99 protein-coding genes, 2 tRNA genes, 2 pseudogenes and 1 riboswitch (2 of these 104 only partly in view) are annotated in these 114,070 nt (G+C 71.2%); of the genes and pseudogenes, 62 read left to right on the top strand and 41 right to left on the bottom strand.

What is annotated here, in order from left to right:
* The 3 genes from AMK11_RS20620 to AMK11_RS20610 all read right to left on the bottom strand — a co-directional run.
* On the bottom strand, nt 1-51 hold the beginning of the coding sequence (locus AMK11_RS20620) for a penicillin-binding transpeptidase domain-containing protein (protein WP_073729350.1). It extends 1,581 nt beyond the left edge of the window; the window shows 51 of its 1,632 coding nt (coding positions 1-51); its start codon is at nt 49-51; the stop codon falls past the left edge of the window.
* A 182-nt stretch (nt 52-233) separates the two neighbouring features.
* On the bottom strand, nt 234-461 hold the full coding sequence (locus AMK11_RS20615) for a DUF397 domain-containing protein (RefSeq protein WP_073729348.1): 228 nt from the start codon (nt 459-461) through the stop codon (nt 234-236).
* The gene (locus AMK11_RS20610; protein ID WP_079187573.1) at nt 458-1,297 is read right to left on the bottom strand and encodes a helix-turn-helix domain-containing protein; all 840 of its coding nucleotides are present in this window, start codon (nt 1,295-1,297) and stop codon (nt 458-460) included. Before AMK11_RS20610 ends, AMK11_RS20615 begins: the two co-directional genes overlap by 4 nt.
* Nucleotides 1,298-1,665: 368 nt before the next feature.
* On the opposite strand from AMK11_RS20610, the gene AMK11_RS20605 reads away from it, so the two are divergent.
* The 3 genes from AMK11_RS20605 (at nt 1,666) to AMK11_RS20595 (ending at nt 3,224) form a co-directional block, all read left to right on the top strand.
* Complete coding sequence (locus AMK11_RS20605; RefSeq protein WP_073729344.1) at nt 1,666-1,884, top strand: hypothetical protein; 219 nt, start codon at nt 1,666-1,668, stop codon at nt 1,882-1,884.
* Nucleotides 1,881-2,630, top strand: a complete 750-nt coding sequence (locus AMK11_RS37830; protein WP_073729342.1) for an ATP-binding protein — start codon at nt 1,881-1,883, stop codon at nt 2,628-2,630. Before AMK11_RS20605 ends, AMK11_RS37830 begins: the two co-directional genes overlap by 4 nt.
* Before the next feature lie 108 nt (nt 2,631-2,738).
* Complete coding sequence (locus tag AMK11_RS20595) at nt 2,739-3,224, top strand: hypothetical protein (RefSeq protein ID WP_079187572.1); 486 nt, start codon at nt 2,739-2,741, stop codon at nt 3,222-3,224.
* A 194-nt stretch (nt 3,225-3,418) separates the two neighbouring features.
* On the opposite strand, the gene AMK11_RS20590 is transcribed toward AMK11_RS20595, so the two are convergent.
* Entirely contained in the window at nt 3,419-3,979 is a 561-nt protein-coding gene (locus AMK11_RS20590; protein ID WP_143194586.1) for a hypothetical protein, read from the bottom strand.
* Nucleotides 3,980-4,236: 257 nt separating this feature from the next.
* Between AMK11_RS20590 and AMK11_RS38590 the strand changes: the two are divergent.
* Nucleotides 4,237-4,449, top strand: a pseudogene (locus tag AMK11_RS38590) (XRE family transcriptional regulator); the annotation flags it as partial.
* Here the strand turns inward: AMK11_RS38590 and AMK11_RS20580 are convergent.
* From AMK11_RS20580 to AMK11_RS20575, 3 genes and pseudogenes are all read right to left on the bottom strand, one after another.
* Nucleotides 4,433-5,193: pseudogene (locus AMK11_RS20580) on the bottom strand (NUDIX domain-containing protein). The pseudogenes AMK11_RS38590 and AMK11_RS20580 overlap by 17 nt on opposite strands.
* A gap of 16 nt (nt 5,194-5,209) precedes the next feature.
* Nucleotides 5,210-6,571: a PIN-like domain-containing protein gene (locus tag AMK11_RS37465; protein ID WP_241847033.1), complete on the bottom strand. Its 1,362-nt coding sequence runs from the start codon at nt 6,569-6,571 to the stop codon at nt 5,210-5,212.
* A 444-nt stretch (nt 6,572-7,015) separates the two neighbouring features.
* Nucleotides 7,016-8,761: a dolichyl-phosphate-mannose--protein mannosyltransferase gene (locus AMK11_RS20575; RefSeq protein ID WP_073729338.1), complete on the bottom strand. Its 1,746-nt coding sequence runs from the start codon at nt 8,759-8,761 to the stop codon at nt 7,016-7,018.
* Nucleotides 8,762-8,843: 82 nt separating this feature from the next.
* Here AMK11_RS20575 and rsmI point away from each other — a divergent pair, with 82 nt between their 5' ends.
* From rsmI to AMK11_RS20545, 6 genes are all read left to right on the top strand, one after another.
* Nucleotides 8,844-9,692 (top strand): 16S rRNA (cytidine(1402)-2'-O)-methyltransferase, encoded by an 849-nt coding sequence (gene rsmI, locus AMK11_RS20570; RefSeq protein WP_073729336.1) that lies wholly within the window; start codon nt 8,844-8,846, stop codon nt 9,690-9,692.
* A 150-nt stretch (nt 9,693-9,842) separates the two neighbouring features.
* Complete coding sequence (locus tag AMK11_RS20565; RefSeq protein ID WP_073729334.1) at nt 9,843-10,313, top strand: hypothetical protein; 471 nt, start codon at nt 9,843-9,845, stop codon at nt 10,311-10,313.
* A gap of 40 nt (nt 10,314-10,353) precedes the next feature.
* Nucleotides 10,354-11,244 (top strand): TatD family hydrolase, encoded by an 891-nt coding sequence (locus AMK11_RS20560; protein ID WP_073729332.1) that lies wholly within the window; start codon nt 10,354-10,356, stop codon nt 11,242-11,244.
* A 107-nt stretch (nt 11,245-11,351) separates the two neighbouring features.
* Nucleotides 11,352-12,626, top strand: a complete 1,275-nt coding sequence (locus AMK11_RS20555) for a resuscitation-promoting factor (protein WP_274535678.1) — start codon at nt 11,352-11,354, stop codon at nt 12,624-12,626.
* Nucleotides 12,627-12,695: 69 nt separating this feature from the next.
* Nucleotides 12,696-13,577 (top strand): 16S rRNA (adenine(1518)-N(6)/adenine(1519)-N(6))-dimethyltransferase RsmA, encoded by an 882-nt coding sequence (gene rsmA / locus AMK11_RS20550; protein WP_073729328.1) that lies wholly within the window; start codon nt 12,696-12,698, stop codon nt 13,575-13,577.
* A gap of 7 nt (nt 13,578-13,584) precedes the next feature.
* Nucleotides 13,585-14,478 (top strand): 4-(cytidine 5'-diphospho)-2-C-methyl-D-erythritol kinase, encoded by an 894-nt coding sequence (locus AMK11_RS20545; RefSeq protein WP_073729326.1) that lies wholly within the window; start codon nt 13,585-13,587, stop codon nt 14,476-14,478.
* 6 nt (nt 14,479-14,484) lie between these two features.
* Here AMK11_RS20545 and AMK11_RS20540 read toward each other — a convergent pair whose 3' ends face one another.
* Nucleotides 14,485-15,075: a Uma2 family endonuclease gene (locus AMK11_RS20540; RefSeq protein WP_073729324.1), complete on the bottom strand. Its 591-nt coding sequence runs from the start codon at nt 15,073-15,075 to the stop codon at nt 14,485-14,487.
* A gap of 158 nt (nt 15,076-15,233) precedes the next feature.
* On the opposite strand from AMK11_RS20540, the gene AMK11_RS20535 reads away from it, so the two are divergent.
* The 4 genes from AMK11_RS20535 to AMK11_RS20520 all read left to right on the top strand — a co-directional run bounded on the left by AMK11_RS20535 (nt 15,234) and on the right by AMK11_RS20520 (nt 21,829).
* Nucleotides 15,234-17,048, top strand: a complete 1,815-nt coding sequence (locus AMK11_RS20535) for an ABC-F family ATP-binding cassette domain-containing protein (protein ID WP_073729322.1) — start codon at nt 15,234-15,236, stop codon at nt 17,046-17,048.
* A 238-nt stretch (nt 17,049-17,286) separates the two neighbouring features.
* Entirely contained in the window at nt 17,287-19,044 is a 1,758-nt protein-coding gene (locus AMK11_RS20530; RefSeq protein ID WP_073729320.1) for an outer membrane protein assembly factor BamB family protein, read from the top strand.
* A gap of 55 nt (nt 19,045-19,099) precedes the next feature.
* Nucleotides 19,100-20,956: an outer membrane protein assembly factor BamB family protein gene (locus AMK11_RS20525; protein WP_198941419.1), complete on the top strand. Its 1,857-nt coding sequence runs from the start codon at nt 19,100-19,102 to the stop codon at nt 20,954-20,956.
* Nucleotides 20,957-21,148: 192 nt separating this feature from the next.
* A complete protein-coding gene (locus AMK11_RS20520) occupies nt 21,149-21,829 on the top strand; it encodes a helix-turn-helix transcriptional regulator (RefSeq protein ID WP_073729318.1) in 681 nt (226 codons plus the stop codon).
* Between the two features lie 107 nt (nt 21,830-21,936).
* Here the strand turns inward: AMK11_RS20520 and AMK11_RS20515 are convergent, their stop codons facing one another.
* Nucleotides 21,937-22,251, bottom strand: coding sequence for a hypothetical protein (locus AMK11_RS20515; RefSeq protein ID WP_073729316.1), 315 nt, complete (start codon nt 22,249-22,251; stop codon nt 21,937-21,939).
* Nucleotides 22,252-22,272: 21 nt separating this feature from the next.
* Nucleotides 22,273-23,952 carry a sodium:solute symporter family protein gene (locus AMK11_RS20510; protein WP_073729314.1) on the bottom strand — a complete coding sequence of 560 codons (1,680 nt, stop codon included), beginning with the start codon at nt 23,950-23,952 and terminating at the stop codon, nt 22,273-22,275.
* 179 nt (nt 23,953-24,131) lie between these two features.
* Here AMK11_RS20510 and galT point away from each other — a divergent pair, with 179 nt between their 5' ends.
* From galT to AMK11_RS20470, 7 genes are all read left to right on the top strand, one after another.
* Nucleotides 24,132-25,193, top strand: a complete 1,062-nt coding sequence (galT, locus tag AMK11_RS20505) for a galactose-1-phosphate uridylyltransferase (protein ID WP_073729312.1) — start codon at nt 24,132-24,134, stop codon at nt 25,191-25,193.
* On the top strand, nt 25,190-26,158 hold the full coding sequence (gene galE / locus AMK11_RS20500) for a UDP-glucose 4-epimerase GalE (RefSeq protein ID WP_073729310.1): 969 nt from the start codon (nt 25,190-25,192) through the stop codon (nt 26,156-26,158). Before galT ends, galE begins: the two co-directional genes overlap by 4 nt.
* 20 nt (nt 26,159-26,178) lie before the next feature.
* Nucleotides 26,179-27,342 (top strand): galactokinase, encoded by a 1,164-nt coding sequence (galK, locus tag AMK11_RS20495; RefSeq protein WP_073729308.1) that lies wholly within the window; start codon nt 26,179-26,181, stop codon nt 27,340-27,342.
* 118 nt (nt 27,343-27,460) lie between these two features.
* Nucleotides 27,461-28,117: a hypothetical protein gene (locus AMK11_RS20490; protein ID WP_073729306.1), complete on the top strand. Its 657-nt coding sequence runs from the start codon at nt 27,461-27,463 to the stop codon at nt 28,115-28,117.
* A complete protein-coding gene (locus tag AMK11_RS20485) occupies nt 28,105-29,169 on the top strand; it encodes a hypothetical protein (RefSeq protein ID WP_073729304.1) in 1,065 nt (354 codons plus the stop codon). Before AMK11_RS20490 ends, AMK11_RS20485 begins: the two co-directional genes overlap by 13 nt.
* 321 nt (nt 29,170-29,490) lie before the next feature.
* Nucleotides 29,491-29,910, top strand: coding sequence for an ATP-binding protein (locus AMK11_RS20475; protein ID WP_073729300.1), 420 nt, complete (start codon nt 29,491-29,493; stop codon nt 29,908-29,910).
* 62 nt (nt 29,911-29,972) lie between these two features.
* Nucleotides 29,973-30,572: a Uma2 family endonuclease gene (locus AMK11_RS20470; protein WP_073729298.1), complete on the top strand. Its 600-nt coding sequence runs from the start codon at nt 29,973-29,975 to the stop codon at nt 30,570-30,572.
* 28 nt (nt 30,573-30,600) lie between these two features.
* Here AMK11_RS20470 and AMK11_RS20465 read toward each other — a convergent pair whose 3' ends face one another.
* Complete coding sequence (locus AMK11_RS20465) at nt 30,601-31,059, bottom strand: GNAT family N-acetyltransferase (RefSeq protein WP_073729296.1); 459 nt, start codon at nt 31,057-31,059, stop codon at nt 30,601-30,603.
* Between the two features lie 259 nt (nt 31,060-31,318).
* Between AMK11_RS20465 and AMK11_RS20460 the strand changes: the two genes are divergently transcribed.
* Entirely contained in the window at nt 31,319-32,086 is a 768-nt protein-coding gene (locus AMK11_RS20460; protein ID WP_073729294.1) for a response regulator transcription factor, read from the top strand.
* Here the strand turns inward: AMK11_RS20460 and tamR are convergent.
* Nucleotides 32,045-32,542, bottom strand: coding sequence for a MarR family transcriptional regulator TamR (gene tamR / locus AMK11_RS20455; protein WP_073729293.1), 498 nt, complete (start codon nt 32,540-32,542; stop codon nt 32,045-32,047). The two genes, AMK11_RS20460 and tamR, sit on opposite strands and share 42 nt — an antisense overlap.
* A gap of 119 nt (nt 32,543-32,661) precedes the next feature.
* Here tamR and AMK11_RS20450 point away from each other — a divergent pair, with 119 nt between their 5' ends.
* The gene (locus AMK11_RS20450) at nt 32,662-33,483 is read left to right on the top strand and encodes a trans-aconitate 2-methyltransferase (protein WP_073729291.1); all 822 of its coding nucleotides are present in this window, start codon (nt 32,662-32,664) and stop codon (nt 33,481-33,483) included.
* The gene (locus tag AMK11_RS20445) at nt 33,480-33,857 is read left to right on the top strand and encodes a VOC family protein (RefSeq protein WP_073729289.1); all 378 of its coding nucleotides are present in this window, start codon (nt 33,480-33,482) and stop codon (nt 33,855-33,857) included. Before AMK11_RS20450 ends, AMK11_RS20445 begins: the two co-directional genes overlap by 4 nt.
* Nucleotides 33,858-33,873: 16 nt before the next feature.
* Here the strand turns inward: AMK11_RS20445 and AMK11_RS20440 are convergent, their stop codons facing one another.
* From AMK11_RS20440 to AMK11_RS20430, 3 genes are read right to left on the bottom strand one after another with little or no spacing between them, the layout of a single operon-like run.
* Nucleotides 33,874-35,049, bottom strand: a complete 1,176-nt coding sequence (locus AMK11_RS20440; RefSeq protein WP_073729287.1) for a CaiB/BaiF CoA transferase family protein — start codon at nt 35,047-35,049, stop codon at nt 33,874-33,876.
* Between the two features lie 22 nt (nt 35,050-35,071).
* Entirely contained in the window at nt 35,072-35,749 is a 678-nt protein-coding gene (locus AMK11_RS20435) for a TetR/AcrR family transcriptional regulator (protein WP_073729285.1), read from the bottom strand.
* A complete protein-coding gene (locus AMK11_RS20430) occupies nt 35,746-36,762 on the bottom strand; it encodes an acyl-CoA desaturase (protein WP_073729283.1) in 1,017 nt (338 codons plus the stop codon). Before AMK11_RS20430 ends, AMK11_RS20435 begins: the two co-directional genes overlap by 4 nt.
* Nucleotides 36,763-37,052: 290 nt before the next feature.
* On the opposite strand from AMK11_RS20430, the gene ppc reads away from it, so the two are divergent.
* Entirely contained in the window at nt 37,053-39,788 is a 2,736-nt protein-coding gene (gene ppc, locus AMK11_RS20425; RefSeq protein ID WP_073729281.1) for a phosphoenolpyruvate carboxylase, read from the top strand.
* Between the two features lie 81 nt (nt 39,789-39,869).
* Here the strand turns inward: ppc and AMK11_RS20420 are convergent, their stop codons facing one another.
* The 7 genes from AMK11_RS20420 to AMK11_RS20390 all read right to left on the bottom strand — a co-directional run bounded on the left by AMK11_RS20420 (nt 39,870) and on the right by AMK11_RS20390 (nt 45,548).
* Entirely contained in the window at nt 39,870-40,382 is a 513-nt protein-coding gene (locus tag AMK11_RS20420; RefSeq protein ID WP_079187570.1) for a hypothetical protein, read from the bottom strand.
* Nucleotides 40,383-40,434: 52 nt separating this feature from the next.
* Complete coding sequence (gene pth / locus AMK11_RS20415; protein WP_073729279.1) at nt 40,435-41,031, bottom strand: aminoacyl-tRNA hydrolase; 597 nt, start codon at nt 41,029-41,031, stop codon at nt 40,435-40,437.
* 97 nt (nt 41,032-41,128) lie between these two features.
* Complete coding sequence (locus AMK11_RS20410) at nt 41,129-41,719, bottom strand: 50S ribosomal protein L25/general stress protein Ctc (RefSeq protein WP_073729277.1); 591 nt, start codon at nt 41,717-41,719, stop codon at nt 41,129-41,131.
* A gap of 205 nt (nt 41,720-41,924) precedes the next feature.
* Nucleotides 41,925-42,899, bottom strand: coding sequence for a ribose-phosphate diphosphokinase (locus tag AMK11_RS20405; protein ID WP_073729275.1), 975 nt, complete (start codon nt 42,897-42,899; stop codon nt 41,925-41,927).
* Between the two features lie 131 nt (nt 42,900-43,030).
* Nucleotides 43,031-44,479 (bottom strand): bifunctional UDP-N-acetylglucosamine diphosphorylase/glucosamine-1-phosphate N-acetyltransferase GlmU, encoded by a 1,449-nt coding sequence (gene glmU, locus AMK11_RS20400; RefSeq protein ID WP_073729273.1) that lies wholly within the window; start codon nt 44,477-44,479, stop codon nt 43,031-43,033.
* A 115-nt stretch (nt 44,480-44,594) separates the two neighbouring features.
* Nucleotides 44,595-44,667 (bottom strand) — tRNA-Gln (locus tag AMK11_RS20395).
* A gap of 8 nt (nt 44,668-44,675) precedes the next feature.
* Nucleotides 44,676-45,548, bottom strand: coding sequence for a terminase gpP N-terminus-related DNA-binding protein (locus tag AMK11_RS20390; RefSeq protein WP_073729791.1), 873 nt, complete (start codon nt 45,546-45,548; stop codon nt 44,676-44,678).
* 134 nt (nt 45,549-45,682) lie between these two features.
* Between AMK11_RS20390 and AMK11_RS20385 the strand changes: the two genes are divergently transcribed.
* Nucleotides 45,683-47,005: a sensor histidine kinase gene (locus AMK11_RS20385; protein WP_073729271.1), complete on the top strand. Its 1,323-nt coding sequence runs from the start codon at nt 45,683-45,685 to the stop codon at nt 47,003-47,005.
* A gap of 20 nt (nt 47,006-47,025) precedes the next feature.
* Here the strand turns inward: AMK11_RS20385 and AMK11_RS20380 are convergent, their stop codons facing one another.
* Together AMK11_RS20380 and AMK11_RS20375 are read right to left on the bottom strand one after the other, a co-directional pair.
* Nucleotides 47,026-47,520, bottom strand: coding sequence for an SUKH-3 domain-containing protein (locus AMK11_RS20380; protein WP_073729269.1), 495 nt, complete (start codon nt 47,518-47,520; stop codon nt 47,026-47,028).
* Between the two features lie 53 nt (nt 47,521-47,573).
* Nucleotides 47,574-48,104 carry a YwqJ-related putative deaminase gene (locus tag AMK11_RS20375; RefSeq protein WP_073729790.1) on the bottom strand — a complete coding sequence of 177 codons (531 nt, stop codon included), beginning with the start codon at nt 48,102-48,104 and terminating at the stop codon, nt 47,574-47,576.
* 287 nt (nt 48,105-48,391) lie between these two features.
* Here AMK11_RS20375 and AMK11_RS20370 point away from each other — a divergent pair, with 287 nt between their 5' ends.
* From AMK11_RS20370 to AMK11_RS20360, 3 genes are all read left to right on the top strand, one after another.
* A complete protein-coding gene (locus tag AMK11_RS20370) occupies nt 48,392-49,384 on the top strand; it encodes an SMI1/KNR4 family protein (RefSeq protein WP_073729267.1) in 993 nt (330 codons plus the stop codon).
* 7 nt (nt 49,385-49,391) lie between these two features.
* Nucleotides 49,392-52,013 carry an SUKH-4 family immunity protein gene (locus AMK11_RS20365; RefSeq protein WP_073729265.1) on the top strand — a complete coding sequence of 874 codons (2,622 nt, stop codon included), beginning with the start codon at nt 49,392-49,394 and terminating at the stop codon, nt 52,011-52,013.
* 180 nt (nt 52,014-52,193) lie between these two features.
* Nucleotides 52,194-53,084, top strand: coding sequence for a cellulose-binding protein (locus tag AMK11_RS20360; RefSeq protein ID WP_073729789.1), 891 nt, complete (start codon nt 52,194-52,196; stop codon nt 53,082-53,084).
* Between the two features lie 22 nt (nt 53,085-53,106).
* Here the strand turns inward: AMK11_RS20360 and AMK11_RS20355 are convergent, their stop codons facing one another.
* The 3 genes from AMK11_RS20355 to AMK11_RS20345 all read right to left on the bottom strand — a co-directional run bounded on the left by AMK11_RS20355 (nt 53,107) and on the right by AMK11_RS20345 (nt 56,883).
* Nucleotides 53,107-54,717: a sodium/solute symporter gene (locus tag AMK11_RS20355; protein ID WP_073729263.1), complete on the bottom strand. Its 1,611-nt coding sequence runs from the start codon at nt 54,715-54,717 to the stop codon at nt 53,107-53,109.
* The gene (locus AMK11_RS20350) at nt 54,714-55,157 is read right to left on the bottom strand and encodes a DUF485 domain-containing protein (RefSeq protein WP_073729261.1); all 444 of its coding nucleotides are present in this window, start codon (nt 55,155-55,157) and stop codon (nt 54,714-54,716) included. The genes AMK11_RS20355 and AMK11_RS20350 overlap by 4 nt, the downstream gene beginning before the upstream one ends.
* A gap of 199 nt (nt 55,158-55,356) precedes the next feature.
* Nucleotides 55,357-56,883 carry an MFS transporter gene (locus AMK11_RS20345; protein ID WP_073729259.1) on the bottom strand — a complete coding sequence of 509 codons (1,527 nt, stop codon included), beginning with the start codon at nt 56,881-56,883 and terminating at the stop codon, nt 55,357-55,359.
* 455 nt (nt 56,884-57,338) lie between these two features.
* On the opposite strand from AMK11_RS20345, the gene AMK11_RS20340 reads away from it, so the two are divergent.
* The 3 genes from AMK11_RS20340 (at nt 57,339) to mfd (ending at nt 64,577) form a co-directional block, all read left to right on the top strand.
* Entirely contained in the window at nt 57,339-58,127 is a 789-nt protein-coding gene (locus AMK11_RS20340; protein ID WP_073729257.1) for an ABC transporter ATP-binding protein, read from the top strand.
* Entirely contained in the window at nt 58,124-60,691 is a 2,568-nt protein-coding gene (locus AMK11_RS20335) for an ABC transporter permease (protein WP_073729255.1), read from the top strand. Before AMK11_RS20340 ends, AMK11_RS20335 begins: the two co-directional genes overlap by 4 nt.
* A 352-nt stretch (nt 60,692-61,043) precedes the next feature.
* Complete coding sequence (mfd, locus tag AMK11_RS20330; protein WP_073729253.1) at nt 61,044-64,577, top strand: transcription-repair coupling factor; 3,534 nt, start codon at nt 61,044-61,046, stop codon at nt 64,575-64,577.
* 78 nt (nt 64,578-64,655) lie between these two features.
* Here the strand turns inward: mfd and AMK11_RS20325 are convergent, their stop codons facing one another.
* Entirely contained in the window at nt 64,656-64,856 is a 201-nt protein-coding gene (locus tag AMK11_RS20325; protein ID WP_073729251.1) for an antitoxin, read from the bottom strand.
* Between the two features lie 135 nt (nt 64,857-64,991).
* On the opposite strand from AMK11_RS20325, the gene AMK11_RS20320 reads away from it, so the two are divergent.
* Nucleotides 64,992-65,762 (top strand): HNH endonuclease family protein, encoded by a 771-nt coding sequence (locus AMK11_RS20320; RefSeq protein WP_073729250.1) that lies wholly within the window; start codon nt 64,992-64,994, stop codon nt 65,760-65,762.
* 18 nt (nt 65,763-65,780) lie between these two features.
* A complete protein-coding gene (locus AMK11_RS20315; RefSeq protein WP_073729248.1) occupies nt 65,781-66,524 on the top strand; it encodes an N-acetyltransferase in 744 nt (247 codons plus the stop codon).
* A 46-nt stretch (nt 66,525-66,570) separates the two neighbouring features.
* On the opposite strand, the gene AMK11_RS20310 is transcribed toward AMK11_RS20315, so the two are convergent.
* On the bottom strand, nt 66,571-67,482 hold the full coding sequence (locus AMK11_RS20310; RefSeq protein WP_073729246.1) for a hypothetical protein: 912 nt from the start codon (nt 67,480-67,482) through the stop codon (nt 66,571-66,573).
* Between the two features lie 87 nt (nt 67,483-67,569).
* Nucleotides 67,570-68,067 (bottom strand): hypothetical protein, encoded by a 498-nt coding sequence (locus tag AMK11_RS20305; protein ID WP_073729244.1) that lies wholly within the window; start codon nt 68,065-68,067, stop codon nt 67,570-67,572.
* Nucleotides 68,068-68,258: 191 nt separating this feature from the next.
* Here AMK11_RS20305 and AMK11_RS20300 point away from each other — a divergent pair, with 191 nt between their 5' ends.
* The 14 genes from AMK11_RS20300 to AMK11_RS20235 all read left to right on the top strand — a co-directional run bounded on the left by AMK11_RS20300 (nt 68,259) and on the right by AMK11_RS20235 (nt 85,406).
* Nucleotides 68,259-70,517 (top strand): N-6 DNA methylase, encoded by a 2,259-nt coding sequence (locus AMK11_RS20300; protein WP_073729242.1) that lies wholly within the window; start codon nt 68,259-68,261, stop codon nt 70,515-70,517.
* 132 nt (nt 70,518-70,649) lie between these two features.
* The gene (locus AMK11_RS20295) at nt 70,650-71,360 is read left to right on the top strand and encodes a hypothetical protein (RefSeq protein WP_073729240.1); all 711 of its coding nucleotides are present in this window, start codon (nt 70,650-70,652) and stop codon (nt 71,358-71,360) included.
* 38 nt (nt 71,361-71,398) lie between these two features.
* Nucleotides 71,399-72,889 carry a serine/threonine protein kinase PkaE gene (gene pkaE / locus AMK11_RS20290; protein ID WP_383583309.1) on the top strand — a complete coding sequence of 497 codons (1,491 nt, stop codon included), beginning with the start codon at nt 71,399-71,401 and terminating at the stop codon, nt 72,887-72,889.
* Nucleotides 72,890-73,034: 145 nt separating this feature from the next.
* The gene (locus AMK11_RS20285; RefSeq protein ID WP_073729236.1) at nt 73,035-73,682 is read left to right on the top strand and encodes a SurA N-terminal domain-containing protein; all 648 of its coding nucleotides are present in this window, start codon (nt 73,035-73,037) and stop codon (nt 73,680-73,682) included.
* Between the two features lie 100 nt (nt 73,683-73,782).
* Nucleotides 73,783-74,769, top strand: coding sequence for a nucleoside triphosphate pyrophosphohydrolase (locus AMK11_RS20280; protein WP_073729788.1), 987 nt, complete (start codon nt 73,783-73,785; stop codon nt 74,767-74,769).
* Nucleotides 74,766-76,067, top strand: coding sequence for a cytochrome P450 family protein (locus tag AMK11_RS20275; RefSeq protein WP_073729234.1), 1,302 nt, complete (start codon nt 74,766-74,768; stop codon nt 76,065-76,067). Before AMK11_RS20280 ends, AMK11_RS20275 begins: the two co-directional genes overlap by 4 nt.
* 147 nt (nt 76,068-76,214) lie before the next feature.
* Nucleotides 76,215-77,288, top strand: coding sequence for a transglycosylase family protein (locus tag AMK11_RS20270; protein ID WP_073729232.1), 1,074 nt, complete (start codon nt 76,215-76,217; stop codon nt 77,286-77,288).
* A gap of 183 nt (nt 77,289-77,471) precedes the next feature.
* Nucleotides 77,472-77,638: riboswitch (cyclic di-AMP (ydaO/yuaA leader) on the top strand.
* A gap of 3 nt (nt 77,639-77,641) precedes the next feature.
* Nucleotides 77,642-78,364 carry a LysM peptidoglycan-binding domain-containing protein gene (locus AMK11_RS20265; protein ID WP_073729230.1) on the top strand — a complete coding sequence of 241 codons (723 nt, stop codon included), beginning with the start codon at nt 77,642-77,644 and terminating at the stop codon, nt 78,362-78,364.
* 271 nt (nt 78,365-78,635) lie between these two features.
* Nucleotides 78,636-79,916 (top strand): phosphopyruvate hydratase, encoded by a 1,281-nt coding sequence (eno, locus tag AMK11_RS20260; protein WP_079187615.1) that lies wholly within the window; start codon nt 78,636-78,638, stop codon nt 79,914-79,916.
* Nucleotides 79,917-80,017: 101 nt separating this feature from the next.
* Nucleotides 80,018-80,500, top strand: a complete 483-nt coding sequence (locus AMK11_RS20255; protein ID WP_073729228.1) for an FtsB family cell division protein — start codon at nt 80,018-80,020, stop codon at nt 80,498-80,500.
* Between the two features lie 67 nt (nt 80,501-80,567).
* Nucleotides 80,568-81,116, top strand: coding sequence for a DUF501 domain-containing protein (locus AMK11_RS20250; RefSeq protein ID WP_073729226.1), 549 nt, complete (start codon nt 80,568-80,570; stop codon nt 81,114-81,116).
* Entirely contained in the window at nt 81,113-82,054 is a 942-nt protein-coding gene (locus tag AMK11_RS20245) for a Ppx/GppA phosphatase family protein (protein ID WP_073729224.1), read from the top strand. The genes AMK11_RS20250 and AMK11_RS20245 overlap by 4 nt, the downstream gene beginning before the upstream one ends.
* A 430-nt stretch (nt 82,055-82,484) precedes the next feature.
* Complete coding sequence (locus AMK11_RS20240) at nt 82,485-83,885, top strand: NAD(P)/FAD-dependent oxidoreductase (RefSeq protein ID WP_073729222.1); 1,401 nt, start codon at nt 82,485-82,487, stop codon at nt 83,883-83,885.
* Nucleotides 83,886-84,104: 219 nt separating this feature from the next.
* Entirely contained in the window at nt 84,105-85,406 is a 1,302-nt protein-coding gene (locus AMK11_RS20235; RefSeq protein ID WP_073729220.1) for a class I SAM-dependent methyltransferase, read from the top strand.
* A gap of 79 nt (nt 85,407-85,485) precedes the next feature.
* Here the strand turns inward: AMK11_RS20235 and AMK11_RS20230 are convergent, their stop codons facing one another.
* The gene (locus AMK11_RS20230) at nt 85,486-88,014 is read right to left on the bottom strand and encodes an ABC transporter permease (RefSeq protein WP_073729218.1); all 2,529 of its coding nucleotides are present in this window, start codon (nt 88,012-88,014) and stop codon (nt 85,486-85,488) included.
* 44 nt (nt 88,015-88,058) lie between these two features.
* Complete coding sequence (locus AMK11_RS20225; RefSeq protein WP_073729216.1) at nt 88,059-88,829, bottom strand: ABC transporter ATP-binding protein; 771 nt, start codon at nt 88,827-88,829, stop codon at nt 88,059-88,061.
* Between the two features lie 417 nt (nt 88,830-89,246).
* On the opposite strand from AMK11_RS20225, the gene AMK11_RS20220 reads away from it, so the two are divergent.
* From AMK11_RS20220 to AMK11_RS20205, 4 genes are all read left to right on the top strand, one after another.
* Nucleotides 89,247-89,330: transfer RNA gene (locus tag AMK11_RS20220), tRNA-Leu, on the top strand.
* 115 nt (nt 89,331-89,445) lie between these two features.
* Entirely contained in the window at nt 89,446-90,051 is a 606-nt protein-coding gene (locus tag AMK11_RS20215; protein ID WP_073729214.1) for an NADPH-dependent FMN reductase, read from the top strand.
* 152 nt (nt 90,052-90,203) lie between these two features.
* Nucleotides 90,204-91,379, top strand: a complete 1,176-nt coding sequence (locus AMK11_RS20210) for a 4-hydroxybenzoate 3-monooxygenase (protein ID WP_073729212.1) — start codon at nt 90,204-90,206, stop codon at nt 91,377-91,379.
* Nucleotides 91,380-91,547: 168 nt separating this feature from the next.
* Nucleotides 91,548-92,459 carry a Bax inhibitor-1/YccA family protein gene (locus AMK11_RS20205; RefSeq protein ID WP_073729210.1) on the top strand — a complete coding sequence of 304 codons (912 nt, stop codon included), beginning with the start codon at nt 91,548-91,550 and terminating at the stop codon, nt 92,457-92,459.
* 105 nt (nt 92,460-92,564) lie between these two features.
* On the opposite strand, the gene AMK11_RS20200 is transcribed toward AMK11_RS20205, so the two are convergent.
* Nucleotides 92,565-92,795 (bottom strand): DUF4287 domain-containing protein, encoded by a 231-nt coding sequence (locus tag AMK11_RS20200; RefSeq protein WP_073729208.1) that lies wholly within the window; start codon nt 92,793-92,795, stop codon nt 92,565-92,567.
* A gap of 122 nt (nt 92,796-92,917) precedes the next feature.
* Between AMK11_RS20200 and AMK11_RS20195 the strand changes: the two genes are divergently transcribed.
* On the top strand, nt 92,918-93,211 hold the full coding sequence (locus tag AMK11_RS20195; RefSeq protein WP_079187613.1) for a hypothetical protein: 294 nt from the start codon (nt 92,918-92,920) through the stop codon (nt 93,209-93,211).
* Between the two features lie 36 nt (nt 93,212-93,247).
* Here the strand turns inward: AMK11_RS20195 and AMK11_RS20190 are convergent, their stop codons facing one another.
* The 3 genes from AMK11_RS20190 to AMK11_RS20180 form a co-directional block, all read right to left on the bottom strand.
* Nucleotides 93,248-94,048: a hypothetical protein gene (locus AMK11_RS20190; RefSeq protein ID WP_073729206.1), complete on the bottom strand. Its 801-nt coding sequence runs from the start codon at nt 94,046-94,048 to the stop codon at nt 93,248-93,250.
* Nucleotides 94,049-94,341: 293 nt separating this feature from the next.
* Entirely contained in the window at nt 94,342-95,562 is a 1,221-nt protein-coding gene (locus tag AMK11_RS20185) for an acetyl-CoA C-acetyltransferase (protein ID WP_073729204.1), read from the bottom strand.
* 166 nt (nt 95,563-95,728) lie between these two features.
* On the bottom strand, nt 95,729-96,754 hold the full coding sequence (locus tag AMK11_RS20180) for an SGNH/GDSL hydrolase family protein (RefSeq protein WP_073729202.1): 1,026 nt from the start codon (nt 96,752-96,754) through the stop codon (nt 95,729-95,731).
* A gap of 181 nt (nt 96,755-96,935) precedes the next feature.
* Between AMK11_RS20180 and AMK11_RS20175 the strand changes: the two genes are divergently transcribed.
* The gene (locus AMK11_RS20175) at nt 96,936-98,321 is read left to right on the top strand and encodes a cystathionine beta-synthase (RefSeq protein WP_073729200.1); all 1,386 of its coding nucleotides are present in this window, start codon (nt 96,936-96,938) and stop codon (nt 98,319-98,321) included.
* Nucleotides 98,322-98,670: 349 nt separating this feature from the next.
* On the opposite strand, the gene AMK11_RS20170 is transcribed toward AMK11_RS20175, so the two are convergent.
* Entirely contained in the window at nt 98,671-99,096 is a 426-nt protein-coding gene (locus AMK11_RS20170) for a hypothetical protein (RefSeq protein WP_073729198.1), read from the bottom strand.
* Nucleotides 99,097-99,277: 181 nt separating this feature from the next.
* Between AMK11_RS20170 and AMK11_RS20165 the strand changes: the two genes are divergently transcribed.
* Together AMK11_RS20165 and AMK11_RS20160 are read left to right on the top strand one after the other, a co-directional pair.
* Nucleotides 99,278-100,144 (top strand): MurR/RpiR family transcriptional regulator, encoded by an 867-nt coding sequence (locus AMK11_RS20165; protein ID WP_073729196.1) that lies wholly within the window; start codon nt 99,278-99,280, stop codon nt 100,142-100,144.
* A gap of 129 nt (nt 100,145-100,273) precedes the next feature.
* Nucleotides 100,274-100,858, top strand: a complete 585-nt coding sequence (locus AMK11_RS20160; protein ID WP_073729194.1) for a hypothetical protein — start codon at nt 100,274-100,276, stop codon at nt 100,856-100,858.
* Between the two features lie 135 nt (nt 100,859-100,993).
* Here AMK11_RS20160 and AMK11_RS20155 read toward each other — a convergent pair whose 3' ends face one another.
* A complete protein-coding gene (locus AMK11_RS20155) occupies nt 100,994-102,373 on the bottom strand; it encodes a diaminopimelate decarboxylase (protein WP_198941418.1) in 1,380 nt (459 codons plus the stop codon).
* A gap of 169 nt (nt 102,374-102,542) precedes the next feature.
* Here AMK11_RS20155 and hutU point away from each other — a divergent pair, with 169 nt between their 5' ends.
* Genes hutU through hutI form a run of 4 tightly spaced genes read left to right on the top strand, consistent with a single transcriptional unit; the run spans nt 102,543 to nt 107,999 of the window.
* Nucleotides 102,543-104,216, top strand: coding sequence for a urocanate hydratase (gene hutU, locus AMK11_RS20150; RefSeq protein ID WP_073729192.1), 1,674 nt, complete (start codon nt 102,543-102,545; stop codon nt 104,214-104,216).
* A complete protein-coding gene (locus AMK11_RS20145) occupies nt 104,213-105,430 on the top strand; it encodes an allantoate amidohydrolase (protein ID WP_073729190.1) in 1,218 nt (405 codons plus the stop codon). The genes hutU and AMK11_RS20145 overlap by 4 nt, the downstream gene beginning before the upstream one ends.
* Nucleotides 105,427-106,782: a formimidoylglutamate deiminase gene (locus AMK11_RS20140; protein ID WP_073729188.1), complete on the top strand. Its 1,356-nt coding sequence runs from the start codon at nt 105,427-105,429 to the stop codon at nt 106,780-106,782. Before AMK11_RS20145 ends, AMK11_RS20140 begins: the two co-directional genes overlap by 4 nt.
* A 41-nt stretch (nt 106,783-106,823) precedes the next feature.
* Nucleotides 106,824-107,999 (top strand): imidazolonepropionase, encoded by a 1,176-nt coding sequence (hutI, locus tag AMK11_RS20135; protein ID WP_073729186.1) that lies wholly within the window; start codon nt 106,824-106,826, stop codon nt 107,997-107,999.
* A 40-nt stretch (nt 108,000-108,039) separates the two neighbouring features.
* Here the strand turns inward: hutI and AMK11_RS20130 are convergent, their stop codons facing one another.
* A complete protein-coding gene (locus AMK11_RS20130; protein ID WP_073729184.1) occupies nt 108,040-109,602 on the bottom strand; it encodes an RICIN domain-containing protein in 1,563 nt (520 codons plus the stop codon).
* Nucleotides 109,603-109,853: 251 nt separating this feature from the next.
* Entirely contained in the window at nt 109,854-110,783 is a 930-nt protein-coding gene (locus tag AMK11_RS20125) for an RNA polymerase sigma factor SigF (protein WP_073729182.1), read from the bottom strand.
* A 240-nt stretch (nt 110,784-111,023) separates the two neighbouring features.
* Here AMK11_RS20125 and AMK11_RS20120 point away from each other — a divergent pair, with 240 nt between their 5' ends.
* Nucleotides 111,024-111,401: an STAS domain-containing protein gene (locus AMK11_RS20120; protein WP_073729180.1), complete on the top strand. Its 378-nt coding sequence runs from the start codon at nt 111,024-111,026 to the stop codon at nt 111,399-111,401.
* A gap of 189 nt (nt 111,402-111,590) precedes the next feature.
* Nucleotides 111,591-112,157 carry an ATP-binding protein gene (locus AMK11_RS20115; protein ID WP_073729178.1) on the top strand — a complete coding sequence of 189 codons (567 nt, stop codon included), beginning with the start codon at nt 111,591-111,593 and terminating at the stop codon, nt 112,155-112,157.
* Between the two features lie 469 nt (nt 112,158-112,626).
* Here AMK11_RS20115 and AMK11_RS20110 read toward each other — a convergent pair whose 3' ends face one another.
* Nucleotides 112,627-114,070: the 3' portion of an oligopeptide:H+ symporter gene (locus tag AMK11_RS20110; RefSeq protein ID WP_073729176.1), read on the bottom strand. Its footprint extends 53 nt past the window's final position; 1,444 of the gene's 1,497 nt are visible here — the last part of the coding sequence; its start codon lies beyond the right edge, outside the window; the stop codon is at nt 112,627-112,629.

Genomic DNA, 114,070 nt, shown 5'->3' with positions numbered 1-114,070 from the left:
CATCACGGCGAACACGCCGCCTATGACGGCGACCTTCACCCCCCTGCCCATCGGCAAGTCCCTCCCCAGAATCCCCTGAATCCCCGTCAGACCTTCCGCACGCCTTCTTGAACGCGTTCAGAAGCAGTTGTGGGTGGCACTCTATGCGCAGGGCGTGACCAGCGGTACGGATGTTTCCGTTTGGTGGCCCAAAGGAGACCCGGCGGGGCGTGAGCATTGTCGGTTGCCGGTGTCTACGACCGGGACTCGGCTCGCTGAGCCCCCGACAGGTCCCTGACGAAGGCGGCGAAGACGTGGGCGGAGAAGCTGAGGGTCTTACGAGGCGCCTTCGAGTCCCGTACCCCCACCCACGGGCCGCGGTCGGCGATCTCGACGCACTCGTTGCCCTCGCCGCCGCTGTAGCTGCTCTTGAACCATCGCACGCTCCTGTGCTCGGTCAGGGAAGGCGCTATGCCGGTCATGAGGACAGCTCCTGTCGTGCTCTGGCGACCAGCCGCGACGAGAGGGTGACGTCGGCGGCCTGCGAACGAAGGTAGTCGAACGTCAACTTATAGGCACTGACGTCCTCGGCGTCGTCCAGATACACCCCGCGCCGGCGCATCTCGATGTACACGACCGCCATGGAGTTGAGGGGCTCCCGCTCGTCGTCGCGACCGAGGATCACGAAGTGCCCGGCCCCGGCGGCGTGTGCTCCCGCGCTGAACGGCAGGATCTGGATGTCGACGTTGGGGCTATCCGCCATCTCGTGAAGGTGCTTGAGCTGCTGGTTCATGATGTCGGTGTTTCCCACTGTCCTGCGAAGCACCGCCTCGTCCAGCACCACCCAGAGGTGCAATGCCGGGTCGCGCATCAGGATGGTCTGGCGTTGCATTCGGGCCTCGACCATCCGCTCAATACCGTCGTTCGGACTGCGGACCTCCCTGGCCTGGTGAATGGCGAGGGCGTATTCCCGCGTCTGCAGCAGGCCCGGGATGACCGTGTTCGCGAAGACGTGCTCGTATGCCGCTTGATGCTCGAACGAGACGAGCGGATCCAACCACTCAGGCACCGCGTTGTTGCCGACCCACCATCCGTCGGCCTGCGACTTGGCCACAGCTACGAGCGCTTCACGTTCCTGAGGCGTGGCGTCGCACGCGTCGGCCAAGGCCTTCACCGTTGCCCAGCGGATACGGGCGCGATCCTGCCATGCCTCGTACCGGCTGACCGTTGTGGTGCTGACGCCTGCACGGGCCGCCACCTGTGTCTGAGTGAGCCCGCAGCGCTCGCGCAGTGAGGTCAGGCCTCGTGCGATCTGCATGCGACCGGCTGGACCCGTCTGTGTAGCGCTCATGTCGCATCCCCTCCGTCTGTGAAATGTGCAGCTCCGACTGCATAGTGCCCCGCGCAACGTCCGCGACTGTATGGGCCCTTCTGGGACATCGGACGAGGATTCGAGCCTCGTCACCCACATCAGTGAACTCCCTCCATGGGTCAGCCTTCCATGGGATTCCCATGGCAATTTTCCCTTGCACCGTTTCTCAGAGGCGAGGAGGCATTGAGGGCATGGCTGGATTCACGCGGTTCCTGATCCGCTGGCTACGGATGGTGGCCCTACCTTCTGGGCGGCATCGAGCAGGTCGGCCGCCGGCGGGGCGCCCTGTCGACCATTCGGCGAGTGAGCGTGCCGTGCCATCGCCGCGCTTCAGTGCCCCCGCCGCCACTCCCCGCTGGCAAGAGCCCATCGACGGCACGTCCACCCCGCTCGTCCGCCCCTACCTCACTGCGTACGAGCGGGACGAGAAGGCGCGTATCCAGCGGCTGCGGCGCGACATCCTCTGGTGTGCGACGTACGGTGTCGACCTCGACACCCGTGACATCCACGCCTGTTCGGCGGCGGCGTCATGAGCGACGGGACGGACTGCGTGCGAATCCTGCCCTGCCCTGGCGTCCATGGGCACACTGCTCTGCTCCTCACGGACGGAGACGGGCCTGTCTCCCGGCTCGCCGACCACATGGAAGCGGTACAACTCGGTCTGGCGGAACGACTGCTCGGCCGGGCGCGGCAAGTACTGGAGAAGCAGCCGCCGAGAACAGGGGAGTTGCGCGCCCTGACAGGCCAACTGACCGACGCGCTCGCGGACGCTCTGCGCGTCGCGGAATCCCGGGGCGCGCGTCTCGGTGGTGCGGGACCGGGCCAGGGCGACGGGACCTCACTGGCACTACGTGCGTACGGCCTGCTCACACTCCCGGGCGGGGACCTCGCTTCTGTCCGAACCGCAAGGCACTACGTCCGTGACACGTGCCGGACGTGGAGTCTTCCGGTCGGTACGACGGACGACCTCGTGGCCGTCACCGGCGAACTGGTCGCCAATGCTTTAGAGCACACGGAGAGCCGTACCGTCGCGATCACCTGCGCCCTCGCCGCTGATGTGGCGGCGGTCGGTGTGACCGACGACGGCCGGAGCGGCGGCACACCGGTGATCTCCACGTCAGCAGGTGTGTCCGAGGACGAGTGTGAAGGCGGGCGAGGGTTGCTGATCACCAATGCGCTGGCCAGTCGCTGGGGGACGAGGCGAACGGGCGGAGGGCTGACGGTCTGGGCCGAGATCGCTGTCGGAGTCACCACTGGCCCCTCGACCGGTTCCGGGTGAGGAAGCTTCTTGCCGAACTGCGAGTCGTTGTCCCACGATCGCCCGGTGGGCTGGGCTGAACACCGGCACCGACTCGCGGGATCGTCCAAAGATCCACGGCGTGGAACGATGACGGCCATGTCAGGTCAGGTTTGGGTGTCACTCATATCGCTGGGCGGTGTCGTCCTCGGCGGGGCGTTGTCCTACCTCGTCCAGCACAGGACTCAGCTCTCGGCGGAACGTGCCGAACAGCAACGGCAGCAGACCTCCTTGTCGGAGGCCCGACGGGCGGAACGGCTGGCGTTGCTGGAGCGGTTCATCGAGGTGGGTGCCGAGGCCGAACGCTCCGCCTTCAGCCGGCCTCCCGAGTGGGAACGCACCGACGACTGGTTCCTCACGACCCAGGATGTCATGAACAGGCTTTGGGTCGCGGAACGGCTCATCCGGATTCAGTTCCCCCTGCCCGTGCACGATGCGGCACGCGCGTACTTCCTCGACCTCAACAAGACGGTGTGGGAAGGCTTGCCGGACGATGCCAGCGTGCGGAACTACCTGGAGGAGAACCGGCTGGCGTTCCTGGACGCAGCCCGCGCGGTCATGAACCCGCCCTCATGACGTGCCTGCCCGGCTACACCAACGTGTCCAACCACATCCGCGCCCGGCAGGCCTCCTTGGGGATCGCTGTGCCCGTGTAGATGGGCCAGAAGTAGATGAAGTCACGGTTCGCCACGACGCCAGGGCGTTGACCACGCGCATTGGCTGACTACGCGCTCCGCGCGCGCGATCTGGGCCGTCGTGTACCCGTGGCCCTAGTCGTGCAAGGCCTTGATCGCGGCGCCGACAAACGCGGTCCTTGCCTCCTTGAACCCTTCGAAGGCTGCTTGGTACTCGGCTGAGTGACTTGCGGTGTTGTCGCCTTGTGGTCCGTCGAGGGCTTCAGCCCAGCCCACGAGCGCGACGAACATACGGCCAGTCGCCGTACGCAGTGCGTATGCTTGGGCGACCACGTCGCTCGGTCCCCAGAGGTCGACGCGTCCCGCAGCCTCAGAGAGCGCCGCAAACAGGTCCCTGACGACTGTGCGTTCCTCGCTGGAGAGCGACTGGTTCGCCTGCAATCGAAGTACTTGATAGTTGACGGCTGAGGCTAGAAAGGCTGCCTGGGCAGCCAGGACATCGCCGTACGACACTCGGCGATGATCGCGTATCCAGTGCAGGTGCTCAGCTTCCGATTGACGCTCGACCTGTAGCCGTGTCGCCTCGATGGTCTTCTGAGCGCCGATGCGCGCTCCGTAGGCTGTAGCAAGTCCTCCTACACCGGCACCCACTAGTCCGGCGACCCCTGCAAGTACCGCTGCGATTCCCTGATCCACATCGACATTCTCCTTGCTTACTCAATCGCTCACAGGGCGTTCGGTACAGCCGCCTACGCCTCCGGCTGTCCCTCTGCTACCAAGGCGCCAGCTCTCGACTTCCCATACAGGAGATCCACGGCTGTGCGCGTTCGGCCTTCACTGCTCGGCAGGAGGTGCGTGTAGGTCCGGAGGGTGAATGGGTCCCTGTCCTCGGGGCCCGGCGGTGTGACGGCCATGGCCGCTTCCAGCGCACGCCGACTGTCGTCGGGCAGTCGGCAGTCACCAGCCTTTACCGCGCGTTTGAGATCATGGACCCGACGTTTGTGCGCGCCCGCGCCGGCTTTCATGCCGACTTGGCGCAAGCTCACCTCACGCGAGCCGAGTACGACGACGCTGGCACGCATCTGCGGCAGGCTCGCTTGTTGGCGGGCCGTACCGGCTCGGTCCGGCAGCGTCGTCGCGTCGACCTGCTCAGTGCGCGGTTGTGAGTCCCTGAGTGCGCCGTGCCGCGAGAATGTGTAGCAGGGCAACGAGGGTGCCAGAGCCCAGCAGCTCACCGCGGGCCATGAGCCCGGCAATGTCCGCCAGCGGTACCCACTCGATGTGGTCGGCCTCTTCCAGGTCGGTCGGCTCACCGACCTTCTCAGCGCCGTGTCCCAAGAAGATTTCGTGCGGGGAGTCGACCATGCCGCCCATGGGCTGATAGCTCACAACGTGTTCCAGCGACTTGGGCTGCCATCCCGTCTCTTCGACGGTCTCCCGCAGCGCCGTGTCCGCTGGGTCTTCCCCCTCGTCCACAATGCCGCCGGGGAGCTCCCAGCCGAATTGCTTCGGCACGAAGCGGTACCGCCACATCATCAGGACGCGGTCCTGATCATCAACGACAGCGGTAATGGCCACGTGGTGAAGCCTAACGACGTGGTGTTCGAACCGCTTCACCCCGGGCGGCTCCACGTCCCAGAGCTGAAGTCTGACCCACCGGTTGTCGTACACGTCGCGCTCGCCGTGGATACGCCAGGGCTCCAGCCCTTCCGGACGCTGAACGCTCACCGCGCCCGGCACCCGGTACGAACTCCGTCCCCGCACCTCCAGCTGTCCTTCGGAGACGAGACGGGCGAGCACCTGCCGTAGAGCCGTCCGGCCGCGATGCTGAGTTCTTCCACGAGCGTGCGTTCTGAGGGGAGCTTGTCGCCGGGGGCGTACCCGCCTCCGGAGTCATGTGTCCGGACTATTCTGCGAGTCGTTCTGTCACACGTCTTTAGCTCTATGAAAAGCGCTTAGGTTCTCTACCGACATTCGTAGCGCCTCATAGCTGCCAAGGTCGTCAACGAATTCGCTCTTGATCTGGACCCATGCTGTCCTTGCTCCCGTCTTACTCGCTACGTGCCCAAGGTGTTCAATTGCCTGGGTTGTCAGGGAGTTATGCGTGACCACAAGAACCGCAGCCAACCGGTGTTGCGTGATCATTTCTGCCACGTATCTAATATCTTCGACTTTAACACCTTGAGTGTACTTCTTAACCTCGATACCAATCGTTGTGCCGTCTGGATGGATTACGGCTAGATCCGGAATTGGCGTTCGCATGCCGTTATCAAGCTGTTCTTCCAGGTTGAGCACTTGCGCCTCAGTGAATTGCTGGCGCAGCATCAACTCGATGGCCCTGCTGTATGGCAGTGGGTCAGCGTAATCCTGCTCAGCCGTGGCCAGATCGTGTACCGATCGTTCGTCTACTCGCAGATCTAGGATTTCGTTTGCTTGTGCGAGTAGCTGACTGGGGGTGAGCATATAGAGTTGAACGCCTGCCCTGTTGCGGAGCTCGACGACCAGTTCAGTTCTAGGCCGAGCGGGTGTATGGCTAGATGCGGTAATCCACCAATCTGGCTTAACGTCACCGGTCACAAGGAGGACATCGCTCTTCCGGTGCTCTGCTTCGTCAAGGATTTGCGACCACAGCAGATAGTCGCCGGCTGCTTTCTCGATCGGCTTGTCTTTAAAGTCCTCATATCCTGGAGGGATGCGCTTCTCGGCCCGCTTCTCTGCTTCTTTCAGGGCGCTCGTAAGTGTTGCCTCGGAGGCAGGCTCGCCGATGCGTCCATGTAGTAGTGCTTCGAGTTCAGACAGAACCGGATCCGAGTGAGTCGCGGAGACGTCCTTCAGTGCGTCTCGCTCTGCTTGCGACTGAATGAAAGACTTCAGGCTCGTTAGGACGATTTCCATAGAACTTCTGTTACGATTCAAATGATCTCTGGCGTTCGCGTCATTGGACAAGTGAACGTCTTTAAGCCAGCGGTCTAGCGCGTCATTCATGGATCTATGTGCTTTGTCTAGAGCTGCACACGTCTCTTTGGCTTTAGTGCGATGATGTCCTCGCACTGAAGGTAGGTCTCGGTTGCGCCAAAACTCCGATAGAACTTGGTGTGGGACCCATATGCGGTCGCGGAGCTTTTTTAGGACGGAGAACGTGTCTCTTCTGGTGTGGTTATTGCTGCGGTATAGGTTGAGTAGCACGTTCGTATCTAGTGCTATCAAACCGTGTGTGAAAAGGCGTTCGTAATCCTCGCGGACGGGTGTCCTGTAGGCGTCATCGCAATCAAAGATCCCTCGGCGCATTTTTCCTTTCGCTGTCCCCGGAGTTTCCTGTTTCTCCTCAGTCAAAGCTGCCTCCCCGCCCTCTGAGTGACGCATATTTTCGTCAAACAGTGTTGCAGGCTAACGCTCTTTGCGTCTGGCGTTTACGAAGGATCGGTGACCGTACACGGCTCCCGGGTGCAGGAGGCAACGTCGGAGAGCCTGCTGACATCACACTCACGTCGTCTGCGTGGGAAGTGACGGCCAGGGGACCCGCTGCGGGCCACGTGGCACGCGTGGGGGAGGTGCAGACTAGACAGCGAAAGACCAGGTCAGCAGCTCATGCCTTGCAGACTGTAAATCTGCTGAGGGCCAGGGTTGGGCCGTCCCTGGGCCGTACGCGGGGGACCAACGACGACCGCCAACGACCAACATCGACCACGGGGGCACGCTATGCCGCCGTGCCCCCACGACGGATCTGCCCGGCTACACCCACGTGTCCAGCCACATCCGCGCCCGCCAGTCCTCCATCGGGACCGCCGTGCCCGTGTAGATCGGCCAGAAGTAGATGAAGTTCCAGGCGATCAGCAGCACCAGTACGCCCGCGCCCGTCGCCCCCGCCACCCGCCGGGCGTCGCCGCAGCCCGGCCGGCCGATGATCGCCCCCAGCAGCATTGCCACCGCCAGGCACAGGAAGGGGACGAAGACGACCGCGTAGAAGACGAAGATCGTGCGCTCCTGGTACAGGAACCAGGGGAGATAGCCGGCCGCGATGCCGCAGGCGATGGCGCCCGCGCGCCAGTCCCGGCGGAAGACCCAGCGCCACAGCACGTACAGCAGCGCGAAGCAGCCCACCCACCACAGCAGCGGCGTGCCCAGCGCCAGCACCTCGCGGGCGCACTTCTCGCCCGCGTCGGCCGGGCAGCCGTCCGAGCCGGGCGAGGGCGACTCGTAGAAGTAGGAGACGGGGCGGCCCATCACGATCCAGCTCCACGGATTGGACTGGTACGTGTGCGGCGACGTCAGGTGGGTGTGGAACTCCAGCACCTGCGTCTCGTAGTGCCACAGGCTGCGCCACCAGTCCGGGAAGAGCCACGACCAGGAGCTGTCCTTGCCGTCGGTCGCCGCCCAGTCGCGGTAGTAGCCGCCGGTACCGTCCGAGGGGGAGAGGATCCAGCCCAGCCAGGACAGCAGGTAGGTGCCGAGCGCCACCGGCACCGTCGACAGGAACGCCCAGCCCAGGTCGTACCTGAGGACCGACAGGTGCGGCCGGTGGGCGCCCGCGACCCGGCGGGTGCCGACGTCCCACAGCACGGCCATCACGCAGAACGCCGCCATGATGTAGAGGCCGTTCCACTTGGTCGCCGCCGCCAGGCCCAGCATCAGCCCCGCCGCCAGCCGCCACGGCCGCCACCCGAAGCGGAACGTCTCCGCGAGGTGCGCGTCCGGGCGGACCCGGCCGTCGGCGTCCACGGGCAGCGCGGCGGCGAGTCTGCCCCGGGCCCAGTCCCGGTCGGCGACCAGGCAGCCGAAGGCCGCCAGCACGAAGAACATCAGCACGCTGTCCAGCAGCGCGGTGCGGCTCATCACGAAGTGCAGCCCGTCCACCGCCATCAGCGCGCCCGCCAGGCACCCCAGGAAGGTCGAGCGGAACAGGCGCCGGCCGATCCGGCACAGCAGCAGCACCGACAGGGTGCCGAGCAGCGCCGTCATGAAGCGCCAGCCGAACGGGTCGAAGCCGAACAGCAGTTCGCCGAGTCCGATGACGTACTTGCCGACCGGCGGGTGCACGACGTACGACGCGTCAGCCGGGATCGGGACGTCGCCGCCGGAGTTCAGGATCAGGTCGTTGGCGTTCTTGTCCCAGTTGACCTCGAAACCGCGGTGGATCAGCGCCCACGCGTCCTTGGCGTAGTACGTCTCGTCGAATATCACCGCCTTCGGGCTGCCCAGGTTCCAGAACCGCAGCACCCCCGCGAACAGCGCCACCAGCAGCGGCCCGCCCCACGCCGACCAGCGCACGAGCCGCTCGGCGCGCGTCTTCGACAGGTTGAGGAAGACCCACAGCCGCGGCCCCGGACGCGTGTACGGCGGCACCAGCCGGTCGCGGACGTCGTCGGCCGCGGGCGGTGCCGGGTAGCCGAAGCGGCGCAGCCGCTGCTGCCAGGCCGGCCGCTGCTCGTGCGGGGCCTGGTCCTGCCGGGTGTCCGTGGAGGACGCGGTACTGGTCACCGCGCCATCGTAGGGAACCGCGCTGTGCACGTCCCGCGCATGCCCCGGACCGGTCCCCACGCGTTGCTGGGAGGATGGGGAGGTGACTGGAACCCTTGTACTGGCGGGCACCCCCATCGGCGACGTGCGCGACGCGCCGCCCCGGCTCGCCGAGGAACTGGCCGAGGCCGACGTCGTCGCCGCCGAGGACACCCGGCGGCTGCGCCGGCTCACCCAGGCGCTCGGTGTCACCCCGCGCGGGCGCGTCGTGTCGTACTTCGAGGGCAACGAGTCCGCCCGCACCCCCGAGCTGGTCGAGGAGCTGGCGGGCGGCGCGCGCGTGCTGCTGGTGACCGACGCCGGGATGCCGTCCGTCTCCGACCCCGGCTACCGGCTGGTCGCCGCCGCCGTCGAGCGGGACGTCCGGGTCACCGCCGTACCCGGGCCGTCCGCCGTGCTCACCGCGCTCGCCCTGTCCGGGCTGCCCGTCGACCGGTTCTGCTTCGAGGGGTTCCTGCCCCGCAAGGCCGGCGAGCGGCGCGCGCGGCTGCGCGAGGCGGCCACCGAGCGCCGCACCCTCGTGTACTTCGAGGCCCCGCACCGCCTCGACGACACGCTCGCCGACATGGCCGAGGCGTTCGGTTCCGGGCGGCGGGCCGCCGTCTGCCGGGAGCTGACCAAGACGTACGAGGAGGTCAGGCGCGGCGGGCTGGGGGAGCTGGCCGCGTGGGCCGCCGAAGGGGTGCGCGGCGAGATCACCGTCGTCGTCGAGGGGGCCCCGGAGCAGGGGCCCGAGGAGGTCGGCGCGGCGGAACTGGTGCGCCGGGTGCGGGTGCGCGAGGAGGCGGGGGAGCGGCGCAAGGAGGCCATCGCGGCGGTCGCCGCACAGGCGGGCCTGCCCAAGCGCGAGGTGTTCGACGCGGTGGTGGCGGCGAAGAACGCGGGGGCGTGATCCGGCCGCGCTTGACCCGGTCCTGACCTTGCGGGCCCTTCCGTCAAGGACAGCCCAAATCGGCTCAAACACTCGGCACTGCCTGGTGCTTTCCGGCCGGTGGAGGAGTCCACTGGGGGCAGGAAAGGCGACTGGACCGAAGGAGCCGGGATGAGCACGAGTGAGAGCGCGGCACGGACCGGGACGGCCTTGGGAGCCACAGCCGTCGTCCACGAGTCCTACTCGTTCGCCTGCATGCGCTGCGGGCACGGCTGGGAGCAGTCGTTCGCGATCGAGCACCACACGGACGCCGACGGCCACGCATTCGTCCGCTACGTCGCCGACGGCCGCGTCGTGCCCTCCCCGCTGACCCGGCCGACCTGCGCCAACTGCGACAACCACGTCGTGCGGATCATGCGGCCGGGGCGGGTCGCCTCCGTGCGCGGCGCCTCCCACGGCCTCCACCGGGTGCCGCCGGCTGGGCCCCTGGAGGTGCCCCAGGTGCCGCAGGTGCCGGCCGGTCAGGTGGTGCCCGAGGCGCCGGGGCCGGGCGCGCCGGGCCTGACGGCCGGACGTGGACCTGGGCACTGGCACCTGAGCGACCTCCTGCACTCCCTGCACCTCCACCGCAGGGCGAGCTGACCCGCCGGGACCCGGCCGGGGCTTTCGTAGGATCGAAGGCATGCCTTCGAACGCCTCCGGCCGCTCCGACAAGAACGACGCGCCGCCGCTGCCCGAGCCCCTGCGGGTACCGGTCGCCGACTCCCACACCCACCTCGACATGCAGTCGGGCACGGTGGCGGAGGGCCTCGCCAAGGCCGCCTCGGTCGGCGTCACGACCGTCGTCCAGGTCGGCTGCGACCTCGCCGGCTCCCGCTGGGCGGCCGAGACGGCGGCGGCCCACGACGCCGTGCACGCCACCGTCGCCCTGCACCCCAACGAGGCGCCGCGCATCGTCCACGGCGACCCCGACGGCTGGTCGCGGCAGGGAGCACGGCAGCCCGGCGGGGACGCGGCGCTCGACGAGGCGCTCGCCGAGATCGACCGCCTCGCGGCACTTCCGCAGGTCAAGGGCGTCGGAGAGACGGGACTGGACTACTTCCGCACCGGCCCCGAGGGCAAGGAGGCGCAGGAGCGGTCCTTCCGCGCCCACATCGAGATCGCCAAGCGGCACGGCAAGACCCTGGTCATCCACGACCGCGACGCCCACGCCGACGTCCTGCGCGTCCTCAAGGAGGAGGGCGCCCCCGAGCGCACCGTCTTCCACTGCTACTCCGGCGACGCCGAGATGGCCGAGATCTGCGCGAGCGCCGGCTACTACATGTCCTTCGCCGGGAACGTCACCTTCAAGAACGCCCAGAACCTCCGCGACGCCCTCGCCGTCGCCCCGCCGGAGCTGATCCTCGTGGAGACCGACGCGCCGTTCCTGACGCCGGTGCCCTACCGGGGCCGGCCGAACGCCCCCTACCTGATCCCGGTCACGGTGCGTGCCATGGCCGCCGTGCGCGGCGTCGACGAGGACACGCTGGCGAGCGCGCTGGCCGCGAACACCGCGCGCGCCTTCGGGTACTGAGGCGGGGCGCACCCGTTCGCCACGCTGAGTGCTCGTCCTGCTTTGGAGAGTGACGGACGCTCCGCTAGGTTCTGGGGGCCCGATCCGGACCCCTGGAGCGTGTCGGCGTGAACGGAACGCAGTTCGAGACCTACGAGACCCGGGCGCCGTACGACGTCCACAGCGCGCCGACCCTGCCGTACGGCGACACCTACCGCCCCCCGCTGCCCCGGCAGGGCACCAACCCGGTACCCGCCCCCGACGGCGGCCGGGCCGCGCGCCGGCGCCGGGAACGCCGGCCCGCGCCCACGGACGGCTCCCTGCGCCGCCTGGTGCCGCGCGCCCTGGTCGTCGCGTTCCTCGCGGGCGGCACCACCGCCTTCGTCGCCGAGGACAAGGCGGTCGAGCTGACCGTCGACGGCACCCCGCGCACGCTGCACACCTTCGCCGACGACGTCACCGAACTGCTCGCCGAGGAAGGCGTCCAGGTGGGCGCCCACGACGTGATCACCCCCGCCCCCGGCACCGGTCTGACCAGCGGCGAGGAGGTCACCGTCCGCCACGGACGCCCCGTCCTGCTCACCCTCGACGGCCGCCGCCGCCAGGTGTGGACGACCGCTCAGACGGTGGCGGGGGCGCTGCGGGAACTCGGCGTGCGCACCCAGGGCGCGCACCTGTCCGCCCCCGCCTCCCGGCGCATCGGACGCGAGGGACTCGCCCTGGACGTGCGCACCGAACGCGTGGTCACCGTCCTGGCGGACGGCCGGGCCCGCACCATCCGCACCAACGCCGCCACCGTGAGCGAGGCCGTCGAACAGGCCGGGGTCACCCTGCACGGCGAGGACACCACCTCCGTCCCCGGCACCGGCTTCCCCCGCGACGGGCAGACCATCACGGTGCTGCGGATCACCGGCTCCCAGGAGGTCCGCGAGGACCCGGTCCCCTTCGCCGAGCGACGGACCGAGGACCCGACCCTCTACCGGGGCACCGAGGTCGTCCAGCAGGCCGGACGGCCCGGTCTGCGGCGGACCACCTACGCCCTGCGCACCGTCAACGGCGTCCGGCAGAAGCCGCGCGAGCTGCGCACCGAGCTGGTGCGCGCACCCCGCCCGCAGATCGTCCGGGTCGGCACCCGCGCCCGTCCCGCGTCCGTCCGGGGCGCCGACCACCTGAACTGGCAGGCCCTCGCCGCCTGCGAGTCGGGCGGCCGCCCGCAGGCCGTCGACGCCTCCGGGACGTACGGGGGCCTCTACCAGTTCGACGCCGACACCTGGCACAGCCTCGGCGGCGAGGGACGCCCCGAGGACGCGACGGCCGCCGAGCAGACGTACCGGGCGAAGAAGCTGTACGTCCGCAGCGGCAGCAGCCCGTGGCCGCACTGCGGGGCCCGGCTGCAGGGCTGACCGCCCCCGGGCGGTCCGCTGCTGCTCGGCCCGGACGGCCCCGCGCCCGCCCCCGGCTACCCTTGCGGGGTGAGCAGCCCCACCCCCGACGCCCTCCTGGGTCCCGCCGACGTCCGCGAACTCGCGGCGGCCCTCGGCGTACGCCCCACCAAGCAGCGCGGCCAGAACTTCGTCATCGACGCGAACACGGTCCGCCGTATCGTCCGCACCGCCGAGGTACGCCCCGACGACGTGGTGGTCGAGGTGGGACCGGGTCTCGGCTCGCTCACCCTGGCCCTGCTGGAGGCGGCCGACAAGGTCACCGCCGTCGAGATCGACGACGTCCTCGCCGCCGCCCTGCCCGCCACCGTCGCCGCCCGCATGCCCGAGCACGCCGACCGGTTCGCGCTCGTCCACTCCGACGCCATGCAGGTGACCGAGCTGCCGGGCCCGGCCCCGACGGCGCTGGTCGCGAACCTGCCGTACAACGTGGCCGTGCCCGTACTCCTCCACATGCTGGAGACCTTCCCGACCATCGAGCGGACCCTCGTCATGGTCCAGGCGGAGGTCGCCGACCGTCTCGCCGCCGGACCCGGCTCGAAGGTGTACGGCGTCCCCTCCGTGAAGGCCAACTGGTACGCCGAGGTCAAGCGGGCCGGCTCCATCGGCCGCAACGTCTTCTGGCCCGCGCCGAACGTCGACAGCGGCCTGGTGTCACTCGTCCGGCGGACCGAGCCGCTGAAGACCACCGCGTCCCGGCGCGAGGTGTTCGCCGTCATCGACGCCGCGTTCGCCCAGCGCCGCAAGACTCTGCGGGCCGCCCTCTCGGGGTGGGCGGGGTCAGCCGCGGCCGCCGAGGAGGCCCTCGTCGCCGCGGGCGTGTCGCCGCAGGCGCGCGGAGAGGCGCTGACCGTGGAAGAGTTCGCGCGTATCGCCGAGCACAAGGCGCGCATCGCCCAGCACGAGGAGTGACGAGCAAGTGAGCGTGACGGTCCGCGTCCCCGCCAAGGTCAACGTCCAGCTCGCGGTCGGCGCCGCCCGCCCCGACGGCTTCCACGACCTGGCCAACGTCTTCCTCGCGGTCTCCCTGTACGACGAGGTCACCGCCACCCCCGCCGGTGAACTCCGCGTCACCTGCGAGGGCCCGGACGCCGCCCAGGTCCCCCTGGACCGCACCAACCTGGCGGCCCGCGCGGCACTCGCCCTCGCCGAGCGCTACGGCCGCGCCCCCGACGTCCACCTGCACATCGCCAAGGACATCCCGGTCGCCGGCGGCATGGCGGGCGGCAGCGCGGACTGCGCGGGTGCCCTGGTCGCCTGCGACGCCCTGTGGGGCACCGGCGCCTCGCGCGACGAGCTGCTGGAGATCTGCGCCGAGCTGGGCAGCGACGTGCCGTTCAGCCTGGTCGGCGGGGCGGCGCTGGGCACCGGGCGGGGCGAGAAGCTCGCGGAGCTGGAGGTCGGCGGCGACTTCCACTGGGTGTTCGCACTGGCCGCGCGAGGGCTGTCGACGCCGGCCGTCTTCCGCGAGTTCGACCGGCTGGGGGAGGGCCTGGACATTCCGGAGCCGGTCGCCGACCAGGCGGTCCTCGACGCCCTCGCCAAGGGCGACCCGACCGCCCTCGCCGTGGCCGTCTCCAACGACCTTCAGCCGGCCGCGCTCTCCCTCTTCCCGGAACTGGGCGACACCCTCGCGGCGGGGCGGGCGGCGGGAGCGCTGGCGGCGCTGGTGTCGGGGTCGGGGCCGACGACGGCCTTCCTCGCCCCCGACGCCGGGTCGGCCTCCGACATCGCGGGCGTGCTGCGGGCGTCGGGGACGTGCCGGGACGTGCGGACCGCGGTGGGGGCGGCGGCGGGGGCGACGGTGGTGTGAGGGCGATCAGAGCTTGTCGATGGCGGTGAGGTCGATGTCGATCGGATAGGGGACGTCGACCTTGATCCGGTCGTGGTGGATGCCCGTCAGCGCGTACGTACCGGTGGTCTCCGCCAGCTCGTACACCTGGATCACGGGACGACTGTCCGGGCTCACCATGTCGACCAGCCAGAAATGGCGAATCCCCGCTGCGGCGTACTTGTAAGGCTTGGTGTGCCGGTCACGGGACTCGGATTCCGGCGAGATCACCTCGACCGCCATCACGACTTCGTCGGCCTCGAAACGCGTCTGCAGCGGCCCCCGTCTCGCCTCTGCCTTGATGAGGGAGATGTCTGGCTCCGGACCGTTGCGCTGGTCCAGAACGATGGTCATCTCCCGGGCGACTTTGAGATGCGACGGGATCGTGCTGCGCAGGCCGCTGACCAGCAGGTCGATGGCTGTGAAATGGAACCAGCGCTGGGGACTCACGAAAATCAGGCTCCCGTCGATCAACTCGGTGTGTCGCGGGAGATCAGGCAGTGTGAACAGGTCGTCCACTGTGTAACCGTCCGTCGGCGGCATGGGCCAACGCGGCTGCTCGACGGACTCGGCGGTCATGGTTCCTCCCATGAGACGGGATCCTGCTGCCCTGCCCTCCAAGGTAACCGGGAGATCTGACACACGTCACCACAAAGAGTGACCACCCCCGCCCGCCCCACCCCACCCCCCGGAGGGCCTACGCTTGAAGGCTGATCGATCCCCCAGGCAGGAGAGAAATGGCCGTCAACCTGGTCAATGTCGAGAACGTCAGCAAGGTGTACGGCACCCGTGCACTCCTCGACGGCGTGTCCCTCGGCGTCTCCGAAGGGGACCGCATCGGTGTCGTCGGCCGCAACGGCGACGGCAAGACGACCATGATCCGGATGCTGGCCAGGCTGGAGGAGCCCGACACCGGACGCGTCACCCACTCCGGCGGACTGCGTCTCGGCGTGCTCACCCAGCACGACTCCCTCGACCCGGAGGCGACCGTCCGCCACGAGGTCATCGGCGACATGGCCGACCACGAGTGGGCGGGCAACGCCAAGGTCCGCGACGTGCTGACCGGACTGTTCGGCGGGCTGGACATGCCGGGGTTCCCGCAGGGGCTGGACACCGTCATCGGGCCGCTCTCCGGCGGTGAGCGGCGCCGGATCGCGCTGGCCAAGCTGCTCATCGAGGAACAGGACCTGATCGTCCTCGACGAGCCCACCAACCACCTCGACGTCGAGGGCATCGCCTGGCTCGCCAAGCACCTGCGCGAGCGGCGCTCGGCACTCGTGTGCGTGACGCACGACCGCTGGTTCCTCGACCAGGTCTGCACCCGCATGTGGGACGTGCAGCGCGGCGACGTCTACGAGTACGAGGGCGGCTACTCCGACTACGTCTTCGCCCGCGCCGAACGCGAGCGCATCGCCGCCACCGAGGAGACCAAGCGGCAGAACCTCGTCCGCAAGGAGCTGGCCTGGCTGCGGCGCGGGGCGCCCGCCCGCACCTCCAAGCCGCGCTTCCGCGTCGAGGCCGCCAACGAGCTGATCGCCGACGTGCCGCCGCCCCGCGACAGCAGCGAGCTGATGAAGTTCGCCTCGTCGCGGCTCGGCAAGACCGTGTTCGACCTGGAGGACGTGACCGTCCAGGCCGGTCCCAAGGTGCTGCTCAAGCACGTCACCTGGCAGCTCGGCCCCGGCGACCGCATCGGCCTGGTCGGTGTCAACGGCGCCGGCAAGACGTCCCTGCTGCGGGCCATGGCCCAGGCCGCCCGCAGCGAGGGCGAGGAGCAGCCGGCGGGCGGGCAGGTGCGCGTCGGCAAGACCGTCAAGCTGGCCTACCTGTCGCAGGAGGTCGCCGAGCTCGACCCGACCTGGCGGGTGCTGGAGGCCGTGCAGCGCGTGCGCGAGCGCGTCGACCTCGGCAAGGGCCGGGAGATGACCGCCGGGCAGCTGTGCGAGACCTTCGGCTTCGGCAAGGAGAAGCAGTGGACGCCGGTCGGCGACCTCTCCGGCGGTGAGCGGCGGCGGCTGCAGCTGCTGCGGCTGCTGATGGACGAGCCCAACGTCCTCTTCCTCGACGAGCCCACCAACGACCTCGACATCGAGACCCTGACGCAGCTCGAGGACGTCCTCGACGGCTGGCCCGGCTCGATGATCGTCATCTCCCACGACCGCTTCTTCATCGAGCGGACCACCGACCGGGTCTTCGCCCTCCTCGGCGACGGTGCCCTGCGGATGCTGCCGCGCGGCATCGACGAGTACCTGGAGCGCCGGCAGCGGATGGAGGAGGCCGCCGCGTCGAGCGCCCCGGCCGTGGCGGCCAAGCCCGCCGCCGCCGTGCCCGAGAAGAGCGCCGCCGACGTGCGCGCCGCCAAGAAGGAGCTCCAGAAGATCGAGCGGCAGCTGGACAAGGTCTCCGAGAAGGAGACCAAGCTGCACGCACAGATCGCCGAGAACGCCACCGACTTCGCGAAGGTGGCCGAACTCGACGCTGAGCTGCGGGAACTGGCAGGTCAGCGCGAGGAGCTGGAGATGCGCTGGCTGGAACTCGCCGAGGACGCCTGATGCCCTGCGCGCGGGGGGCGCGTGCGGCGTGAAGAGGACGTGAAAGCGAGTAACAGGGGCATCACGGGCCGGTCCTCCCTTGGGAACAGGGGCGGACGCGGCCCGGTGTGCGCTTCGCGTCGGGTGATAGAAAGGCCGTCTGAGAACTGTCTGAATGATTGCCGTGAAACGACTCCGAGGCCAGCGCGTACCTCGGGACGTGGCTAAAAATCAGTGAGTCATAAGGGGGAACGCGCTGATGAGCCAGCCGCCCAACCAGCCGCCGCAGGGTGGCTTCGGAGCGCCGCAGGACCCACCGCCGGGAGGCTTCGGGGCACCGACCCCGCCACCTCCGCAGGGGCAGCCGCAGCCGGGGTACGGCTACCCGCAGCAGCCGCCCGGCCAGCCGGGTCCCTACGGCCAGCCCGGACCGTACAACTCCGGCCCGTACGGCCAGCCGCAGCAGCCCGGCCCGTACGGCCAGCCGCAGCAGCCCGGTCAGCCGGGGTACGGCTACCCGCAGGCGCAGTTCCCGGGCGCGCCCGGCACCCCACCGCCCGGCGGCTCCGGCTCCCGCAACCCGTTCAAGGGCAAGCCGGCCCTGGCGGTCGGCGCCGCGGTCGCCGCCCTGCTCGTCATCGGCGGCAGCGTGTGGGCGGTCACCGCGGCCGGCGGTGACGACAAGGACAAGAAGCCCGTCGCCGGCAAGAGCGACGACCCCAAGCCCTCCGGCTCCGGCGGCGGCGCCCCGGTCAACCCCGGTGACGGCAGCGGCGACGGCGGCGAGGACCCCGAGAACCTCAACGAGGGCCGTCAGGCCGGTGAGTCCAAGGTGCTCTGGTACAAGGAGGCGCCCGACGCCCCCGGTTCCGGCGCCGACGCCGAGGGCATGTGGATCACCGACAAGGCCGCGGTGAAGGCGGCGTACAAGCAGGTCTTCGCCTGGAACGCCGGCGACGGCAAGCCCGCCTGGGACCCGATCGCCTTCCCGGAGAAGATCTGCGCGGTCACCCCGGAGAAGACGGCCGACGACAAGATCGTCGTCGCCTACATGAGCGGCTCCAGCGACCGCGCCAAGTGCAACAAGCTCCAGGAGATCGACCTCGCCACCGGCGAGAAGGGCTGGTCGGAGGAGGTCGAGGACGGCGAGCTGTTCGACACCACGCTCTCCGTCGAGCTCACCGTCAGCGGCAACACCCTGATGGTCGCCCGGTCCCAGTCCGGCACGGCGTACGACATCACCAGCGGCAAGAAGCTGTACGACAAGAGGAAGTACGGCGACGCCTGCTTCCCCGCCGGTTTCGCGGGCAGCGCCAACAAGCTGGTCCAGGTCGCCTCCTGCGGCGCCGGCGGCAACAACGCGCACGACGAGCTCCAGGGCCTCGACCCGAAGACCGGCAAGGTCCTGTGGACCTACAAGTACGAGAAGGGCTGGCGGGTCGCCCGCGCGTACTCCGTCGACCCGCTGGTCGTCTACGCCACCAACGAGGACAAGAAGGTCTGGAACATCTCCACCTTCACCTCCGGCGGCAAGGTCCAGGAACAGGTCGGCGTCGACGAGGACTTCGCCCCCGAGTGCGGCTGGGCGATCCTCGAACGCGACCTCCAGGGCTGCGCGGGCGTCGCCGTCGCCGGCGGCACCCTCTACCTGCCGACCGAGGCCACCACCGGCGCCAACGAGATCGTCGCCATCGACCTCGCCACCGGCAAGGAGAAGTGGCGGACCAAGTCCCCCGCGGACGAGTCGATGATGCCGATGAAGGTCGAGGGCGACCAGCTCATCGCCTACGTCCAGCCCTCGTACGACGCGGGCGGCCAGGTCGTGTCGATCCCGACCGGCGGCAGCGACCACAAGCCGGCCAAGCTGCTGCAGAACCCGCAGGCCGTTGCGGACATCGAGAACAGCTTCTACTCCAAGGACATCGACTGGGTCGACGGGCGGTTCTACATCTCCAGCACCCGCCTGACCGGGAACGACGAAGCGAAGGAGAAGTTGATGCTCGCCTTCGGCAAGTGACCTTCTTCCTCCGCACGTTCCGTCCTCCGTCCCCGCTCCACGAGGTAGCCACGTCATGACCCAGCCGCCGCCCCCGCCGCCCAACCAGCCCCCGCAGGGGGGCGGTTTCGGCCCGCCGCAGAACCAGCCGCCGCAGCAGCCGCCCACCCCGCCCGCGGGCGGTGGACCGAACCTCGGCAAGGCGCCCGAGCCGGGGTACGGCTACCCGCAGACGCCTCCGGCAGCCCCGCCGTCCGGGCCCGCGCCGCAGCCGGGGTACGGATATCCGCAGACGCCGCCGCAGCAGCCGCAGCCCGGGTACGGCTACCCGGGGCAGCCGGGCCAGCCGGGGCCGTACGGGCAGCCGACGCCCGCGTACGGGCAGCCGGGGATGCCGGGTCAGCCCGGGTACGGCTATCAGCAGCCGACCATGCCGTTGCAGCCCCAGGCCGGCGGGCCGGGCGGCGGAGGGGGGCGGAAGATCAACGCGCAGATGGCGATCATCGTGTCGGCCGTCGTCGCGATCGCGCTGATCGTCGGCGGCGGAGTCTGGTACGCCAAGTCCTCCGGCGACGACGGGGGCAAGGACGACACCGCCAGTTCCGGCGGCACGGGCGGCGGCACGGACGAGAAGGGCGGCTCCGGCGGCAAGTCCTCCGGCGGCGAGGAGAAGGTGCCCTCGGACCCGGCGTCCAAGGTGCTCTTCCAGGTCCCCATGCCGGCCGTGAGCAAGGACGACAGGACCATCGTCGTCTCCGGTTCCTGGCTCACCGACAAGGTGTACGCCAAGAGCGGCATCGCGGAGATCGTCGGCTACGACCGGGACAAGGGCAGCAAGGCCTGGACGGTCGACCTGCCCGGCCCGGTGTGCGAGGCCAGCCACCGGGTCACCGAGGACGACAAGACGGCGATCATCTACAAGCCCGCCATGCCGACCAAGGCCGAGCCGCAGTCCTGCACGGAGATCGCCGTGCTCGACCTCGCGGCGGGCAAGACCGCGTGGACCAAGTCCGTCGAGACGGGCGGACGGCCGATGTCCCTGGACAACGTGACCCTGAGCGGCGGCACCGTCGCCGCGGGCAGCAGCGACGGCGGCATCGCCTGGGACATCGCCACCGGTGACGAGCTGTGGTCCCCGAAGGCCACCGACACCTGCTACGACGCCGGCTACGGCGGCGGCGAGAAGCTGGTCGCGGTGCGCAAGTGCGGTTCGTACGACGCCCGGCAGCTGAACATCCAGACCATCGACCCGAAGAGCGGGAAGGTGGTCTCCGAGTACAAGATGGCCAAGGGCATCGAGTACGCGGCCGTCGTCTCCACCGAGCCCCTCGTCGTGGCCGCCGACGTCGGCGACTCCGCCGGGGACGGCAGCGGTATCTCGGACTTCTTCTCCATCGACAACAAGACCGGCAAGCTCCTGGCCCGCATCTCCGCACCGGGTGACGAGTACGGCGCCAGCTGCGAGTCGATCACCGAGGTCGAGGACTGCCGCGGTCTGGCGGTCGGCAACAACCGGCTCTACATCACGACCGAGGAGCACGAGAGCGGCGGCGAGTCCTACAGCCGCACCAACGAGGTCGTCGCCTTCGACCTGACCACCGGCAAGCAGACCGGCGAGCGCGCCGACGCCGGTGACGGCTACACCATCACCCCGCTGCGCATGGACGGCGGCAACGTGATCGCGTACAAGCGCCCCCCGTACGACAAGGGCGGCCAGATCGTGAGCATCGACGGCGGGACGTTCAAGCAGACCACGCTGATGGAGAACCCGGCGACCGAGGCGGTACGCAACGTGGAGGCCCGGATGTCGCCGGACTACTCCGAGGTCCGGTACTCGCAGGGGCACCTGTACATGTCGCAGGTGTACGCGAGCGCGCCGAGCAGCGCGGACGAGAAGGAGTACCTGGCGATCGCGTTCGGCACGAGCGGCTGAGACACGCGGCGCCGTAGCCCGTGACGGCCCCGTCCCCTTGCCGGGGGGCGGGGCCGTTTCGCGTGGCGTGCTGCATGGTGTGTTGCATGGATTTTCGGTGATCCGGGGCGGTTCTTGCCGGTAGGGGCAGCGCGCGGGGGCACTAGCGTGTAGCTTCCGGGGGACTGGGGAGGGTGACTGGGGGGTTGCTCGATGGGTGTACGGCTCATGGTGGTCGACGATCACCGATTGCTCGCCGAGGCGCTGGCCTCGGCGTTGAAGTTGCGGGGGCACCGGGTGCTGGCGGCGGCGGCGCCGGCGGCGGGGGCGGCGGAGCTGGTGATCAGCCGGGCGCCGGAGGTGTGCCTGCTGGGGACGGCGACGCCGGCCGAGCCGGGGATCTTCGACCCGGTGGTACGCATCAAGCGGGAGCGTCCGCAGGTGGCCGTGCTGGTACTGGGGCCCGTGCCGAACCCTCGCGGGATCGCGGCGGCGTTCGCGGCGGGGGCGTCGGGGTACGTGCGGCACGACGAGCGGATAGAGGGCGTCGAGCGGGCCATTATGAAGGCGCGGGCCGGGGAGGCGGCGGTGGCGCCCGCGTTGTTGCAGGGTGCGTTCGGCGAGCTGCTGAACCCGGCGACCCAGCCCGACGACGAGGGGCAGCGGCTGCTGCAGATGCTCACGCCGAGGGAGGTGGAGGTGCTGGTGCGGGTCGCGGACGGGGAGGACACCCGGCTGATCGCGGCGGGAATGGGCATCGCGCCGTCCACGGCCCGGACGCATGTGCAGCGGGTGCTGATGAAGCTGGGCGTGGGCTCCAGACTGGAGGCGGCGGCGCTGGCGGCCCGGACGGGGTTGCTGGACCGGGCCGGTGCCTCTGCCTCCGGCGGTTGAGCGGGGCGCCTGCGGCGGGTGGGAGCAGCGGCACCCCGCCACGCCGGGCTGCGCACCCGTCCCCGCCCGTGAACGCCGGTCAGGGACCGGCGTTCACGGGACCGGCGTCACTTCTCGGCGGTCTCCTCCAGCGGCGGCGTAGGCGGAGCCGTGGGCCGTAGCTTCAGCCACGCCAGGAAGAACAGCCCCAGCACCAGCATTCCCAGCCCGGTCCACAGGTTGATGTTCACCCCCTGCGCCTTGTCGATCTCGTCGTCGGACGCCACGAAGCCCGCGATCGTCACGATGACGCCGTAGACCACGAACAGCCCGCCGATGATCCGCCGGATGTCGAACAGCCGCGCGGCCGTCACGGACTTGGTCTCCAGCTCGGAAACCTCGTCCTGGACGTTCTTGTCGGAGTAGGAGTCGAAATCGGACATGCTCTCTCAATCCTCCCGCGATCAGAACGAGAACGGGATGTAGCAGGCGGCGGCCAGCACGACCGCACCCCAGCCCAGCAGCGCCGGCTTGCGGTACCACGCGTCGTCGCCCTTGGCGGGCGCCTCGGACATGCCGGGGGAGACGGTGCCGTAGACGAGGCCCTGAAGCTCGGCGGCCGGCTTCGGCGCGGTGAACAGGGACACCGCGACCATGACCACCGCGCCGGCCACGAAGCCCGCGATCGCGGAGACGAAGTTGGCGCCCTGGTCGGAGGGGATGTCGATGATGCCCTGCTTGTAGATGACGAAGTAGTTCACCATCGCGGCCGTGGTGCCCGCGATCAGGCCCCAGAAGCCGGACTTCATGGACGCCCGCTTCCAGAACATGCCGATGATGAAGACCACGAACATCGGCACGTTGAAGAAGGAGAAGAGCGTCTGGAGGTAGCTCATGATGTTGGAGAACGACGAGGCCAGGAACGCCGTGCCGATGGAGGCCAGGACGCCGATCACCGTGATCAGGCGGCCGAAGCGCACGTAGTAGTCGTCCTCCCGGTCCTTCACCACGTAACGCGCCCAGATGTCCGTGGTGAAGACCGTGTTGAAGGAGGACACGTTCGCCGCCATGCCGGCCATGAAGGCGGCCAGGAGGCCGGTGACCGCGATGCCGAGGACGCCGTTGGGCAGCAGTTGCTGCATCAGGTACGGGATCGCGTCGTTGTACTGGAGGTCCGAGCCGGGCGTGCCGATCCTCGGGACGAGGACCGCGGCGACCAGGCCCGGGATCATGACGACGAAGACGATGAAGATCTTCGGGAAGGCGGCGATGAGCGGGGTGCGCTGGGCCGCCGAGAGGTTCTTCGCGGACAGGGCGCGCTGCACCTCGGCGAAGTTCGTCGTCCAGTAGCCGAAGGAGAGCACGAAGCCGAGGCCGAGGACGATGGTCAGCCAGTTGGCGCCCAGCGGGTTGTCGCTGCCGATGCCCGTGCCGCCCCAGGCGGTCATGAAGTCGCCGCCGCGGGACTGGGTGAGGGAGTCGGACAGGCCGTCCCAGCCGCCGACCTTCTTCAGGCCCAGGATCGTGATCGGGATGAGGCCGGCCAGGATCACGAAGAACTGGAGGACCTCGTTGTAGATGGCCGAGGAGAGGCCGCCGAGGGTGATGTAGGCGAGGACGAAGAAGCCGGCGACCACGATGGCCACCCACTGCGGCCAGCCCAGCAGTGCCTCGACGACGATCGCGAGGGCGTAGAGGTTCACGCCGGCGATCAGGATGGCCGCGACGGCGAACAGGATCGAACTCAGCAGGTGTGAGGACCTGTCGAAGCGCAGGAGCAGGAACTCCGGGACCGAGCGGACCTTGGAGCCGTAGTAGAACGGCATCATCACCAGGCCCAGGAAGACCATCGCCGGGATGGCGCCGATCCAGTACCAGTGGGTCGTGTAGACGCCGTACTGGGCGCTGTTGGCGGCCATGCCGAGGATCTCGGTGGCGCCCAGGTTGGCCGCGACGAAGGCGAGGCCGGTGACCCAGGCGGGCAGCGAACGGCCGGACAGGAAGAAGTCCAGGCTGGTCTTGACCGACCGGCGGGCGGCGAAGCCGATCCCGAGCACGACGACGAAGTAGATCCCGAGGATCGTGTAGTCGAGCCAGTTGGTGGGGAGTCGAAGCTCCGCGGCTAGGTATGTGGGGGTATGCATACGAACTCGCTTCGTTGCGCGAACTGATCCGCAGCGGAACCTACGCCTCCGCGTTCAGGAAATGAACAGTTTTGGTGGTGTTCTTTGTTTGATCGTGATGATCGGGGGTGCTGGTGGGTTGTGAAGTGTTATGTTTGATTGTGTTGGATGATTGGGTGTGGGTACGGAGGAGTGCGGCTGTGAAGAAGACCTCGACCCGGCTGGCCGACGGTCGCGAGCTCGTCTACTACGACCTGCACGACGACGCGGTGCGCGGCGCCGTGGACCGGCGCCCGCTGGAGCGGACCGTCACCACCTCCGAGGTCCGCCGCGACCCGCTGCTCGGCGACTCGGTCGCCATCGCCTCGCACCGCCAGGGCCGCACCTACCACCCGCCCGCCGACCAGTGCCCGCTGTGCCCGTCGCACGGGGAGCGGCTGAGCGAGATCCCGGACTCGTCGTACGACGTGGTGGTCTTCGAGAACCGCTTCCCCTCGCTGGCCGGCGACTCCGGCCGCTGCGAGGTCGTCTGCTTCACCTCCGACCACAACGCCTCCTTCGCCGGCCTGAGCGAGGAGCAGGCCCGGCTCGTCCTCGACGCCTGGACCGACCGCACCTCGGAGCTGTCGCATCTGCCCTCCGTGGAACAGGTCTTCTGCTTCGAGAACCGGGGCGCCGAGATCGGGGTGACGCTGGGTCACCCGCACGGCCAGATCTACGCCTACCCCTTCACCACACCCCGCACCGCGCAGATGCTCCGTTCGCTCGCCGCCCACAAGGAAGCCACCGGCGGCGAGAACCTCTTCGACGCCGTACTGGAGGAGGAGCTGGCCGGTGAGCGGGTCGTCCTGGAGGGCGAACACTGGGCGGCCTTCGTGCCGTACTCCGCGCACTGGCCCTACGAGGTGCACCTCTACCCCAAGCGGCGGGTGCCCGACCTGCTCGGGCTCGACGAGGCGGCCCGCACGGAGTTCCCACAGGTCTATCTGGAACTCTTGAGGCGCTTCGACCGGATCTTCGGGGAGGGTGAGCCCTCGACGCCGTACATCGCGGCCTGGCACCAGGCCCCGTTCGGACAGCTGGAGGACTTCGAGGGTGTGACGCGGGACGACTTCGCGCTCCACCTGGAACTTTTCACTATCCGCCGTACGTCCGGCAAGCTGAAGTTCCTCGCGGGCTCCGAGTCCGGCATGGACGTGTTCATCAACGACGTGCCTCCGGAGCGCGCGGCCGAGCGACTGCGAGAGGTAGCGAGTTCATGAGCGGGAAGTACCTGGTGACGGGCGGGGCCGGCTATGTCGGCAGCGTGGTCGCCCAGCATCTGCTGGAGGCGGGCCACGAGGTCGTCGTCCTCGACAACCTGTCCACGGGCTTCCGGGAGGGCGTGCCGTCGGGTGCCACCTTCATCGAGGGGGACATCCGCGACGCCGCGAAGTGGCTGGACGCCTCGTTCGACGGCGTGCTGCACTTCGCCGCCTTCTCCCAGGTCGGCGAGTCCGTCGTGAAGCCCGAGAAGTACTGGGACAACAACGTCGGCGGCACCATGGCCCTGCTGGAGGCCATGCGCACGGCGGGCGTCCGCCGCCTCGTCTTCTCCTCCACGGCCGCGACGTACGGCGAGCCGGAGCAGGTCCCGATCGTCGAGACCGCGCCGACGAAGCCCACGAACCCGTACGGCGCCTCCAAGCTCGCCGTCGACCACATGATCAGCGGTGAGGCGGCGGCCCATGGCCTGGGCGCGGTGTCGCTGCGCTACTTCAACGTCGCGGGCGCCTACGGCCAGTACGGCGAGCGCCACGACCCCGAGTCGCACCTGATCCCGCTGGTCCTCCAGGTGGCGCAGGGCCGCCGCGACGCCATCTCCGTCTTCGGCGACGACTACCCGACGCCGGACGGCACCTGCGTGCGCGACTACATCCACGTCGCCGACCTGGCCGAGGCCCACCTGCTGGCGGTGACGGCCGCCGTCCCGGGCGAGCACCTCATCTGCAACCTGGGCAACGGCAACGGCTTCTCCGTCCGCGAGGTCGTCGAGACCGTGCGCCGGGTGACGGGCCACCCGATCCCCGAGGTCGTGGCACCGCGCCGGGGCGGCGACCCGGCGGTCCTGGTCGCGTCGGCGGACACCGCCAAGGAGAAGCTGGGCTGGAACCCGTCCCGCGCGGACCTCGCGGGCATCGTGGCGGACGCGTGGGAGTTCGCGCAGCGGCGCGCGGGCCAGGACTAGGGAAGAGCGAGGGGCAGGGCATGGGCGAGGCAGTGGTGAAGGCCGTCGGCGAGCGGTTCCGCGAGCTGTACGGCGCGGAGCCGGAGGGGATCTGGGCGGCCCCCGGCCGCGTCAACCTCATCGGCGAACACACCGACTACAACGACGGCTTCGTCATGCCCTTCGCCCTGCCGCACACCGCGGTCGCGGCCGTCTCCCGCCGGGACGACGGACTCCTGCGCCTGCACTCGGCCGACATCGACGCCGGTGTCGCCGAGCTGCGCGTGGCCGACCTGGCCCCCGAGTCGGACAAGTCCTGGACCGCGTACCCCTCGGGCGTGGTCTGGGCACTGCGCGAGGCCGGCCACGAACTGACCGGCGCCGACATCCACCTCGCCTCCACGGTCCCGTCCGGCGCGGGCCTGTCCTCCTCGGCGGCCCTGGAAGTAGTGGTCGCCCTCGCCCTCAACGACCTCTACTCCCTCGGCCTGCGCGGCTGGCAGCTCGCCCGCCTGTGCCAGCGCGCGGAGAACGTCTACGTCGGCGCCCCCGTCGGCATCATGGACCAGACCGCCTCCGCCTGCTGCGAGGCGGGCCACGCCCTCTTCCTCGACACCCGCGACCTCTCCCAGCGCCAGATCCCCTTCGACCTCGCGGCCGAGGGCATGCGCCTCCTCGTCGTGGACACGCAGGTCAAGCACTCCCACAGCGAGGGCGAGTACGGCAAACGCCGCGCCGGCTGCGAGAAGGGCGCGGCGCTGCTGGGCGTCGACGCCCTGCGGGACGTCCCGTACGCCGAACTCGACGCGGCGCTGGAGCGCCTGGCCGACGACGAGGAGGTCCGCCGCCTGGTCCGGCACGTCGTCACGGAGGACGAGCGCGTCGAGCGGGTGGTGGCCCTCCTCGAATCCGGCGACACCCGCGCCATCGGCCCCGTCCTCGTCGAGGGCCACACCTCCCTGCGGGACGACTTCCGCATCTCCTGCCCCGAACTGGACCTCGTCGTCGACACGGCCCTCGCCTCCGGCGCCCTCGGCGCCCGCATGACCGGCGGCGGCTTCGGCGGCTCGGCGATCGTCCTGGCCGACGTCTCCGACGTGGACGCCATCACGAAGGCGGTGGAGGAGGCCTTCGCGGCAGCGGGCTTCACCGCGCCGCGGGTGTTCGAGGCGGTGCCTTCGGCGGGGGCGCGGCGGGTGGGGTGACGCCCTCGGGGCAGTCCTCGGCAAGGCGGTGCTGACGCAAACCCAACTACCCCCTCACCAGGCCCGGTCGATAGCGTTGCCTCACTCGTGAGAACCCTCGCCCCACCGGGAGCCATCCGTGAACCGCCGCCCCACCCTGCTCGCCGCTGCCGCGTTGACCGCCGTCGCAGCTCTGTCGCTGTCCGCCTGTGGGGGCGGTGAGGAGAATTCCGAGGGCAACGACAAGATCGCGGGGGCGGATACGGGTGGTGCAGCTTCGGCCTCAGCTTCGCCGAGTGCGTCGGGTTCTGTCGGACGCCCGAAGATCACCCTGCCGCCGGACGTCAAGGACGTCTTCACGCCGGAGAAGACCGGTGACGCCGCGAAGGACGCGGTACTACGCGATAACGCGGAATTCGTGAAAGCCATGGACGCAGCCATCGTCGCCGGCGACCCTGAATTGCCGGCGCTCGAGTTCTACACCGAAGGCGAAGCGGCTGCGGCGGCGCACGACTGGGTCAAGGGATACGTGGACGGCGGCCTGGCCATCACCGGAACTGTGCGTTACTACGACCGCAAGGTGGAGGTGAACTCCGAGGATTCTGCGGCGATCGGCTATTGCGCGGACGAGTCCAAGGCGTATGACAAGGTCATCAAGACTGGCGAGGTCAAAAGGACCATCGCCTCCGAGAACAGCTATGTCGCCTACACCGGGCAACTGCGTCTCAACGATGACGGCGTCTGGGAGACGACGAAGCTCGTTGCGACTCGGGGAGCCTCGGCATGCCAGCAGTGAAGCGACCCCTGAGGCACGCGACGGTGGCGGCGACTGTCCTACTGCTGACGCTGGGCGTGCCCCCTGCCGCGATGGCAGACCGGACGGGCTCGGGGAACGGCGGAGAGTTCGGCGGCGGGACCGGGACGGACACCAGTGCCTCGGGAGAACGCGAGGGTGACACCCTCAAGTCCGGGGTCAGCGGAACGATCGTGTTCGACCGCTCGAAGAACGGCGCCGGGGAGGCGACCGGAGCGGTCACGGCCTCGTCCACGTCCTGGACGCCCCCCGCCTGCTACTACGCGCCGGCATACACGCCCAAGGAGATCGAGGCGCAGATGCGCCAGGTGTGGGAAAGCAGCGCTCCCAGCCCCGAATGGGCTTTGAAGACGCAGAATCACTTCGTCAACGGCGAGCCCTACAAGGACTTCAACAAGGAAAAGGAGGGCGAGGGCTACTGGTGGGACGCGTACATCACCGAGGGGCGGGAAACGGACCCAGCCTCCCAGGAATGCGACGAGCTGCCCTTCTGGGTCGACGAGGGGGCCGCCCCGCCGGCCGATGTCCCGCAGGCCATCAACGTTGAGACGCTTGCCCAGCTCGCCTACGCAGAGATCCGCGTCCCTTCCACCGAAGTGGAACTCGCCCCCGCAGACGCCACCAAGGTCAACCTCCCGACCTGGGCATGGCTGGACACCGCAGACTTCGAACCGGTCTCCGTCACCGCGTCCGTCCCGCTCCTCGGCCTCAGCGCGACGACGACGGCCGAGCCCGTTTCGCTGGAAATCTCTCCCGGCACGGACGACGCCGTCACGTACCCCGCCTCCGGCCAGTGCGAGATCCGTGACGGTCAGATCGGTGAGCCCTACGCCAAGGGGAAGGCCGACGAGACCCCGCCCTGTGGAGTGAAGTACCTACGTTCATCCGGCGACGGCTCTTACAAACTCCAAGCGACCGTCACCTGGAAGATCAGCTGGACGAGCACGACCGGCGAGGGAGGCGACCTTCCCGACGGCCAGTTCGGCGCCGACCAGGATGTCGTGGTCCAGGAGATCCAGGCCGTCAACCGCTGAACCGTGAGGCGAGCATGCTCACGCCCATCGCTGCCCTCGGTGACGTACTGGCGAATGTGAGCGCCGCGCTGGCCGCGATCTCGCTCGTCATGCTCGGTCTCAGTGTGTTCTTCCCGCCTCTCGCCTTGGCATCCGTAACGGTGGGTACGGTGGCGGGCGGCTTCTCCGGCGGGGCGCTTGCGCTCCACGGAACGGCGCGGACTGTTGGCGGTGACGCGTGGTCTCCAACCGAACCCTCGCGCAGGATGCACTGGGTGCTCTGCCGTTCGGGCTCGCGTTCGAGGGGGTGACTGCGGTAGTAGCCGGAAAGTGAAGCCACTCATGAAAGATGAACAGATCCTCGCCTACTTCGATGGGCGAGGCACCGCAGAGATCACGCTGACAGGCCGAGAGGTATCGCAGAGCAACAGAATCGCGGCGGTGGCCTTCGAACTGGGTTACAAGCTCCACGAGACTGACATCGTCACTCGGGGGCAATGGCGGCTTACCTATCTGCGGGACGACTCCCCGGACGTCCGCCACACCGGCGACGTGGTCACGGTCGGGGTGACCGACAGCGGCAGGAGCGGCGGTACGCCGTCGGCGACTGCGGCCGGGGCGGAGTGTGAACGCGGGCGAGGTCTGTTGATCACCGATGCGCTGGCGGGACGGTGGGGGACACGGCGGGCGGGTGGAGGTCTGACGGTCTGGGCCGAGGTCGCCGTCGGGGCCGCGGCGGACGTCTCGGTCGGTGCGGGGTGAGTGGGACGACGCGCGCCCGCAGTGCAAGACCGGCGCCTTCATACTGGAGGCCGGGAGGACCCATGACTCAGGAGACCCTGTACCGGCGACTGCGCCACCGCCGTGATCGTATGACTCCGCCGCCGGGCTTCGCCTGGCCCGAGATCAGTAACGGGCAGCTTGTGATGATGATGAGCCCGCGGCCCCGCCATCAGCTCACCGCGAAGCTGGTGTCCCGGCAGCTCGATGCTCAGGTTCCCGAGGGATTGTTCGCGTTCGAGGCGACCGACATCGACGACGCGTCCCTCGGCACGCTGCGGATTCCGGACATCCTCGTCTGTTCCGGCGACGCCATGCAGACCGACGACCCCCTCGACCCCCACGAGATCGTCCTGGCGATCGAGATCGTCTCCCCCTCCAACCCCGACAACGACTACCGCGACAAGAGCCGCGACTACCCCGCCATGGGCATCCCTCACTACCTGATCCTCGACCCGCGCGACGGCACCTGGACCTACCAGTGGGGCATCGGCCGGAGCGAGGGGCGCCCCGCCTACGAGAACCGGCTTCACCTCCCGTACGGCAAGGCGGTCACCCTCGCCACGGAGCTCGGTACCTGGACCGTCGAGACGGCCGGGCTGCCCCGTTACAGCGCGAAGGACATGGGGCTGGAGTCCGAGTGACACCGAGCTCCGCAAGTTCCGCCCCCGCTCACCCCAGCCGCCTCACCAGCGTGTACTCCGTGACCCCCGGCGGATAGTCCGGGATCACGCACACCACCTCGTACCCCTGCTTCCGGTAGAAGTCCGGCGCCTGGAAGTCCCACGTCTCCACGCGGGCCGCCGCGCAGCCCCGTTCGTCGCGGGCCGTTCGTTCCGCCTCGGTGAGGAGGGCGGAGCCCAGGCCCGTGCCGCGGTGGGGGTCGTCGACCCACAGGTACGTCACGTGCAGCCAGGTCGCCCAGGTGTGGCCGACGAGGCCGCCGGCCAGGGCGCCGGACGACTGGTCGAGGACCCAGACGTGCAGGGGGTGTTCGCGTTCGTGAGGGGTTCCGCGCAGGGAGCGCAGGACGGACGAGGCCGTCGTGTTCGTCTCCCGGAGGCGGGTGCGCAGCAGATCGCGCCGTGTCCTGTCCACTTCTGTCACGAGACGAAACATGCGGCTCACCATAAACGCGTCGGGCTGTCAGTTCTGCAAATAGCCTTCCGCTCCCGGCGCCCGCCCGTACTCTGATGAACAACACCGGTGGGGGCCGGTGCCGTTCAGGGGGCGAGACAGCCGGGTACGGCGCCCGGGGCGGGGGTGGCGGTCACTGCACGGCGGCGGCCGTGCGGCTGCGGCGCCCCGTCCCGGTGTCGTCTTCCGCGTTTCGTGGCCGGACAGACGATGGTGCCCCTGCTCCGCCAGGAGCCTGGGGGAGGGGGGTTTCGTGGTTCGTATCCGTGTCCTGGTCGTCGACGACCATCGCATCTTCGCCGAGTCGCTCGCCGCCGCGCTGGCGGCCGAGCCGGACGTGGAGGTCTCCGCGGCCGGCAGCGGCCCGGCCGCGCTGCGCTGCCTGGAGCGGGCCGCGTCCGAGGGACGGCGGTACGACGTACTGCTCGTCGACGCCGACCTGGGCGGACACGTGCCCGGCGCGCGGCCCGCCGTGCCGGTGCGCGAGGGCAACGAGGACGGGCTGGTCGACGGGATCTCGCTGGTCGCCGGGGTGCGGTCGGGGCAGCCGGGCGTGCGGATCGTCGTCCTCGCCGAGAAGGACGATCCCCGGCGGGCGGCCCTCGCGCTGGGGGCCGGGGCCTCTGGGTGGGTGGCGAAGGACTGCTCGCTGTCGCGGCTGCTCAGTGTGATCCGGGGCGTGCTGCGGGACGAGACGCATCTGCCGCCCGCGCTGCTCACCGGCGTCCTGCGCGAGCTGACCGCCGCCCGCAAGCACCGCACCGAGAGCGAGCGGCTGGTGGAGTCGCTGACCCCGCGCGAGCGGGAGGTGCTGCGCTGCATGGTGGCCGGGCTCGGGCGCAAGGCGGTCGCCGAGCGGCTGTACCTGTCCCCGCACACCGTGCGCACCCACATGCAGAACGTACTGGGGAAGCTGGGCGTGCACTCGACGCTCGCCGCCGTCGCGCTGGCGCGGCGGGCCGGAGTGGGACCGGCCGATTTAACCGGGGATGTTGTCGAACGGGGCGGTCAGCTGGCGTAGCAGACCCGCCAGTTCGCCGCGCTGGGCGCGGGAGAGCTCGGCCAGGATCGCGCGCTCCTGGGCCAGCAGGCCCGCCAGGGACTGGTCGGCGCGGTCCCGGCCCTCGTCCGTGAGCCGGACCAGTACGCCGCGCCGGTCGCTGGGGTCGGGCAGGCGCTCCACCAGGCCCTTCTTGGCGAGGCGGTCGATGCGGTTGGTCATCGTGCCGGAGGTGACCAGGGTCTGGGTGAGGAGCTGGCCCGGGGAGAGCTGGTACGGGGTGCCCGCGCGGCGCAGGGCCGTCAGGACGTCGAACTCCCACGGCTCGAGATTGTGCTCGGAGAAGGCGATGCGGCGGGCGCGGTCCAGGTGCCGGGCGAGCCTGCTGACCCGGCTCAGTACCTCGAGCGGTTCCACGTCGAGGTCCGGGCGCTCCCGGCGCCACGCTGCGACCAGCCGATCGACCTCGTCCTCCATGACGATCAGTGTAGTGGTTGTGTCGACGTGAAGTCTCTTGATGTCGACTCTCTTGACGTCGAGATAGGGGTGGGGTGACGCTGGGTACCCGGCCCGGACAGCACGCCTCTGGAGGCCCCATGCCCGCCACCGCCCCCACCTGGGACCCCGCCCAGTACCTGCGCCACGCCGGCCCCCGCGCCCGCCCCTTCGCCGACCTCCTCGCCCGCGTCCCCGACCTGCCCGGCGACCGGCCCCGCGTCGCCGACCTCGGCTGCGGCCCCGGCAACGTCACCACCCTGCTCGCCGACCGCTGGCCCACCGCCCGCATCACCGGCTACGACAACTCCGCCGAGATGCTGGAACGCGCCCGGCAGCACGCCGGCGACACCGCCGACGGCGGCCACGTCGACTTCGCCCCCGCCGACGCCCGCACCTGGACCCCCGCCGAACCTCACGACCTCGTCATCAGCAACGCCACCCTCCAGTGGATCCCCGGGCACGTGGAACGGTTCCCCGACTGGATCGCGGGCCTCGCCCCCGGCGGCGTCCTCGCCTTCCAGGTCCCCGGCAACTTCGCCGCCCCCAGCCACCGCCTGATGCGCGAACTCGCCCACTCCCCGCGCTGGCGCCACCGCCTCGCCGGCACCCTCCGCCACGACGACGCCGTCCTCACCCCCGAGGCCTACCTCGCCCACCTGACCGCCGCCGGCTGCACCGCCGACGTGTGGGAGACGACGTACGTCCACCTGCTGCCCGGCGACGACCCCGTACTGGACTGGGTGAAGGGGACGGGACTGCGGCCCGTGCTCACCGCCCTCGACGACGACCCCGAGGCCCGCGCCGCCTTCGTCGAGGAGTACCGCACCGTCCTGCGCGCCGCCTACCCGCCGGGGCCGCACGGCACCCCGTTCCCCTTCCGCCGGATCTTCGCCGTCGCCCGGAAGCCGGCCGACCGGTGATCACTGCCCTCGACCACGTCCAGCTCGCCGCGCCGCCCGGCGCCGAGGAGGCGCTGCGCGCCTTCTACGCCGGGGTCCTGGGCCTGACCGAGGTGCCCAAGCCGCCCGCGCTCACCGCCCGCGCCGGCTGCTGGTTCCGGGCGGGAACGGTCCAGCTCCACCTGGGCGTCGAGACGACCGGCTTCCGGCCCGCCCGCAAGGCCCACCCCGGGCTCCGCGTCACCGGCATCGAGGCGTACGCCGCCCGGCTGGAGGCCCATGGCACACCCGTGACCTGGGACGACGACCTCCCCGGCCACCGGCGCTTCTACTGCGCCGACCCCGTCGGCAACCGCCTGGAGTTCCTGGAACCGGACCCGCCGAGGCAGCCGTGACGCCGGGCGGCGGCGCTCACGCCACCCCCGCCGCGACCAGCGCGTCGATCTCCTCCCCGGACAGGCCCAGCTCCCCGAGGACGGCACGGGTGTGCTCGCCCAGCGCCGGGACCGCCTCCATACGGGGCGCCGCCCCCGTCGGACCCGGCGGTGCGAACGCCGGCACCGGACCGGCCGGCGTGGGCACCTCGTGCCGGCGCCCCCGCGCGGCCAGCTGCGGGTGGTCCCACACCTCGGCGAGCGTGTTCACCCGCGCGTTCGCCACCGGCACCGCGCCGAGCAGCTCGACCGCCTCCGCACCGGTCAGCTCCGCGAACCGGGCCGCGATCAGCTCGCCCAGCTCATCCCGGTGCGCGTTGCGGTCCGCGTTCGTGGCGAACCGCGGGTCCTCGGCCAGCTCCGGGCGCCCCAGGAACTCCGCACAGAAACCGTGCCACTCGCGCTCGTTCTGGATCGCCATCATGACGGTCTTCCCGTCACCCGCAGTGAAGGGGCCGTACGGGTGGATCGTCGCGTGTGCGGCACCGGCCCGCGGCGGCGGCCCCGCGCCGTCGACGGCGTAGTACAACGGGAAGCCCATCCACTCCACGGTGGCCTCCAGCATCGACACGTCCAGATGCGCGCCCCGGCCCGTGCGGCCCCGCTCCAGCAGCGCCGCCAGGACCGAGCTGTACGCGTACATCCCGGCGGCGATGTCCGACACCGAGACGCCCACCTTCGCCATCTCCTCCGGCGTCCCCGTCACCGACAGCAGCCCCGACTCGGCCTGCACCATCAGGTCGTACGCCTTGCGGCCCTCGTACGGGCCGGGCGAGCCGTAACCGGAGATGTCGCACACGATCAGCGACGGGTGCCGCTCCCGCAGTTCCCCGGAACCGAGCCCCGCGCGGGCCGCCGCACCCGGCGCCAGGTTCTGCAGGAACACGTCCGCGCCCGCGATCAGACGGCGCAGCACCGCCATGCCCCGCGGGTCCTTGAAGTCGAGGGTCACGGACTCCTTGTTGCGGTTCACCCACACGAAGTGCGAGCTCAGACCCTTCACCCGGGTGTCGTAGGCGCGGGCGAAGTCACCCGCCCCCGGACGCTCCACCTTGATCACCCGCGCGCCGAGATCGGCGAGCTGACGGCTGGCGTAGGGAGCGGCGACCGCCTGTTCGAGTGAGACGACGGTGATTCCGCGCAGCGGCTGCATGGGCTCCGGCTCCGGTACGGTCCTAGTTCTTCCGGTGCCCTATCAGGCGCGGCTTCGGCTCCAGGCCGTCCAGGCCGTGCCACGCCAGGTTCACCAGGTGCGCCGCCACCTCCGCCTTCTTCGGCTTGCGCACGTCCAGCCACCACTGCCCCGTCAGCGCCACCATGCCGACCAGCGCCTGCGCGTACAGCGGGGCCAGCTTGGCGTCGAAACCGCGGCTCTTGAACTCGCGGCCCAGGATGTCCTCCACCTGGGTGGCGATGTCCGAGATGAGGGAGGCGAACGAGCCCGTCGACTGCGGGATGGGGGAGTCGCGGACCAGGATGCGGAAGCCGTCCGTGTACTCCTCGATGTAGTCGAGGAGCGCGAAGGCCGCCTGCTCGCACAGCTCCCGCGGGTGGCCGGCGGTCAGGGAGCTGGTCACCATGTCCAGCAGGCGCCGCATCTCCCGGTCGACCACCACCGCGTACAAGCCCTCCTTGCCGCCGAAGTGCTCGTACACCACCGGCTTGGAAACCCCGGCCTTCGCCGCGATCTCCTCCACCGACGTGCCCTCGAAACCCTTCGCCGCGAAGAGGGTGCGACCGATCTCCAGCAGCTGCTGGCGGCGCTCGGCACCGGTCATCCGGGTGCGACGCGCACGCCGCGGCTTCTCATTGCTCGGGGTGCTGCTGGAGTCGGTCGCCACAGCGACCATCATGCCGCCTCGACGGTTTCCTTCCGGCGCCGGGAGGAATCTTGGTCCGTGTTGCGGCGGGAATCGATACGCGAGCGTGACGGCCACCGCACGTCGTACGCCCACCCGAACTGCTCGAACCAGCGGATCAGCCGCGCCGACGAGTCCAGCTGGCCCCGCATCACACCGTGCCGCGCCGACGTCGGATCGGCGTGGTGCAGGTTGTGCCAGGACTCACCGCACGACAGGACCGCCAGCCACCACACGTTGCCCGAACGGTCCCGCGACTTGAACGGACGCTTGCCGACCGCGTGACAGATCGAGTTGATCGACCACGTCACGTGGTGCAACAGCGCCACCCGGACGAGTGAACCCCAGAAGAAGCCGGTGAACGCGCCCCACCACGACATCGTGACCAGCCCGCCGATCAGCGCCGGAAGAGCCAGCGACACCACTGTCCACAGGATGAACTGGCGGGAGATCGCACGCAGCGCCGGATCCTTGATCAGATCCGGGGCGTACTTCTCCTGCGGCGTCTGCTCCTCGTCGAACATCCACGCGATGTGCGCCCACCACAGGCCCTTGATCAGCGCCGGCACCGTCTCGCCGTACCGCCACGGCGAATGCGGATCGCCCTCGTCGTCGGAGAACTTGTGGTGCTTGCGGTGATCCGCCACCCACCGCACCAGCGGCCCCTCCACCGCCATCGAACCCGCGATCGCCAACGCGATCTTCAGCGGCCGCTTCGCCTTGAAGGAGCCGTGGGTGAAGTGACGGTGGAAGCCGATGGTGATGCCGTGGCAGCCCAGGAAGTAGAAGAAGACCAGCAACCCCAGGTCCAGCCAGCTCACCCCCCACCCCCACGCCAGCGGCACCGCCGCCACCAGCGCCAGGAACGGAACGGCGATGAACAACAACAGCGTGATCTGCTCGATGGACCGCTTCTGCTCACCCCCCAGCGTCGCGGAAGGGGCCGAGCCGCCGGGCGGCTCAGGAGGCTTCGAAGCGTCTGCGATCACATCGGAACTCGAGGTCATGCGCGTCCCCTGTGGGGTCGAGGGTGGTGTCCGGTGCCGGGCTGCCAGAACCATGCACACTTCCTACGGTTCCGTAACCTACGGCGACGTAAGTATGGCAGTGCGTCGCCCCGCGGCAAGAGCCCGAGAACCTGCGCGTCCTGGCCGACACCTATCCTGGGAGCCGGTCGGACAGCGCGGTCCGCTCGGAATACTTCCCGGACGTCCGGCCCCGTAAGCGGCGCCCGCCGCGCGAGACGCCGTCCGGGTTCCCTCCCAGACGAGCTTCAACACTGCAAGGAGCCGCACCTGTGAGCAGTGCCGACGACCAGACCACCACGACGACCAGCAGCGAACTGCGTGCCGACATCCGCCGGCTGGGTGACCTCCTCGGAGAGACCCTCGTACGGCAGGAAGGCCCCGAGCTGCTGGACCTCGTCGAGAAGGTCCGCCGCCTCACCCGAGAGGACGGCGAGGCCGCCGCCGAGCTGCTGCGCGGCACCGAACTGGAGACCGCCGCCAAGCTCGTACGCGCCTTCTCCACCTACTTCCACCTCGCCAACGTCACCGAGCAGGTCCACCGCGGCCGCGAACTCGGCGCCAAGCGAGCCGCCGAGGGCGGACTCCTCGCCCGTACGGCCGACCGGTTGAAGGACGCCGACCCCGAGCACCTCCAGGAGACGGTCCGCAACCTCAACGTGCGCCCCGTCTTCACCGCACACCCCACCGAGGCCGCCCGCCGCTCCGTCCTCAACAAGCTGCGCCGCATCGCCGCCCTCCTCGACACCCCGGTCAACGAGTCCGACCGCCGCCGCCTCGACACCCGCCTCGCCGAGAACATCGACCTGGTGTGGCAGACCGACGAGCTGCGCGTCGTCCGCCCCGAGCCCGCCGACGAGGCCCGCAACGCCATCTACTACCTCGACGAACTGCACGCGGGCGCCGTCGGCGACGTCCTGGAGGACCTGACCGCCGAACTGGAACGCGCCGGCGTCAAGCTCCCCGACGACACCCGCCCCCTCACCTTCGGCACCTGGATCGGCGGCGACCGCGACGGCAACCCCAACGTCACCCCCCAGGTCACCTGGGACGTCCTCATCCTCCAGCACGAACACGGCATCAACGACGCCCTGGAGATGATCGACGAACTGCGCGGCTTCCTGTCCAACTCCATCCGCTACGCGGGCGCCACCGAGGAGCTTCTGGAGTCCCTCCAGGCCGACCTGGAACGCCTGCCCGAGATCAGCCCCCGCTACAAGCGCCTCAACGCCGAGGAGCCCTACCGGCTCAAGGCCACCTGCATCCGGCAGAAGCTGGAGAACACCAAGCAGCGCCTCGCCACCGGCACCCCCCACGAGGACGGCCACGACTACCTCGGCACCGCACAGCTCCTCGACGACCTGCGCATCGTCCAGACCTCCCTGCGCGAACACCGCGGCGGACTCTTCGCCGACGGCCGCCTCGCCCGCACCATCCGCACACTGGCCGCCTTCGGCCTCCAGCTCGCCACCATGGACGTCCGCGAACACGCCGACGCCCACCACCACGCCCTCGGCCAGCTCTTCGACCGGCTCGGCGAGGAATCCTGGCGCTACGCCGACATGCCCCGCGAGTACCGCACCAAGCTCCTCGCCAAGGAACTGCGCTCCCGACGCCCCCTCGCACCCAGCCCGGCCCCCGTCGACGCCGCCGGCGAGAAGACCCTCGGCGTCTTCCAGACCGTCAAGCGCGCCCTGGAGGTCTTCGGCCCCGAGGTCATCGAGTCCTACATCATCTCCATGTGCCAGGGCGCCGACGACGTCTTCGCGGCGGCCGTGCTCGCCCGCGAGGCCGGACTCATCGACCTGCACGCCGGCTGGGCCAAGATCGGCATCGTGCCGCTCCTGGAGACCACCGACGAACTCAAGGCCGCCGACACCATCCTCGAGGACCTCCTCGCCGACCCCTCCTACCGGCGCCTGGTCGCCCTGCGCGGCGACGTCCAGGAGGTCATGCTCGGCTACTCCGACTCCTCCAAGTTCGGCGGCATCACCACCAGCCAGTGGGAGATCCACCGCGCCCAGCGGCGCCTGCGCGACGTCGCCCACCGCTACGGCGTACGCCTGCGCCTCTTCCACGGCCGCGGCGGCACCGTCGGCCGCGGCGGCGGCCCCACCCACGACGCCATCCTCGCCCAGCCCTGGGGCACCCTGGAGGGCGAGATCAAGGTCACCGAGCAGGGCGAGGTCATCTCCGACAAGTACCTCATCCCGGCCCTGGCCAGGGAGAACCTGGAACTGACCGTCGCCGCCACCCTCCAGGCCTCCGCCCTGCACACCGCACCCCGCCAGTCCGACGAGGCCCTCGCCCGCTGGGACGCCGCCATGGACGTCGTCTCCGACGCCGCCCACACGGCCTACCGCAAGCTGGTCGAGGACCCCGACCTGCCCACGTACTTCCTGGCCTCCACGCCCGTCGACCAGCTCGCCGACCTGCACCTGGGCTCCCGGCCCTCCCGCCGCCCCGGCTCCGGCGTCTCCCTCGACGGACTGCGCGCCATCCCCTGGGTCTTCGGCTGGACCCAGTCCCGGCAGATCGTCCCCGGCTGGTACGGCGTCGGCTCCGGCCTCAAGGCCCTGCGCGAGGCCGGCCTGGACACCGTCCTCGACGAGATGCACCAGCAGTGGCACTTCTTCCGCAACTTCATCTCCAACGTCGAGATGACCCTCGCCAAGACCGACCTGCGCATCGCCCAGCACTACGTCGACACCCTCGTCCCCGACGAGCTCAAGCACGTCTTCGACCGGATCAAGGCCGAACACGAGCTCACCGTCGCCGAGGTCCTGCGCGTCACCGGCGAGAGCGAACTGCTGGACGCCGACCCCGTCCTCAAGCAGACCTTCACCATCCGCGACGCCTACCTCGACCCGATCTCCTACCTCCAGGTCGCCCTCCTCGGCCGCCAGCGCGAGGCCGCCGCCGCGGGCGAGGAGGCGGACCCGCTCCTCGCCCGAGCCCTCCTGCTCACCGTCAACGGCGTGGCAGCGGGCCTCCGCAACACCGGCTGACGAACCCCCACAGCCGAAAAACGACGGTGCCCCGGACTCACCAGAGCCCGGGGCACCGCCACATCACAGGCGCCGTGCCCCTCACACCGCGAAGAACGCCGACGTCAGCAACACCACACCGGCCCCCGCCATCCCCCACGCCACCCGAGTCCGCCGCAACCCCCCGGCCACCACCACGGACGCCAGCAACAACGCCCCGCCCAACGGCACCCACGCGAACAGCACCCCCGCCGGCCCCGACCGCACCACACCGTCACCGCCCGGCTTCACCACCACGGAGTACGTCCGCCCCTCCGCCACGGCCACCGAATCCTCCAGCACCACCCGGCCCCGCGCCTGCGACCCCGCCGACACCGGCACGTACGGACCACTGCACACACCGTCGCCGCACCGCGTCACCTCGACGGCCCCCCGCTCACGCCCCTTGGTCAGCATCACGTGCTGCGCCGTACCCCACGACGCCCACACCCCGGCGATCAGCAGCAGCACCGCCACCGTCCCCATCACCGCGACCCGCCCGAACCCCAGAACGGCGTGAGTGACCCGACGAGGACGAGCAGCGGCGACGGCTGAGGCAGGCATGGCCGGGATCATTGGCCATGCCCGCACGGCCGGTCAACTCACCCGCGTGCCATCCACGGACAAGTCACGAGTTGTACGTGCTCTGCGCCCGCTCCAGCCCCTCGACCACCAGAGCCTCCACCGCATCCGCCGCCCGGTCCACGAAGTAGTCCAGCTCCTTGCGCTCCGCCGACGCGAAATCCTTCAGCACGAAATCCGCCACCGGCATCCGCCCCGGCGGCCGCCCGATCCCGAACCGCACCCGGTGATAGTCCGACCCCAGCGACTTCGTGATCGACTTCAGCCCGTTGTGCCCGTTGTCCCCGCCACCCAGCTTCAGCCGCAGCACCCCGTAGTCGATGTCCAGCTCGTCGTGCACCGCGATGATGTTGCCCACCGGGACCTTGTAGAAGTCCCGCAACACCGTCACCGGACCGCCCGACACGTTCATGAACGACATCGGCTTCGCCAGAATCACCCGCCGGTTCGCCGGCCCAGGAGGACCGATCCGCCCCTCCACCACCTGCGCCTGCGCCTTCCCGTGCCGCTTGAACCGCGCCCCCATCCGCTCCGCCAGCAGATCCGCCACCATGAAACCGACGTTGTGCCGGTTCGCGGCGTACTCGGGCCCCGGATTGCCGAGACCGGCCACCAGCCAGGGCGCACCCGCGTCCGTCGTCACGTCCTGTCTCCTTCGCGTCCGTCCACACACATACGCGTCGGCCGCTGCCCCCGCACGGGAACAGCGGCCGACCACACAAAGACCGTAAGGGAGACGATCAGGCCTCGGCGGCCTCTTCGCCCTCACCCTCGGCCGCCGGCTCCTCCGCCTGCGACGCCAGGACCTGCAGCACCACGGCGTCGTCCTCGACGGCCAGCTTCACACCGGACGGCAGCTTGACGTCCTTGGCCAGGATCGAGGCACCGGCCTCCAGACCCGCCACCGACACGACGACCTGCTCCGGGATGTGCGTGGCCTCGGCCTCGACCGGCAGCGCGTCCAGGACGTACTCCAGCAGGTTGCCACCCGGGGCCAGCTCGCCCTCGGCCTGCACCGGGATCTCGACCGTCACGGTCTCGCCGCGCTTCACCAGCTGCAGGTCGACGTGCTCCAGGAAGCCCTTGATCGGGTCACGCTGGACCGACTTCGGGATCGCCAGCTCGTTCGTCTTGCCGTCGATGTCCAGCGCGATCAGCACGTTCGGCGTACGCAGCGCCAGCAGCAGGGCGTGGCCCGGCAGGGTCAGGTGCAGCGGGTCCGAACCGTGGCCGTACAGGACACCGGGAACGTTGTCTTCACGACGGATACGGCGGGCAGCGCCCTTGCCGAACTCGGTGCGCGTCGCGGCGGCGATCTTCACCTCGGACATGATCACTCCTCGTAGAGGTAGAAACGGACGTGGTCACCCGGCCACGAACGGCCTGCTACGAAGAGCGCGTCGATAACGGACAGCCACCACCCGCCGAGAAAACGGGCACGGCCTCCCTCGCCGAGCAACTTCAGCAGTCTACTCGGAGAGGGAGGCCGCACCCAAAACGATCTCAGCGCTGTGCAGAACGGTTACTGCAGAACGCTCACTGCTCGTCGAACAGGCTCGTCACCGAACCGTCCTCGAACACCTCACGCACCGCACGCGCGATCGTCGGCGCGATCGACAGCACCGTGATCTTGTCCAGCTCCAGCTCGGACGGCGTCGGCAGCGTGTCCGTGAACACGAACTCACTCACCTTCGAATTCTTCAGCCGGTCCGCCGCCGGACCCGACAGCACACCATGCGTCGCCGTCACGATCACGTCCTCCGCACCGTGCGCGAACAACGCGTCCGCCGCGGCACAGATCGTGCCACCCGTGTCGATCATGTCGTCGACCAGGACGCAGATACGCCCCTTCACGTCACCCACGACCTCATGCACCGTGACCTGGTTCGCCACGTCCTTGTCACGCCGCTTGTGCACGATCGCCAGCGGCGCACCCAGACGGTCACACCAACGGTCCGCCACCCGCACCCGGCCCGCGTCCGGCGACACCACCGTCAGCTTCGAACGGTCCACCTTCGCACCCACGTAGTCCGCCAGCAGCGGCAACGCGAACAGGTGATCCACCGGACCGTCGAAGAAGCCCTGAATCTGGTCCGTGTGCAGATCCACCGCCAGAATCCGGTCCGCACCCGCGGTCTTCATCAGATCCGCGATCAGACGCGCCGAAATCGGTTCACGCCCCCGGTGCTTCTTGTCCTGCCGCGCGTAACCGTAGAACGGCACGATGACCGTGATGGAGCGAGCCGACGCACGCTTCAACGCGTCGATCATGATCAACTGCTCCATGACCCACTTGTTGATCGGAGCCGTGTGGCTCTGGATCAGGAAACAGTCCGCACCACGCGCCGACTCCTGATAACGCACATAGATCTCGCCGTTGGCGAAGTCGAAGGCCTTCGTCGGGACGACCCCGACACCCAGCTGATGGGCGACCTCCTCGGCAAGCTCGGGGTGGGCGCGGCCGGAGAAGAACATCAGCTTCTTCTCGCCGGTCGTCTTGATCCCGGTCACAGCACTTTCTCCTCAGAGGTTCGCAGCTGAGCGTCACGGGCGCTCTCCCGCTGGCCGCGGGGGCGTCTCAGCTGGTGGGGTGCGGATGTGCACTTATCACGGTACGCCCAGATCGACGCACCGGTTTCCGGTCAGCCTTCGCCGCCGGCCTCCGGAGCCGCCGCCCCGGCCGCCTTCGCCGCCGCGCTCCCCGGACGCTTACGAGCCACCCAACCCTCGATATTCCGCTGCTGGCCACGGGCCACGGCCAGCGAACCGGGCGGCACATCCTTCGTGATCACCGAGCCGGCGGCGGTGTAAGCACCGTCCCCGACAGTGACAGGAGCCACAAACATGTTGTCCGAACCCGTACGGCAGTGCGACCCGATGGTCGTGTGGTGCTTGTCCTGCCCGTCGTAGTTCACGAACACGCTCGCCGCACCGATGTTGGTGTACTCACCGATCGTCGCGTCACCCACGTAGGAGAGGTGCGGGACCTTCGTCCCCTCACCGATCGAGGCGTTCTTCGTCTCCACGTACGTCCCGACCTTCGACTTGAGACCGAGGCGGGTCCCGGGACGCAGATACGCGAACGGACCGACCGTCGCCTCCGGACCGACATCGGCCCCGAGGGAAACGGTGTTGTCGACACGGGCGCCCGCACCCACGCGGGTGTCGGTGAGCCGGGAATTCGGGCCGACCTCGGCCCCCTCGGCGAGGTGCGTTGAACCGTGCAGCTGCGTACCCGGGTGCACGACGACGTCCTGCTCGAACGTCACCGTCACGTCCACCCACGTCGACGCCGGGTCCACCACCGTCACGCCGGCCAGCATCGCCCGCGTCAGCAGCCGCTCGTTCAGAATCCGGCGGGCCTCGGCCAACTGCACCCGGTTGTTGATCCCCGCGATCTCCCGGTGATCACCGGCAACCGACGCACCGACCCGATGACCGGCCTCGCGCAGAATCCCGAGCACGTCGGTGAGGTACTCCTCGCCCTGGCTGTTGTCCGTCCGCACCTTGCCCAGCGCGTCGGCGAGCAGCCGCCCGTCGAAGGCGAAGACGCCGGAATTGATCTCACGGATCGCCCGCTGCGACTCCGACGCGTCCTTGTGCTCCACGATCGCCGTCACGGCACCCGAAGCCCCGTCCCGCACGATCCGGCCGTACCCCGTCGCGTCCGGCACCTCAGCCGTCAGCACGGTCACCGCATTCCCGTCGGCGGAGTGCGTGGCCGCCAGGCCCCGCAGCGTCTCGCCGGTCAGCAGCGGAGTGTCACCACAGACGACGACCACCGTCCCGTCCACGGCACCGCCCAGCGCCTCCAGCCCCATCCGCACCGCGTGACCGGTGCCGTTCTGCTGCTCCTGGACGGCGGTACGGACGTCGGGAGCGACCTCGGCGAGGTGCGCGGTGACCTTCTCGCGGGCGTGCCCGACGACGGCGACCAGGTTCTCGGGGTCCAGCTCACCGGCGGCGGCGAGCACGTGCCCGACGAGGGAACGGCCGCACAGCTCGTGGAGGACCTTGGGTGTGGCCGACTTCATACGGGTGCCCTCACCCGCTGCGAGAACGACGACGGCTGCCGGGCGAATGGCGCTCACGGGATGCCCTTCGGCTTTGAGGGGGTGGGGGTGGACATCCGCAGGATACCGGGGTGGTTTGTGGGGGGTATGAGTGCGGGCCCCGACCTTGGGGGTCGGGGCCCGAACTTTGCAGCTCCGCCAGCTGGATTCGAACCAGCACTACAGGGCTTCAAAGGCCCGCGGGCTACCAGTTACCCCATGGCGGATGGCTGCGTCAGACCATACCTGAGGCGGACGGTGTCGTGATCCCGGAGACCATGCCCGCCCACCAACCTTCGATACGCCGGTACAGGTCGGTGCCTTGCGCGACGCGAATGACCAAGCATCCACGATAGGTATCGCCCACATTCTTGCGGACGGTTTTCGGGTTGTGCTTCTTGATCGTCGTCTTCTGGAACTTGGAGACGTCCACGCCGACGAGATCGGCCCAGTACCGCTTCGCTCCCTCGACGTCTGCCGTGATGTGGATCATGACTCGGTACTTCAGCCGATCCTGGTCCACCCCCAGGAGGCGCAGCCAAGCCAGGTACAGCTTGATCACACCGGCGTCGCTGTTGACGAAGATCACGTTCTCTCGCCGGTCATACGGCTTGTCCTTGGTGCCTTCGGCCCAATACAGGGCGACACCAGCCACGAACAGGTCGCGATCGGTCATGGTGCCGATATCTCGGGCAGCGGCCTCCTTGGTCCGCTGGCGCTCCTCATCACGGATGGCCAGCTCGTGTTCCCAGCGTTTCCGCGCGGCCAGCTTCGCTTGCTCTGACGGCGCCCGCCGCTCCGGCTTCGGCAAGTCCCGCACCCACAGCGAGATCGAGCTCTTGCTGCACCCCAGCTCCACCTGGATCTGGTCGTAGGTCCACCCCTGGAGCCGCAGCTCCCGTGCCCGCTCCCGTACGTCGTCCTTCGCGTTCGGGCGCTTCGTCCACTCCGGGGGCGGCTCGCCCTCCAGGAGCCGGTTGAGGATGTCGTTGTTGTCGACGTGGAGCCGGTCGCGGATCTGGCGGCGGCTCAGGCCCTCGCGCCGCAGCGCCACCGCCCGCTCCCGCAACCCTTCGAAGTCCGCGTACTTGTTCTCTGAACGTGCCATGGGCATACCGTCCGGCCGGAATCTTCGCCTCCGGCGCCGTACGGCGCAGGGTTCACCAGTTCGAGGGATATCGCGTCGTATCGTTTGTCGAAAGTCACCGGAAATGGGGCGCCCGGCGCCCGTAGGCTGGAGGCATGACCACGACGGGGGAAGACCACGCACCGGCCCGGGGTGGGCCTTGGTGGTGGGGCAGGCGGCGCGGTGCGGTGCTCGATGTGAGCCTCGGTGCCGTGTCCGCGTTGGAGTGCGCGGCGGAGGGGATTCCGTTCGCTCGGGACGCCGGGATTCCGTTGGCGGCGGGGGTCGTCTTCGGGGTGCTGGCCGGTTCGGTGCTGGTGGTGCGGCGGAGGTATCCGATCGCGGTGGTGCTGGTGGCGATCGCCATCACGCCGGCGCAGATGGGTTTCCTGATGGGCATCGTCGGTCTGTACACGCTGGCGGCGTCGGAGTTGCCGCGGCGGGTCATCGGGGCGCTGGCCGGGATGACGTTCCTGGGGACGTTGATCGTGACGTTCGTGCGGCTGGGGCAGGACATGCGGCGGGACGGCCTGGAGCTGGGGGACTGGTTCCTTCCGTTCGCGTCGATCGCGACGTCGCTGGGGATGACCGCGCCGCCGTTGCTGCTGGGTCTGTACGTGGGGCAGCGGCGGCGGTTGATGGAGAGTCTGCGGGAGCGGGCGGACAGTCTGGAGCGGGAGCTGCAGTTGCTCGCGGAGCGGGCGGAGGAGCGCGCGGAGTGGGCGCGGGGTGAGGAGCGGACGCGGATCGCGCGGGAGATGCATGACGTGGTGGCGCACCGGGTGAGTCTGATGGTGGTGCATGCGGCGGCGTTGCAGGCGGTGGCGCGGAAGGATCCGGAGAAGGCGGTGAAGAATGCCGCGCTGGTGGGGGACATGGGGCGGCAGGCGCTGACGGAGTTGCGGGAGATGCTCGGGGTGCTGCGCAGCGGTGGGGAGGGTGCGCGGGCGGAGCGGGCGGCGGTGCCGTTGGCTGCGGTGGGGGTGGCGGCTGCGGCGGCGGCTTCGCGGGCGGCGGACGACGGGGAGCGGTCGGGTGAGGGGCCGTGTCTGTCGGAGTTGGACGAGTTGATCGGGCAGTCGGCGGCGGCCGGGATGGTCGTGGATCTGTCGGTGGAGGGGGAGGAGCGGTCGTATGCGGCGGTGGTGGAGTCGACGGCGTTCCGGGTGGTGCAGGAGGCGTTGACGAACGTGCACAAGCATGCGGCGGGTGCGAAGACGTATGTGCGGTTGGCGCATCGGGTGTCGGAGATCGCGATGCAGGTGGAGAACGAGCCGCCGCCGGTGGGGTCGTCGGGGGAGTCGGCGCGGTTGCCGTCGGGTGGCAATGGGCTGGTGGGGATGAAGGAGCGGGTGGCTGCTCTGGGGGGTGTGTTCGTGTCGGGGCCGACGGATGCGGGGGGTTTTAGGGTGTCGGCGGTGATTCCGGCGGCCTCGTAGCGGCGGGGTGTGCGGCGCGGTCAGCCGGTGGTGAGGCGGGTGGGCCGGGTGCCGGCGACGAGGGTGGCGAGGGCCTGGTCGATGTCGGGGCCGAGGTACCAGTCGCCGGTGTGGTCGAGGGCGTAGACGCGGCCTTCGTTGTCGATGGCGAGGAGGGTCTGGCTGTCGGTTTCGGTGCCGAGGGGGCAGGCCTGGGTGTCGAGGGCGCGGCCGAGGTCGCCGAGGGTGCGGGCCATGTGGAGGCCGTGGAGGGGGTCGAGGTGGAGGGTGGCGGGGGCGATGTGGCGGCCGGGGCCGGTGGGGGTGATGTGGAGGCCGCCGAATTCGGCCCAGGCTTCTACTGCGGCGGGGAAGACGGTGTGGCGGTGTCCTGCGGGTGAGGTGTGTTCGCGGAGGGTGTCGGCCCAGATTTCGGCCTGTTTGATGTCCCAGCGTCCGGGTTGCCAGCCGGCGTCGCGGAGGGCGGCGTCGACGGGGACGGGGAAGCGGGTGGTGGAGGTGCGGTCGGCTTGCATCTGCCCTTGGTTCGTTTCGGGTGTGTGGTGCGGCGCGGGTGTGGTCGTCGGGGTCAGTCGTCGTGGGTGGTGGGGTCGACGATGCGGACGCCGAAGTGGGCGCTGAGGGCGGTGCAGGCGCGGCAGGGGGTGGCGAAGCTGCCGTGGAGGGGGTCGCCGTCCTCGCGGATGCGGCGGGTGGTGAGTTTGGCGTGTTTGAGTGCTTTGCGGGCTTCGCCGTTGGTCATGGGTTTGCGGGAGGCGCGTTTGCTGCGGGCGGCGTCGGCGGTGGCGAGGTGGCGTGAGATGAGGATGGTTTCGGCGCAGCGGCCGGTGTAGCGGTCGCGTTGGCCGCTGGTGAGGGTGTCGAGGAAGTCCTGTACGAGGTGGTGCAGGGCGGGGGGTGTGTCGGCGCGGGTGGGGGTGCCGGTGAGGGTGGTGCCGCGGACGGAGAGGGCGGCGGCGACGGTGGGGAGTATGCCGTCGCGGCGGTGCAGGAGGGTGGGTGCGTGGTGGGTGTCCGCGCTGCTCCAGCCGATGCGGGGGTCGCCGCTTCGGGGGTCGTCGGATCGTCCGGTGTGGGGTCCGGTCTGTGTCGCACTCATGATCATTTTCCCCTCCTGAACATCCCCCCGAAGGTCACAGAGTGCCAAATCGCGTGGCTGGTGCGGAAGCTGGGGCGTGGTGACACGCCCGGTTATGGGCGTTCCGTCACGGGAGGGTGACGTCCGGTCACGGAAGCGGAGGGGTGTGTGTCGGGTGCGGGGTCCGGTGCCGGTGACCCCTCTCGTCGTACCGCATAGGCTGTCGGCACCGCCTTCGCGTGCGGTGACCAGACAGTGCAGACAGACAGATCAGGCAGATCAGACAGACGCCGCAGGGGGCAACCGCCATGACGACAGGTCGGCTCGGGCAAGCGGCCGCGCCGCCGAACGCGGCCTATGCCGGGCAGGTCGTGCATTTCCCGGATCCGGTGCGGGCGGCCCGTCACCCGAGAGGGGTACGGGTGGACGAGGGTGGTTACCCGGTGTTCTCGCCGTATGCCCGTGCGGTGGCGGAGATCGCTGATCCGCCGGAGGGTTTCGGGGTCGACGAGCTGCGGTTGACGGACTACGTGTCGGCGAACGCGGCGTTGTCGGCGTCGGGGCACGAGTTGTGGGGCACGGTGCCGGCGGTGGCGACGCCGCACGGCTGGACGTGGCACCACGTGGCGGGGTCGCGGCGGATGGAGCTGGTGCCGGTCGAGGTGAAGGCGCTGCTGCGGCATCACGGCGGGATCGCGACGGCGGCGGTGGACCAGGGCAAGCGTGGTACGCGGCCGTTGCAGGAGACGCGTCCGGCGCATTTCGGGCTGCCGAAGTCGGGTGTGGCGGTGTCGGAGCAGCAGGTGCTGGGGGTTGAGGAGGACCTGGGGTACCGGTTGCCGGGTGCGTACCGGTCGTTCCTGAAGGCGGCGGGCGGCTGTGCGCCGGTGGGTACGGCGTTGGACGCGGAGCTGGGGTTGCTGGTGGACCAGCCGTTCTTCACGGTGCGTGAGGAGGCGGCGGTCAATGACCTGGTGTACGTGAACAAGTGTCTGCGGGACCATCTGACCAAGGACTATCTGGGCGTCGCGTTCGTGCAGGGTGGTCTGCTCGCGGTGAAGGTGAAGGGCGAGCGGATCGGTTCGGTGTGGTTCTGCGCGTACGACGACGTGCGGGACGTTGATCCGTCGATGGCGCCGGCGGAGCGGGTGGAGCGGTTGCTGTTGCCGTGCGGTGAGGATTTCGACGCGTTCCTGTCGCGGCTGGCGGGTTCTCCGCCGGAGTTGGAGACGGTGGCGAACCTGATGGTGGACGGCGGTTTCGCGCGTGCGGTGCCCGTGTCGGCGTCGGTAGGGGAGTGAGCTGGCGATGGTGACGTTCGCGCAGGCGCAGGAGCGTGCGGAGGAGTGGGTCAACGGCGAGCTGCCGGCGTATCAGCACCGTGAGGTGCGGGTGCGGGAGTTCGGTCTGGGGTTCGTGGTGTGGGCCGAGGACCGTGCGGAGGGGCCGCGTTCGGACGGGGGCGCGCAGCGGCTGGTGATCGCGCGGGACAGTGGTGAGGCGACGTTGTGGCCCGCGTTGCCGGTGGGTGAGGTGATCCGCCGGTACGAGGAGGAGTACGGCCGTCCGGAGGAGGCGGCGGAGCCGGTGCCGGCGCCTGCGGCGCGGGTGGATCTGAATCAGACGTCGTTCTTGTTGAGTCCGCCGGAGTGGTTGCAGGAGGCGGCGGACAAGCTGGGGGTTCCGGATCGGCGGGGGGATCGCGACACTGCCGGTTCCGGTGCTGGTTCGAGTGCTGCGGCTTCGGCGGCTCCTGCCGTTTCGGGCGGCGCGCAGGGGAGTGGTGCGGGGTGGCCTGCGGCCGGTGCGGGTGATTCCGGTGCGGGCGAGGGTGCGTCCGGTGGCTCCGGTGTGCCGGGTGCGCCTGCCGGGGCGACGCCCTGGGCGGGGACGGACACCAACGCCGATGCCGGTGAGGACCGTTCCGTTCCGCTGCCGGAGACGGTGTTCGCGCCGCCGCTGAGCGATGTCGACGGGGGTACCCCGCCGCCCTCGGCGACGCCGGAGGCCAAGACGGCGCTGATGTCGGGCGGCAGTCAGCTTCCGCCGACGGCGCTGTCGCCGGCGATCGACGACCCGAACGCGTCGGCCCCGTCCGCTTTGGGGTCCGCGGGGGCGGGTGCGCCGCCGGCCGGTCCGGGGGCGTCCGCCACGCCGGCCCGCCCGCCGGCACCGAACGCCGGGGACATCGCGGACGCCGCGACGAGCAAGGCGACCCCTCCGCCGCGTCGCGGCGGTGGTTCGACGACGCCGCCTCCGCCGAGTGCCCCGGGTGTGCCGGGCGCGCGTCCGGGTGCCACGCCTCCGCCTTCGGCGCCCGCCGGTCCGGGCGGGCCGGCCACTCCGGCGGGTGGCTATGTGCCGACGCAGTTGGTGTCGTCGCTCGGTCCCGAGGGTCCGGGCGGTGGTCCGGGGACGCCGCCACCGCCGAGCGTGCCGCAGCCGCCGGCTGGTCAGGGTGCGCCCGGTGGGCCGGGTACGCCGCCTCCGCCGAGCGCTCCGGGTACGCCGCCTCCGCCCAGTGCTCCGGGTACGCCGCCGGGCGGGGTGCATCACGCCGCCACGATGCTGGCCGATCCGGGCCGGACGGGCGGCGGGGCGCCGCAGCCGCCCGCACCTCCTGGTCCTCCGGCCGCTCCGGGCGTGCCGGGTGCGCAGGGTGCGCAGGGTGGTCCTGGTGCGCCGCCGCCTCCCGCGGCTCCCGGTGTGCCGGGTGGTTCCTCCGGTGGTGCGGGTGGTGCCGTGCATCATGCGCAGACCGTGCTGGCCGCGCCCCCGGCGGGCGGCCCCGGCACGCCTCCGCCGCCTCCGGGTGCTCCGGGTGTGCCCGGCGCTCCGGGCGCCGCGCAGCCCGTGCCGCCCGGCGCGGTGCCGCCGCCCGGCGCGATGCCGCCGCCCGGCGGGCCGGTGCCGGGTGCGCCGCCGGCGTACGGCTATCCGCAGCCGCCCGCCGGTATGCCGACCGTCGGTCCCGGCTACCAGGCGGTGCTGCGCTACCGCGCGCAGGACGGTTCCGAGCAGCAGCTGATCCGGCGTTCGGCGCCGGGTACGCCGCACCCGGAGTGGCAGATCTTCCATGAGCTGCGGGCCATGAACGTGCCGCCGGACCAGGTGCTGGAGCTGCACACGGAGCTGGAGTCGTGCGAGCTGCCGGGCGCCTACTGCGCGCGGATGATCCGGGAGCAGTGGCCGCAGGCGCGGATCACCTCCATCGCGCCGTACGGCACGGATCACGCGAGCCGGCAGCAGGGCATGCAGCAGTTGCTGGAGCACCAGGGTGAGCTGCACCAGGTGGCCGACGGGCCGGCTCGTCCGGCGCCGGTGCGGGCGCCGCTGCCGCAGGTGCAGCCGGTGCCGCCGGTTCCGCCGGAGGCGATCGGGCAGGAGCTGGCCGGGGCCTTCGGGCCGGGTGTGTTCCGGTTCGAGCAGGCGGCGGTGTCCCGGCAGGGTGTGCCGCCGGTGGTGGCGCACACGCTGGTGGCGGCGGGTCTGCCGATGGACATGGGTCCGTTCTTCTGGGCGCAGGCCCAGCCGGGCCGTCCGGTGCCGACGCTGGCGGAGCTGGCGGCGGAGCGCGGGGTGCAGCCGGCCCCGGACGCGGGGTCGTATCTGGTCGTGGGCAGTGACTTCGGCCGGGCGATCTGTGTGCAGTACGGTACGGCGGCCATCGTGGCGGTGCCGGTGGAGGCGGGGCCGGGCGGTGCTGCGGTGCCGCCGCAGTTCGTGAACACGGGGCTGCCGGAGTTCGCGCGCTGTATGGCGCTGCTGGGCCGGATGTGGCGGCTCAGGTTCGGTCTGAACCAGGAGCAGGCGGGTCGCTGGACGGTTGATTTCCAGGCGCAGTTGGCCGCGCTGGACCCGGCGGCGCTCGGGTCGCCGGAGAGCTGGTGGTCGGTGCTGCTGGAGCAGATGTGGGACGGGCTGCTGTGAGGCCGCGGCGCAGCTGACGTACGCGAGGGGTGGGGCCCGGTCGGCCGGTGAGGCGGCCGGGCCCCACCCCTTTTGCATGCGGAGGCTGGCCCGGTGTGTCGCATTATGGGGGCTTACGTCCGATCCATAAAGTCGGTTGAGTCCATTTACTGCGGCAGGTTCCCCACAGGGGTGATGAGCATGACCAGCGCATCGGCGTCCCCTCACGGCTTCGTGACCGTACGCGGGCGCGAGCGCGGCTACCGTCCGGAACAGGTGGAGGAGTTGGTCGCGGCCCTCTGCGAGGAGCGGGACGCGGCCTGGGAGCGTGCCGCCCGGCTCACCGTGCTCGCCCGGGAGATGGGCACGGAGCTGGAGGGGCTGCGGGAGGTGGTGGCGCGGCTCCCGGCGCAGGACTACGAGGCGCTCGGGGAGCGCGCGCGGTCCCTGTTCCGGCTCGGTCGGGAGGAGGCGGAGGCCGTTCGGGAGGGGGCGCGGGCCGAGGCGGACGGATTGCTGGCCGACGCGCGGGCGTACGCGGCCGGGGTGTGCGAGGCGGCGCAGGCGCACGCCGACGACGTACGCGCGGAGGCTGACGAGCGGCACCGGCAGCGGCTGCTGGCGGCGCGGGCGGAGGCCGACGAGGTGCGGATCGCGGCGCGGCGCGAGGTGAAGGCCGGGCGCGGTCAGGCGCTGGCCGCGCTGCGCGAGATGCGGAGGCGGACCACCGGGATGCTGGCCGAGCAGAGCGGGGAGCACGCCGAGCGGGAGGCCGCGCAGGACCGTGCGCGGGAGGAGGCGTCGCGGGCCGCGGACGCGCACCACGCGGAGCTGCTGGCGCGCGCCGAGCGGGAGCTGTCCGAGGCGAGGGCGGAGCTGGCCGGGGCGGAGGAGGCCGCCGTGCGGTGGCAGGAGGAGGCCCGGGCCCGGGCGTCGGAGACGGTCGCCGGGGCCCGGGCCCGTCAGGAACGGATCGCCCGTGAGACGGAGCGGGTGCTGCACGAGCACGGGGAGCGGTGGGACGAACTCCAGGCCCATGTGGCGTCCGTGCGCAGCAACCTCAGTTCGCTGACGGGCCGGGCGGTGGAGTGACGCCGTACCGCCGGCGTCGCCGTCACTCCCCTCTGCGGACCGCGCCCGCCAGGATCCAGCCCTCCACGGCCTCGTAGTGCCGGCGCTGTTCCTCCGCCTTGCGCCGGCCGGAGAGCATGGTGCCGAGCCAGCCGCAGGCGAAGCCGAGGGGGATGGAGACCAGGCCGGTCGTGGTGAACGGGAACCAGTTGAAGTCGGCGTCGGGGAACATCGAGACGGGTGAGCCGGAGACCAGGTTGGTGCCCGGCATCAGCAGCAGGACGGCCAGCGAGCCGCCGACGAGGGTGCTGAGCAGGCCGGCGCGGGTGTAGCGGCGCCAGAAGAGGCCGTAGACCAGGGCGGGGGCGATGGCCGAGGCGCCCAGGCAGAAGGAGAGGGTGACCAGGGGCTGGAGGCTGCGGTGCTGGACGAGGGTGGCGAGGACGATCGCGGGGATGCCGACGGCCAGGGCGGACAGGCGGGCGAGCGTCATCTCGCGGCGCGGTGACAGTTCCTGCACGCGGGTGGCGAAGACGTCGTGGGCCAGGGAGTTGGCGCAGGCGAGGATCATGCCGCCGACGGAGGCGAGCAGGGTGAGGAAGACGGCCGTGGTGACGGTCGTGAACAGGAAGGTCTCCGCAGTGGAGACCTGGGCGCCGAACGCGGCCTGGGAGCCGAGCAGGTAGGCGGTGTTGCCCTGCGGGTCGATCCCGGCGATGACCGCACGCCCCACCAGCGCCGTCGCACCGAAGCCGACCACCGTGATGACCAGCACGAACAGGGCCACGCTGGAGACCGCCCAGGACATCGAGCGGCGCACCTGGCGGGCGGAGGACGCGGTGTACATGCGCATGGTGACGTGGGGGAGGCAGGCGCCGCCGAGGACGACGGTCAGCTGCGAGGTGATCATGTCGGCCTCGGGGTGGGGACCGCCCGCGAACTGGAGCCCCGAGTTCAGGAAGGCCGGCCCCGCGCCGCTGTTGCCGGCCGCCGCGTCGAACAGCGCGCCCGGGTCCCAGTCGAAGCGGTTGAGGATCAGTACGGCGATCACGGCGCCCGAACCGAGCAGCATCACCATCTTGAGGATCTGGATGAGGGCGGTGCCCTTCATGCCGCCGATCGCCGCGTAGCTGATCATCAGTACGCCCAGCCCGATGATGCAGCCGGTCTCCAGTGATTCGCCGGAGAAGCCGAGGACGAAGGCGAGCAGTTGGCCGGTGCCCGCGAGCTGCACCAGCATCAGGGGCAGCAGGGCGGCGATGGTCACCGCGCAGGCCGCGATGCGGACGCCGCGTCCGGGCATCCGGCGGGCGAGCGCGTCGCCCATGGTGAACCGGCCCGCGTTGCGCAGGGGTTCGGCCAGCAGGAACATCAGCAGCATCAGTGACAGGGCGGTGCTGAGCGCCAGGACGACACCGTCGTAGCCGAAGAGCGCGATGACGCCGCCGGTGCCGAGGACGGTCGCCGCGGAGATGTAGTCGCCGGCGATCGCCAGGCCGTTGCGCATGGGGGACAGGGAGCTGTAGCCGGTGTAGAACTCGTCGAGGTCGTCCCGGTCGGGGCCGGTCATCACGCACAGGAGCAGGGTGATGGTAGCGACGGCGGTGAAGCCGACCAGGGCCATCGTCTGGGCGTTGCCGCTGAACTCCGTCATCGTCCCGCCCCCCGCCGGGCGTCCAGTTCGGCCTCCTTGCGGATGCGGTCCGCGAGCGGGTCGACGTGGCGGCGGGCGGTGTGCTCGTACAGCGCGATCGCCAGCCAGGTGACGGGGAGTTGGAGCAGGGCGAGCAGCAGTCCGGTGGGGAGGCCGCCGGCGAAGGTGGTGCCGGTCATGAAGCCGGGGGTGTACGCGGACAGGAACAGGAACAGTGTGAAGTAGCCGAGCGCGGTGAGTGTGGCGGTGCGCCGCTGCCAGCGGTAGGCGGTGCGCAGGACCCGGAGGTCGCTGTGGTGCCCGAGGGGGGCCCGGCGAGGGGGCCGGGGGCGGGTGGGGTGCGGGTAGGGGGAGGGCCGCTGATGTTGGTAGGGCTGCGGGGGCTGGTACGGGGGCGGTGGTGGGCGGTGCGGGTACGACGGGGACGGGTCGTAGGACATCCCGGGGCTCCTTGCGTGGCTCGGGTCCGGGGCGGCGGACCGCAGGGAGGTGGGGGGTGGGGGCCACGCACGCTACTCGCCGGTCACGTGGGGCGCTGCGTTTTGGCCAAACTGGTTGGTCGGTATGCGCCTGCCGCGCCGCCCTCAGGGTGTTACCCGCGTTAACCTGCGCCTTTGCCGGGTCCAGCGGTCCGCGAGTTCAATCCTGGAGCACCGGGAACCGGCGCGGCGCCACCAGCAGCAGCACCAGGAACGCCAGCGCCGCCGCACCCGCCGCGCCCAGGTAGACCGCGTGCACGGCGTCGGCGATCGCCCGTCGTACGGACTCCCCGGCGGTGCCCGAATCCAGCGCCCGGGTCACGGAGTCGAGGTCCCCGGCGCCGGTGCCGTCCGTCGCGCCGAGCCGTGCGGCCAGCACCCCGTTGGCGATCGCGCCGAAGGCCGCCGCGCCGACGGTCTGGCCGGTCTGGCGGCAGAAGAGCACGGACGCGGTCGCCGTGCCCCGCTCCGCCCAGCCGACCGTGGACTGGACGCCGACGATGAGCGGCAGCTGGAAGAGGCCGAGCGCGCCGCCGAGCAGCAGCATCAGCAGCGTCGGCTGCCAGGCCTCGCCGGGGTAGGGGAGGAAGGGGAAGGCGAACAGGAGCAGCGACGCGGTGCCGATGCCGAGCATCGCCGTGTTGCGGAAGCCGATCCTGCGGTACACGTGCTGGCTCAGGGCCGCCGACACCGGCCAGCTCAGCGTCCACACGGACAGCACGAAACCGGCGGCCACGGGCGCCAGGCCCAGCACCGACTGGGCGTAGGTGGGCAGGAACACGGTCGGCGCCACCATGAGTACGCCCAGGGCGCCGAGCGCGAGGTTCACCGCGGCGATCGTGCGACGGCGCCACACCCAGCCCGGGATGATCGGCTCCGCCGCGCGGCGCTCGATCACCACCACGGCCGCCAGCAGGACGAGGCCGGCGGCGAACAGGGCGAGCGAGGGCGCCGACAGCCACGGCCAGGCCACCCCGCCCTGCACCAGGGCGATGAGCAGCACGCCCCCGCAGGCGAACACGGCCAGCGCGCCCGCCCAGTCGACCCGCGCGCGCGTGCCGTCGCCCCGCCGTGAGGGCCCGTCGCGCGGCGGCTCGTGCAGGTGACGGACGATCAGCCACAGGGCGAGGGCGCCGATCGGCAGGTTGATGAGGAAGATCCAGCGCCAGTCGGCGTACGTGGCCAGCACGCCCCCGACGCCGGGGCCCGCGATGGCCGACACCGCCCACACGGTGGAGAGCCGGGCCTGGATCCTGGGCCGGTCCTTGAGCGGGTACAGGTCGGCGGCGAGGGTCTGCACCGTGCCCTGCAGTGCGCCGCCGCCCAGGCCCTGGAGGACGCGGAAGGCGATGAGGGCGGCCATGTTCCAGGCCAGCGCGCACAGCAGGGAGCCGAGAAGGAACAGCGCCGCGCCCACCACCAGGACCGGCTTGCGGCCGAAGGTGTCGGAGAGCTTGCCGTAGACGGGCAGCGTGACGGTGACGGCCAGCAGGTAGCCGGAGAAGAGCCAGGAGAAGAGGGAGAAGCCGCCGAGGTCGCCGACGATCTGCGGGACGGCGGTGGAGACGATGGTGGCGTCGAGCGCGGACAGCGCCATCGCGAGCATCAGCGCGGCGACGACGGCACCGCGCCGGTCCGGGCCCGTGCCGGGTGCGGCCTCGTCCACCGCCGACCTGGTGCCGTCCACCCGTGCGCCCCCTTCTGTTGTGTTCCCCCTGCATCCATCCGCGGGGTTCAGCTTCCCACTTGACCCTGACGTCGCGGGAGGGTGGATGCTCGGTGCGTCCTGAGGCGGAGGGCCACCCTGAGTCCGGCTCCACCGGAGGGTGGACTGCCCCTAGGGGTACCTCCGTACTACGGGTCGGGGAGGGTTCGTACCGACGGAGGACGAGAGGTGCCCGGCGGGGTCCTTAATCTGGCTTTACGCCGCTGGGGGGCGGCGAACCGGACCCGTGGGGGTGGGGTTTTCCCCAGCAGAAGAGTGCGCTCTTCCTCAGCGCGCTCGGCACCCGGTTCCGGCCAGACTCTTCGACGTAGCAGCGACACGTTCCAGCGCACGACCACTCGCACGACCCGCGGTACAGCTCAGCGTTCACCGCCGGCACCGGCGGCACAGGTGATGACCGACATAGGAGACTTGACATGACATCGGCCGTAAGTATTCCCGCACACGGGAGCACTGGAGGGCGTACGGCCGTTGCCGCGCGGGCGCGGCAGGTCGTGAAGGCGTACGGGGCGGGCGAGACCCGGGTCGTCGCCCTGGACCACGTGGACGTGGACATCGCCCGCGGTCAGTTCACCGCGATCATGGGGCCGTCGGGCTCCGGCAAGTCCACGCTGATGCACTGCCTGGCGGGCCTGGACACCGTCACCGGCGGGCAGATCTACCTCGACGAGACCCAGATAACCGGCCTGAAGGACAAGAAGCTCACGCAGTTGCGCCGGGACCGGATCGGTTTCATCTTCCAGGCGTTCAACCTGCTCCCGACGCTGAACGCGATCGAGAACATCACGCTGCCCATGGACATCGCCGGCCGCAAGTACGACCGGGCGTGGCTGGAGCGGGTCGTGGAGACCGTCGGGCTCGCCGGGCGGCTCAAGCACCGGCCGACCCAGCTCTCCGGCGGCCAGCAGCAGCGTGTCGCCGTGGCCCGGGCGCTGGCCGCCCGGCCCGAGATCATCTTCGGTGACGAGCCGACCGGCAACCTCGACTCGCGCGCCGGCGCCGAGGTGCTGGGCTTCCTGCGCCGGTCGGTGGACGAGCTGGGCCAGACCATCGTGATGGTCACCCACGACCCGGTGGCCGCCAGCTACGCGGACCGGGTGCTGTATCTCGCCGACGGCCGGATCGTCGACGAGATGCACCGGCCGACCGCGGAGGCCGTCCTGGATCGGATGAAGGACTTCGACGCCCGGGGGCGCACGTCATGACCGTCGTGAAGACCTCGATGCGCAACTTCCTCGCGCACAAGGGCCGCATGGCGCTCTCGGCGGTGGCGGTGCTGCTGTCGGTGGCGTTCGTGTGCGGCACCCTGGTGTTCACGGACACCATGAACACCACCTTCGACAAGCTGTTCGCGGTCACCTCGTCGGACGTCACGGTCGCCCCGAAGGACGCCGAGGCCGAGGACACGCCGCAGAACGGGGTGCCCGAGTCGCTTCCGGCGTCCACGCTGGAGAAGATCCGCGCGGCCGAGGGCGTCGAGTCGGCCGAGGGCGCGGTCGTCTCGATGAACGTGACCGTGGTCAACGCGGACAACGACAACGTGGGAGCCACCAGCGGCGCCCCGACCCTCGCCGGGAACTGGACCAGGAACGACCTGCGGTCGATGGAGATCACGTCGGGGCACGCGCCGCGCGGCCCGACCGAGGCCATGGTCGACTCCGACACCGCCGACAAGCACGACCTGAAGATCGGCGACGAGCTGCGCACCATCGCGCAGACCGGCGACTTCAAGGCGAAGATCGTCGGTATCGCCTCCTTCACCGTCACCAACCCCGGTGCCGCGGTCGTCTACTTCGACACCCCCACCGCCCAGCGCCAGCTGCTCGGCGGCACCGACCGCTTCAGCCAGTTCAACGTCACCGCCTCGGCCGGCGTCACCGACGCACAGCTCAAGCAGAACGTCTCCGCCGCCCTGGACGGCGGCGCCTTCAAGGTCCAGACCGCCAAGGAGGCGTCCGACGAAGGCCGCGCGGACGTCGGCGAGTTCATGAACGTCATCAAGTACGCCATGCTCGGCTTCGCCGGCATCGCGTTCCTGGTCGGCATCTTCCTGATCATCAACACCTTCTCCATGCTGGTCGCCCAGCGCACCCGTGAGATCGGCCTGATGCGGGCCATCGGCTCCTCCCGCCGGCAGGTCAACCGCTCGGTCCTCGTCGAGGCGTTCCTGCTCGGCATCGTCGGCTCGGTCCTCGGCGTCGCCGCCGGTGTCGGCATCGCCGTCGGACTGATGAAGCTGATGTCGGCGGCGGGCATGAACCTCTCCACCGACGACCTGACCATCAAGACGACGACCCCGGTGGTCGGCCTGGTCCTCGGCATCGTGGTCACGGTCCTGGCCGCCTACCTGCCGGCCCGCCGCGCCGGCAAGATCTCCCCGATGGCCGCCCTGCGCGACGCCGGCACCCCGGCCGACGGCAAGGCCGGCCGGATACGCGGGCTGATCGGCCTGGTCCTCACCGGTGCCGGCGCCGCGGCCCTGTTCACGGCCGCCGCGGCCGACAAGGCGAGCGAGGGCTCGATGATGCTCGGCGCGGGCATCGTGCTGTCCCTCATCGGCTTCGTCGTCATCGGCCCGCTGCTCGCCGGCTTCGTGGTCCGGGCGATCAGTGCGGTGCTGCTGCGGGCCTTCGGCCCGGTGGGGCGGCTGGCCGAGCGCAACGCCCTGCGCAACCCGCGCCGCACCGGCGCCACCGGTGCCGCCCTGATGATCGGCCTCGCGCTGGTGGCGTGCCTGTCCGTCGTCGGCTCCTCCATGGTCGCCTCGGCCACCAGCGAGCTCGACAAGACGGTCGGCGCGGACTTCATCGTCCAGGGCAACCAGCGGATCGTGCCGCAGGCCGAGAAGGCGATGCAGGACACGCCCGGCCTGGAGCACGTCACCCGCTACAAGATGCTCGACGCCACGCTGACCTCGCCCGACGGCAAGACCGACGACGACGGAGTCACGGCCGCCGACCCGACCTACGCCCAGGACGTGCGCCGCGCGACGACCGAGGGCGAGCTCTCCGCCGCCTACGGCACCGACGCCATGTCGGTCGGCTCGGACTACGCCAAGAAGCACGGCGTGCACGTCGGCGACACGATCTCCGTCGCCTTCGAGGGCGGCGAGACCGCGAAGCTCAAGGTCGCCGCGATCACGAGCGACGACGTCGCCATCGACCAGGGCGCGCGGTACATCAGCATCGAGACGATGCGGAAGTACCTGCCGGCCGAGAACGTCCCGCCGAACACGATCATGTTCGCCAAGGCCGAGGACGGCCAGGCGGACCAGGCGTACGCGGCGCTGAAGAAGTCCCTGGACGCCTACCCGCAGTACCAGGTGGCCGACCAGACCGACTACAAGCAGGAGCTGAAGGACCAGATCGGCCAGCTGCTGAACATGGTCTACGGCCTGCTCGCCCTGGCGATCATCGTCGCGGTCCTCGGTGTGGTGAACACGCTGGCGCTGTCGGTGGTCGAGCGGACCCGCGAGATCGGCCTGATGCGGGCGATCGGCCTCTCCCGCCGCCAGCTGCGCCGGATGATCCGCATGGAGTCCGTCGTCATCGCCCTCTTCGGTGCCCTGCTGGGCCTGGGGCTGGGCATGGGCTGGGGCGCCACGGCACAGAAGCTGCTCGCCCTGGAGGGACTGAACGTCCTCGACATCCCCTGGCCGACGATCATCGGCGTCTTCATCGGCTCCGCCTTCGTGGGCCTGTTCGCGGCCCTGGTCCCGGCCTTCCGCGCCGGCCGCATGAACGTCCTGAACGCGATCGCGACGGAGTAGCACCCGACCCGCCGGCCACCGCATACGGGGGTTGCGGGGGAAGGGCCCGGCGTCGAGTCCGTCACGGACTCGACGCCGGGCTTTTTCGTTCACCTTTCAGCCCACCGAGTCGGGATGGGGCCCCCGCGCGAGCGCAACCGAGCGTGGGGGAGGGTGGGCACAGGTCCTCCGGGGGTCCAGGGGGCGGAGCCCCCTGGTACGGCAACCGCGGCGCCGGCCACCACGCACCCCACGCTGTCCACAGCCCCCCGCGCCCGCGACCGCAGCGTCGTACGCTGGACACCCCCGGCCCTCACCCCGCCGGGCTACTCGTGTTGTCCACCCCAGCACCCAGGACGGAAGCGCCCCCTCCATGAGCCTGCACGGTCTGCTCGACGCCGTCGTCAAGGACACCGCCCTCGCAGAAGCGATCACGGCGGCCGCAGACGGCAACCGCATGCACGTCGACCTGGTCGGCCCGCCCGCCGCCCGTGCCTTCTCGGTCGCCGCGCTGGCCCGCGAGACGGGCCGCCCCGTGCTGGCGGTGACCGCGACGGGACGTGAGGCGGAGGACCTGGGCGCCGCCTTGCGCTCCCTGCTGCCGCCCGAGGGCGTCGTGGAGTACCCCTCCTGGGAGACCCTGCCGCACGAACGGCTCAGCCCCCGCAGCGACACCGTCGGCCGCCGCCTCGCCGTACTGCGCCGCCTCGCCCACCCCCGCCCCGACGACCCCGAGACCGGCCCGGTCTCCGTCGTCGTCGCGCCCGTGCGCTCCGTGCTCCAGCCGCAGGTCAAGGGCCTCGGCGACCTGGAGCCGGTCGCCCTGCGCACCGGCTCCACCGCCGACCTGAACGAGGTCGTCGAGGCCCTGGCGGCCGCCGCGTACGCGCGCGTGGAGCTGGTGGAGAAGCGCGGCGAGTTCGCCGTGCGCGGCGGCATCCTGGACGTCTTCCCGCCGACCGAGGAGCACCCCCTCCGCGTCGAGTTCTGGGGCGACGACGTCGAGGAGATCCGCTACTTCAAGGTCGCCGACCAGCGCTCCCTGGAGGTCGCCGACCACGGCCTGTGGGCCCCGCCCTGCCGCGAGCTGCTGCTCACCGAGGACGTACGAGAGCGGGCCGCCGCCCTGGCCGAGGACCACCCCGAGCTGGGCGAACTGCTCGGCAAGATCGCCGAGGGCATCGCGGTCGAGGGCATGGAGTCCCTGGCCCCCGTCCTCGTGGACGACATGGAGCTCCTGCTGGACGTGCTGCCCAAGGGCGCGATGGCGGTGGTCTGCGACCCGGAGCGGGTCCGCACCCGCGCCGCCGACCTGGTCGCCACCTCGCAGGAGTTCCTCCAGGCCTCCTGGGCGGCCACCGCCGGCGGCGGCGAGGCGCCGATCGACGTCGACGCGGCCTCCCTGTGGTCCATCGCGGACGTCCGGGACCGCGCCCGCGAACTGGACATGATGTGGTGGTCGGTCTCCCCCTTCGCCGCCGACGACGCGCTCGAAGAGGCCGACACACTCAAGCTCGGCATGCACGCCCCCGAGACCTACCGCGGCGACACCGCCAGGGCGCTGGCCGACACCAAGGGCTGGCTCGCCGACGGCTGGCGCGCGGTCTACCTCACCGAGGGTCACGGCCCGGCCGCCCGCACCGTCGAGGTCCTCGGCGGCGAGGGCATCGCGGCCCGCCTCGACAACGACCTGGACACGCTCAGCCCCTCCGTCGTCCACGTCTCCTGCGGCTCGGTCGACCACGGCTTCGTCGACCGGGCCCTCAAGCTCGCCGTCCTCACCGAGACCGACCTGACCGGGCAGAAGGCCGCCGGCCGCGAGGGCGCCCGGATGCCCGCCCGGCGCCGCAAGACCATCGACCCGCTCACCCTGGAGGCGGGCGACCACATCGTCCACGAGCAGCACGGCGTGGGCCGCTACATCGAGATGGTGCAGCGCACCGTGCAGGGCGCCACCCGCGAGTACCTGGTCGTGGAGTACGCCCCCGCCAAGCGCGGCCAGCCCGGCGACCGCCTCTACATCCCCACCGACCAGCTGGAGCAGATCACCAAGTACGTCGGCGGCGAGGCACCCACCCTGCACCGCCTCGGCGGCGCGGACTGGACCAAGACCAAGGCCCGCGCGAAGAAGGCGGTCAAGGAGATCGCCGCCGACCTGATCAAGCTCTACAGCGCCCGGATGGCGGCGCCCGGCCACGCCTTCGGCACGGACACACCGTGGCAGCGCGAGCTGGAGGACGCCTTCCCGTACGCCGAGACCCCGGACCAGCTCACCACCATCGCCGAGGTCAAGGAGGACATGGAGAAGACGGTCCCCATGGACCGCCTGATCTGCGGCGACGTCGGCTACGGCAAGACCGAGATCGCCGTCCGCGCCGCCTTCAAGGCCGTCCAGGACGGCAAGCAGGTCGCCGTGCTCGTCCCCACCACCCTGCTGGTGCAGCAGCACTTCGGGACGTTCAGCGAGCGCTACGCCCAGTTCCCGGTGAGCGTGAAGGCGCTCTCCCGCTTCCAGAGCGACACCGAGTCGAAGGCGACCCTGGAGGGCCTGCGCGAGGGCTCGGTGGACATCGTCATCGGCACCCACCGCCTGTTCTCCTCGGAGACCAAGTTCAAGGACCTGGGCCTGGTCATCGTCGACGAGGAGCAGCGCTTCGGCGTCGAGCACAAGGAGCAGCTGAAGAAGCTGCGCGCCAACGTCGACGTCCTGACCATGTCCGCCACGCCCATCCCGCGCACCCTGGAGATGGCGGTCACCGGCATCCGCGAGATGTCGACGATCACCACCCCGCCGGAGGAGCGGCACCCGGTGCTGACCTTCGTCGGCCCCTACGAGCACAAGCAGATCGGCGCCGCGATCCGCCGCGAGCTGCTGCGCGAGGGCCAGGTCTTCTACATCCACAACCGCGTCGAGTCCATCGACCGCGCGGCGGCCAAGCTCCGCGAGATCGTGCCCGAGGCGCGGATCGCGACCGCGCACGGCCAGATGTCCGAGCAGGCCCTGGAACAGGTCGTCGTCGACTTCTGGGAGAAGAAGTTCGACGTGCTGGTCTCCACGACCATCGTCGAGTCCGGCATCGACATCTCCAACGCCAACACCCTCATCGTCGAGCGCGGCGACAACTTCGGCCTCAGCCAGCTCCACCAGCTGCGCGGCCGCGTCGGCCGAGGCCGGGAGCGCGGCTACGCCTACTTCCTCTACCCGCCGGAGAAGCCGCTGACGGAGACGGCGCACGAGCGCCTGGCCACCATCGCCCAGCACACCGAGATGGGCGCGGGCATGTACGTGGCGATGAAGGACCTGGAGATCCGCGGCGCCGGCAATCTGCTCGGCGGCGAGCAGTCCGGTCACATCGCGGGCGTCGGCTTCGACCTGTACGTGCGGATGGTCGGCGAGGCGGTCGCCGACTACCGGGCCTCCCTGGAGGGCGGGGTCGAGGAGGAGCCGCCGCTCGAGGTCAAGATCGAGCTGCCCGTCGACGCGCACGTCCCGCACGACTACGCCCCCGGCGAGCGGCTGCGGCTCCAGGCGTACCGGTCCATCGCCTCCGCCAACAGCGAGGAGGACGTCAAGGCCGTACGCGAGGAACTGGTCGACCGGTACGGCAAGCTGCCGGAGCCGGTGGAGAACCTGCTGCTGGTCGCGGGGCTGCGCATGCTCGCGCGGGCGTGCTCAGTCGGCGAGATCGTGCTTCAGGGCAACAACATCCGCTTCGCGCCGGTGGAGTTGCGCGAGTCCCAGGAACTGCGGCTCAAGCGGCTCTACCCCGGTTCCGTCATCAAGGCGGGCACCCACCAGGTCCTCGTGCCGCGTCCCAAGACCGCGAAGGTGGGCGGCAAGCCGCTGGTCGGGCGCGAACTGCTCGGCTGGGTCGGGGAGTTCCTGACGTCGATCCTGGGGTCCTGACCCCGGGCCGACCAGGGAGCCGCAGAAGAAGCCGTCCACGGGGACAGGTCCCGTGGACGGCTTCGCCGTGTCCAGAAGCTACCGCTGGTCCGGCCGGTCGCCTCCACCCTCACGCCCGAAGCCGAGCCTGTCCTCGGCCTGCTGCTGCGCGGTGTCGACGTGCTTCTCGTACTTGCCGCCGGTCCTCTGGTTGACCTGGCGCTCGGCCGCGTCGGACATCTTCCTGGACCTGTCCTTGTCCTTGCCGGCCATGCTCTTCATCTTGTCGAGGATGCCCATGCAGAGCTCCTTCCGAGACGTGACTCACTGTCGACCGTACGACAGATTTGTCCTGCATGCCCAATAAGGCCACCTTTGGTCTGAACCTCTCCCTGGCTACCGTGGTACCTGCGAACGGCAAGGGGAGGGGCGCGCATGGGGCGGCAGAGCAGGATCCGTAACGGCTGGGCCGCGGGCGCGGCCCTCGTGCTGGCGCTGGTCACCGGGTGCGAGGGCGTCGACGGCGGCGGGCCCACGCCGTCGGAGGAGAACGCCGGGGCACCGGCCGCGGGCCGGGCCGTCAGCCCGCTGCGCAACCCGGACGGCACCGGGCCCGGCCTGGCCCCCGTCACGGGCGACACCGACCGGGCCACCGCCCGCGAGCTCATCGACGGCCTGGACACGAAGGGACGCGGGCCCAGGACGGGGTACGACCGCGACGAGTTCGGCTACGCCTGGATGGACACGGCCGACGGCGTACCGTACGCCCGCAACGGCTGCGACACCCGCAACGACCTGCTCCGGCGCGACGGGCAGGACCTGCGCTTCCGCTCCGGGTCGGACTGCGTGGTCGTCGCCATGACGCTGGACGACCCGTACACCGGCACCACCATCGAGTGGCGCAAGCAGGAGGCGAGCGAGGTCCAGATCGACCACGTCGTGCCGCTGTCCTACAGCTGGCAGCTGGGCTCCTCGCGGTGGTCCGAGAACAAGCGCGAGCAACTGGCCAACGACCCGCTCAACCTCATCCCGGTGCAGGGCCGGGCCAACTCCGCCAAAAGCGATTCCGGACCGGCCTCCTGGCTGCCGCCCGACAAGTCGGTCCGCTGCGCCTACGCGGTCCGCTTCGCGCAGGTCGCCGCCAAGTACGAGTTGGCGGTCACGGCTCCGGACAAGCGGATGATGTCCCGCCAGTGCGGCGGCTGACGGCATGGAGCCGAAGACATGGAGCTGAGGGTTTCGAGCCTCGCCGAGCGCCCGGAGATGCTGGACCGGGTCCGGGAGATGGCCGACAGCTGGCCCGCGTTCGCCGTCGAGGACCTCTCGGGCAACGCCCACTATCCGCGCATCGCCGTCGAGTTGCCTCAGTACGTGCAGTTCGCGGAGGACGAGTACGGCGAGGTCGTCGCCCACGGCCACAGCGTGCCGTTCGCCCTGCACACCGAGGGGCGTGGCACGCTGCCCGCCCGCGGCTGGGCCGAGGTGCTCGTCTGGGCCTTCGGCGACTTGCGCCGCGGGGTGCGCCCCGACACCGTCAGCGCTATCTCCGTCACCGTCGCCCCGCACGCGCAGGGGCGCGGCCTGTCCGGCAGGATGCTCGCCGCGATGCGCGACAACGCCCGCACCCGCGGCTTTCGCGAGGTCGTCGCCCCCGTCCGGCCCAGCGCCAAGCACCTCGAACCCCGCGTACCCATCGAGGAGTACGCCCGCCGCCTGCGCCCGGACGGCCTGCCCCACGACCCCTGGCTGCGCGTCCACGCGCGGGCCGGCGCCACCCTCGACTCCGTGGCCCCGGCCTCCATGACCGTCTCCGGCTCACTGCAACAGTGGCGGGACTGGACGGGACTGCCCTTCGACACCGCCGGGGACGTCGAGGTCCCCGGCGCCCTGGTGCCGGTGCGCTGCGAACCGGAGCGCGGCTACGCGGTGTACGTGGAGCCCAACGTGTGGATGCGGCACCCGCTGTGACCTCCCGGGCCGGGCCGGGGCGTGCGCGGCGGGTGCCGTACGCCGGTCAGGCGTTGCGCCCGTTCACCGCGTCCAGGTCGATGACGTCCCCGGTGGGGGCGTCGGCGGGCACCGGCTCGTCGTAGTCGCTGAAGGTGAGGGTGCCGGCCTCGTTCTCGGACTTGTTCTCGAAGCGCACCAGGTAGGGCTTGCCCTCGGAGGCGATGTAGAGCTTGCTGCGGTCCGCGCCGTCCGTCTCCCACAGGACGAGCACGGGCGTGCCGTCGACGGTGGTGGCCTCGCCGCGGGTCAGCACCGGATCGCCGTCGTCGGCGTCGCCGTCCGTGCCGTCCAGCATCGTGTCCAGGTCGCAGAAGCTCGTCATGTCCTTCGCGTCCGGACCGGTGGCGGACATCTTGGTCCACCGGTCGGCCAGCAGCGACACGAGGGCCTCCGTGTCCGCCTGCGGCTCGCCCTTGCTCTGCGCCCGCAGGAACCGCTCGTCGTACTTCATGTAGACCGCGTCACCGGTCTTGATGAGCTCGGCCTCGCCCTGGCCGTCCATGCTCATGGTGCCCGCGCACTCGCCCTTCCGGTCCAGGGCGAGGTCGATCCGTATCGTGCCGCCGCTCTCCTCGTCCGGGACGTCGCCGGTCATCCGCAGCGAGCGGGCTCCGATGGTGGCCTCCAGGGCGCGGTCGGAGATCTCGTCGGCACTCAGACCGGCGAACGGCTCCGCCGACCCGGAGGCCGAGGCCGACGGCGACTTCTCCGGGTTCTTGTCCTTGTCCGGCTCCGAGTCCGCGTCCGCCTTCGCCCCGGAAGCCGTGCTGGAGGCGGACGCAGTGGCTCCGGTTTCGTCGGAGCCGCCGGCCCTCCCGGAGTCGTCCTGGCCGGACTGGCATCCGGTCAGGCTCGCGGTGGCCACCGCGGCGAGGAAGAGAGCGGTGAACGTGGTGCGGCGTGCGGGCCGGCGCATGGCGGAGTCCCCCCAGGAATCCCAGCGAGCGGTGAACGATGGACTGCGGTTGAACGAGCTGCGGTGACGAAGTGCGGATCCGCCGGCTCAGAAGTTGCCGTTGCCGAGCAGCTCGCCGTCGGCATCGTAGACGGTCACGAGGCCGTTCTCGCTCTGCTTCCAGTCAGCGAACGCGGAGGCGATGAGCTTGGCCGGGCCCATGCCCTCGCCCATGATGCCGCCGGTGAAGTCGGTGTAGACGTCGGCGGCGTCGAGGATGTCGTTCTGCTCCTCGGCGCCCTGCACCTTGGTGACGTGGGCGACGGCCTCCTTCTCCGACGGCGTTCCGTTCTTGTTCACGAACGCCTTGAACTGGTCGGCCTGGGACGCCTTCTCGGCCGCCTTGTCCTCGGCCGGCTTCGCGTCGGACGCGCCGTCGTCCTTCGTGCCGTCGCCCTTCGCGCCGCCGGGCTTCTCCTCGGCGCCGGCGGAGGTCCGGTTGTCGCTCTTGCCCTCGCCGCCCCCGTCGCCGGAGTTCGCCGAGACCGCTCCGATGACGACGATCCCCACGACGGCGCCCAGCGTGATCTTGGTCTTCATGCCCATGCCTGTGTCCCCTCCCGGTGCGGCAACCGCCATCTCTAGGTCAGCTGCCCGTTGGCAGGGTCAATGAGACCAGAGTCCGTGAACCGAGTCAACCAGGTTCACACGGTCATGCGTGTACACGTCCGTGAATCGGGTCGGCTGGCTTCCTCGGTATGCTCGGCGTCACACATGCGACGAGGGGAGCCGCGCCGGTGCAGGACAACGCGACCGAAGTGACCGCCGCCGGGATCGCGCGGCTCGCCGGCGTCGGCCGGGCCGCCGTGAGCAACTGGCGCCGCCGCCACGCCGACTTCCCCAAGCCGGCCGGCGGCACCGAGACCAGCCCCTCCTTCGCCCTCGCCGAGGTGGAGGGCTGGCTGCGCACCCACGGCAAACTCGCCGAGGTCCCCCTGCGGGAGCGGGTCTGGCAGCAGGTCGTCGGCCACCCCGAGGGGCCGGTCACCGCACTCACCCACGCCGGCTGCGTCCTGCTGCTCATCCACGACCGCCCCACCCTCTGGCTGGAGGTGAGCGCCGGCTCCGACGAACGGCTCGCCGCGATGCTCCCCGAGGCGCTGGACCAGGTGCTCACCCCGCGCTTCGGAGCGGTGCGCCCGGGACGCCGCAGCCCCGGGGGGCGGACGACCGCGGCCTCCCCCGCCGGGGCACCGACCGGTACGTCAGCCGCTGTGGCCGCCGCGCCCGCTCAGCCCGCTCAGCCCGCCAAGTCCGCTGTGAACGCACCCACCGGCGACCGTGCGACCCGCGCCGTTCACACGGAGCACACGGAACCCGCCGTCAACACCCCCGCCCTCCAGAACCTCACCGGCCCCGCCGCCCTCGCCTCCGCCCCCCTCCTGCGCGGCACCGCCGAACTCGCCGCCGGACTCGGCGCCCGGCAGGCCTTCGAGTTCCTGCTCGGCCGGCACCTCGACGCCAACCCCCGCCAGTACACGCTCACCCCCGCCGAACTGGCCGGCCTCATGGCCGACCTCGCCGGCCCCGCCCGCACCGTCCTCGACCCCGCCTGCGGCACCGGCGCCCTCCTGCGCGCCGCCGCACCCGACGGCCCCGCACCACGCCCCGAGCAGGACGGCCTGTGCCTCCACGCCCAGGACGGCGCCCCCGACCTCGCCGCCCTCACCGCGCTCCGGCTCGCCCTGCACACCCGGGCCACCGTCCGCGCCGCCGCCGGCGACACCCTGCGCACGGACGCCTTCCCCGACCTGCGCGCCGACGCCGTCCTGTGCCACCCGCCGTTCAACGAACGCAACTGGGGACATGACGAACTCGCCTACGACGCCCGCTGGGAGTACGGCTTCCCGGCCCGCACCGAGTCCGAGCTGGCCTGGGTGCAGCACGCTCTCGCCCGCCTGCGTGACGACGGCACCGCCGTCCTGCTCATGCCGCCCGCCGCCGCCTCCCGCCGCTCCGGCCGCCGCATCCGCGCCGACCTGCTGCGCCGGGGCGCGCTGCGGGCCGTGATCGCCCTGCCGGCCGGCGCCGCGCCGCCGTACAGCATCCCGCTCCACCTGTGGGTGCTGCGCCGCCCCGGGAAGGCGCCCGCGCAGCCCGAGGTGCTGCTCGCCGACGTGGGGCAGTTCACCGGCGAGGGGCGCGGACCGGACTGGCGGGCCGTCAGGGGCGCCGCCCTCGACGCCTGGCGGGACTTCGACCGCACCGGCCGCCTCGACGAACGGCCCGGCCTGGCCCGGTCCCTGCCCGTCATCGAACTCCTCGACGACGACGTCGACCTGGCCCCCGCCCGCCACCTGCCGCCCCCCGCCGCCGACGGTCCCGGACGGCTCACGGACGTACGCGAGCGCCTCGGCGAGACCCTGCGCCTGACCGCCGACCTCACCCCCGCGCCCGCCGACACCCCGCAGCCCGGCACCGCGCCGCCCGCGCCCCGCTGGCCGCTCACCACCGTCGGCGAACTCGCCCGCGGCGGCGCCCTGCTGCTGCGCACCGGCACCAACGGCGGGCACGCGCGTGTGCCCGTCCTCACCGACCACGACGTACTGGCCGGCACCACCCCCTCGGGCACCCTCCCGGAGAGCGACGAGGAACCCGTGCTGACCGAACGCGGCGACGTCGTCGTCCCGGTCCTCGGCGGCGGCTCCGTCGCCCGCGTGGTCGACGCCGCCGCCGCCGGCGCCGCCCTGGGCCGCAACCTGGTCCTCCTGCGACCCGACCCCGCCGCGCTGGACCCGTGGTTCCTCGCCGGGTTCCTGCGCGGCACCGCCAACAACCGCCAGGCCAGCAGCTACGCCTCCACCGCCACCCGCCTCGACGTCCGCCGCCTCCAGCTGCCCCGGCTCCCGCTCGACGCCCAGCTGCGCTACGGCGAACGGTTCCGCGCCCTCGACGAGTTCGAGCGCGCGCTCAGGCTCGCCGGCCGACTCGGCGAGCAGCTCGTACGGGGGATGTACGACGGGCTGACGGACGGGTCGGTGGCGCCCGGGCCATGACCTGGTGGTGATCGGTACGACAACGGTTCGGTACATCCGGAGACCACTGTCGGCCCGGGCCTATACGCTCGGACTTTCACGCCGGACGACCCGTTCGTCCGTCCGGCACGGCATCATGGTCCAGGAGCAGTCATGTATGGCAACGGCGCCGCCGGGCCGCCGCCCGCGCGCGGCACGACCAACGTCATCACCCTGCGCGTGCTGTTCGCCGCCGCCGGCTTCCTCACCTGTGGTCTGCTCTCCTGCGTCCCACTGTTCCGGATCGCCGTGCTGCGCGGAAGCCGGCTGGACTGGACGCTGGCCTGGCTGAGCCTTCCGGTGTCCATCGGCTGTCTCGCCGTGGTCGGCTCCCTGCCGGAGACCGACGGCCGGGGGGACGTCGCGATGGCCGCCCTGCTGCTCATCGGAGCGGCGGCCAGTGCGCACTTCCTCGTGGCCGACATACGCCTGCACGCCGCGCGGCCGCCGTTCCCAGCCCACCAGCCGCCCCCCGGCCACCAGCCGCCCCCCGGCCACCAGCCGCACCTCGGCCACCAGCCGTACCCCGGTCACCAGCCGCACCCCGCCCCCGGCCCGCATTACGCCCAGACGCAGCCCGCCGTCGGCCCGTACACGCCCACGTACCCGTCGCAGTCCCCGCTGAGCCCGGACCCGCGGCACGCTCCCCCCGGGGCCCAGACACCCGTTCCTCAGCCGCACGCCCCGACGCCACCTCCCCAGCACCCCGCGCCCGCCCGCATCGACCAGGTCCGCGCCGAGCTCGACGAGCTCAGCGACTACCTGCGCAAGCACGACGGCACGGGCGGCGGCCACGGCGGTGGCACCCCGGAGGGCGGAAGGTGACCGTGGCGACAGGACGCGTCGTCGCCGGCCGGTACGAACTGGCCACGCTCATCGGGCAGGGCGGCATGGGACAGGTCTGGACGGCCTACGACGGGCGCCTCGACCGGCGCGTGGCGGTGAAGCTGCTGCGCCCCGACAAGGTGGCCGGCCAGGAGGCCGACGAACTGCGCCGCCGCTTCGTGCGCGAGTGCCGGGTGACCGCGCAGGTCGACCACCCCGGCCTGGTCACCGTGCACGACGCGGGCAGCGAGGGCGAGGAGCTGTTCCTCGTCATGCAGTACGTCGACGGCGCCGACCTCTCCGACCACCTCGCCGAGAACGACCCCTACCCGTGGCAGTGGGCGGTCGCCGTGGCCGCGCAGCTGTGTGCCGTACTGAGCGCCGTGCACGCCGTGCCGATCGTCCACCGCGACCTCAAGCCGCGCAACGTGATGGTGAAGCAGGACGGCACCGTCACCGTCCTCGACCTCGGCGTCGCCTCCGTCATGGACGCCGACACCACCCGCCTCACCCACACCGGCACCCCCATCGGCTCGCCCGCCTACATGGCACCCGAGCAGGCCATGGGCGGCGCCGTCGGCCCGTACACCGACCTGTACGCACTCGGCGTACTGCTGCACGAACTGCTCAGCGGCGACGTCCCGTTCGCCGGATCCACCGCCCTCGGCGTGCTCCACCGGCACCTGTACGAACCGCCGCTGCCCGTGCGCCGCATCCGCCCCGAGGTCCCCGAGGCGCTCGAAACCCTGGTCCTGCGCCTGCTCGCCAAGGACCCGCAGCACCGCCCCGCCTCCGCGCAGGAGGTCTACGAGCACCTGGCGGCGCTGCTGCCCGCGCGCGGCGTGCCCACCGGCGGCCCCCTCGACCCCACCCGCCCCTTCGTACGCCCGCACGCCCCCTGGCCCGACCGCGCCCGCACCCCCGCGCCCCAGCCCGCCCCCGCCCCGCCGGCCGCCGAGGCCGGCAAGCCGGACGTCGCCCGCGCCGTGGACGACGTCAAACGCCTCCTCGGCGAGGGCCGCATCACCCAGGCCGTCGACATCCTCGGCGCGATCCTGCCCGCCGCCGCCGAACAGCACGGCGAACGCTCCCCGGTCGTGCGCACCCTGCGCAAGCAGTACGCGGCCACCCTCATGGACGACGGCCAGTACCGGCGCGCCCTGCCCGAGCTCCGCCGCCTCGCCGACGAGCGCGCCGCCGAGGCCGGCCAGGCCGACCCCCAGTCCCTGCGCCACCGCTACGACGCCGCCCAGTGCCTGGAACAGCTCGGCGAACCGGCTGCCGCCCTCGCCGAGTACCGGGCCCTGCTGCCGTACTACGAGAACCAGTACGTCGCCGGCGACCCCGACCTCGCCCACGACGTCCGCCGCCGCATCGGCCACCTGCTCCTCGCCCTCGGCGACCGCGCCGCCGCCCACGAGACGCTGGCCCGGCTGCTGCACGACGTGGAGCGCCTGCACGGCCCCGGCCACCCGCTCGCGACGGAGATCCGGCGCACCCTGACGTGGCTCGGCCAGGTGCGCGGCTGACGGCCACCACCCAGGCCGGGGCGCGGCGGTGCCCGAAGTGCTGGTGAATCGTTGGTCGAATGGGTTGGCCAGAGCCGGACCACTGCCTACCATCGATCATCGCAAGACTTTGTGCACCGTCGCACAATCTCCTCGGGAGGTTCCCTTGCACCGCCGCCGTCGCACCGCGCTCCTGTTCACCGCCGCGATCGCCACCGCGGCGCCCCTGCTCACCGCGTGCGGCAACGACGCGCACCCGGGAGCCGCCGCCGTGGTCGGCGACCAGCGGATCACCGTCGCCCAGCTGGAGCACCGCGTCGACGAGGTGCGCGAGGCACAGCGGGCCGCCGTCCCCGACGACGCCCAGTACCAGCAGGTCCTCGCCAGGACCGGCAGCCTCACCCGCGACACCCTGCACGGCATGGTCCTCGACCGGGTGCTGCACCGGGCCGCCGAGAACGCGGGCGTGACCGTCAGCCGCAAGGAGGTCCAGGAGCTGCGCGGGGGCCTGGAGGAGCAGGCCGGCGGCCCCGAGCAGCTCAAGACGCTCTGGCTGCAGCAGTACGGCGTGGCCCCCGACCGCCTGGACGACAACCTCCGCGTCCAGCTGGAGGCCCAGGAGCTCGCCGAGAGCCTCGGCACCGACACCAGCCGGCCCGAGTTCTGGCAGGCCCTGGCGAAGGCCTCCGACCAGCTCGACATCGACCTGAACCCGCGCTACGGCGACTGGGACGTCCAGAAGAGCAGCCGCGTCGACACCGAGACCCCGTGGGTCCGGGAGATCACCACGGCACAGACCCAGCAGACGGCGTAACGGTCCTGCGCGGTGCCCCCCGCGCCCCTTGTGGACAAGCCGGCCCGGCCCCCTGTGGACAACTCGGGGGGCCGTCGGCCTCGTGCGTTACGTTCTGAAGGTGAACGCAACCAGCGCCGACACCACCCCCGGCACCGCTCCCGACCCCGGCCGCATCGTCCTGCTCACCACCAGCCACCGCGTCGCCCCCGGCCTGCTGTCCTGGCCCGCCTGGCAGGCCCTGCGCACCGCCGACCGCGTCCTGTGCGCCGACGGCGCCCACCCGCAGCTGCCGTACCTGCGCGAGGCCGGCATACGGGTGGACGAGGCCGCCCCGGCCGCCGAGGAGCTGGTCACCGCCTGCGCCGGCGGGCACACCGTGGTCGTCGTCGCCACCGGGGAGGGCGAGCCCGCGCTCACCGACGGGCTGGCCCGCCTCGCGGGCTCCGGCCGCCTCTCCATGCCGGACCTGGAGCTGCTCCCGGCCTCCTACGACCTCCCCGGCGCCCGCCTGCTCGACCTCGTCCAGGTCATGGACCGCATCCGCGTCGAATGCCCGTGGTCCTCGCAACGCACCCACAAGGGCCTCGCCAAGTACGCGATCGAGGAGGCGTACGAACTCGTCGAGGCGATCGAGGACGGCGACCGCGACGAGCTCCGCGAGGAACTGGGCGACGTGCTCCTCCAGGTCGTCTTCCACGCCCGCATCGCCGAGGAGGACCTCGACGCGCCGTTCTCCGTCGACGACGTGGCCGCGACCATCGTCGACAAGCTCGTCCACCGCCACCCGCACGTCTTCGGCGACGCGACGGCGACCACCCCCGAGGAGGTCAGGGAGCACTGGCTGCGCACCAAGGCGGACGAGAAGCAGCGCGCCTCGGTCACCGACGGCGTCCCCCTCGGCCAGCCCGGCCTGGCCCTCGCCGCCAAGCTCGCCTCCCGCGTCCGCACCGCGGGCCTCCCGGTCTCCCTGCCCTCCGGCGAGGGCATCGGCTACGAACTGCTCGCCCTCGCCGCCCGTGCCGAGTCCGAGGGCACGGACCCCGAGGCGGCCCTGAGAGCGGCGGCCCGGGCCTACCGGGACGCGATCAGGGAGGTCGAGGCATGACCGGCCCCACACCCGTCCCGGCCCCGGGCCCCGAGCTGTTCACCTGGGAGTTCGCCGCCGACCCGTACCCCGCCTACGCCTGGCTGCGCGAGCACGCCCCCGTGCACCGCACCCGGCTGCCCAGCGGAGTGGAGGCCTGGCTGGTCACCCGGTACGCGGACGCCAGGCAGGCGCTCGCCGACCCGCGGCTGTCCAAGAACCCGGCCCACCACGACGAGCCCGCGCACGCCAAGGGCAAGACCGGCATTCCGGGGGAGCGGAAGGCCGAGCTGATGACCCACCTGCTGAACATCGACCCGCCGGACCACACCCGGCTGCGCCGGCTGGTCAGCAAGGCGTTCACACCCCGCCGGGTCGCGGAGTTCGCGCCGCGGGTACAGGAACTGGCCGACGACCTCATCGACCGGTTCGCGGAGACCGGCAGCGCCGACCTGATCCACGAGTTCGCCTTCCCGCTGCCCATCTACGCCATCTGCGACCTGCTCGGCGTACCCCGCGAGGACCAGGACGACTTCCGGGACTGGGCGGGCATGATGATCCGTCACGGGGGCGGCCCGCGGGGCGGGGTCGCTCGGTCGGTGAAGAAGATGCGGGGCTATCTGGCCGACCTCATCCACCGCAAGCGCGCCGCGCTGCCGCCCGAGCCCGGCCCCGGCGAGGACCTGATCTCCGGCCTCATCCGCGCCTCCGACCACGGCGAGCACCTCACCGAGAACGAGGCCGCGGCGATGGCCTTCATCCTCCTCTTCGCCGGCTTCGAGACCACCGTCAACCTGATCGGCAACGGCACGTACGCCTTGCTCACCCACCCCGAGCAGCGGACCCGCCTGCAGACGTCCCTCGCCGTCGGCGAGCGGGCGCTGCTGGAGACCGGCGTCGAGGAACTCCTGCGCTACGACGGCCCGGTGGAGATGGCCACCTGGCGCTTCGCGACCCGGCCGCTCACCCTCGGCGGGCAGGACATCGCGCCCGGCGACCCGGTCCTCGTCGTCCTGGCCGCCGCCGACCGGGACCCGGAACGCTTCACGGAACCGGACACTCTCGACCTCGCCCGCCGGGACAGCCAGCACCTGGGGTACGGCCACGGCATCCACTACTGCCTCGGAGCCCCGCTGGCCCGGCTGGAGGGACAGACCGCGCTCGCCACGCTCCTCACCCGCCTCCCGGACCTCCAACTCGCCGCGGAGCCGGATGAACTGCGCTGGCGCGGCGGGCTCATCATGCGAGGTCTGCGCACCTTGCCCGTGTCCTTCACACTCGTTGCGGGATCGGCGGGTCATGGTCCGACCCCGAAGTAAAAGTGACACGCGCTCAACTTTGTGATCTTCACGTGATCTGCGCGGCATGAACTTGTGACAAGCGATCATCTGCCTATACGTTCACGGATCAGCGTGGCCTGAGCGTTACCGCCGCGCGGTCCCCGCTGTCTCGTGAAAGGTCGTCGCATGCTCTCCGGGAACGGTCGTCACCGCCGCCCCCGCCAGGCCCCCGCCCTGGTCGTCGCCGCCGGAGTGACCGGCTCCGCCATCGCGATCCCCCTCCTCGGCGCCACCGGCGCCCACGCGGCCGACGGCGCGAACTGGGACCGGGTCGCCGAGTGCGAGACCGGCGGTGCCTGGAGCCAGAACAGCGGCAACGGGTACTACGGCGGCCTCCAGATCTCCCAGGAGGCCTGGGAGCGGTACGGCGGCCTGGAGTACGCGCGGAGCGCCGACCAGGCCAGCCGCTCGCAGCAGATAAGAATCGCCGAGAACATACACGCGGACCAGGGCATCGCCGCCTGGCCGACCTGTGGTCTGCTCGCGGGACTGGGCAACGACTCGGGGGTCCTCGACGGCGGCACCGGTTCGGCCGGTGACGGCTCGTCGGGGAGCGCGGATCCCTCGCAGGCGCCCACCGCTCCGGAGGCGAGTGACCCGTCCGGCACGGCCGACCCGTCCGGTTCCACGGACCCGACCGGCGCGGCCGGTTCGGGCGAGGCGTCCGAACCGGCCGCCGGGGCGTCGCCCTCGTCGTCCCCCTCGCCGACTTCTGACCCCTCGTCGACCGGTCAGGACGAAACGTCCAAGCCGGGCACTTCGGTCGAATCCGATTCCTCGGCGAGCGTCGGCCCGCAGGAATCCGGCAGCCCGTCCACAGGTACCACCAAGACCGATGAAACGGACAAGGTGGGGCAGAGCGACGGTTCTTCGGCGGACGCCGGCAGTGGCGAGTCCGGCGCGGGACGGCACCGCGGCGACAGTGCCGACGAGGGTGCGGCGAGCGGCCGTACGGACGGCCGTGCGGACGCCTCTTCGGGCCGGCACGCCTCGCGCGGTGAGGGTGAGGCGCGGGAGGCCGTGGACGGCTCGTACACGGTCCGTTCCGGCGACAGTCTCTGGGGCATCGCCGACTCCCTTGAGCTCGACGGCGGGTGGCGTTCGCTCTACGCCGGCAACAAGGACGTCGTCGGGTCCGACCCGGACCACATCCTGCCCGGTCAGACGCTCACGGTCACGGGCGAATCGGGCGAAAAGTAGGGGGAGTTCGCGTCACGGTTAGAGGCTGTATGTCCGTTTTGGATCTCGTGAGAGATAGGTCTCAGAAGCCGTGATCGTCTTTGAAAATCCGCGGAGCGCGTGTCTACGGTCATGACCGCTCGCCATCGCGGGCCCCGGCTGCCGCAACGCCGAATCCTGCCAGCGGCCGTACGGGAACAGTCGTCGCTTCGAGCGCCGCAGGCAGGAGCGGGGGACCCAAGGTAAGTGCCGCACCGGGCAGTTGAGCCGGAGCGGCTAGGGGTGGAGCCGAGTTCCGCGAGGAACCCGGCCGGGCAACTCAACCGGCCCGAACCCGACAGCTCACCTCGCAGGCGTCGGTGAGGGGATCAACCATGCTGTTTTCCGGCAAGGGCAAGCACCGCCGTCCGTCCAAGGCCACCCGTATCGTCGCCGTCGCCGGTGTCACCGGTGCCGCCGTCGCCGCCCCGCTGATGGCGGCCGGCAACGCCTCCGCCGCCACCGCGTCCGAGTGGGACGCCGTCGCGCAGTGCGAGTCCGGCGGCAACTGGTCCATCAACACCGGCAACGGTTACTACGGCGGTCTGCAGTTCTCCGCCTCCACCTGGGCCGGCTACGGCGGCACGCAGTACGCCGCGACCGCCGACCAGGCGACCAAGGCGCAGCAGATCGAGATCGCCGAGAAGGTGCTCGCGGGCCAGGGCAAGGGTGCCTGGCCGGTCTGCGGCACCGGCCTGTCGAACGCCGCGTACACCGGCGGCGGCTCCGAGAGCCAGGACAGCGGCTCCTCGCTGAGCCAGGACAGCGGCTCCACCGCCGAGCGCTCCACCGAGCAGAAGGCCTCCCGCTCCGACGAGCGTCCGGCCGCCGAGCCGAAGGCCGACAAGCCCGCCGAGAAGAAGACCGTCACCACCCCGACCGGCAAGAAGGTCGAGAAGGGCGACGGCGAGTACGAGGTCGTCAAGGGCGACACCCTCAGCTCGATCGCCGAGGAGCACGACGTGAAGGGCGGCTGGGCGAAGCTGTTCAAGCTGAACGGCGACATCGTCGACGACGCCGACCTGATCTACCCGGGCCAGCAGCTGCACCTGAAGTAAGCGGCGGCCCCCGCGACTCCCGCCCCGGTGCGTGTTCCCCCGTACGCACCGGGGCGGGTTTTTCACGCCCCGGAGCCATGCGTGATTGCGAACGGATTTTCGGAAACGTCTTTGTTCCGTTCGGAAACAATTTACTCTCGGTTCTGTCCAGCGGGTGGGCGATCGGCTGGCCGATCGCCCGGAGCCGGTTAGGCTCGGTCCCGCAGAGCCGCCGCGGTCCTCGGACCCGCGCGCGTCACACCGAAGCGTCACATTGAAGAAGGAGATGCTCGTGCCGTCCATCGACGTCGTCGTAGCCCGGGAAATCCTGGACTCCCGAGGCAACCCCACGGTCGAGGTCGAGGTCGGCCTCGACGACGGCAGCACGGGTCGTGCCGCCGTTCCCTCCGGTGCCTCCACCGGCGCCTTCGAGGCCATCGAACTCCGTGACGGCGATGCGGGCCGTTACCTGGGCAAGGGCGTCGAGAAGGCCGTCCTCGCCGTCATCGAGCAGATCGGCCCGGAGCTGGTCGGCTACGACGCCACCGAGCAGCGCCTGATCGACCAGGCCATGTTCGACCTGGACGCCACCGACAACAAGGGCTCGCTGGGCGCCAACGCCATCCTCGGCGTCTCCCTCGCCGTCGCCCACGCCGCCTCCGAGGCGTCCGACCTGCCGCTCTTCCGCTACCTGGGCGGCCCCAACGCGCACCTGCTGCCGGTGCCGATGATGAACATCCTGAACGGCGGCTCGCACGCCGACTCCAACGTGGACATCCAGGAGTTCATGATCGCGCCGATCGGCGCGGAGTCCTTCTCCGAGGCCCTGCGCTGGGGCGCCGAGGTCTACCACACCCTGAAGAAGGTCCTGAAGAGCAAGGGCCTGGCCACCGGCCTCGGCGACGAGGGCGGCTTCGCCCCGAACCTCGGCTCCAACCGCGAGGCCCTCGACCTCATCCTCGAGGCGATCAAGGAGGCCGGCTACACCCCCGGCGAGCAGATCGCCCTCGCGCTCGACGTGGCCGCGTCCGAGTTCTACAAGGACGGCGCCTACACCTTCGAGGGCAAGACGCGCTCCGCCGCCGAGATGACCGAGTACTACGCCGAGCTGGTCGAGGCGTACCCGCTGGTCTCCATCGAGGACCCGCTGTTCGAGGACGACTGGGAGGGCTGGAAGGTCCTCACCGACAAGCTCGGTGACAAGGTCCAGATCGTCGGCGACGACCTGTTCGTCACCAACCCGGAGCGCCTGGCCCGCGGCATCGACGAGAACGCCGCCAACGCGCTCCTCGTCAAGGTCAACCAGATCGGTTCGCTGACCGAGACCCTGGACGCCGTGGAGCTGGCCCAGCGCAACGGCTTCAAGTGCATGATGTCCCACCGCTCCGGCGAGACCGAGGACGTCACCATCGCCGACCTGGCCGTCGCCACCAACTGCGGCCAGATCAAGACCGGCGCCCCGGCCCGCTCCGAGCGCGTCGCCAAGTACAACCAGCTGCTGCGCATCGAGGAGATCCTCGACGACGCCGCGGTGTACGCCGGCCGCAGCGCGTTCCCGCGCTTCAAGGGCTGAGCACCACACCCCGGTAGGCAGCGTCGTACGTACGTCCCCGTACTCGGTCCCGTACCGTGTGCGGGGACGTACGCACGTGTGGACTTAAGGCGGGGACAGACATGGCGGTGAAGGACCGGGACCGTTTCTCCACCGCGACCAGGATCCGGATCATCGGGGAACAGACCGCGGCCCGGGTCTACCGCTCGCAGACCAAGCGCCAGGCCCGCCGCTCCCGCCTGACCGGCCGGGCCGCGCTGCTGGCGATGGTGCTCTGCTCGCTCGTCGTCGCGCTCGCCTACCCGATACGGCAGTACGTCGCCCAGCGCGCCGAGATCGCCGACCTCCGGCGGGAGCAGCAGGAGACCCGGGACCGGGTCGAGCAGCTGCGCGACCTCAAGGCGCGCTGGCAGGACGACGCCTTCGCCGAGCAGCAGATCCGGCTGCGGCTGCACTACGTGATGCCGGGGGAGACGGGGTTCATCGTCGTCGACCCGGACGCGGCCCGGCAGGCCCGCGCCGAGGCGGGTGCCGCCGACCGTCCCTGGTACCGGAACGTGTGGGACGGCATCGACAAGGCCGACGCCGCCGCCGACCGGCGGTGAGCCCCGTGCGGGCAGCACAACGACCGCACCGGCCGTGACTCAACAGGAAGACCAGCAGAAGACAGTCATGCAGACTCCCCCGCCGACCACCGAGCGCACCGAGCCCACCGACGCGGACGTCGAGGCGTTCAAGCAGCAGCTCGGACGCCCCCCGCGCGGCCTGCGCGCCATCGCCCACCGCTGCCCCTGCGGCCAGCCGGACGTCGTGGAGACGGCACCGCGGCTGCCCGACGGCACGCCCTTCCCCACGCTGTACTACCTGACGTGCCCGAAGGCGGCCTCCGCGATCGGCACGCTGGAGGCGAACGGCGTGATGAAGGAGATGACCGAGCGCCTGGCAGCCGACCCGGAGCTGGCCGACGCCTACCGGGCCGCGCACGAGGACTACATCCGGCGCCGCGACGAGATCGAGGAGCTGACCGGCTTCCCGAGCGCGGGCGGCATGCCGGACCGCGTGAAGTGCCTGCACGTCCTGGTCGCCCACTCGCTGGCGGCCGGCCCCGGCGTCAACCCGCTGGGTGACGAGGCGATCGCGATGCTGCCCGAGTGGTGGCGCAAGGGGCCGTGCGTGTCGCTCTCCGAGACGTCCGAGGAGTCCGGGGAGGACGCCAAGTGACCCGGGTCGCCGCCATCGACTGCGGTACGAACTCCATCCGCCTGCTGGTCGCCGACGCGCACCCGGAGACGGGCGAGCTGACCGACCTCGACCGCCGCATGACCATCGTGCGGCTCGGACAGGACGTCGACCGCACCGGGCGGCTGGCGCCCGAGGCGCTGGAGCGGACCTTCGCCGCCTGCCGCGAGTACGCCGCCGTCATCAAGGAGCACGGCGCCGAGCGGCTGCGCTTCGTGGCCACCTCCGCCTCCCGGGACGCGGAGAACCGGGACGTGTTCGTGCGCGGGGTGCTGGACATCCTCGGTGTGGAGCCGGAGGTCATCACCGGCGACCAGGAGGCCGAGTTCTCCTTCACCGGGGCCACCAAGGAGCTGGCCGGCCGCGACCACCTCGACAAGCCCTACCTGGTCGTCGACATCGGCGGCGGCTCGACGGAGTTCGTCGTCGGTGAGGACCACGTGCGCGCCGCCCGTAGCGTGGACGTCGGCTGTGTGCGGATGACCGAGCGGCACCTCGTGCACGACGGCACGGTGACCGACCCGCCCACCGGGGCGCAGGTCGCGGCGATGCGGGCCGACATCGAGGCGGCCCTCGACCTCGCCGGGGAGACGGTGCCGCTGCGCGAGGCGCGCACCCTGGTGGGGCTGGCCGGTTCGGTGACGACCGTCTCCGCGATCGCGCAGGAGCTGCCGGAGTACGACTCGGCCGCCATCCACCACTCCCGCGTCTCCCTGGACCGCGTACGGGAGATCAGCGACTGGCTGCTGCGCTCCACCCACGCCGAGCGCGCGGCCGTGCCCTCCATGCACCCCGGGCGCGTCGACGTGATCGGCGCGGGCGCGCTGGTACTGCTGGCGATCATGGAGCGGACGGGCGCGGAGGAGGTCGTGGTGAGCGAGCACGACATCCTCGACGGCATCGCGTGGTCGCTGGCGTAGGCGTCCGCGGTCGCGGTCTGAGCAGTACGGACGACGGTTGAGCGGCTCCCGGGGGGTCCTTCGAGGTCCTTCCGGGCCCTCCGGTGACGTCCTGTCGGGAAACTTCGTGAAGTTCTTCACAAGGAATTGGGCCCGGTCGGGCGGCGAAAGCGTGCCCGTTGACCCTTTTGGGGGTTCAACTGCCCTTTGAACGTGTTCAGGACGGTGTCCCGGCAGGGGCTCGGAGGGGGCCTTCGGCGGACTGGTTCACCGCCCCCGGGGGGTGCGGAGGAGCAGCTCACGCGGCATTGACAACGGAGTGCCGTACACGCTGGTTCCACTGCTCGCCATGATCTCCGTCACTTGGGCGGCGGATGGTAACACAGCCCTCACATGAGCTTGTGAAGGGGCGCACGATCGACCCCCCTGGGGCGGGTGGATACTCGATGGCATGAGCACCACGGAGCGTCCCAGGATCCTCGTAGTAGGCGGTGGGTACGTAGGCCTGTACGCAGCTCGACGCATCCAGAAGAAGATGCGTTACGGCGAGGCGACCGTCACCGTCGTCGACCCGCGGTCGTACATGACCTACCAGCCCTTCCTCCCCGAAGCCGCCGCCGGCAACATCTCCCCGCGGCACGTCGTCGTCCCCCTGCGGCGCGTGCTTCCCAAGGCGGAGGTCCTCACCGGCCGGGTCACCACCATCGACCAGGACCGCAAGGTCGCCACGATCGCCCCGCTGGTGGGCGAGGCGTACGAGCTGCCCTTCGACTACCTGGTCATCGCCATGGGCGCGGTCTCCCGCACCTTCCCGATCCCCGGCCTCGCCGAGCAGGGCATCGGCATGAAGGGCATCGAGGAGTCCATCGGCCTGCGCAACCACGTCCTGGAGCAGCTCGACAAGGCCGACTCCACCACCGACGAGGAGATCCGCCGCAAGGCGCTCACCTTCGTCTTCATCGGCGGCGGCTTCGCCGGCGCGGAGACCATCGGTGAGGTCGAGGACATGGCCCGCGACGCGGCCAAGTACTACAAGAACGTCTCCCGCGAGGACATGCGCTTCGTCCTCGTGGACGCCGCCGACAAGATCCTCCCCGAGGTCGGCCCCAAGCTCGGCCAGTACGGCAAGGAGCACCTCGAGGGCCGCGGTGTCGAGGTCTACCTGTCCACCTCCATGGACTCCTGCGTCGACGGCCACGTGGTGCTGAAGAACGGCCTTGAGGTCGACTCCAACACCATCGTGTGGACGGCCGGCGTCAAGCCGAACCCGGCCCTGTCCCGCTTCGGCCTCCCGCTGGGCCCCCGCGGTCACGTCGACTGCGCGGCCACTCTCCAGGTCCAGGGCACCGACTACATCTGGGCCGCGGGCGACAACGCCCAGGTGCCCGACCTCGTCGGCCGCAAGGCGGGCAACGAGAACGCCTGGTGCCCGCCGAACGCCCAGCACGCGCTGCGCCAGGCCAAGGTCCTCGGCGACAACGTGATCTCCGGTATGCGGGGCTTCCCGCAGAAGGAGTACAGCCACGCCAACAAGGGCGCGGTGGCGGGCCTCGGCCTGCACAAGGGCGTCGCGATGATCGTCATGGGCAAGATGAAGATCAAGCTCAAGGGCCGTCTCGCCTGGTACATGCACCGCGGCTACCACGGCATGGCGATGCCGACCTTCAACCGGAAGATCCGCGTCTTCGCGGACTGGACGCTCGGCATGTTCCTCAAGCGCGAGGTCGTCTCCCTCGGCGCGATGGAGAGCCCGCGCGAGGAGTTCTACGAGGCCGCCAAGCCGGCTCCGGCCGCGCCGAAGGCCGAGCAGAGCGACAAGCCGGCGGCGAAGACCGAGGCCAAGGCATCCTGACCTCCGGTCGCCGCCAGTCGTAGCAGTCCCCCGAAGGGGCCGCCCGCCATCCGTGGTGCGGGCGGCCCCTTCGTGTTGTCCGCGCACACCCGGCGGCAGAACTCGTGGTGCGTACAAGTATTTTGCTGAGTCGTAACGCGCGCCGGGGACTGTGCGGCGGGCTCCCAGGTGTTTACGTGGTGATGGACATTCCGGGATCGCTCGTCACGGAGGTACGCCATGGCTGATGCCGCGCTGCGGCTGCAGAACCTCTTCGAACAGTTGCTGGGAACGCCCCTCCCGGTGCGCATCCGCGCCTGGGACGGTTCACAGGCGGGTCCGCCGGGCGCCCCCACCCTCGTCGTCCGCAACCGCCGGGCCCTGCGCCGGCTGCTGTTCAAACCGGGCGAACTGGGCCTGGCCCGCGCCTGGGTGGCCGGCGACCTCGACATCGACGGAGACCTCTACACCGCCCTCGAACTGATGGCCGGCCTGATCTGGGAGCGCGGCGAGGACGCCCGCACGCTCGCCGGGGCGCTGCGCGACCCCGAGGTGCGGGCCGCCGTGCGCGGTCTGGTGAGGCTCGCCGGCCCGCCGCTGCCGCCCGCCCCGCCGCCGGAGGAGGTCCGCCGGGCCCGCGGCCACCTGCACACCAAGCGCAGCGACCGTCGCGCCATCAGCCACCACTACGACGTCGGCAACGACTTCTACGAGCTCGTCCTCGGCCCCTCCATGGTCTACTCCTGCGCCTACTGGCAGGTCCCGGAGGCCGAGGGCGGCACGCTGGAGGACGCCCAGCGCGACAAGCTCGAACTGGTCAGCCGCAAGCTCGGCCTGAGCCCCGGCGGGCGCCTGCTCGACGTGGGCTGCGGCTGGGGCTCCATGGCGATCCACGCGGCCCGCGAACACGGCGTGAGCGTCGTCGGCGTCACCCTCTCCCAGGAGCAGGCCGCCTACGCCCGCAAGCGGGTCGCCGACGAGGGGCTCACCGACCGGGTGGAGATCCGCGTCCAGGACTACCGGGACGTCGCCGACGGGCCGTACGACGCCATCTCCTCGATCGGCATGGCCGAGCACGTGGGCGCCGAGCGGTACCTGGAATACGCCCTCGACCTGCACCGGCTCCTGAGGCCCGGCGGGCGGCTGCTGAACCACCAGATCGCGCGGCGCCCCCAGCGGGACGAGTCGGCCTACAACGTGGACGAGTTCATCGACGCCTACGTCTTCCCCGACGGCGAACTGGCCCCGCTGGGCACCACCGTGACCCAGCTGGAGCGCGCCGGGTTCGAGGTGCGCGACGTGGAGTCGATCCGCGAGCACTACGCGCTCACCCTGCGCCGCTGGGTCGCCAACCTGGAGTCCGAGTGGGCGGCGGCGCTCCGGCTGGTCAGCCCCGGCCGGGCCCGGGTGTGGCGGCTGTACATGGCCGCCTGCGCGCTCTCCTTCGAGCGCAACCGCATCGGCGTCAACCAGGTCCTGGCGGTGAAGACCCCGGAGGCGGGCGGCTCCGGGCTGCCGTTGCGCGCCCGCACCTGGCACTGACCTCACCCGCGCCCGCGACACCGAAGGGCCCCGCTCCGGGCGGAACGGGGCCCTCCTCGGCCGTCTCGGCCTCCTCGGTCTACTCGGCCTTGATCGCCTGGAGCATGTTCAGCCGTGCCGCCCGCCGGGCCGGCCACAGCGCGGCCAGGACGCCCACGACGGCGGCCAGCAGCAGGAACACGCCCATCCGGCCCCAGGGCAGGACCAGTTCGTACGTCGCGATCGTCGAGCCCATCAGCTCACCGGCCGCCCAGCCGAAGAACACGCCCAGGCCGATGCCGAGCACCCCGCCGAACAGGGAGATCACCAGGGACTCCAGGCGGACCATCCGCTTGATGCCCTTGCGGTCCAGGCCGATGGCCCGCAGCATGCCGATCTCCTGGGAGCGTTCGAAGACCGACATGGCCAGGGTGTTGATGACACCGAGGACGGCCACGATCACCGCCATGGCCAGCAGGCCGTAGAGCATGTTCAGCATCAGCGTGAACATCTTGGCGATCTCGTTGGAGATGTCCTTCTTGTCCTGGATCTTGATCGCGGGGTTGGTGTCGAGGGCCTGCTGCAGGCTGTCCTTGGCGGCCGCGGAGGCGCCGTCGGACATCTTCACCATGACCTGCATGTCGACCGGGTCGCTCAGGTGCGGGGTGAGGACGGAGTTGTCGAGCATGATGCCGCGCAGCATCTCGTTGGCCTCGTAGACGCCCGCCACCGTGAGCTGCTGCTTCTCGCCGTCCTCGTAGGCGACGGTGAAGTCCGAGCCGGCCTTCCAGCCGTTCTCCTTCGCGGTGTCGCCGTCCACGACGACCTTGGTGCCGCCGACCTCGAACGCGCCCTGCTCGACCTTCAGGTCGGTCAGCTCGGTGATCGTGGAGCCGTTGACGCCGGTGAGGTACTCCGTGTCGCCGCCGATACGGGCGGGGGAGTTGCGCAGCGGGCTGACCGCGGTGACGCCGTCGGTCCCGGCCAGCTTCTCGCCGACGTCCGGGGAGAGCCAGTTGCCGTTGGCCATGGAGACCACGTAGTCGGCCTCGATCGCCGCCGACGCCATCTTGTCGATCGACTTCTGCAGGCTGCCGGCCATCACCGTCATGCCGGTGATCAGGGTCAGGCCGATCATCAGCGCGGAGGCGGTGGCGGCGGTGCGGCGCGGGTTGCGCACCGAGTTCTGCCGGGCGAGCTTGCCGGAGACGCCGAACACGCGCAGCACCGGAGCGGCGGCGGCGATCAGCGGGCGGGAGAGCAGCGGCGTCAGGATGAACACGCCGATGATCAGCAGCACCGCGCCCAGACCCATCGGGGCCTGCCCGTCCGTGCCGCCCATGGTGGTCGCCGCGAGGACGACCGCGATGCCGGCGGCCGAGACCAGTGTGCCGAGCGTGTTGCGCAGCACCAGCGACTTGGTCGTCGCCTTGGCGTGCACGCTGCTCATCGCCGCGACCGGCGGGATCTTCGCCGCCCGGCGGCCCGGCAGCCAGGCGGCCAGCATGGTCACCAGGACGCCGACCGCGAGGGCCGCGACGATCGTGCCGGTCGAGACCACCAGCGGCCCGTCGGGCACGACCTCGCCCATCGAGCCCATCAGGGCGCGCATCCCGGCCCCGATGCCGATGCCCGCGAGCAGGCCGGTGACCGCGGCGACCACGCCGACCACGAACGCCTCGATCAGCACCGACCGCGTCACCTGCCGGCGGGAGGCGCCGACCGCCCGCATCAGGGCGAGTTCCTTGGTGCGCTGGGCGACCAGCATGGTGAAGGTGTTGGCGATGATGAAGGTGCCGACGAAGAGCGCGATGCCGGCGAAGACCAGCAGCCCCTGCTTCATGCCGCTCATCGACGCGGCGATCGCCTCCGCCTGGTCGTCGGCCAGCTCCTGGGCGGTGGTGGTCTCGACCAGGCCCTTCGGCAGCGCCTTGTCCAGCTCCGCCTTCAGCGCGGCCTGCGTGACGCCGTCCTTCGCCTTGACGTCGATCTCGTCGTACGTGCCCGCCTTCCCGAAGACCTTCTGCGCGGTCGCGGTGTCGAACAGGGTGAGGCTGCCGCCGGCCGCGACACCGCCGTCGTCGGTGGTGAAGACGCCGACGACCTTCGGAGTGATGACCGGCCCGTCCACGGACATCCGCACGGTGTCCCCGACGCCGTAGCCGGTGCGCTCGGCGGTCTTGGAGTCGATGAGGATCTCGCCCTCGCCCTTGGGGGCGCGCCCGTCGGTCAGCGGGTACCGGGGGTCCTTCTCGCCCCAGTAGTTGCCGCCCTTGGTGCTCCAGCCGTCGCCGATCAGGTCGCCGTCCTTGTCGGCGACCGCGGTGAAGCCGGAGACCACGCCGATGGCGGAGGCGGCGCCCGGCACCCCGGCGCTGTCCTCGACGAGGGCCTGCGTCAGCTCGGGCTGCTCGCCGACCTTGTCGCCCTCGGCCTCCTGGAACTCGGGGGTGACGGCGACGTCGACGTGGTCGAAGCCCTTGGCGGAGCTGTTCTGCAGGGCGTCGGAGATGGTGTTGGTGAAGACCAGGGTGCCCGACACGAACGCCACGCCGAGCATCACGGCGAGCACGGTCATCAACAGCCTGGCCTTGTGCGCGAGAACGTTGCGCAAGGCGGTACGGAACATGGGTCTTCTCTGTCCGGAGGTACGTACGTGGGGGCGGGGACGGGTCAGCTGGTGCGGCCCTTGGCGTCGAACCGCTTCATGCGGTCCAGCACCGAGTCGGCCGTCGGCCCGTACACCTCGTCGACGATGCGTCCGTCCGCGAGGAAGACCACCCGGTCCGCGTAGGCCGCGGCCACCGGGTCGTGGGTCACCATCACGACCGTCTGACCGAGCTCGCGCACCGAGTTGCGCAGGAAGCCCAGCACCTCGGCGCCCGAGCGGGAGTCGAGGTTTCCGGTCGGCTCGTCACCGAAGATGATCTCGGGCCGGGAGGCCAGCGCCCGGGCCACGGCCACGCGCTGCTGCTGACCGCCGGAGAGCTGGGAGGGCCGGTGACCGAGCCGGCCGGAGAGGCCGACCATCTGGATCACGGAGTCCAGCCACTGCTTGTCCGGCTTGCGGCCCGCGATGTCCATCGGAAGGGTGATGTTCTCCAGGGCGGTGAGCGTCGGCAGCAGGTTGAACGCCTGGAAGATGAAGCCGATCTTGTCGCGGCGCAGCTTGGTCAGCTGCTTGTCCTTCAGGGAACCCAGTTCGGTGTCGCCGATGCGCACCGAGCCGGAGGAGAAGGTGTCCAGCCCGGCGACGCAGTGCATCAGCGTGGACTTGCCGGAGCCGGAGGGGCCCATGATCGCGGTGAACTCGGCCTGCCGGAAGTCGACGGAGACCCGGTCCAGGGCGACCACCTGGGTCTCACCCTGGCCGTAGATCTTGGACAGCTCCGTGGCGCGCGCGGCCACGGTGGTGGACCGGTCGGCGATGGGTGCGGTGGTCACGGGAAGGGCGCTCCTGTCGGTACGGCGTGTGTTCGGGGACGTTCTCCATCCTTCCGGCCGCGGGGCGCCGTGTAGTCAGCCGCTGTTCCGGTTCCGGGGGGCGACTTCGGTCGGACGGCGAGGGCGCGTGTACTACCTGAGGATGACGGTCGACCCTGACCCGCCGGGTGCCACGGCCGGGCGCCGCGACGGGACGCCGTAACAGGGCGGGCGCCCTTGAAGGGACGGTGAAATTCCGTCATTCCGCATGCGGGGCCGGGCGCCACGGGCAAGGCTGTTGGCAAGTGAGGATGGGTCGGCCCCGGAGCTGATGCTCCCTCAGGCGCCAATAAAATAAGACAACATCGGTCCGCCCGCCCCCTGCGCGAGGGGTGCGCCCCGATAGGCTCAAGGCACTCGACGCGGAGCCCATGGCCTGCCCGGATGGTGGAATGCAGACACGGCGAGCTTAAACCTCGCTGCCCCTTCGCGGGCGTGCCGGTTCAAGTCCGGCTCCGGGCACTCTCCCGCAACGAGCGCAGACCGGCGTTTGACCTCAAGCAAACTTGAGTTTCTAGGTTCCTCTCCAGACGGCCACCGAGGCCGTCATCAGGTCGTCACGAAACGAGGAACCCTCATGTCCGCCATGCCTTCCGTGTCCCGTGTCCCGCTGAAGATCGGTGTGATCGTCGGGAGTGTGCGCCCCGGCCGGTTCGCCGACACCGTCGCGCGGTGGTTCGTCTCCGAGGCGGGCCGGCGCGACGACATGGACGTACACGTCATCGACCTGTCCGAGCCCGCGCTCGCGGCGGAGCTGAAGCTCTCCCTCGGCGATGACGGGGCGCCGTCCGGCACTCCGGGCCTCGCCGAGCGCGTCGGCGGGCTCGACGGCTTCGTGGTCGTCACCCCCGAGTACAACCACGGCTACCCGGCCTCCCTGAAGCTGGCGATCGACCACGTCCACGCCGAGTGGCGCGCCAAGCCGGTCGGCTTCGTCTCCTACGGCGGCATGGCCGGCGGCGCGCGGGCGGTGGAGCAGCTGCGGCAGGTCTTCGCCGAGCTGCACACGGTCACCCTGCGCGACACCGTCGCGTTCCCCATGGCCTGGGAGAAGTTCGACGAGGACGGCCGCCCGTTCGACGAGGGCGGTCCCGCCAAGGCCGCCGCCGTCCTGCTGGACCAGCTCGACTGGTGGGGCCGGACCCTCCGCGAGGGCCGGGCCGCCCGCCCGTACGGAGGCTGACCGGCACTCCCGCGACGGTCCGCGGCGATTCGCCGCGGACCGTTGACAGCGGCGCCGCGCGGCCGGAGACTCAGCCCAGCGCTCAGTGAAGGAATCTTCACCAGGCGAACAACTTGGCGGCGACGCCGCACGACCCATGGAAGGGACGACCGATGCGCACCACCGTCGGGATCATCGGGGCCGGCCCCGCCGGACTCCTCCTCGCCCGCCTGCTGCACAACGCGGGGATCGACTCGGTCGTCCTGGAGAGCCGCGACCGTGCCTACGTCGAGCGGCGGCAGCGCGCCGGAATCCTGGAGCAGGGCACCGTGGACGTCCTGCGCGCGGCCGGGGCGGGGGAGCGGATGGACCGCGAGGGGCTGCGCCACGACGGCATAGAGCTGCGGTTCGACCGGCGCCGCCACCGCGTCGACTTCCCCGCGCTCACCGGCGGCAAGTCCGTCATGGTCTACGCCCAGACCGAGGTGTGCAAGGACCTCATCGCCCTCCAGCTCAAGGAGGGCGGCCCGCTGCTCTTCGAGGCCGAGGCGCTGGCCGTGGAGGGAGCCGAGACCGACCGCCCGCGCGTCCGCTTCCGGCACGAGGGCGTCGAAGACGTCCTGGAGTGCGACTACGTCGTCGGCTGCGACGGTTTCTGGGGCGTGGCGCGCAAGGCGGTCCCGGCCGGACTGAGCCGCACCTTCGAACGGACGTACCCCTTCGGCTGGCTCGGCATCCTCGCCGACGTAGCCCCCTCGCACGACGAGCTGGTCTACGCCCGCCACGACCGCGGCTTCGCGCTGCTGTCCATGCGCTCCCCGTCCGTCTCCCGCCTCTACCTCCAGGTCCCCGCCGGCACGGACGCCGACAGCTGGAGCGACGACGAGATCTGGGCGGAGCTGGAGCGCCGCTTCGAGACCGACGACGACTGGACCCTCCGGCGCGGCCCGATCACCCAGAAGTCGGTCACCCCCATGCGCTCCTACGTCCACGAGCCCATGCGGCACGGCCGCGTGTTCCTGGCCGGCGACGCCGCGCACATCGTGCCGCCCACCGGCGCCAAGGGCCTCAACCTCGCCGTCGGGGACGTCGTCACCCTCGCCCGCGCGCTGTCCCGCCGCACGGAGACCGGCTCCGACGACCTCCTCGACGCCTACTCCGCGACCTGCCTGCGCCGCGTCTGGCAGGCCGAGCGGTTCTCGTACGACATGACGACGCTCCTGCACCGCGCCCCCGACGCCACCCCCTTCGAGGACCGGCTCCAGGTGGCCCGCCTGGACCGGATCGCGTCCTCCCGCGCCGCGGAGACCGACCTGGCCGAGGCCTACACCGGATTCCCGATCGGGTGAGCGGCGCGGGGCCGCGCCCACGACCCCGGCCGTGAGGGGAATCACGGATCCGCGTAGCGTGTTGACCCGCAGGAGCAGGGAAAGATCCTCCCCAGGCAGTAGGGTCATTCCTTTGCCGTTCCATTACTCTTGAGCCAAGGCTGCGCAGTGTGGCCATGGAGGAGTGAAATGAGGAGCAGAAACCCGGTCTTCTCGCGACGGGGGTTCAGCCGCGACAACGGCTACGCGGGCTTCAACACCGCGCCGCAGGCCGGGGGTCCCGCTGTCGCCACCCAGGGCAACCCGTATGCCCAGCCCGCGGGGGCCAACCCGTACGCGCAGAACCCGTACGCGACGAACCCGTACGCCCAGCAGGACGTGCAGCACGGTGCGCCGCCGCAGGCGCCGGCCGGCGCCGGCCGGATGACGATGGACGACGTCGTCATCCGCACGGCGAGCACGCTCGGCACGCTCATCGTGACGGCCGCGCTCGCGTGGGCGCTGCTGCCCGTGGACGACGCCAACATCGGCCGGTCCTACGGCATCGGCATCGGTGCCGCGCTGATCGGCATGGTCCTGGCGCTCGTCCAGTCCTTCAAGCGCAAGGCGTCGCCCGCGCTGATCCTGTCGTACGCGGCGTTCGAGGGTGTCTTCCTCGGCGTCGTCTCCAGCGTCGTCGACAACCGCATCGCCGACGGCGCGGCCATGCAGGCCGTGATCGGCACGATGGCGGTCTTCGCCGGTGTGCTGATCGCGTACAAGGCCGGCTGGATCCGCGTCAACCGCCGCTTCTACGGCTTCGTCATGGCGGCCGCGCTCGGCTTCGTCTTCCTGATGATGGTGAACCTGCTGTTCGCCGTCTTCGGCGGCGGTGACGGCCTCGGCTTCCGCAGCGGCACGCTCGGCGTCGTCTTCGGCATCGTCGGCATCATCCTCGGCGCCTGCTTCCTCGCCATGGACTTCAAGCAGGTCGAGGACGGCCTGGCCTACGGCGCCCCGCGCGAGGAGGCCTGGCTCGCCGCCTTCGGCCTCACCCTGACGCTGGTCTGGCTGTACCTGGAGTTCCTGCGGCTGATCGCGATCCTGAACAGCAACGACTAGCGACGGTCCGCGACGGCGGACGCCGGTCGACAGTGAAGGGCCCCGGGCTTGCCGCCCGGGGCCCTTCGTCGTCGTGATGTGGCGTCGTGTTGTGGTGGCGCGCGCTCAGCGGAGCCTGCGCGCGGCCCTTCTCAGGTCGTACTCGTGGATGATCGCCTTCGCGTGGCCGTACGCGAGGTTGTGTTCGTGGCGGAGCCAGCTGACCTTCTCCTCGAAACGGAAGAGGGCGGGGCCGTCGTCGACGGCGCGCAGCCAGTCGGAGATCTCACGACCGGTGCAGTGCGGGATGCGGGCGAGCATGTTGCGATGGGTCTCCTCGGAGAAGACTTGGGACATCGGCGCCTCCGGGCGGAAATGGGATGTAAGCCGGTCCTTCAGGTCACCGTGCCTGAGCGTTCGCCCGTTGGCAACAGTCCCGGAGGGGCGCGTACGCTCGCGCCGTGGTTGATACGACGCCTATGACCCGTGCCGTGGACGACTTCGCCGACCGGTTGCGGGCCGCCCCGCAGAGCAGGCTGCAACGCGGGGCCGCCGCCGAGGCGCTGGAGCTGGCCAGGGAGTTGGCCCGGCGCGCCCAGCTGCTGGAGGAGCCGGGGACGGAGCCCCGGGAGATGCCGGACGCGGGGATGTTCGCCGCCGCCGACCAGATCGCCGTCGCCGCACACGACTTGGCCCTCGTGCTGAGCGACGAGGGCCAGGTGGAAGAGGCGGTGCGGCTGGTGGAGGAGGCCCGCAAGCGGGCCGGGGTCTGACGGCCCCGGGGCGGGCCCACGTGGTGGTGCGGGGTGCTAGAGGGACGCGATGACCCGGTCCGCCAGGATGTACACGTTCTCCTCGCCGCACGCGAAGGTCAGCGTGTAGGCGCCGGAGATCCCCGAGCCGCCCAGCAGGTACGGCGTCTTGCCCGCGCCCAGCGCGGCGGCCAGGCGCTCCGCGGTCTCCCGGTGCCCCGGCGTCATGCAGAGCGTGGTCCCGTCGGCGAAGACGTACACGTCCAGCGTGCCCAGCGGGCCCGGGCGGACGTCGGCCAGCGCCACGCTCGACTCGGCCAGCTCCTCGAGGGTGGCGACGGTGCGCTCGTGGTCGCCCACGGCCGGTGACGGGTTCGGCACGAAGTCCGGGTGCGAGGGGTGCCGGCGGCGGGCGGCGGCCAGCTCGGCGGACTCCCGCGGGCCCGCGTCCTGCGCGGTCGCCTCGTCGGTGTCCGCGCCCGGCTCGGCCACGGGCTCCATGCCCGCGAAGTCGGCCTGCCGGGGCAGGAACAGCTCACTGTCGGCCAGGCCGAGCAGCAGCGGCGCGTCGGAGGCGTCCCGGGACTCCTGGGCGGCCCAGAAGGCCCGTGCCTCGGCGAGCTCCCGCTCCCGCTCCTCGGCCAGCGCCTGAGCGACGGCGGCGCGTATCTCCTCCGCGTCGGCGGTGGAGCGGGCGGCGGGCACCCGGCCCCGCGTGGCGGCGGCGCGGCTCTCGGCCAGCTCGGTGCGCAGAGCCGCCACCTGCCTGCGCAGCACCAGGATGCTGCGCAGGACGGCGACGCCCACGGCGCCGGTGGCGGCCGTGGTGAGCAGCAGGGCGATCGGCATGGCGCTCACTGACGTACTCCCGGTTCAAAGTCGACCCCCGACTTCCTACATCAGCTTGAAGGGAGGACTAACCGTCTGTCAGTGCGTAACGTCACGAAACGGACAGGACTTTGGGCCCGGAAGGTAGGGGTGTTGCTGGTCTGACCTGCGTAAATCAGGGGTGCAGGAGAGGTAGGTCACATCCTGGGGGAGTTTGGGTCACAAAACGACCCGGAACTCCGGGGCGTCCGGGTTCCGGGCCGTCGTGTCACGCTGGGTCCCCCGGGTGCTACTGACGGTGCCTCAGCGGTGCGGCGGACGGGTCAGCTCAGACGCTCGATGACCATGGCCATGCCCTGGCCGCCGCCGACGCACATGGTCTCCAGGCCGAACTGCTTGTCGTGCGTCTGGAGCGAGTTGATCAGCGTGCCGGTGATCCGGGCGCCGGTCATGCCGAAGGGGTGGCCGACGGCGATGGCGCCGCCGTTGACGTTCAGCTTCTCCAGCGGGATGCCGAGGTCGCGGTAGGAGGGGATGACCTGCGCGGCGAACGCCTCGTTGATCTCGACCAGGTCGATGTCGCCGACGGTCAGCCCGGCGCGGGACAGCGCCTGCTTGCTCGCCTCGACCGGGCCCAGGCCCATGATCTCGGGCGAGAGGCCCGAGACACCGGTGGACACGATGCGGGCGAGAGGGGTCAGGCCCAGCTCGCGGGCCTTGGTGTCGCTCATGATCACGAGGGCGGCGGCACCGTCGTTGAGCGGGCAGCAGTTGCCGGCGGTGACCAGGCCGTCGGGGCGGAAGACGGGCTTGAGGCCCTGCACTCCTTCCAGGGTGACGCCGGCGCGCGGGCCGTCGTCCTTGGAGACGATCGTGCCGTCGGGCAGCGTGACCGGGGTGATCTCGCGCTCCCAGAAGCCGTTCTTGATGGCTTCCTCGGCGAGGTTCTGCGAGCGGACGCCGAACTCGTCCATGTCCTGCCGCGTGATCCCCTTGGCGCGCGCCAGGTTCTCGGCGGTCTGGCCCATCGCGATGTACGGGTCGGGGACCAGGCCGTCCTCGCGCGGGTCGTGCCAGGTGGTGCCCTCCTGCTGGGCGACCTCGGCGGTGCGGGCCTCCGCCTCGGCGAACAGCGGGTTGTGCGTGTCGGGCAGGCTGTCGGAGTTGCCCTTGGCGAACCGGGAGACCATCTCGACGCCGGCCGAGATGAAGACGTCGCCCTCACCGGCCTTGATCGCGTGCAGGGCCATGCGGGAGGTCTGCAGGGACGAGGAGCAGTACCGGGTGACGGTGCAGCCGGGCAGGTGGTCCATGCCCATCTCGACGGCGACGATCCGGCCGAGGTTGTTGCCCTGCTCGCCGCCGGGCAGACCGCAGCCCAGCATCAGGTCGTCGATGTCCCGGGGGTCCAGCTCGGGGACCTTGGCGAGCGCGGCCTGGATGATCGTGGCGGCGAGGTCGTCGGGCCGCAGGTCCTTGAGGGAGCCCTTGAAGGCGCGGCCGATGGGGGAGCGGGCGGCAGAGACGATCACGGCTTCGGGCATCACGGCTCCAGTGGCGTCGCGGGAGTGAGGCGGCTGGTTGGGAAGTTACCTGGCCGTATGGCCTGGGTCACGGGTGCGGCGGTGTGACATGGGCCGCAACTTTCTAAGCGCTTGCTTGGCATCCACTCGGGGGAGGCACCCCGCAGCGCCGGGCAGCGCCACGTCCCTACCTCGGCTGAGCCGACGGCGCCGGCTCGGCCTCCGAAACCCTGCGGCGCCTCCGGCGCTTCAGCAGTGCCCATGGCCCCCGCGGCCCCGACGGCATCGCGGCCGCGACCTCCGTGCCGGCCTCCGACGCCGCCTCCGCCGCCGCCCGTGCCACCGGCAGGAACCCCTCGCGGCGCAGTGCGTCGGGGCGCTCCTCCTCGGCCGGCCACAGGCCGAGCGCGGCGCACACCGACGGCAGTACGGCCATCGCGGCGGTCGCGTACCCCTCGGCGGAGGGGTGGTAGTTGTCCGGCCCGAACAGCTCCCGCGGGTTCTCCGCGAACTCCGGACCCAGCAGGTCGCCCAGCGACACCGTGCGCCCGCCCTGCTCCACGACCCCGATCGTCTGCGCGGCGGCCAGCTGCCGCGAGGCCCGCCGGGCCAGCCAGCGCAGCGGCTGCCGCACCCGCTCGATGGTGCCCAGGTCGGGGCAGGTGCCGACCACGACCTCCGCACCGGCCGTGCGCAGCCGCCGTACCGCGCCCGACAGGTGACGGACCGAGCGAGTGGCCGGCATCCGGTGGGTGACGTCGTTCGCACCGACCATGATCACGCAGATGTCGGGGACCGTGCCCGGGTCGGCGAGCACCAGGGCCACCTGCCGGTCCAGGTCGTCCGAGCAGGCCCCCGGCAGCGCGACCGAGCCCAGCTCCACCGGCCGCTCCGCCACCGCCGCAAGCCCCGAGGCGAGCAGCGCGCCCGGGGTCTGCCCGGCCCGGCGCACACCCTGGCCCGCGGCCGTGGAGTCGCCCAGCATCATCAGCCGCAGGGGCGGCTCACCGGCCGTCGGCAGGCCGCCGCCGTACAGTCCCCGCGCGTTCGGCACCCGGTCGGGACCTCCGATGCCCACCCGGCGCCTGGCCAGCTGCACCTCCGCCAGCAGCAGACCGGCCGCGGCCGCACCGGCCAGCCCGATGCCGCCGCCGCCGTACGCCGCGCCGGCCGCGATCCGCCGGGCCACCCGCGCCCTCGACATGCTCGTCATACGTCGCCGCCACCTCCTCCAACCCGTACACCCACTCCTTGCCCCGTACGGACGGTCGCCCAATCTCAACGGGGAGTGAACGGGGGAGTGGGCGGCCTTCACGGGGCACGGGCGGGCCGCCAGGCCATAGGCTGGCCGGACCGATAGACGACCACATCCTTTGCAGCATCCGGAGACCACGGTGCAATTCCACGACTCGATGATCAGCCTCGTCGGCAACACCCCGCTGGTGCGGCTCAACAGCGTGACCAAGGGCATCAGGGCCACCGTCCTGGCCAAGGTGGAGTACTTCAACCCCGGCGGCTCGGTGAAGGACCGCATCGCCCTGCGCATGATCGAGGCCGCGGAGAAGAGCGGCGCGCTGAAGCCCGGCGGCACGATCGTCGAGCCGACCAGCGGCAACACGGGCGTCGGCCTGGCGATCGTGGCCCAGCAGAAGGGCTACAAGTGCATCTTCGTCTGCCCCGACAAGGTGTCCACCGACAAGATCAATGTGCTGCGCGCGTACGGCGCCGAGGTCGTCGTCTGCCCCACGGCGGTCGACCCCGAGCACCCGGACTCCTACTACAACGTCTCCGACCGCCTGGTCCGCGAGACGCCGGGCGCCTGGAAGCCGGACCAGTACTCCAACCCGAACAACCCGCTCTCCCACTACCACTCGACCGGTCCCGAGCTGTGGGAGCAGACGGCGGGGAAGATCACCCACTTCGTCGCCGGCGTCGGCACCGGCGGCACCATCTCCGGCACCGGGCGGTACCTGAAGGAGGCCAGTGACGGCGCGGTGAAGGTGATCGGTGCCGACCCCGAGGGGTCCGTCTACTCCGGCGGCTCCGGACGTCCGTACCTCGTCGAGGGCGTCGGCGAGGACTTCTGGCCGACGGCGTACGACCGCGAGGTCGCCGACGAGATCGTCGCCGTCTCCGACAAGGACTCCTTCCAGATGACCCGCCGCCTCGCCAAGGAGGAGGGTCTGCTGGTGGGCGGCTCCTGCGGCATGGCGGTCGTGGCGGCGCTGGAGGTGGCGTCGCGGCTCGGTGAGGACGACGTGGTCGTCGTACTCCTCCCGGACAGCGGGCGCGGTTACCTCAGCAAGATCTTCAACGACGAGTGGATGGCCGACTACGGCTTCCTGGAGGACGCCGGCCCGAGCGCCCGAGTCGCCGACGTCCTGAACCACAAGGAGGGCGGCCACATCCCCTCCCTCGTCCACATGCACCCGGACGAGACCGTCGGCGAGGCCATCGAGGTGCTGCGCGAGTACGGCGTCTCGCAGATGCCGATCGTCAAGCCCGGCGCCGGTCACCCGGACGTGATGGCCGCCGAGGTCGTCGGCTCGGTGGTGGAACGCGAGCTGCTGGACGCCCTGTTCGCCAAGCGGGCCTCGCTGGAGGACCCGCTGGAGAAGCACGTGTCCTCCCCGCTGCCGCAGGTCGGCTCCGGCGAGCCCGTCGCCGACCTGATGTCGGTGCTCGGCGCGGCCGACGCGGCGATCGTCCTCGTCGAGGGCAAGCCGACCGGTGTGGTGAGCCGTCAGGACCTGCTGTCCTTCCTGGCCAAGGGCAAGTAGCCAAGAGCGGGTACGGACTTCGCCTTCGCGGAAGTGGTACGTGCGCGTCATGTGCGCGCAGCAGTCGCTTAACACGGGGACGGCAGAGTGAGGGGTGTCGGCAGGAACGGGCGGGGGTACCTCCCAGGCGTCAAGCACTGGGGGAGGCTCCCCGGTCCCGCCGGCGTCGTACGGCGTCACGGACTTTCCGGAGCGGCTCCCGGACCTCCAAGGACGCCACGGACGCGCCGCCGCCCGGCCGTGAGGCCCGGCACCGCGCGCGTCCACCGCGGGGACCGCCGTCGTCCCGCCCCCCAGCGATGGGGGTGCGGCGGTCCCCGCGCATTCTTTCCTCAGAGGCCGGTGGCCTTCACTCGTCCCAGCTGTCGCCCTTCGCGGCGCGCCGGCGGCCCGAGAACAGGCCCGGGTTGGTCCGCGCCACCTGGACGACGTTGACCCCGACGATGCCCGCCCAGGCGACCAGCAGCCCCGGGAGGTCGGCGACGCCGCCGCCGATCGCCGACAGCGGGACCGCGAGCACCAGCGAGACGATGCCGAAGCCGAAGCGCTCCCCGAAGGAGTCCGTCGGCCTCGGCGACCGGCTGTCCCGGGCCGCCTCCATCTGCCGCTCGGCCATCTGCCGCCGCACCCGGCGTTCGACCGCCCCGTCGATGCGCTGGTCGACCTTCTCCAGGAACGAGTCGACCAGCGCGGACTCGTACTCCTCCCCGAGCTCCCTGCGGGTCTGCAGGGTGGCGTCGAGTTCCTTCTTGAGGTCGGTGTCCCGCCCGTCCATTCCGGTCATGACACCCAAGGTAGGCAGCCGGGGCGCGGTCGGCACTGGGGTTAGCCCCCGTCTGTGGCGGGGGCGGACGGGAAGGGCGCCGCACGTCGTGCCGGCCGCCGCCCCGCTGTATAACGGTATGCAGGAATCGAGGTACCTGAATAGGGCGAAATAGGGCGAGGGGGAGCACCTCATGAGCGGGACCAGCGGCACCGGGGGCGGCGGCACCGACAGTCCGGCCGTGCGGCTGCAGGCGCTGTTCGAGGGGCACCGGCTGACGCCGACCCAGCGGCGCATCGCGCACAGCATGGTGCGCCGCGCCTCCGAAGTGCCCTTCCTGTCCAGCGTGGAGCTGGCCGAGCTGGCCGGGGTCAGCCAGCCGTCCGTGACCCGCTTCGCCGTCGCCCTCGGCTTCGACGGCTATCCGGCGCTCCGCCGCCACCTGCGCGAGGTGGCCCCCGCCGAACCGGTGGCGGACACCGGCTCCTGCAACGAGTACCAGCAGGCCGTCGAGGCCGAGATCGAGAACCTGCGCCACCTGGCGGAGGCGCTGGCCGACCCCGCGCCGGTGCGGGAGGCGGGCCGCGCCCTCGCCGCGAGCCGGCCCCTGCCGGTGCTGGGGCTGCGGGCGGCGGCGGCCCAGGCGCACGGCTTCGCCTACTTCGCCGCCAAGGTCCACGCGGACGTCCGGCTGCTGGACGAGGGCGGCACCATGCTCCACGACCGGATCGACGCCGCCGTCCGGGCGGGGGCGAGCGCCCTGCTCTGCTTCGCCCTGCCCCGCCATCCGCGCGAGGTCGTCGACGCGCTCGCCCACGCCAAGGGGGCGGGGCTGACGGTGGTGACCGTCGCCGACTCGGCCTTCGCGCCGGTCGCCAAGGTGTCCGACCTGCTGCTGCCCGCCGCCGTCGGCACCGGCCTCGCCTTCGACACCGCCTGCGCGCCGATGCTGCTGGGCCGGGTGCTGCTGGAGGCCATGTGCGACGACCTGCCGGACGCCCAGGCCCGGCTGGAGGAGTTCGACGCGAAGGCGGCGGCGCGGGGGCTCTTCGTCGACTGAGTCGCGTGGGGCGGCCCGGGCCGCCCAGGTGCCGCGTTCTCAGATTCGTCTCAGCTTTCCCCGTTAACCTGCCTCGCCGCACACCCTGCAGACGCATCGCAGGCAGCACAGAGGGACAGGAGGCCGGACGTGGCGCGCGGAGGACAGGGGCTGGCTCGGGTCGCCGTCGTCGTACGGGCGGGGGCGGCGCCACTGTGGTGGCTGGGCGTGTTCGCGGCGGGCATCGGGTTGCTGGTGCCGGGACTGACCGGGCGCCGGATCGGGGTCCTCGCCGGAGCCGCCCTGTTCGTCGTCGCGGTGGCCGTCGTCGCCACCGTACGCCGCAAGCGGTACACCGCCCTGGCCGGCTCGGCCGCCCGCGCGGGCAAGCACGACGTGCTCCAGGACCGCGCGGTGACCCTGCGCAACTGGCGCCGGGGCCACCGCTGGTGGCTGCTCCTCGCCTTCCTCGCCGCCCTGGGCAGCGACTTCGCCGTACCGGCCGCCGCCGGGCTGCTGATGGCCGGCTGCGGCGTGGGACTGTGGCTGAGGTCCGCCTGGGTCGGCCGCCGCGAACAGGCCGGGGACGCCCTGCTGTGGGTCCGCGTCGACTGGCTCTCCCGGGGCGGCGGCCGCCCGGCGGGCAAGGCGGTCAGGGCCTACCGCAGCACGGGCCTCGCGGCCGGCGACGCGGAGCCCGGCGGGGCGCGGCGGAAGGCAGCGGCGCCGGTGTGACGCCGGGTGCCGGTGCGGCGCCGGGTGCCGGCGCGGCGCTGGTGGCGGTGCGCCTACCGGTGTCGTGCGGTACGGGCGCGGGCGCGGGTGCGGTGCGTTGTGGCTGGTCGCGCAGTTCCCCGCGCCCCTGGGGCGTCACCTCAGCCGTGTCGTGAGCGCGTTCGCGTGTGCGCCGCCCGCCTCCGACACGATCTCCGCCACCGACTGGGGCTCCCGCACGGTCGCGAAGGCGACACCCCCGGAACCGTCCGTCCTGAAGCCGTACACCCCGGGACGCGCCAGCGAGTTGTACGCGTAGTGGTGCGCGAAGTAGTACGCCCCCGTGTCCAGCGCCGCCGCGTAGTCCCCCTGCTCCAGCAACGGCAGCGCACGCCCCGCCGCCAGCAGGTCGCCCGCGAAGCACGCCGGGCCCGCCACGTCCTGCACCACGTCCGGCCCCGCCTTCGGTAGCCCCTTGCCGTCGTACGCGGCGATCCGCAGCGGCCATGCACCCGGCGCGTACACCGTCCGCGTGGCGACCTGCACGCCCGCGTGCGTCACCGCGACCGGCCGGCCCCCGGCGCTCTTGGCGTATTCGACGCGCGCCACCACCGTGCCGTGCTTGGCCAGCAGTGACCGCCCGAACTCGGTGACCAGCCCGTACCGCCCGTCGAGCAGCCCCGGCACCGTCTCGCGCAGCACGCGCGCGTACGCGGCGTACGACGGGGTCGTCTCGTCCGACGCGAAGTTCACCGGCAGCCCGCCGCCGATGTCCAGCGTGTCGACCTGCCGGCGGCCGGCCCGCTCGTTGATCTCCTCGGCGAGCGCGTACGTCTCCGCCACGCCCTCGGCCATCAACGCCAGCGGGATGCCCTGGGAACCGGTGTGCGCGTGCAGCCGGGTCAGCCACGGCCGGTCCAGGCAGGCCCGCACCACCCACTCGCGGGCGCCCTCGTCGCGCAGCGCCACCCCGAACTTCGAGGTCGCCGTCGCCGTCGACAGCGCCTCGATGGAACCCCCGCCGACCTGCGGATTGACCCGGATGCCGAGCGGGGAGCGGCTCGTCCCGTCGGCCATCAGGGCGTCGATGCGCGCCAGCTCCTGCGGGTTGTCCGCGTTGACCGCGATGCCCAGCGCCAGCGCTTCCCGCAGCTCGCCCGGCGTCTTGGCGGGCGAGTCCAGCACCGTCCGCTCCGGCGGCACCCCCGCCGCCCGGGCCAGGGCCAGCTCGCCCGGGCTCGCGACCTCCGCGCCGATGCCCTCCTCGTGCAGCAGCCGCACCACCGGGACCAGCGGGGTCGCCTTCACCGCGAAGGCGTGCAGCACCGGGGTCCCGGGTGCCGTCACCGCGTCGAACGCCGCCCGCAGTGCCGCCGCCGACTCGCGGATGCCCGCGACGTCCAGCAGTCCGACGATCGGGGCGTCGGGCCCCAGCAGCCCCTGCTCCACGGCCGCCCGCACCGCCTCGTCCCGTCGCGCCGCCCGCTCCGCGTCGGTGCCGCCCAGGTCTCCGCCCACGTCCGTGCCGTCGCTCACGCGATCCTCCGTTCCTTCGTGTGCCTGCTGACCGGTCCGCACCGCCAGCCAAACATCCGCGACGCGCCAGCGTCGGGACACGGACGTATTGACTAGTTCTATTCACGCAGCGAGTATGTGAATATCCGCAGTAACAATCCGCCGGGAGCAAGCCACCAGGAGGCAGATCATGTCCGGACCCCGCCCTGTCCGCGCGCCACGCGGCATCACGCCGAGCGCCCTGGGCTGGCAGCAGGAGGCCGCCCTTCGGATGCTCCAGAACAACCTGGACCCGGAGGTCGCCGAGCACCCGGACAAGCTCGTCGTCTACGGCGGGACGGGGAAGGCCGCCCGCGACTGGCGCTCCTTCGACGCCATGGTGCGGACGCTGCAGACCCTCAGGCAGGACGAGACGATGCTCGTCCAGTCCGGCCGCCCGGTCGGCGTCATGCAGACCCACGAGTGGGCCCCGCGCGTCCTCATCGCCAACTCCAACCTCGTCGGCGACTGGGCCAACTGGGAGGAGTTCCGCCGCCTGGAGGCCCTCGGCCTGACCATGTACGGGCAGATGACGGCCGGCTCCTGGATCTACATCGGCACCCAGGGCATCCTCCAGGGCACCTACGAGACCTTCGCCGCCGTCGCCGCCAAGAAGTTCGGCGGCACGCTGGCCGGCACCATCACCCTCACCGCCGGACTCGGCGGCATGGGCGGCGCCCAGCCCCTCGCCGTGACGATGAACGACGGCGTCGCGATCTGCATCGACTGCGACCCGCGCGCCATCGACCGCCGCATCGAGCACCGCTACCTCGACGTGAAGGCCGACTCCCTCGACCACGCCCTCCAGCTGGCCACCGAGGCCCGTGATCAGCGCAAGCCGCTGTCCATCGGCGTCCTCGGCAACGCCGCCGAGCTGGTCCCGCAGCTGCTCGCCATGGGCGCCCCCGTCGACATCGTCACCGACCAGACCTCGGCCCACGACCCGCTGGCCTACCTGCCCACCGGGATCGCCTTCGAGGACATGGCCGACGCCGCCGCCAAGGACCCGGCGGGCTTCACCACCCGCGCCCGCGAGTCCATGGCCCGGCACGTCGAGGCCATGGTCGGCTTCCAGGACGCCGGCGCCGAGGTCTTCGACTACGGCAACTCCATCCGCGGCGAGGCCCAGCTCGCCGGATACGACCGTGCCTTCGCCTTCCCGGGCTTCGTACCGGCGTACATCCGCCCGCTCTTCTGCGAGGGAAAGGGTCCCTTCCGCTGGGCCGCCCTGTCCGGCGACCCCGCCGACATCGCCAGGACGGACAAGGCGATCCTCGACCTCTTCCCCGAGAACGAGTCCCTCGCCCGCTGGATCAAGATGGCCGGTGAGCGCGTCCACTTCCAGGGCCTGCCCGCCCGGATCTGCTGGCTCGGCTACGGCGAGCGCGACAAGGCCGGTGAGCGGTTCAACGACATGGTCGCGAGCGGCGAGCTGGCCGCGCCGATCGTCATCGGCCGCGACCACCTCGACTGCGGCTCCGTCGCGTCCCCGTACCGCGAGACCGAGGCGATGCTCGACGGCTCGGACGCCATCGCCGACTGGCCGCTGCTCAACGCCATGGTCAACGTGGCCTCCGGCGCCTCCTGGGTCTCCCTGCACCACGGTGGCGGCGTCGGCATGGGCCGCTCCATCCACGCCGGTCAGGTCACCGTCGCCGACGGCACCGCACTCGCCGGCGAGAAGATCCGCCGCGTCCTCACCAACGACCCCGGCATGGGCGTCATCCGGCACGTCGACGCCGGGTACGACATCGCCGAGTCGGTCGCCGGGGAGCGGGGCGTGCGGGTGCCGATGCGCGAGGGCCACGAGGGTGGGGCCGCGTGAGCTTCCACAGCATGTGGGCGGAGCTGCTGCCGGTCGGCCGCAGCTCCGCCTCCGGCGGCTACCGCCGCTATGCCTGGACCGGGGCCGACGCCGACTGCCGGGACTGGTTCCGGCAGCAGGCCGAGGCGCGCGGACTGACCTGCGAGACCGACCGCAACGGCAACCAGTGGGCCTGGCTCGGCGACCCGGCCGAGGGCGATGCCGTCGTCACCGGCTCCCACCTGGACTCCGTGCCCGACGGCGGCGCCTTCGACGGCCCCCTCGGCGTCGTGTCCGCCTTCGCCGCCCTGGACGAACTGCGCGGGCGCGGAGCGCGGCTCACCAGGCCGCTCGGCATCGTCAACTTCGGCGACGAGGAGGGCGCCCGCTTCGGCCTCGCCTGCGTCGGCTCCCGGCTCACCGCCGGCGCGCTCACCGTCGAACAGGCCCACCGCCTCACCGACGGCGACGGCATCACGCTCCCGCAGGCCATGGAGGCCGCCGGGTACGACCCGGACGCCATCGGCCCCGACCCGGAACGGCTCGCCCGCATCGGCGCCTTCGTCGAGCTGCACGTCGAACAGGGCCGGGCCCTCGACCTGTCCGGCGACCGGGTCGGCATCGCCTCCGCCATCTGGCCGCACGGACGCTGGCGGTTCGACTTCCGGGGTGAGGCCAACCACGCAGGCACCACCCGCCTCGCCGACCGCCGCGACCCCATGCTGTCCTACGCCGAGACCGTCCTCGCCGCCCGCCGCGAGGCCGAACTCGCCGGTGCCGTCGCCACCTTCGGCAAGATCGGCGTCGAACCCAACGGCGTCAACGCCATCCCGTCCCTGGTGCGCGGCTGGCTCGACTCCCGCGCCGCCGACCAGGCGACCCTGGACACCGTCGTCACCGGCATCGAGAAGGCCGCCCGCGAGCACGCCGCCGCCCACGGCGTCGACCTCGGTGTCGAGCGCGAGTCCTTCACCCCCGTCGTCGAGTTCGACCACGCCCTGCGCGACGAACTCGCCCGCATCCTGGGCCGCGACACGGAGCTGAAGGTCCCCGTCCTCGGCACGGGCGCCGGACACGACGCCGGAATCCTCTCCGGACGCATCCCGACCGCCATGCTGTTCGTGCGCAACCCCACCGGCGTCTCGCACTCCCCGGCCGAGTACGCCGCCGAGGACGACTGCGTGGCCGGGGTGAGAGCACTCGCCGACGTACTGGAAGGGCTGGCCTGCACGTGACGACCACCGAGCGGACCCGGACCTACTGGCTGGAGCACGCCTGGCTCGGCACCCACGTCGAGCCGGGCGTCGCCGTGGACGTGAGCGACGACGGCCGCCTCAGCGCCGTCCGCACGGACGTCCCCGCCCCGCCCCCGGGCGCGGAGCCCCTGCGCGGGCTGACCCTGCCGGGACTGGCGAACGCCCACTCGCACGCCTTCCACCGCGCCCTGCGCGGCACCGTCCAGGTCGGCTCCGGGACCTTCTGGACCTGGCGCGAGGTCATGTACTCCGTCGCCGACCGGCTGACCCCCGACACGTACCTCGAACTGGCCCGCGCGGTGTACGCCGAGATGGCCCTGGCCGGCATCACGACCGTCGGCGAGTTCCACTACGTCCACCACGCCCCCGGCGGCACCGCCTACGCCGACCCCAACGCGATGGGGGAGGCCCTGATCCAGGCCGCCGCCGACGCCGGAATCCGCATCACCCTCCTCGACACCTGCTACCTGTCCTCCGGCTTCGGACAGCCCCCGAACCCGCACCAGCGCCGCTTCTCCGACGGGACGGCGGACGCCTGGGCGCAACGCTGTTCAGTTCTCAAGGAACGGGATCACGCACGGATCGGGGCGGCGGTCCACTCGGTGCGGGCCGTGCCCGCCGATCAGCTGGCGACCGTGGTCCGGTGGGCCGAGGAGCGGCGGGCCCCGCTGCACGTGCACCTGTCCGAGCAGACCGCCGAGAACGACGCCTGCCGCGACGCCCACGGGTGCACCCCCACCCGGCTCCTCGCCGACCACGGAGTGCTCGGACCCCGCACCACCGGCGTCCACAACACCCACCTCACCGACGAGGACGTCGCCCTGCTCGGCGGCAGCCGCACCGGCACCTGCATGTGCCCGACCACGGAACGGGACCTCGCCGACGGCATCGGCCCCGCGGCCGCCCTCCAGCGGGCGGGCTCCCCGCTCTCCCTCGGCTCCGACAGCCACGCCGTCGTCGACCTGCTGGAAGAGGCGCGCGCCATGGAGCTGAACGAGCGCCTGCGTACCCGCACCCGCGGCCACTGGACCGCTGCCGCCCTGCTGCGCGCCGCCGGCGCCGACGGCCACGCCGCCCTCGGCTGGGACGACGTCGGCACCATCGAGGCCGGGGCCCGCGCCGACCTCGCCACCATCGCCCTCGACTCGGTCAGAACGGCGGGGCCGCTGCCCAGGCTCGGCGCCGAGACGGCCGTATTCGCGGCGACGGCAGCGGACGTACGGCACACGATCGTGGGCGGACGGCACGTCGTACGCGACGGGGTCCACACCCTCGTACCCGATGTGCCCGAGGCCCTCGCGCGGGCCGTGGCAGCCCTGCGCGCCCAGTAACGAACGCCCGCTCCCGCCCCCACGAGGACGTCACGGACACCATGAGCAGCAGCACCGTCATCACCAACATCGCCGCACTCGTCACCAACGACCCCTCCCTCGGTGACAACTCCCCCCTCGGACTGGTCCGGGACGCGGCCGTCGTCATCGACGGCGACCGCGTCGCGTGGACCGGTGAATCAAGCAAAGCACCCGCCACTGACAACCGGGTCGACGCCGGCGGCCGGACGGTCCTGCCCGGCTTCGTCGACTCCCACTCCCACCTTCTCTTCGGCGGCGACCGCACCGAGGAGTTCAACGCCCGCATGTCCGGCCGCCCCTACAGCACCGGCGGCATCCGCACCACCGTCGCCGCCACCCGCGCCGCGAGCGACGCGGAACTGGAGGCGGGCCTCACCCGTTACCTCGAAGAGGCCCTGCGTCAGGGCACCACCACCTTCGAGACCAAGTCCGGCTACGGACTGACCACCGCCGACGAGTCCCGCGCCCTGCGCGTCGCCGCCCGCCACACCGACGAGGTGACGTTCCTCGGCGCCCACATCGTCGCGCCCGAACTGGCCGACGACCCCGCCGCCTACGTCGCGCTCGTCACCGGCGAGATGCTCGACGCCTGCGCCCCGCACGCCCGCTGGATCGACGTCTTCTGCGAGAAGGGCGCCTTCGACGGCGACCAGGCCCGCGCGATCCTCACCGCGGGCAGGGCGAAGGGCCTGCACCCCCGCATCCACGCCAACCAGCTCTCCTACGGCCCCGGAGTGCAGCTCGCCGTCGAACTCGACGCCGCCAGCGCCGACCACTGCACCCACCTCACCGACGCCGACGTGGACGCCCTCGCCGGCAGCCGCACCGTCGCCACGCTGCTGCCCGGCGCCGAGTTCTCCACCCGCGCCCAGTGGCCCGACGCCCGCCGCCTGCTCGACGCGGGCGCCACGGTCGCGCTGTCCACCGACTGCAACCCGGGCTCCTCCTTCACGTCCTCCGTGCCCTTCTGCATCGCCCTCGCCGTGCGGGACATGGGGATGACGCCGGACGAGGCGGTCTGGTCGGCCACCGCGGGCGGCGCCGCGGCCCTGCGCCGGGACGACGTCGGCCGCCTGACCCCCGGCGCCTACGCCGACCTGACCCTCCTCGACGCCCCGAGCCACGTCCACCTCGCCTACCGGCCGGGCGTCCCGCTGGTCCGCGGCGTGTGGCGGCGGGGCGCACGGGTCGTCTGACCCCCTCCGGAACGGGTCGTCTGATCCCCGCCGGCACGGATCACCGCGTGGCCCCGGCCCGCCACCGCTGGTCGGTCCGGCCGGAGTCCGCCCCGACGAGCACCACCGCATCGCCCCCGCCCGGCGTCACCGCCCGGTCGGGGGCGATGCCCGGGTGGATCGCCCCGCGCGCGTCCACGGCGAACCGCAGGTTCTGGCCGTTCCGCCCGTCGACGGAGTCGCACTCCCAGATGCCGACGCCCTTGTCGACGGAGCCGCGGCTGTCCAGGCAGAAGTCGTCGTCGGCGTACGACTGGACCACCCCGCGCCCGGCGTCGGCCCGCCACAGCTGGGTCGGGGAGGAGGTGCAGGGCGCCGTCACGACGTCCGTGCCCTTCTCCAGGTCGCCGTCGATGTCCAGGCACCGGCCCGAGGCGACGTTCACCACCTGGGCGTACGTGCCGTCCGGCGCCCGGTACGACGGCGCGGAGGGCGTCGGCGACGGCCGCGCGGTGCGCGACGGCGTAGGACTCGGCGTAGGAGAGGGCGATTCCGAGGTGACCGACGGGGAGGGCGAGGGCGTGGGGGAGGCAGACGGCGTCGCGGGGACGGTGGCCGTCACCGTCACCGGCGGCGGTCCGGCCGGGGAGCGGGACGACGCGTTCGCCGCCGGTCGGGACGGGGCGTCGTCCGGTGACAGCAGCAGGAAGAGCAGCGGAGCCAGGGCCACGCCCAAGGCCGCCGAGGCCAGGGCGAAGCGGCGGGAGGGCGGCCAGCTCCCGGGCAGCGCGAGCGGGGCGCCGACGCCCGGCGCCTCCGGCTCCCGAGCCGCGTACGCCGTGCCCGCCCACGGCAACAGGCCCTCGGCCAGCGCGGAGCGGGGGGAGTCGCGCAGGGTGCGCTGCTCCTCGTGGGCCGCCGTGCAGTGCGGACAGTGCGTCATGTGCGCGTGCAGGTCGGGGCTGTCCCGTGGGCTGTCGGGCCGTACCGACTCCTCGATGAGGCGCCGGAAGTCCACACAGCGGGGGTCGTCGGAGGTCGCCAGCCGGGTCCGCAGGCAGGCCTGGGCCAGTGACTGGAGCGCGGGGGCCGTGCCGTACGTGACGTCCTGGCCGCCGAGGCCGAGCAGCGCGGCGGTGCGGTCGGTGGGCTCCCGCTCCACCACGTCGTACCAGAGCAGGCCCTGAGCGCGGGACGGCAGCGAACGGAAGGCCGTGAGCAGGGGCGGGACCGGGCAGCCGGAACCCCCGGTGTTCAGGACGAGGAGCAGACCCGGGTCCAGTCCGGCGGAGCGCTCGTCGGCCGCCCACTCGGCCGCGACCTCCCCGGTGAGCAGCAGCAGACGGTGCCGCCACGGCCCGCCCGTGTCCGTGCCGCGGACCGCCTGACGGGCCGCCAGCGTGAAGGCGCGGGCGGCCAGTTGCCGTGCCGCCGAGTCTCCGGCCGCGCACAGGCGGGCGTAGGCGAGCACCGACGGCTGGTGGCGCGCGCGGAGTTCCCGGAGCGCCGGGTAGGCGGTGGGTGTGTCGGCGTGGAGCAGTTCGGTCAGCCGCGCGTCGGATGCGTCGGCGTACGCCTCCTCCCCGGCCCGGTCACCGCTGTCGGTCCTGTCGCCCCGCGCCATCCGTCCGCCTCCTCGCACCACGCCGTACCACCGCGCCGGTGCTGACGTACCGGCCAGTTTGGAGGGTGCTCATAGTGGTGGAACGAGGCCCGGGAGGAAAGAGGTGTCCCCGGGTAACAGGCGGTGGTTCGGGGCCGCGAGCCGGATCCGCGGGGACAACCCGAAGGGGGGCGGCCCGATTCGGACCGCCCCCCTGGAGGGCAAGCGTCACCCGGTGAGGATCACTGGACCATTACTGGACCACTACTGGACTACTCCTCGACCGTGAGCCCCTTGCGCAGCTTCACGAGGGTCCGCGACAGCAGACGCGAGACGTGCATCTGGGAGATGCCGAGCTCCTCGCCGATCTCCGACTGGGTCATGCCCGCGACGAAGCGGAGGGAGAGGATCTTCCGGTCCCGGGAGGGGAGCTCGGCGATCAGCGGCTTCAGCGACTCGACGTACTCGATGCCCTCGAGCCCGTGGTCCTCGTAACCGATCCGGTCGGCCAGCGCGCCCTCGGCGTCGTCCTCCTCCGGCTGGGCGTCCAGCGAGGAGGCGGTGTAGGCGTTGGAGGCGGCCATGCCCTCGACGACCTCGTCCTTGGACAGGCCGAGGTGCTCGGCCAGCTCCGTCACCGTGGGGGCGCGGTCGAGGCGCTGGGCCAGCTCGTCGCCCGCCTTGGCCAGGTCGAGGCGCAGCTCCTGGAGGCGGCGCGGGACGCGCACGGACCACGAGGTGTCACGGAAGAAGCGCTTGATCTCGCCGATGATGGTCGGCATCGCGAACGTGGGGAACTCCACACCACGCGACAGCTCGAAGCGGTCGATCGCCTTGATCAGCCCGATCGTGCCGACCTGGATGATGTCCTCCATCGGCTCGCTGCGCGAGCGGAAACGGGAGGCGGCGAACTTGACCAGCGCGAGGTTGAGCTCGACGAGCGTGTTGCGTACGTACGCGTACTCGTGGGTGCCTTCCTCCAGCGACTCCAGCCGCTCGAAGAGGGTCCTGGACAGGGCCCGGGCGTCGGCGGGAGCGACCTCGTCGTACGCGGGGATGTCCGGAAGCCCGGCGAGTGCGTCGTCGTCGGGTGCGACGACCGCGTCGTGGTGCTCGATGGGATCCAGATGTTCCGGAGGGAGTGTCGACGTCGCTTCCTGGGTACGCGATCCGTCGAGCCGGGGTGACATGATGTCCTCCATCGTTCTCGGCATACGGCTGCCGAAGCCAATTACGTGCACTGCGGTGTGCGGCGCCTCCAAAGCCGGCCGTGTCGGTTTACGTGTCTTACTAGCCCTACCGGGTTTACCGAGCCCACCGCAAGTGTGTTCTGTGTGGGTATGTCCGTTTGTGTGCGGTTGTTCGGGTGTCGGAGTGCGGTGGGAAGGCGTAGTGTTCGAGGGCGTCAGCAAGCAGTCACGACCTCGGGAGAGAGAAACGGCATGGACCGCGGGACGGTCGGCAGTGCCCAGTCGGGCCGGCTTCTGGTCGAAGTACGGGAAGAGGGCCCCAGTGCCGTCGTGACACCGGCGGGTGAGTTGGACCACCACACCGCCGATCTGTTGCGCGAGCCGCTGGAGGACTGTCTCGCCAAGGGATTCAACCGGCTCGTCGTCGACTGCTCGCGCCTGGAGTTCTGCGACTCCACGGGACTCAACGTCCTGCTCGGCGCGCGGCTGAAGGCGGAAGCCGCGGGGGGCGGTGTGCATCTGGTGGCCATGCAGCCGGTGGTGGCTCGCGTGTTCGAGATCACGGGGGCCGAGGCGGTCTTCACCCTCCATGACACGCTTGAGGCCGCGCTGGCCGACCAGTCCGGCTGAGCTGCTCCTTGTCCGGCCGACGGAGGGTTCCGCGCGCCTCCTGGGGCGCGTGTGCCCACCCCCTCCCGAGTTCCGTGGCGAACACAGGGGTGTTCGGACGGTCCGGTCGGGCAGGAGACTCCCTGAACTGACTGTGTACGACGTACGACTTTGAAACGTGAACTGGTGAATCGGTGAGGTGAAGCGCTGATGAGCACCACCCGGCCCTACTCGCCGGGCGACCGCGGTCCGGAGCCCAGCGGCGCTTCCGGGGCGTCCGCGTCCGCGCCGGTGCCTTCTTCGGGGGTTTCCGGGGCTCCCGGGGCGGCGTCCGTGCCCACGGCTGCCTCCGCCTCCGGGGGTGGCGGGCGCCAGGCCCGCAGACTGAGCTTCGAGGACGCGAGCGGGGTCGTCCCGCTGGCCCGTGACTTCACCCGCGAGGCGCTGTACGCCTGGGGCTGGCTGCCGTCCGCCACCGCGGACCAGCGGGCCGCCGCAGAGGACGTACTGCTCGTGGTGTCCGAGCTGGTCACCAACGCGTGTCTCCATGCGGAGGGCCCGGACGAACTGTCGATCACCTGCGAGAAGAAGGTGATCCGGCTGGAGGTCTCCGACCGGGGGACCGGACAGCCCGCGCCGCGTACGCCGCACCGGGCCGGGCGTCCGGGTGGGCACGGGATGTTCATCGTGCAGCGGCTGTGCCTGGACTGGGGTGTGGTGCGGACGCCGGGGGTCGCGGGCAAGCGGGTGTGGGCGGAGCTGGGAGCGCCGGGGTAGGGCGCGGGGGTTTGCCCACCCACCCACCCACCACCCGTCTCGGTGGGCCAAGTCGTGACCGTCGCCGGGGCCGCTGAGGGCGCCTGCCTCGGCCCGCGTGCCTCACTCGGAGGCGTCGGCTTCCGTCAGCCTTGCCCTTGCCCTTGCCTCCTGCCCTGGGCCCCGCCGGCCCCGCTCCGGGACTCGCGCTCCGTCGCCCGCCTGCCCGTGCCCTGGCCCCGCCAGATCCGCACAACCGCCCCCGCCCCGCCCAGCGCCCCCGCTGCCGCCCCGCGTCCTTCCGTCCGCCGAACCGCTCGCTGCGTACCCCCGCCGCATGGTCTCCAGGGCCCCGCCACGCGGACCCACTCGGAGCACCGAACAGGGCCCGCCCGCACAGCCCCCACAAAACCCCGAAGGGCCACCGCACCCACCCGGGATGCGGTGACCCTTCTCGGATCTCGGAGCTGTACAGCCAGGCCGGCAGGCCTCAGCGGACGTCGCCCATGAGTTCCTTGACGCGCTTGCGGTACATCCAGATCGCGACACCGGCGAGGACGGCCAGGGCGGCCTCCGCGGCGACGATGCCCGTCTTGTTGAGGTCGACGCCGGCGATGGAGAGCAGGCCGGTCGTGGCGTCACCGGCGGTGACGGCCAGGAACCAGACGCCCATCATCTGCGAGGCGTACTTCACCGGCGCCATCTTCGTGGTGACCGACAGGCCGACCGGGGAGAGCATCAGCTCACCGCAGGTCTGGACGAAGTAGATCGCCACCAGCCACAGCGCGGCCGCCTTGTGGCCGCCGTCCGCGATGGCCAGCGGGGCCAGGAAGAGGAAGAAGGACGCGCCGACGAGGACGAGGCCGAAGGAGAACTTGACGATCGTGCTCGGTTCCTTGCCGCGGCGGGCGAGCGCCAGCCACACCGTGGCGAAGACCGGGGCCAGGGCCATGATGATGACCGGGTTGACCGACTGGAACCAGGAGACCGGGAACTCCCAGCCGAAGACGCTGGTGTCGGTCGAGGAGTCGGCGAAGATCGCCAGGGTCGAACCGCCCTGGTCGTAGATCATCCAGAAGACGGCCGCGGCGACGAAGAACCAGATGTACGCCGACATCTTGGACTGCTCGGCGCGGTCCAGCTCCTTGTCGCGCTTGATGCGGGTCAGCACCAGGATCGGGATGATCACACCGAGCAGCGTCAGCGGGACCAGGATCCAGTTCAGCGTGTAGTTGCCGGAGAAGCCGACGATCGCGTAGAAGACGACGGCGAGCGCGGCCCAGAACGCGGCCTTGCGCAGCGTGGAGGTCTTCTCCTCCGCCGACAGCGGCTTCGGCACGACGCTGGAGTGCGGGGCCAGGTGGCGGCTGCCGATCAGGAACTGGACCACGCCCAGGCCCATGCCGACCGCGGCGAGCGCGAAGCCCAGGTGCCAGTTGACGTTCTCACCGATGGTGCCGATGATCAGCGGCGCCGCGAAGGCACCGAGGTTGATGCCCATGTAGAAGACGGTGAAGCCACCGTCGCGGCGCGGGTCGTCGGGGCCGCTGTAGAGCTGGCCGACCATCGTGGAGATGTTGGCCTTCAGCAGACCCGAGCCGATGGCGACCAGGCCGAGGCCCGCGAAGAACGTCCCGGAGGACGGCAGCGCCAGCGTGAGGTGGCCGAGCATGATCACACCGCCGGCGACGGCGACGGTCTTGCGGGGGCCCCAGACGCGGTCGCCGAACCAGCCGCCCGGCATCGTGAGCAGGTACACCAGGGAGAGGTACACCGAGTAGATCGCGGTCGCGGTGCCGGCGTTCATGCCGAGGCCACCGGGAGCCACCAGGTACAGCGGGAGCAGAGCCCTCATGCCGTAGTAGGAGAAACGCTCCCACATCTCGGTCATGAAGAGAGTGGCCAGTCCGCGGGGGTGGCCGAAGAAGGTCTTC

The sequence above is a fragment of the Streptomyces sp. CB02414 genome (assembly GCF_001905385.1).
Classification (GTDB): Bacteria; Actinomycetota; Actinomycetes; order Streptomycetales; family Streptomycetaceae; genus Streptomyces.
Note: the sequence above shows the minus strand (reverse complement) of the source record. Positions and strands in the feature narration are given on the sequence as shown.

Bases quoted from the DNA above. Each gene is read 5' to 3' on its own strand.
- AMK11_RS20615 (WP_073729348.1), bottom strand. From the start codon at position 461: ATGACCGGCATAGCGCCTTCCCTGACCGAGCACAGGAGCGTGCGATGG.
- AMK11_RS20610 (WP_079187573.1), bottom strand. From the start codon at position 1,297: ATGCAGATCGCACGAGGCCTGACCTCACTGCGCGAGCGCTGCGGGCTC.
- AMK11_RS37830 (WP_073729342.1), top strand. From the start codon at position 1,881: ATGAGCGACGGGACGGACTGCGTGCGAATCCTGCCCTGCCCTGGCGTC.
- AMK11_RS20595 (WP_079187572.1), top strand. From the start codon at position 2,739: ATGACGGCCATGTCAGGTCAGGTTTGGGTGTCACTCATATCGCTGGGC.
- AMK11_RS37465 (WP_241847033.1), bottom strand. From the start codon at position 6,571: ATGCGCCGAGGGATCTTTGATTGCGATGACGCCTACAGGACACCCGTC.
- AMK11_RS20565 (WP_073729334.1), top strand. From the start codon at position 9,843: ATGAGCACGAGTGAGAGCGCGGCACGGACCGGGACGGCCTTGGGAGCC.
- AMK11_RS20560 (WP_073729332.1), top strand. From the start codon at position 10,354: ATGCCTTCGAACGCCTCCGGCCGCTCCGACAAGAACGACGCGCCGCCG.
- AMK11_RS20540 (WP_073729324.1), bottom strand. From the start codon at position 15,075: ATGACCGCCGAGTCCGTCGAGCAGCCGCGTTGGCCCATGCCGCCGACG.
- AMK11_RS20535 (WP_073729322.1), top strand. From the start codon at position 15,234: ATGGCCGTCAACCTGGTCAATGTCGAGAACGTCAGCAAGGTGTACGGC.
- AMK11_RS20530 (WP_073729320.1), top strand. From the start codon at position 17,287: ATGAGCCAGCCGCCCAACCAGCCGCCGCAGGGTGGCTTCGGAGCGCCG.
- AMK11_RS20525 (WP_198941419.1), top strand. From the start codon at position 19,100: ATGACCCAGCCGCCGCCCCCGCCGCCCAACCAGCCCCCGCAGGGGGGC.
- AMK11_RS20520 (WP_073729318.1), top strand. From the start codon at position 21,149: ATGGGTGTACGGCTCATGGTGGTCGACGATCACCGATTGCTCGCCGAG.
- AMK11_RS20515 (WP_073729316.1), bottom strand. From the start codon at position 22,251: ATGTCCGATTTCGACTCCTACTCCGACAAGAACGTCCAGGACGAGGTT.
- AMK11_RS20510 (WP_073729314.1), bottom strand. From the start codon at position 23,952: ATGCATACCCCCACATACCTAGCCGCGGAGCTTCGACTCCCCACCAAC.
- galE (WP_073729310.1), top strand. From the start codon at position 25,190: ATGAGCGGGAAGTACCTGGTGACGGGCGGGGCCGGCTATGTCGGCAGC.
- galK (WP_073729308.1), top strand. From the start codon at position 26,179: ATGGGCGAGGCAGTGGTGAAGGCCGTCGGCGAGCGGTTCCGCGAGCTG.
- AMK11_RS20485 (WP_073729304.1), top strand. From the start codon at position 28,105: ATGCCAGCAGTGAAGCGACCCCTGAGGCACGCGACGGTGGCGGCGACT.
- AMK11_RS20475 (WP_073729300.1), top strand. From the start codon at position 29,491: ATGAAAGATGAACAGATCCTCGCCTACTTCGATGGGCGAGGCACCGCA.
- AMK11_RS20470 (WP_073729298.1), top strand. From the start codon at position 29,973: ATGACTCAGGAGACCCTGTACCGGCGACTGCGCCACCGCCGTGATCGT.
- AMK11_RS20465 (WP_073729296.1), bottom strand. From the start codon at position 31,059: ATGGTGAGCCGCATGTTTCGTCTCGTGACAGAAGTGGACAGGACACGG.
- tamR (WP_073729293.1), bottom strand. From the start codon at position 32,542: ATGGAGGACGAGGTCGATCGGCTGGTCGCAGCGTGGCGCCGGGAGCGC.
- AMK11_RS20450 (WP_073729291.1), top strand. From the start codon at position 32,662: ATGCCCGCCACCGCCCCCACCTGGGACCCCGCCCAGTACCTGCGCCAC.
- AMK11_RS20440 (WP_073729287.1), bottom strand. From the start codon at position 35,049: ATGCAGCCGCTGCGCGGAATCACCGTCGTCTCACTCGAACAGGCGGTC.
- AMK11_RS20435 (WP_073729285.1), bottom strand. From the start codon at position 35,749: ATGATGGTCGCTGTGGCGACCGACTCCAGCAGCACCCCGAGCAATGAG.
- AMK11_RS20430 (WP_073729283.1), bottom strand. From the start codon at position 36,762: ATGACCTCGAGTTCCGATGTGATCGCAGACGCTTCGAAGCCTCCTGAG.
- AMK11_RS20420 (WP_079187570.1), bottom strand. From the start codon at position 40,382: ATGATCCCGGCCATGCCTGCCTCAGCCGTCGCCGCTGCTCGTCCTCGT.
- AMK11_RS20410 (WP_073729277.1), bottom strand. From the start codon at position 41,719: ATGTCCGAGGTGAAGATCGCCGCCGCGACGCGCACCGAGTTCGGCAAG.
- AMK11_RS20390 (WP_073729791.1), bottom strand. From the start codon at position 45,548: ATGGCACGTTCAGAGAACAAGTACGCGGACTTCGAAGGGTTGCGGGAG.
- AMK11_RS20385 (WP_073729271.1), top strand. From the start codon at position 45,683: ATGACCACGACGGGGGAAGACCACGCACCGGCCCGGGGTGGGCCTTGG.
- AMK11_RS20380 (WP_073729269.1), bottom strand. From the start codon at position 47,520: ATGCAAGCCGACCGCACCTCCACCACCCGCTTCCCCGTCCCCGTCGAC.
- AMK11_RS20375 (WP_073729790.1), bottom strand. From the start codon at position 48,104: ATGAGTGCGACACAGACCGGACCCCACACCGGACGATCCGACGACCCC.
- AMK11_RS20370 (WP_073729267.1), top strand. From the start codon at position 48,392: ATGACGACAGGTCGGCTCGGGCAAGCGGCCGCGCCGCCGAACGCGGCC.
- AMK11_RS20365 (WP_073729265.1), top strand. From the start codon at position 49,392: ATGGTGACGTTCGCGCAGGCGCAGGAGCGTGCGGAGGAGTGGGTCAAC.
- AMK11_RS20360 (WP_073729789.1), top strand. From the start codon at position 52,194: ATGACCAGCGCATCGGCGTCCCCTCACGGCTTCGTGACCGTACGCGGG.
- AMK11_RS20355 (WP_073729263.1), bottom strand. From the start codon at position 54,717: ATGACGGAGTTCAGCGGCAACGCCCAGACGATGGCCCTGGTCGGCTTC.
- AMK11_RS20350 (WP_073729261.1), bottom strand. From the start codon at position 55,157: ATGTCCTACGACCCGTCCCCGTCGTACCCGCACCGCCCACCACCGCCC.
- AMK11_RS20340 (WP_073729257.1), top strand. From the start codon at position 57,339: ATGACATCGGCCGTAAGTATTCCCGCACACGGGAGCACTGGAGGGCGT.
- AMK11_RS20335 (WP_073729255.1), top strand. From the start codon at position 58,124: ATGACCGTCGTGAAGACCTCGATGCGCAACTTCCTCGCGCACAAGGGC.
- mfd (WP_073729253.1), top strand. From the start codon at position 61,044: ATGAGCCTGCACGGTCTGCTCGACGCCGTCGTCAAGGACACCGCCCTC.
- AMK11_RS20325 (WP_073729251.1), bottom strand. From the start codon at position 64,856: ATGGGCATCCTCGACAAGATGAAGAGCATGGCCGGCAAGGACAAGGAC.
- AMK11_RS20320 (WP_073729250.1), top strand. From the start codon at position 64,992: ATGGGGCGGCAGAGCAGGATCCGTAACGGCTGGGCCGCGGGCGCGGCC.
- AMK11_RS20315 (WP_073729248.1), top strand. From the start codon at position 65,781: ATGGAGCTGAGGGTTTCGAGCCTCGCCGAGCGCCCGGAGATGCTGGAC.
- AMK11_RS20310 (WP_073729246.1), bottom strand. From the start codon at position 67,482: ATGCGCCGGCCCGCACGCCGCACCACGTTCACCGCTCTCTTCCTCGCC.
- AMK11_RS20305 (WP_073729244.1), bottom strand. From the start codon at position 68,067: ATGGGCATGAAGACCAAGATCACGCTGGGCGCCGTCGTGGGGATCGTC.
- AMK11_RS20295 (WP_073729240.1), top strand. From the start codon at position 70,650: ATGTATGGCAACGGCGCCGCCGGGCCGCCGCCCGCGCGCGGCACGACC.
- AMK11_RS20275 (WP_073729234.1), top strand. From the start codon at position 74,766: ATGACCGGCCCCACACCCGTCCCGGCCCCGGGCCCCGAGCTGTTCACC.
- AMK11_RS20270 (WP_073729232.1), top strand. From the start codon at position 76,215: ATGCTCTCCGGGAACGGTCGTCACCGCCGCCCCCGCCAGGCCCCCGCC.
- AMK11_RS20265 (WP_073729230.1), top strand. From the start codon at position 77,642: ATGCTGTTTTCCGGCAAGGGCAAGCACCGCCGTCCGTCCAAGGCCACC.
- AMK11_RS20255 (WP_073729228.1), top strand. From the start codon at position 80,018: ATGGCGGTGAAGGACCGGGACCGTTTCTCCACCGCGACCAGGATCCGG.
- AMK11_RS20250 (WP_073729226.1), top strand. From the start codon at position 80,568: ATGCAGACTCCCCCGCCGACCACCGAGCGCACCGAGCCCACCGACGCG.
- AMK11_RS20240 (WP_073729222.1), top strand. From the start codon at position 82,485: ATGAGCACCACGGAGCGTCCCAGGATCCTCGTAGTAGGCGGTGGGTAC.
- AMK11_RS20235 (WP_073729220.1), top strand. From the start codon at position 84,105: ATGGCTGATGCCGCGCTGCGGCTGCAGAACCTCTTCGAACAGTTGCTG.
- AMK11_RS20230 (WP_073729218.1), bottom strand. From the start codon at position 88,014: ATGTTCCGTACCGCCTTGCGCAACGTTCTCGCGCACAAGGCCAGGCTG.
- AMK11_RS20215 (WP_073729214.1), top strand. From the start codon at position 89,446: ATGTCCGCCATGCCTTCCGTGTCCCGTGTCCCGCTGAAGATCGGTGTG.
- AMK11_RS20210 (WP_073729212.1), top strand. From the start codon at position 90,204: ATGCGCACCACCGTCGGGATCATCGGGGCCGGCCCCGCCGGACTCCTC.
- AMK11_RS20205 (WP_073729210.1), top strand. From the start codon at position 91,548: ATGAGGAGCAGAAACCCGGTCTTCTCGCGACGGGGGTTCAGCCGCGAC.
- AMK11_RS20200 (WP_073729208.1), bottom strand. From the start codon at position 92,795: ATGTCCCAAGTCTTCTCCGAGGAGACCCATCGCAACATGCTCGCCCGC.
- AMK11_RS20195 (WP_079187613.1), top strand. From the start codon at position 92,918: ATGACCCGTGCCGTGGACGACTTCGCCGACCGGTTGCGGGCCGCCCCG.
- AMK11_RS20185 (WP_073729204.1), bottom strand. From the start codon at position 95,562: ATGCCCGAAGCCGTGATCGTCTCTGCCGCCCGCTCCCCCATCGGCCGC.
- AMK11_RS20180 (WP_073729202.1), bottom strand. From the start codon at position 96,754: ATGACGAGCATGTCGAGGGCGCGGGTGGCCCGGCGGATCGCGGCCGGC.
- AMK11_RS20170 (WP_073729198.1), bottom strand. From the start codon at position 99,096: ATGGACGGGCGGGACACCGACCTCAAGAAGGAACTCGACGCCACCCTG.
- AMK11_RS20165 (WP_073729196.1), top strand. From the start codon at position 99,278: ATGAGCGGGACCAGCGGCACCGGGGGCGGCGGCACCGACAGTCCGGCC.
- hutU (WP_073729192.1), top strand. From the start codon at position 102,543: ATGTCCGGACCCCGCCCTGTCCGCGCGCCACGCGGCATCACGCCGAGC.
- hutI (WP_073729186.1), top strand. From the start codon at position 106,824: ATGAGCAGCAGCACCGTCATCACCAACATCGCCGCACTCGTCACCAAC.
- AMK11_RS20130 (WP_073729184.1), bottom strand. From the start codon at position 109,602: ATGGCGCGGGGCGACAGGACCGACAGCGGTGACCGGGCCGGGGAGGAG.
- AMK11_RS20125 (WP_073729182.1), bottom strand. From the start codon at position 110,783: ATGGAGGACATCATGTCACCCCGGCTCGACGGATCGCGTACCCAGGAA.
- AMK11_RS20120 (WP_073729180.1), top strand. From the start codon at position 111,024: ATGGACCGCGGGACGGTCGGCAGTGCCCAGTCGGGCCGGCTTCTGGTC.
- AMK11_RS20115 (WP_073729178.1), top strand. From the start codon at position 111,591: ATGAGCACCACCCGGCCCTACTCGCCGGGCGACCGCGGTCCGGAGCCC.